The 104,482-nt window shown below is 59.9% G+C and carries 96 protein-coding genes, 2 tRNA genes and 2 pseudogenes; 31 read left to right on the top strand and 69 right to left on the bottom strand.

What is annotated here, in order from left to right:
• Positions 1 to 218: transposase (locus tag JYJ39_RS11305; protein WP_205204398.1), on the bottom strand; the 218-nt coding region annotated here is incomplete at its 3' end.
• A gap of 437 nt (positions 219 to 655) precedes the next feature.
• The gene (locus JYJ39_RS11300) at positions 656 to 2,170 is read right to left on the bottom strand and encodes an acetyl-CoA hydrolase/transferase family protein (RefSeq protein WP_205204397.1); all 1,515 of its coding nucleotides are present in this window, start codon (positions 2,168 to 2,170) and stop codon (positions 656 to 658) included.
• 227 nt (positions 2,171 to 2,397) lie between these two features.
• Here JYJ39_RS11300 and JYJ39_RS11295 point away from each other — a divergent pair, with 227 nt between their 5' ends.
• The 3 genes from JYJ39_RS11295 to JYJ39_RS11285 all read left to right on the top strand — a co-directional run bounded on the left by JYJ39_RS11295 (position 2,398) and on the right by JYJ39_RS11285 (position 4,326).
• Positions 2,398 to 3,354: a LysR substrate-binding domain-containing protein gene (locus tag JYJ39_RS11295; RefSeq protein ID WP_205204396.1), complete on the top strand. Its 957-nt coding sequence runs from the start codon at positions 2,398 to 2,400 to the stop codon at positions 3,352 to 3,354.
• A gap of 124 nt (positions 3,355 to 3,478) precedes the next feature.
• Positions 3,479 to 4,039: a cytochrome c oxidase subunit 3 family protein gene (locus JYJ39_RS11290; RefSeq protein ID WP_205204402.1), complete on the top strand. Its 561-nt coding sequence runs from the start codon at positions 3,479 to 3,481 to the stop codon at positions 4,037 to 4,039.
• Positions 4,040 to 4,041: 2 nt separating this feature from the next.
• Positions 4,042 to 4,326: a hypothetical protein gene (locus JYJ39_RS11285; protein WP_205204404.1), complete on the top strand. Its 285-nt coding sequence runs from the start codon at positions 4,042 to 4,044 to the stop codon at positions 4,324 to 4,326.
• A gap of 27 nt (positions 4,327 to 4,353) precedes the next feature.
• Here the strand turns inward: JYJ39_RS11285 and JYJ39_RS11280 are convergent, their stop codons facing one another.
• The 5 genes from JYJ39_RS11280 to JYJ39_RS11260 all read right to left on the bottom strand — a co-directional run bounded on the left by JYJ39_RS11280 (position 4,354) and on the right by JYJ39_RS11260 (position 8,408).
• On the bottom strand, positions 4,354 to 4,596 hold the full coding sequence (locus tag JYJ39_RS11280) for a GlsB/YeaQ/YmgE family stress response membrane protein (RefSeq protein ID WP_205204395.1): 243 nt from the start codon (positions 4,594 to 4,596) through the stop codon (positions 4,354 to 4,356).
• Positions 4,597 to 4,687: 91 nt separating this feature from the next.
• Positions 4,688 to 5,407: a phosphoadenylyl-sulfate reductase gene (locus JYJ39_RS11275; protein WP_205204394.1), complete on the bottom strand. Its 720-nt coding sequence runs from the start codon at positions 5,405 to 5,407 to the stop codon at positions 4,688 to 4,690.
• Positions 5,404 to 5,925: a DUF934 domain-containing protein gene (locus JYJ39_RS11270; RefSeq protein ID WP_205204392.1), complete on the bottom strand. Its 522-nt coding sequence runs from the start codon at positions 5,923 to 5,925 to the stop codon at positions 5,404 to 5,406. Before JYJ39_RS11270 ends, JYJ39_RS11275 begins: the two co-directional genes overlap by 4 nt.
• Positions 5,926 to 7,593 (bottom strand): nitrite/sulfite reductase, encoded by a 1,668-nt coding sequence (locus JYJ39_RS11265; protein WP_205204390.1) that lies wholly within the window; start codon positions 7,591 to 7,593, stop codon positions 5,926 to 5,928.
• A gap of 35 nt (positions 7,594 to 7,628) precedes the next feature.
• A complete protein-coding gene (locus tag JYJ39_RS11260; RefSeq protein ID WP_205204389.1) occupies positions 7,629 to 8,408 on the bottom strand; it encodes a sulfite exporter TauE/SafE family protein in 780 nt (259 codons plus the stop codon).
• A 232-nt stretch (positions 8,409 to 8,640) separates the two neighbouring features.
• Here JYJ39_RS11260 and JYJ39_RS11255 point away from each other — a divergent pair, with 232 nt between their 5' ends.
• On the top strand, positions 8,641 to 9,582 hold the full coding sequence (locus JYJ39_RS11255; protein WP_205204388.1) for a CysB family HTH-type transcriptional regulator: 942 nt from the start codon (positions 8,641 to 8,643) through the stop codon (positions 9,580 to 9,582).
• Between the two features lie 25 nt (positions 9,583 to 9,607).
• On the opposite strand, the gene JYJ39_RS11250 is transcribed toward JYJ39_RS11255, so the two are convergent.
• From JYJ39_RS11250 to JYJ39_RS11205, 10 genes are all read right to left on the bottom strand, one after another.
• Positions 9,608 to 10,237: a LysE family transporter gene (locus JYJ39_RS11250; protein ID WP_205204387.1), complete on the bottom strand. Its 630-nt coding sequence runs from the start codon at positions 10,235 to 10,237 to the stop codon at positions 9,608 to 9,610.
• Positions 10,238 to 10,371: 134 nt separating this feature from the next.
• Positions 10,372 to 11,832, bottom strand: coding sequence for a glutamate synthase subunit beta (locus JYJ39_RS11245; RefSeq protein WP_205204386.1), 1,461 nt, complete (start codon positions 11,830 to 11,832; stop codon positions 10,372 to 10,374).
• 1 nt (position 11,833) lies between these two features.
• The gene (locus JYJ39_RS11240) at positions 11,834 to 16,465 is read right to left on the bottom strand and encodes a glutamate synthase-related protein (RefSeq protein WP_205204385.1); all 4,632 of its coding nucleotides are present in this window, start codon (positions 16,463 to 16,465) and stop codon (positions 11,834 to 11,836) included.
• Between the two features lies 1 nt (position 16,466).
• Positions 16,467 to 17,930, bottom strand: a complete 1,464-nt coding sequence (gene ntrC, locus JYJ39_RS11235) for a nitrogen regulation protein NR(I) (RefSeq protein ID WP_205204384.1) — start codon at positions 17,928 to 17,930, stop codon at positions 16,467 to 16,469.
• Positions 17,927 to 19,072: a nitrogen regulation protein NR(II) gene (gene glnL, locus JYJ39_RS11230; protein WP_205204382.1), complete on the bottom strand. Its 1,146-nt coding sequence runs from the start codon at positions 19,070 to 19,072 to the stop codon at positions 17,927 to 17,929. Before glnL ends, ntrC begins: the two co-directional genes overlap by 4 nt.
• Positions 19,073 to 19,089: 17 nt before the next feature.
• Positions 19,090 to 20,499 (bottom strand): type I glutamate--ammonia ligase, encoded by a 1,410-nt coding sequence (gene glnA / locus JYJ39_RS11225; RefSeq protein ID WP_205204380.1) that lies wholly within the window; start codon positions 20,497 to 20,499, stop codon positions 19,090 to 19,092.
• A gap of 250 nt (positions 20,500 to 20,749) precedes the next feature.
• Positions 20,750 to 23,512, bottom strand: a complete 2,763-nt coding sequence (locus tag JYJ39_RS11220; RefSeq protein ID WP_205204379.1) for a cation-transporting P-type ATPase — start codon at positions 23,510 to 23,512, stop codon at positions 20,750 to 20,752.
• A 175-nt stretch (positions 23,513 to 23,687) separates the two neighbouring features.
• The gene (locus JYJ39_RS11215) at positions 23,688 to 25,070 is read right to left on the bottom strand and encodes an ammonium transporter (protein WP_205204378.1); all 1,383 of its coding nucleotides are present in this window, start codon (positions 25,068 to 25,070) and stop codon (positions 23,688 to 23,690) included.
• An 11-nt stretch (positions 25,071 to 25,081) separates the two neighbouring features.
• A complete protein-coding gene (locus JYJ39_RS11210; protein WP_205204377.1) occupies positions 25,082 to 25,420 on the bottom strand; it encodes a P-II family nitrogen regulator in 339 nt (112 codons plus the stop codon).
• 23 nt (positions 25,421 to 25,443) lie between these two features.
• Positions 25,444 to 26,238: a TorF family putative porin gene (locus JYJ39_RS11205; RefSeq protein ID WP_205204376.1), complete on the bottom strand. Its 795-nt coding sequence runs from the start codon at positions 26,236 to 26,238 to the stop codon at positions 25,444 to 25,446.
• A 425-nt stretch (positions 26,239 to 26,663) separates the two neighbouring features.
• Between JYJ39_RS11205 and JYJ39_RS11200 the strand changes: the two genes are divergently transcribed.
• From JYJ39_RS11200 to JYJ39_RS11185, 4 genes are all read left to right on the top strand, one after another.
• Complete coding sequence (locus JYJ39_RS11200; protein WP_205204375.1) at positions 26,664 to 26,906, top strand: hypothetical protein; 243 nt, start codon at positions 26,664 to 26,666, stop codon at positions 26,904 to 26,906.
• A 225-nt stretch (positions 26,907 to 27,131) separates the two neighbouring features.
• Entirely contained in the window at positions 27,132 to 27,461 is a 330-nt protein-coding gene (locus JYJ39_RS11195; protein WP_205204374.1) for a YnfA family protein, read from the top strand.
• Positions 27,462 to 27,661: 200 nt separating this feature from the next.
• Positions 27,662 to 28,528: a diaminopimelate epimerase gene (gene dapF, locus JYJ39_RS11190; RefSeq protein WP_205204373.1), complete on the top strand. Its 867-nt coding sequence runs from the start codon at positions 27,662 to 27,664 to the stop codon at positions 28,526 to 28,528.
• 39 nt (positions 28,529 to 28,567) lie between these two features.
• Positions 28,568 to 29,794: an LL-diaminopimelate aminotransferase gene (locus JYJ39_RS11185; protein WP_205204371.1), complete on the top strand. Its 1,227-nt coding sequence runs from the start codon at positions 28,568 to 28,570 to the stop codon at positions 29,792 to 29,794.
• Between the two features lie 58 nt (positions 29,795 to 29,852).
• Here JYJ39_RS11185 and nosD read toward each other — a convergent pair whose 3' ends face one another.
• From nosD to JYJ39_RS11160, 5 genes are all read right to left on the bottom strand, one after another.
• A complete protein-coding gene (gene nosD / locus JYJ39_RS11180) occupies positions 29,853 to 31,121 on the bottom strand; it encodes a nitrous oxide reductase family maturation protein NosD (RefSeq protein WP_205204369.1) in 1,269 nt (422 codons plus the stop codon).
• A 137-nt stretch (positions 31,122 to 31,258) separates the two neighbouring features.
• Positions 31,259 to 32,047 (bottom strand): peptidylprolyl isomerase, encoded by a 789-nt coding sequence (locus JYJ39_RS11175; protein ID WP_205204367.1) that lies wholly within the window; start codon positions 32,045 to 32,047, stop codon positions 31,259 to 31,261.
• 45 nt (positions 32,048 to 32,092) lie between these two features.
• Positions 32,093 to 32,359, bottom strand: coding sequence for a BolA family protein (locus JYJ39_RS11170; protein WP_205204365.1), 267 nt, complete (start codon positions 32,357 to 32,359; stop codon positions 32,093 to 32,095).
• Positions 32,359 to 32,661, bottom strand: coding sequence for a YciI family protein (locus tag JYJ39_RS11165; protein WP_205204401.1), 303 nt, complete (start codon positions 32,659 to 32,661; stop codon positions 32,359 to 32,361). The genes JYJ39_RS11170 and JYJ39_RS11165 overlap by 1 nt, the downstream gene beginning before the upstream one ends.
• Positions 32,661 to 33,284, bottom strand: a complete 624-nt coding sequence (locus tag JYJ39_RS11160) for a septation protein A (protein ID WP_205204363.1) — start codon at positions 33,282 to 33,284, stop codon at positions 32,661 to 32,663. Before JYJ39_RS11160 ends, JYJ39_RS11165 begins: the two co-directional genes overlap by 1 nt.
• A gap of 44 nt (positions 33,285 to 33,328) precedes the next feature.
• Between JYJ39_RS11160 and JYJ39_RS11155 the strand changes: the two genes are divergently transcribed.
• The gene (locus JYJ39_RS11155; RefSeq protein WP_205204361.1) at positions 33,329 to 34,057 is read left to right on the top strand and encodes a response regulator; all 729 of its coding nucleotides are present in this window, start codon (positions 33,329 to 33,331) and stop codon (positions 34,055 to 34,057) included.
• A gap of 19 nt (positions 34,058 to 34,076) precedes the next feature.
• Here the strand turns inward: JYJ39_RS11155 and JYJ39_RS11150 are convergent, their stop codons facing one another.
• Genes JYJ39_RS11150 through nhaR (JYJ39_RS11140) form a run of 3 tightly spaced genes read right to left on the bottom strand, consistent with a single transcriptional unit; the run spans position 34,077 to position 39,273 of the window.
• Complete coding sequence (locus JYJ39_RS11150) at positions 34,077 to 37,073, bottom strand: Tn3 family transposase (protein ID WP_076097489.1); 2,997 nt, start codon at positions 37,071 to 37,073, stop codon at positions 34,077 to 34,079.
• A 7-nt stretch (positions 37,074 to 37,080) separates the two neighbouring features.
• On the bottom strand, positions 37,081 to 38,367 hold the full coding sequence (locus JYJ39_RS11145; protein WP_076097491.1) for a site-specific integrase: 1,287 nt from the start codon (positions 38,365 to 38,367) through the stop codon (positions 37,081 to 37,083).
• 15 nt (positions 38,368 to 38,382) lie between these two features.
• Entirely contained in the window at positions 38,383 to 39,273 is an 891-nt protein-coding gene (nhaR, locus tag JYJ39_RS11140) for a transcriptional activator NhaR (protein WP_076097493.1), read from the bottom strand.
• 102 nt (positions 39,274 to 39,375) lie between these two features.
• On the opposite strand from nhaR (JYJ39_RS11140), the gene JYJ39_RS11135 reads away from it, so the two are divergent.
• The 5 genes from JYJ39_RS11135 to bioD (JYJ39_RS11115) are packed head-to-tail and all read left to right on the top strand — an operon-like array spanning position 39,376 to position 42,606.
• On the top strand, positions 39,376 to 39,696 hold the full coding sequence (locus tag JYJ39_RS11135; protein ID WP_076097494.1) for an HPF/RaiA family ribosome-associated protein: 321 nt from the start codon (positions 39,376 to 39,378) through the stop codon (positions 39,694 to 39,696).
• Positions 39,686 to 40,615 carry a DUF6671 family protein gene (locus JYJ39_RS11130; RefSeq protein ID WP_240189638.1) on the top strand — a complete coding sequence of 310 codons (930 nt, stop codon included), beginning with the start codon at positions 39,686 to 39,688 and terminating at the stop codon, positions 40,613 to 40,615. Before JYJ39_RS11135 ends, JYJ39_RS11130 begins: the two co-directional genes overlap by 11 nt.
• Before the next feature lie 11 nt (positions 40,616 to 40,626).
• Positions 40,627 to 41,574: a sodium-dependent bicarbonate transport family permease gene (locus tag JYJ39_RS11125; RefSeq protein WP_076097498.1), complete on the top strand. Its 948-nt coding sequence runs from the start codon at positions 40,627 to 40,629 to the stop codon at positions 41,572 to 41,574.
• Positions 41,571 to 41,882 (top strand): P-II family nitrogen regulator, encoded by a 312-nt coding sequence (locus JYJ39_RS11120; protein WP_233080761.1) that lies wholly within the window; start codon positions 41,571 to 41,573, stop codon positions 41,880 to 41,882. The genes JYJ39_RS11125 and JYJ39_RS11120 overlap by 4 nt, the downstream gene beginning before the upstream one ends.
• A 52-nt stretch (positions 41,883 to 41,934) precedes the next feature.
• Complete coding sequence (gene bioD / locus JYJ39_RS11115) at positions 41,935 to 42,606, top strand: dethiobiotin synthase (RefSeq protein WP_076097499.1); 672 nt, start codon at positions 41,935 to 41,937, stop codon at positions 42,604 to 42,606.
• Between the two features lie 62 nt (positions 42,607 to 42,668).
• Here bioD (JYJ39_RS11115) and JYJ39_RS11110 read toward each other — a convergent pair whose 3' ends face one another.
• The 10 genes and pseudogenes from JYJ39_RS11110 to JYJ39_RS11065 form a co-directional block, all read right to left on the bottom strand.
• A complete protein-coding gene (locus JYJ39_RS11110) occupies positions 42,669 to 43,565 on the bottom strand; it encodes a universal stress protein (protein ID WP_076097501.1) in 897 nt (298 codons plus the stop codon).
• Positions 43,566 to 43,611: 46 nt separating this feature from the next.
• Positions 43,612 to 44,034 carry a hypothetical protein gene (locus JYJ39_RS11105; RefSeq protein WP_139326378.1) on the bottom strand — a complete coding sequence of 141 codons (423 nt, stop codon included), beginning with the start codon at positions 44,032 to 44,034 and terminating at the stop codon, positions 43,612 to 43,614.
• A gap of 147 nt (positions 44,035 to 44,181) precedes the next feature.
• The gene (locus tag JYJ39_RS11100; protein ID WP_076097505.1) at positions 44,182 to 44,805 is read right to left on the bottom strand and encodes a CBS domain-containing protein; all 624 of its coding nucleotides are present in this window, start codon (positions 44,803 to 44,805) and stop codon (positions 44,182 to 44,184) included.
• A 16-nt stretch (positions 44,806 to 44,821) separates the two neighbouring features.
• The gene (locus tag JYJ39_RS11095; protein ID WP_076097507.1) at positions 44,822 to 45,706 is read right to left on the bottom strand and encodes a universal stress protein; all 885 of its coding nucleotides are present in this window, start codon (positions 45,704 to 45,706) and stop codon (positions 44,822 to 44,824) included.
• A 54-nt stretch (positions 45,707 to 45,760) separates the two neighbouring features.
• Complete coding sequence (locus tag JYJ39_RS11090) at positions 45,761 to 47,407, bottom strand: methyl-accepting chemotaxis protein (protein WP_076097508.1); 1,647 nt, start codon at positions 47,405 to 47,407, stop codon at positions 45,761 to 45,763.
• A 13-nt stretch (positions 47,408 to 47,420) separates the two neighbouring features.
• Positions 47,421 to 49,048, bottom strand: a pseudogene (locus tag JYJ39_RS14230) (PAS domain S-box protein); the annotation flags it as partial.
• 90 nt (positions 49,049 to 49,138) lie between these two features.
• Positions 49,139 to 50,098, bottom strand: coding sequence for a YcjF family protein (locus JYJ39_RS11080; protein WP_205204357.1), 960 nt, complete (start codon positions 50,096 to 50,098; stop codon positions 49,139 to 49,141).
• 4 nt (positions 50,099 to 50,102) lie between these two features.
• Positions 50,103 to 52,799, bottom strand: a complete 2,697-nt coding sequence (locus JYJ39_RS11075) for a cation-translocating P-type ATPase (RefSeq protein ID WP_205204355.1) — start codon at positions 52,797 to 52,799, stop codon at positions 50,103 to 50,105.
• Positions 52,800 to 52,825: 26 nt separating this feature from the next.
• Positions 52,826 to 53,410, bottom strand: coding sequence for a hypothetical protein (locus JYJ39_RS11070; protein WP_076097516.1), 585 nt, complete (start codon positions 53,408 to 53,410; stop codon positions 52,826 to 52,828).
• A 1-nt stretch (position 53,411) separates the two neighbouring features.
• Positions 53,412 to 53,753: an HPF/RaiA family ribosome-associated protein gene (locus JYJ39_RS11065; RefSeq protein ID WP_076097518.1), complete on the bottom strand. Its 342-nt coding sequence runs from the start codon at positions 53,751 to 53,753 to the stop codon at positions 53,412 to 53,414.
• A 103-nt stretch (positions 53,754 to 53,856) separates the two neighbouring features.
• On the opposite strand from JYJ39_RS11065, the gene nhaR (JYJ39_RS11060) reads away from it, so the two are divergent.
• From nhaR (JYJ39_RS11060) to JYJ39_RS11050, 3 genes are read left to right on the top strand one after another with little or no spacing between them, the layout of a single operon-like run.
• A complete protein-coding gene (gene nhaR, locus JYJ39_RS11060; RefSeq protein WP_205204353.1) occupies positions 53,857 to 54,771 on the top strand; it encodes a transcriptional activator NhaR in 915 nt (304 codons plus the stop codon).
• A 22-nt stretch (positions 54,772 to 54,793) separates the two neighbouring features.
• Positions 54,794 to 55,258: a phosphate-starvation-inducible PsiE family protein gene (locus JYJ39_RS11055; RefSeq protein ID WP_205204351.1), complete on the top strand. Its 465-nt coding sequence runs from the start codon at positions 54,794 to 54,796 to the stop codon at positions 55,256 to 55,258.
• 52 nt (positions 55,259 to 55,310) lie between these two features.
• On the top strand, positions 55,311 to 56,174 hold the full coding sequence (locus tag JYJ39_RS11050) for a mechanosensitive ion channel family protein (RefSeq protein ID WP_076097543.1): 864 nt from the start codon (positions 55,311 to 55,313) through the stop codon (positions 56,172 to 56,174).
• Here JYJ39_RS11050 and JYJ39_RS14225 read toward each other — a convergent pair.
• Positions 56,161 to 56,586: a lysophospholipid acyltransferase family protein gene (locus JYJ39_RS14225; protein ID WP_076097523.1), complete on the bottom strand. Its 426-nt coding sequence runs from the start codon at positions 56,584 to 56,586 to the stop codon at positions 56,161 to 56,163. The two genes, JYJ39_RS11050 and JYJ39_RS14225, sit on opposite strands and share 14 nt — an antisense overlap.
• Before the next feature lie 540 nt (positions 56,587 to 57,126).
• On the opposite strand from JYJ39_RS14225, the gene JYJ39_RS11040 reads away from it, so the two are divergent.
• Both JYJ39_RS11040 and JYJ39_RS11035 read left to right on the top strand, forming a co-directional pair.
• The gene (locus JYJ39_RS11040; protein ID WP_088179101.1) at positions 57,127 to 58,221 is read left to right on the top strand and encodes a DNA-binding protein; all 1,095 of its coding nucleotides are present in this window, start codon (positions 57,127 to 57,129) and stop codon (positions 58,219 to 58,221) included.
• Between the two features lie 80 nt (positions 58,222 to 58,301).
• Complete coding sequence (locus JYJ39_RS11035) at positions 58,302 to 58,679, top strand: HD-GYP domain-containing protein (protein ID WP_240189636.1); 378 nt, start codon at positions 58,302 to 58,304, stop codon at positions 58,677 to 58,679.
• Here JYJ39_RS11035 and bioD (JYJ39_RS11030) read toward each other — a convergent pair.
• The 9 genes from bioD (JYJ39_RS11030) to mltG form a co-directional block, all read right to left on the bottom strand.
• Positions 58,660 to 59,349 carry a dethiobiotin synthase gene (bioD, locus tag JYJ39_RS11030; protein ID WP_205204349.1) on the bottom strand — a complete coding sequence of 230 codons (690 nt, stop codon included), beginning with the start codon at positions 59,347 to 59,349 and terminating at the stop codon, positions 58,660 to 58,662. The genes JYJ39_RS11035 and bioD (JYJ39_RS11030) overlap by 20 nt on opposite strands.
• Positions 59,346 to 60,113, bottom strand: a complete 768-nt coding sequence (gene bioC / locus JYJ39_RS11025) for a malonyl-ACP O-methyltransferase BioC (RefSeq protein WP_205204347.1) — start codon at positions 60,111 to 60,113, stop codon at positions 59,346 to 59,348. The genes bioD (JYJ39_RS11030) and bioC overlap by 4 nt, the downstream gene beginning before the upstream one ends.
• On the bottom strand, positions 60,110 to 60,820 hold the full coding sequence (locus JYJ39_RS11020; protein WP_205204345.1) for an alpha/beta fold hydrolase: 711 nt from the start codon (positions 60,818 to 60,820) through the stop codon (positions 60,110 to 60,112). Before JYJ39_RS11020 ends, bioC begins: the two co-directional genes overlap by 4 nt.
• Before the next feature lie 297 nt (positions 60,821 to 61,117).
• Positions 61,118 to 61,741 carry an ankyrin repeat domain-containing protein gene (locus JYJ39_RS11015; RefSeq protein ID WP_205204343.1) on the bottom strand — a complete coding sequence of 208 codons (624 nt, stop codon included), beginning with the start codon at positions 61,739 to 61,741 and terminating at the stop codon, positions 61,118 to 61,120.
• Between the two features lie 3 nt (positions 61,742 to 61,744).
• Entirely contained in the window at positions 61,745 to 62,527 is a 783-nt protein-coding gene (locus JYJ39_RS11010; protein ID WP_205204341.1) for a TatD family hydrolase, read from the bottom strand.
• Positions 62,528 to 62,533: 6 nt separating this feature from the next.
• Positions 62,534 to 62,896: a PilZ domain-containing protein gene (locus tag JYJ39_RS11005; RefSeq protein ID WP_205204339.1), complete on the bottom strand. Its 363-nt coding sequence runs from the start codon at positions 62,894 to 62,896 to the stop codon at positions 62,534 to 62,536.
• Positions 62,897 to 62,901: 5 nt separating this feature from the next.
• Positions 62,902 to 63,945: a DNA polymerase III subunit delta' gene (gene holB, locus JYJ39_RS11000; RefSeq protein WP_205204337.1), complete on the bottom strand. Its 1,044-nt coding sequence runs from the start codon at positions 63,943 to 63,945 to the stop codon at positions 62,902 to 62,904.
• A gap of 2 nt (positions 63,946 to 63,947) precedes the next feature.
• Positions 63,948 to 64,556, bottom strand: a complete 609-nt coding sequence (tmk, locus tag JYJ39_RS10995; protein ID WP_205204335.1) for a dTMP kinase — start codon at positions 64,554 to 64,556, stop codon at positions 63,948 to 63,950.
• Positions 64,553 to 65,566, bottom strand: coding sequence for an endolytic transglycosylase MltG (gene mltG, locus JYJ39_RS10990; RefSeq protein ID WP_205204333.1), 1,014 nt, complete (start codon positions 65,564 to 65,566; stop codon positions 64,553 to 64,555). Before mltG ends, tmk begins: the two co-directional genes overlap by 4 nt.
• 159 nt (positions 65,567 to 65,725) lie before the next feature.
• On the opposite strand from mltG, the gene JYJ39_RS10985 reads away from it, so the two are divergent.
• A complete protein-coding gene (locus JYJ39_RS10985) occupies positions 65,726 to 66,757 on the top strand; it encodes a YgfZ/GcvT domain-containing protein (protein ID WP_205204330.1) in 1,032 nt (343 codons plus the stop codon).
• 21 nt (positions 66,758 to 66,778) lie between these two features.
• On the top strand, positions 66,779 to 67,540 hold the full coding sequence (locus JYJ39_RS10980) for an NRDE family protein (protein WP_205204328.1): 762 nt from the start codon (positions 66,779 to 66,781) through the stop codon (positions 67,538 to 67,540).
• Here the strand turns inward: JYJ39_RS10980 and JYJ39_RS10975 are convergent.
• The 3 genes from JYJ39_RS10975 to JYJ39_RS10965 all read right to left on the bottom strand — a co-directional run bounded on the left by JYJ39_RS10975 (position 67,510) and on the right by JYJ39_RS10965 (position 70,244).
• Positions 67,510 to 67,992, bottom strand: coding sequence for a L,D-transpeptidase (locus JYJ39_RS10975; protein ID WP_205204326.1), 483 nt, complete (start codon positions 67,990 to 67,992; stop codon positions 67,510 to 67,512). The two genes, JYJ39_RS10980 and JYJ39_RS10975, sit on opposite strands and share 31 nt — an antisense overlap.
• A gap of 6 nt (positions 67,993 to 67,998) precedes the next feature.
• A complete protein-coding gene (gene tadA, locus JYJ39_RS10970) occupies positions 67,999 to 68,466 on the bottom strand; it encodes a tRNA adenosine(34) deaminase TadA (RefSeq protein WP_275887973.1) in 468 nt (155 codons plus the stop codon).
• 203 nt (positions 68,467 to 68,669) lie between these two features.
• Complete coding sequence (locus tag JYJ39_RS10965) at positions 68,670 to 70,244, bottom strand: peptide chain release factor 3 (RefSeq protein ID WP_205204322.1); 1,575 nt, start codon at positions 70,242 to 70,244, stop codon at positions 68,670 to 68,672.
• A 153-nt stretch (positions 70,245 to 70,397) separates the two neighbouring features.
• Here JYJ39_RS10965 and JYJ39_RS10960 point away from each other — a divergent pair, with 153 nt between their 5' ends.
• Positions 70,398 to 71,486, top strand: coding sequence for a type I restriction endonuclease (locus tag JYJ39_RS10960; protein WP_205204320.1), 1,089 nt, complete (start codon positions 70,398 to 70,400; stop codon positions 71,484 to 71,486).
• Positions 71,487 to 72,179: 693 nt separating this feature from the next.
• Here JYJ39_RS10960 and JYJ39_RS10955 read toward each other — a convergent pair.
• The 10 genes from JYJ39_RS10955 to JYJ39_RS10910 all read right to left on the bottom strand — a co-directional run bounded on the left by JYJ39_RS10955 (position 72,180) and on the right by JYJ39_RS10910 (position 79,883).
• Entirely contained in the window at positions 72,180 to 73,415 is a 1,236-nt protein-coding gene (locus JYJ39_RS10955) for a phage major capsid protein (protein WP_205204319.1), read from the bottom strand.
• A 13-nt stretch (positions 73,416 to 73,428) separates the two neighbouring features.
• Positions 73,429 to 73,677: a hypothetical protein gene (locus tag JYJ39_RS10950; protein WP_205204318.1), complete on the bottom strand. Its 249-nt coding sequence runs from the start codon at positions 73,675 to 73,677 to the stop codon at positions 73,429 to 73,431.
• 342 nt (positions 73,678 to 74,019) lie between these two features.
• Positions 74,020 to 75,615 (bottom strand): YfjI family protein, encoded by a 1,596-nt coding sequence (locus tag JYJ39_RS10945; RefSeq protein ID WP_205204317.1) that lies wholly within the window; start codon positions 75,613 to 75,615, stop codon positions 74,020 to 74,022.
• Complete coding sequence (locus tag JYJ39_RS10940; RefSeq protein WP_205204316.1) at positions 75,608 to 76,438, bottom strand: toprim domain-containing protein; 831 nt, start codon at positions 76,436 to 76,438, stop codon at positions 75,608 to 75,610. Before JYJ39_RS10940 ends, JYJ39_RS10945 begins: the two co-directional genes overlap by 8 nt.
• Positions 76,438 to 76,725 carry a hypothetical protein gene (locus JYJ39_RS10935; RefSeq protein WP_205204315.1) on the bottom strand — a complete coding sequence of 96 codons (288 nt, stop codon included), beginning with the start codon at positions 76,723 to 76,725 and terminating at the stop codon, positions 76,438 to 76,440. Before JYJ39_RS10935 ends, JYJ39_RS10940 begins: the two co-directional genes overlap by 1 nt.
• Positions 76,718 to 77,287, bottom strand: a complete 570-nt coding sequence (locus JYJ39_RS10930) for a hypothetical protein (RefSeq protein WP_205204314.1) — start codon at positions 77,285 to 77,287, stop codon at positions 76,718 to 76,720. Before JYJ39_RS10930 ends, JYJ39_RS10935 begins: the two co-directional genes overlap by 8 nt.
• 246 nt (positions 77,288 to 77,533) lie before the next feature.
• Positions 77,534 to 77,764: a transcriptional regulator gene (locus JYJ39_RS10925; protein ID WP_205204313.1), complete on the bottom strand. Its 231-nt coding sequence runs from the start codon at positions 77,762 to 77,764 to the stop codon at positions 77,534 to 77,536.
• 64 nt (positions 77,765 to 77,828) lie between these two features.
• A complete protein-coding gene (locus tag JYJ39_RS10920) occupies positions 77,829 to 78,389 on the bottom strand; it encodes a hypothetical protein (protein ID WP_205204312.1) in 561 nt (186 codons plus the stop codon).
• On the bottom strand, positions 78,390 to 79,619 hold the full coding sequence (locus JYJ39_RS10915) for a tyrosine-type recombinase/integrase (RefSeq protein WP_205204310.1): 1,230 nt from the start codon (positions 79,617 to 79,619) through the stop codon (positions 78,390 to 78,392). It abuts the gene before it with no gap.
• 188 nt (positions 79,620 to 79,807) lie between these two features.
• Positions 79,808 to 79,883 (bottom strand) — tRNA-His (locus tag JYJ39_RS10910).
• A 186-nt stretch (positions 79,884 to 80,069) separates the two neighbouring features.
• Between JYJ39_RS10910 and tig the strand changes: the two genes are divergently transcribed.
• From tig to JYJ39_RS14220, 8 genes and pseudogenes are all read left to right on the top strand, one after another.
• Positions 80,070 to 81,383 (top strand): trigger factor, encoded by a 1,314-nt coding sequence (gene tig / locus JYJ39_RS10905; RefSeq protein WP_205204309.1) that lies wholly within the window; start codon positions 80,070 to 80,072, stop codon positions 81,381 to 81,383.
• A gap of 64 nt (positions 81,384 to 81,447) precedes the next feature.
• Positions 81,448 to 82,080 (top strand): ATP-dependent Clp endopeptidase proteolytic subunit ClpP, encoded by a 633-nt coding sequence (gene clpP, locus JYJ39_RS10900; RefSeq protein WP_205204308.1) that lies wholly within the window; start codon positions 81,448 to 81,450, stop codon positions 82,078 to 82,080.
• 18 nt (positions 82,081 to 82,098) lie between these two features.
• Positions 82,099 to 83,370 (top strand): ATP-dependent Clp protease ATP-binding subunit ClpX, encoded by a 1,272-nt coding sequence (gene clpX / locus JYJ39_RS10895; RefSeq protein WP_205204307.1) that lies wholly within the window; start codon positions 82,099 to 82,101, stop codon positions 83,368 to 83,370.
• A 100-nt stretch (positions 83,371 to 83,470) separates the two neighbouring features.
• Entirely contained in the window at positions 83,471 to 85,897 is a 2,427-nt protein-coding gene (gene lon, locus JYJ39_RS10890) for an endopeptidase La (RefSeq protein WP_205204306.1), read from the top strand.
• 139 nt (positions 85,898 to 86,036) lie between these two features.
• Positions 86,037 to 86,309: an HU family DNA-binding protein gene (locus JYJ39_RS10885; protein WP_205204305.1), complete on the top strand. Its 273-nt coding sequence runs from the start codon at positions 86,037 to 86,039 to the stop codon at positions 86,307 to 86,309.
• Positions 86,310 to 86,343: 34 nt separating this feature from the next.
• A tRNA-Val gene (locus JYJ39_RS10880) sits at positions 86,344 to 86,419 on the top strand.
• Positions 86,420 to 86,674: 255 nt separating this feature from the next.
• Positions 86,675 to 87,133 (top strand): helix-turn-helix domain-containing protein, encoded by a 459-nt coding sequence (locus JYJ39_RS10875; protein WP_430622476.1) that lies wholly within the window; start codon positions 86,675 to 86,677, stop codon positions 87,131 to 87,133.
• Positions 87,121 to 87,297, top strand: a pseudogene (locus tag JYJ39_RS14220) (IS630 family transposase); the annotation flags it as partial. The gene JYJ39_RS10875 and the pseudogene JYJ39_RS14220, both read left to right, overlap by 13 nt.
• A 177-nt stretch (positions 87,298 to 87,474) precedes the next feature.
• Here the strand turns inward: JYJ39_RS14220 and JYJ39_RS10865 are convergent.
• The 5 genes from JYJ39_RS10865 to JYJ39_RS10845 are packed head-to-tail and all read right to left on the bottom strand — an operon-like array spanning position 87,475 to position 94,736.
• On the bottom strand, positions 87,475 to 88,347 hold the full coding sequence (locus JYJ39_RS10865; protein WP_205204302.1) for a GIY-YIG nuclease family protein: 873 nt from the start codon (positions 88,345 to 88,347) through the stop codon (positions 87,475 to 87,477).
• Between the two features lie 15 nt (positions 88,348 to 88,362).
• Positions 88,363 to 89,268 carry a DUF7281 domain-containing protein gene (locus tag JYJ39_RS10860; RefSeq protein ID WP_205204301.1) on the bottom strand — a complete coding sequence of 302 codons (906 nt, stop codon included), beginning with the start codon at positions 89,266 to 89,268 and terminating at the stop codon, positions 88,363 to 88,365.
• Positions 89,268 to 90,485 carry a hypothetical protein gene (locus JYJ39_RS10855; protein WP_205204299.1) on the bottom strand — a complete coding sequence of 406 codons (1,218 nt, stop codon included), beginning with the start codon at positions 90,483 to 90,485 and terminating at the stop codon, positions 89,268 to 89,270. The genes JYJ39_RS10860 and JYJ39_RS10855 overlap by 1 nt, the downstream gene beginning before the upstream one ends.
• Positions 90,482 to 91,126, bottom strand: coding sequence for a condensin complex protein MksE (locus tag JYJ39_RS10850; protein WP_205204297.1), 645 nt, complete (start codon positions 91,124 to 91,126; stop codon positions 90,482 to 90,484). Before JYJ39_RS10850 ends, JYJ39_RS10855 begins: the two co-directional genes overlap by 4 nt.
• A complete protein-coding gene (locus JYJ39_RS10845; RefSeq protein WP_205204295.1) occupies positions 91,119 to 94,736 on the bottom strand; it encodes an ATP-binding protein in 3,618 nt (1,205 codons plus the stop codon). Before JYJ39_RS10845 ends, JYJ39_RS10850 begins: the two co-directional genes overlap by 8 nt.
• A 124-nt stretch (positions 94,737 to 94,860) precedes the next feature.
• Between JYJ39_RS10845 and JYJ39_RS10840 the strand changes: the two genes are divergently transcribed.
• Positions 94,861 to 95,637, top strand: a complete 777-nt coding sequence (locus JYJ39_RS10840) for a helix-turn-helix transcriptional regulator (RefSeq protein WP_205204293.1) — start codon at positions 94,861 to 94,863, stop codon at positions 95,635 to 95,637.
• A gap of 163 nt (positions 95,638 to 95,800) precedes the next feature.
• Here JYJ39_RS10840 and JYJ39_RS10835 read toward each other — a convergent pair whose 3' ends face one another.
• From JYJ39_RS10835 to JYJ39_RS10810, 6 genes are all read right to left on the bottom strand, one after another.
• Positions 95,801 to 97,789 carry a preprotein translocase subunit SecA gene (locus JYJ39_RS10835; protein WP_205204290.1) on the bottom strand — a complete coding sequence of 663 codons (1,989 nt, stop codon included), beginning with the start codon at positions 97,787 to 97,789 and terminating at the stop codon, positions 95,801 to 95,803.
• Entirely contained in the window at positions 97,782 to 99,929 is a 2,148-nt protein-coding gene (locus tag JYJ39_RS10830) for a peptidase M50 (RefSeq protein WP_205204288.1), read from the bottom strand. Before JYJ39_RS10830 ends, JYJ39_RS10835 begins: the two co-directional genes overlap by 8 nt.
• Positions 99,930 to 99,935: 6 nt before the next feature.
• Positions 99,936 to 101,798: an efflux RND transporter periplasmic adaptor subunit gene (locus tag JYJ39_RS10825; protein ID WP_205204286.1), complete on the bottom strand. Its 1,863-nt coding sequence runs from the start codon at positions 101,796 to 101,798 to the stop codon at positions 99,936 to 99,938.
• The gene (locus JYJ39_RS10820; RefSeq protein WP_240189639.1) at positions 101,795 to 103,159 is read right to left on the bottom strand and encodes a TolC family outer membrane protein; all 1,365 of its coding nucleotides are present in this window, start codon (positions 103,157 to 103,159) and stop codon (positions 101,795 to 101,797) included. The genes JYJ39_RS10825 and JYJ39_RS10820 overlap by 4 nt, the downstream gene beginning before the upstream one ends.
• Positions 103,160 to 103,508: 349 nt before the next feature.
• Positions 103,509 to 103,907: a hypothetical protein gene (locus tag JYJ39_RS10815; protein WP_205204282.1), complete on the bottom strand. Its 399-nt coding sequence runs from the start codon at positions 103,905 to 103,907 to the stop codon at positions 103,509 to 103,511.
• A gap of 176 nt (positions 103,908 to 104,083) precedes the next feature.
• A partial coding sequence (locus JYJ39_RS10810; protein WP_205204280.1) for a transposase occupies positions 104,084 to 104,482 on the bottom strand: 399 nt, incomplete at its 5' end.

The following is a 104,482-nucleotide window of genomic DNA, read 5'->3' as shown; positions in this document are numbered from 1 at the left end:
AGGTTATCAATCACCGCCTGCGGGTCGGCCGCCTTCTTGTTGCCCCGCTCGAACAGTTCCTTGGCGTTCTTCACCAACTCCTGCTTCCACGTGCTGATCATCGTCGGATGAACACCGTATTCAGAAGCCAGTTCCGCCAGCGTCCTGTCTCCCGACAAAGCCGCCATCGCCACTTGCGCCTTGAATTCCGCACTGTGTTGCTTGCGTTTCGTTCCCATCTTTCACTTCCCTTTCAACCAGTCAGCATTAGCTTAGCCAACTGTCCGAAAAAGCGTGACCGCCGCAGTGCTGGGGGCTTGATCAGACGGTGGGCATGCTTGCGTTTGGTTCGCCAGACGGTGATGTGCCAGCACTGTCAGAAGCACCTGCCTGGGTAATTGAACGGATCCAGGTCTGGCTTGATCAGGCCAGGCATGATGTTCAGCCGCTGCTTGAGCAGCATTGGTCATGGATTGAATCCGTTGCCGAAAAACTTGTGCAATGCCGAACCTTAGGGGGGGCTGAGTTGGTTCGGCTTCGACAGGATGGCGGTTAGAAACTGGATCTTCTTCGGCTAATGGTCGCTTGAACACAGCACTGCTGACAGGGCTGGTGCTAACCGATATGTTGAGGTCAATTCCGGGATGAACGGCCAGCGGCATCCCGGGGGATCGGTTCAGCGCCCTTGCTGCCGTGCCATCCAGTTAGGGAGGAAGCTGAAGGCTTCGTCCAGGAGGTGTGGGGTGTGCTTGCCGGTGGCGTAGCGCTGGGCGCGGTCGAAGTATTCGCGCAGGGCAGGGCGGAAGTTGGGATGGGCGCAGCGTTCGATGATGGTGTGGGCGCGTTGCTTGGGGGCCAGGCCGCGCAGATCAGCAAGACCCTGTTCGGTGACGATGATCTGCACGTCGTGTTCGGTGTGGTCCACGTGGGTGACCATGGGCACGATGCAGGAAAGATTGCCGCCTTTCGCCGTGGAAGGCGTCATGAAGATGGAGATGAAGGCGTTGCGGGCGAAATCGCCGGAGCCGCCGATGCCGTTCATGATGGCGCTGCCGCCGATGTGGGTCGAATTGACGTTGCCGTAGATGTCGGCTTCGATCAGGCCATTCATTGCGATGATCCCCAGCCGGCGGATGACTTCTGGGTGATTGGAGATTTCCTGCGGACGCAGGATGATCGAATCCTTGAAGCGCGGCAGGTCGGCGTTCAGTTCGGCCAGCGCCGTCGGTGACAGCGAGAAGGAAGTGGCCGAGGCGCAGCGCAGCTTGCCACTCTTGATCAGTTCGAGCATGCCGTCCTGCAGCACTTCGGTGTAGGCGGTGAGATTCTGGAAAGGACCATCCTGCAAGCCGGCCATGACGGCATTCGCGACATTGCCGACACCGGATTGCAACGGTAGCAGGTTGGCCGGCAGTCGTCCCTTTCTTACTTCATGCTGCAGGAAATCGAGAATGTGTCCGGCGATTTTCTGGGAATTGACGTCCGGTGGGGAGAACGGTGAATTGCGGTCAGCCTTGTCGGTTTCGACGACGGCAATGATCTTTTTCGGATCGATCCGGTAGTAGGCATCGCCGATGCGGTCGTCGCTCTTCAGGATGGGAATGGGTTTGCGCAACGGGGGCAGGGCGGTGCCGTAATAAATGTCGTGCATCCCTTCCAGCGCCGGGTTCTGCCAGGAATTGACTTCCAGGATGACCTTGTCGGCCTCGTCCAGCCAGGTCTTGTTGTTGCCAACCGAGGAAGAGGGAATCAGCCGGCCATCCTCAAGCACACCAGCAACTTCGACCACCGCGACGTCGAGTGGGCCGAGGAAACCGCCCCAGACAAATTGCGCCACGTGCGACAGATGGATGTCGATGTATTCCATTTCGCCGGCGTTGATGCGCTTGCGGCAGGTGGGGTCGGACTGGTAGGGCAGGCGCATTTCGATACCGTCCACCATGGCCAGGGCGCCATCGAGTTCGGGAGCGGTGGAAGCCCCGGTCCACACGCCAATGCGGAATTTATGACCATTCAGATTGGCGTCCATGATGCGTTTGGCGAGTGCCGAGGGTACTGCTTTCGGGTAGCCAGCGCCGGTAAATCCGCTCATGCCGACGTTGACGCCGGATGGAATCAATGCAGCGGCCTCTTCGGCCGACATGATCTTGCTGCGAAGTGCGGGATTCAGGATACGGGAAGCGGCGCTCATGGTCGTTGGCTAATCCAGAAAAAAAAGACAAAAAAGAGCCCGCACGCGGCGGGCTCAAGCCCACATATCAAGACTTGGGCTCAGAGGAGACTGATCCATGCGGCAGCTGCCGCATAAGGAGACGCTTGATGTGTCGACAACTCAACAGGCCGCTACCTTAGCGGGCGGCTTGCTGGTGGACAAACGACGTTTTATGATCTGACAGTTTAGAAAAACTAATCCATGAAATGACGTTTCGTCTTCCGCCACTGCAGGCTTTGCGTGCTTTTGAGGCTGCGGCCCGCCATCTGAGCTTCAAGCGGGCAGCAGCAGAATTACATGTGACGCCCGCAGCGGTCAGCCAGCAGGTGCGCCAACTGGAAGCCTGGCTGGGGCAAACCCTGTTCCGGCGGCTGACGCGGGCGGTGGTCCTGAGTCCGGCGGGAGAAGCGTTGTTGCCAGCCATTCAGCAAGGGTTTGCCACGCTGGCCGGCGCCTTGGCGGAATGTCGCCGCAGCGATCCAGTCGCAGCCGGAAGTGTGCTGACTATCCAGGCGCCGCCGACCTTTGCTTCGCGCTGGCTGGTCGGACGCCTGCCCCAGTTTGCTGCGCAGTACCCGGCAGTCGAGATTCGCCTCGCAAGTACCGATGACAGTGTCGATCAGCTCGGCGCCGATGTCCGCCTCGATCCCGCTGCGCATGATCCGCTTCAGGGCGGCGAGTTGCTCGCCATCCGTTATGGGCGGGGTAATTACCCGGGCTGGCAGGCCGAGCGTATTTTGACTCCGGCTTATATTCCGGTGTGCCGGCCTGATTTGCCCGGGCTGATGTCTCCCCTATCCAGTGCCGAGGAGATCCGCCAGTTCACCTTGATTCACGATGCCACGTTGCGTAACAGTTCTCTCCTGCCTGGCTGGACACAGTGGTTGCAGTTGGCCGGTGTGAATGGCAAACCGGTACGGCGCGGCCTGCATTTTTCCAACACCGTGCTTGCCATCGAGGCGGCTCTGGCCGGGCAGGGGGTGGCGCTGGTGCCGTCGGTGCTGGTCGAGGCCGAGATCGCAGCACAGCGGTTGTGCCAGATTTTTCCTCTCAGTCTGGTGTCGCCTTACGCTTACTGGTTGCTCTTGCCGCGGCGAGCCGAACTGCCTGCCGCACTGCGTGCCTTTCGTGACTGGGTGCTGGCGACCGGGTTGCAGAGTTGATGCGAGCTAAAGAAGTTGCCCTTCGATCTGGCCACAATGGCGGCCTGTCGTTCTACGAAAGCGTGCAATGGATAGTGCGCACCCGGTATCACCTCCGTTTACTCCGCCAGCGCACGCCGTGGCGATGGACAAGGGCCGCATTCCCGGCAACAAGGGAATCTGGGTCGGCATTTGCTGTGAGTTCGTTGAATTCCTGCTGCTTTTTGCCGTGTATTTTGTCGCGCGGGCGCATTTCCCGCAGGAATTCACCGCCAGCGCCGGGCGTTTGCATCTGTGGTCGGGAATCTGGATTACTGTAGCCATGGTGAGCAGCAGCTTCTGTATTGCTGCCGCTGTCGTCACCATCCGCAACAGTCAGCGCCGAGCTTCGCTGGCTTGTCTGGTGCTGGGACTGCTGATTGCACTGAGCTACCCCCTGCTCAAGTGGCATGAGATCCAGTGGAATCTGGCCCACGGCATCAACGGTGAAGCGGGTATTTTCTTCACTGTGTACTACTACCTCACCATCAACCACATGGTGCATGCCTTCTGGGGCATTCTGGGCATGTTGTGGGTGCTGACCCGCCACAGCTTCGGTATCTACAGTGCAGAAAACCACGATGGCCTGGAAGCGCTGGCTTCCTACTGGCACGCCACCGACCTGATCTGGCTGGTGATCTTCCCCTTCTTTTACGTTCTGGTGTGACCATGAGTGCAGCCCACGCTTCCCACCAATCTTCCCTGCGTCAGCTGTTTTTTGCCTGGCTGGGGCTGTTGCTGCTGACGGCGCTGTCGGTCTGGATCGGGCGCGAATTTCACGCGCAGGTCGGACTGCAACCGCTGGTGGCTGCGGTGTTATGGCTGAAATCGTGGCTGGTGCTGCGCTTCTTCCTGGAAGGGCGCAGCATCCACATCTTCTTCCGCCGTGTCCTGCATACCTTCATTGCCATCACCCCCATCTGTCTGGTGGTTTTCGGTCTATGGCATGAGTAGGTGGTAATGCGGGCGGTGATGCCTGTCTTATTTCTTCAGGCGGGAATAGATCGCCAGCAAGAGGATTGCCATGATCACCGAAGCGATGAAGCCGGCACCTTCGCCCGCCCGATACCAGCCGAGTGATTGCCCGACCATGCCAGCGGTAAAGGAGCCGGCGACGCCGAGAAGAATGGTGGCAAAAAAGCCCATGCCTTCCTTGCCCGGGTGCAGGAATTTGGCAATGACGCCAATGACGAAACCCAGCACGATAGTCCAGATGAAGCCCATGGCAGTGATCCTTTCAGGGAAATGAGCCGCCATCTTAGCGGCGCCGGGAAATGGGTTGGCGGCTTATTTGGTAAAAAAATGTTCGCCTGGCTCAGCGTTTGACGTGCAGGCCACATTCCTTCGATTCTGGGTTTTCCCACCACCAGCGGCCGGCGCGGATGTCCTCGCCAGGGGAAATGGCGCGGCTGCATGGGGCGCAGCCGATGCTGGGGTAAAACTGGTCATGCAGGGTGTTGTAGGGAACAGCGTGGGTTTTCAGATAGGTCCACACTTCCTTTTCGCTCCAGTCGGCGAGCGGATTGAATTTTTCCAGACCGTTGCTCTCATCGAAGCTTTGCTCAGCGAGCTGCCCGCGCGTGGCGGCCTGCTCGGCACGCATGCCGGTGATCCAGGCGCGCTTGCCGGCCAGAGCCCGTTGCAGTGGCTCGACCTTGCGCAGGTGGCAGCAGGCTTTGCGCAGTTCAACCGAGGTGTAAAAGGCATTGATTCCATGGCGGCGCACGTAGTGCTCGATGGCCGCGGCCGCCGGGAAATAGACCTGCAGCTTGAGGCCGTAGTGCCGGTCGAGTTCAGCCATCAGGGTGTAGGTTTCCGGTGGCAGACGGCCGGTATCCAGACTGAAGATCTCGATCGGGAGCTGGTGGCGGCAGATGAGATCGGTCAGCACCATGTCTTCGGCGCCCAGGCTGTTGGCGAAGGTGGCAGGAGAGAACTCGCTGGCGATACGGCGCAGCAGGGCAAGTGCGGTGTCGGCCTTGGCGGCTGTGCGCTCGGTAAGTTCCGGCGTGATGTTGAGCAGCTTGGGGTTCATGGCTGGCGGCGGAAATGCGGCAGGGGTTGGTCGGTACTGGCCTGATAGGGCTCGGTGAAGGTCGTGAAGCCATGGGCAATGGCGTAGGCGGTGCTTTTGCCGTCTTTCAGGGCATAGCTGTCGAAACCGACGCGCCGCAGATAAAACAGCTGGTCGTGCAGCACATCGCCCACAGCACGCAATTCACCGTGGTAGCCGTAGCGCTGGCGCAGCAGGGCGGCGCTCGAATAGCCGCGGCCATCGACGAACTTGGGGAAATTGATGGCGATCAGCGCCAGGTGGGGGAGGTCGGCAGCAATCTCTTCCACCGCATCGTCCGGCTGCAGGAGTAGCCCCAGCGGCAATGCGCCGGCCTGCGCACTGGCGATAATGGCCTCCCGGTGCGCGCGCCAGAACGCCAGCGGATATAGGGTAGGCGTGCTGGGGGCAACGAAGGGGCCGGCATTGCCGTCTTCTTCCAGGGGTTGCTCGGTCCACGTGTTTTCCAGCACCTGCTGTGCCGCGATGAGTTGTGCCATTTATGCGGCCTCCTGCGATTTTGAGCGGCCATGCGCGCGTCCGGCATAGACCTTGTTCTTGAAGGGATCGATGCCGATGCGATCGAAGGTGTCGAGGAAACGTTCGTCGGCGTGACGCTCGGCCAGATAGACGCTGATGATCTGTTCCACCACCTCCGGCATCTCTTCGGCGGGGAAGGCCGGGCCGATCACCTTGCCCAGCTGGGCATCGTTGCCTTGCCGTCCGCCCAGGGTCACCTGGTAGAACTCCTTGTCCTTGCGGTCTACGCCGAGGACGCCGATATGGCCGACATGGTGATGACTGCAGGCATTCATGCAACCGGAGATGTTGAGATCGATTTCGCCGATGTCGAAAAGATAGTCGAGATCGTCAAAACGTTGCTGGATGGCATTGGCAATGGGAATCGACTTGGCATTGGCCAGATCGCAGAAATCGCCGCCCGGGCAGCAGATGATGCTGGTCAGAAGGCCGATGTTGGGGGTTGCCAGACCGGCGTCGCGGGCACTCAGCCAGAGTGCGTGCAGGTCGCATTCGCGCACATCGGTGAGGATCACGTTCTGCTCGTGGCTGACGCGCAATTCACCGAAGCTGTAACGGTCGGCGAGATCGGCCACGACGTCCATCTGGTCCGAGGTGATGTCGCCCGGGGCGACGCCGTGCCGTTTCAGTGACAGGGTGACGGCCGTGTAACCCGGCACCTTGTGCGGGTGGGTGCAGCGCGCGCGCCAGCGGGCAAAGGCCGGATCATCGGGGAAATTGGCGGGCTCCGCCGGGGCGTAGGCAGGCGGCGCGAAATGCGCGGCGATACGGTCATATTCAGCCTGGGTGATGGTGTGCGGGCTGTCCTTTTCGTGCGCCCATTCGGCGTCCACCTGGGCACGGAAAGCCTCGATGCCGAGCGCCTGCACCAGAATCTTGATGCGCGCCTTGTAGGCATTGTCGCGCCGGCCGAAGCGGTTGTAGACCCGCAAAATGGCTGTGCTGTAGGTGAGCAGATGTTGCCAGGGCAGGAATTCACGCACCACTTCGCCACGAATCGGCGTCCGCCCCAGGCCGCCGCCGACGATGACGGTAAAACCGGTTTCGCCATTGACCACCTTCAGCTGCAAGCCGATGTCGTGGAACCAGGTGATGGCACGGTCTTCGGCAGTGCCGGAAATGGCGAACTTGAATTTGCGCGGCAGGAAGGCAAATTCGGGGTGGAAAGTCGACCATTGGCGCAGGATTTCGGCGAGCGGTCGCGGATCGATGATTTCATCGGCTGCGACGCCAGCGAAAGCATCGGTGGTGATGTTGCGGATGCAGTTGCCGGAAGTCTGGATGGCGTGCAGCTGCACTTCGGCCAGCTCAGCTAGGATGTCCGGCACATCCTCGATCTTCGGCCAGTTGAACTGCAGGTTGTGGCGGGTGGTGAAGTGGCCGTAGCCACGATCATAGGTGCGTCCGATGTGCGCCAGCCGCCGCAGCTGCTCGCTGTTCAGGGTGCCATACGGCACGGCGACGCGGAACATTGGCGCATGGCGCTGGATGTAGAGGCCGTTTTGCAGGCGCAGCGGGCGGAATTCATCATCGCTGAGTTCACCGGCTTGCCAGCGGCGCACCTGGTCGCGGAATTGGGCCACACGCTGGTTGACCAGCTGGCTGTCGAGTTCGTTGTAGCGGTACATGAGCTGTCCTTGGGGGGAGGAATGTTATTGTAAATTCAGGAGAACACCAGCTTGCTGCCAATCAACAGCAGCATCGCGCCGAGCAGCCGGCGCAGGACGTGCTCCGGTACCTTGGCCGACAAATGCGTGCCGATCCAGATGCCGGGCAGGGAGCCGAGCAGGAGGCTGCCCAGCAGCACCCAGTCAACGCTGCCCAGCCACCAGTGGCCGATGCCGGCGACCAGGGTGAGCGGCACGGCGTGCGCCACATCGGAACCGACAATGCGCACCGATGAGAGTTTCGGGTAGAGGAAAAACAGCACTGCGACACCGAGTGCCCCGGCGCCGACGGAGGAAATCGTGACCAGCACACCGAGCAGGGCGCCGACGGCGACGGTGATCGGCGCAATGTAATTCTGCCGCAGCGAAGAAGTTTCCCGCTGGCTGGCATAGGCCCGCAACTTGCGGCCAAACAGGATGGCCACGGCCGTCAGCAGGAGGGCGAAGCCCAGGCCGTGCGTCACCACCGTGCCAATACTCTGGCGGCCGTCCGGCAGAAAGGAGAGAACCAGGATCGTCAGCGCCGCCGCCGGAATGCTGCCGCCAGCCAGGCGGGCCGTGATCTGCCAGTCGATGTGGCCCCGCCGGTGGTGTGCAACCGTGCCGCCAGCTTTGGTCAGGGCGGCGTAGAGCAGATCGGTGCCGACCGCCGTGGCCGGATGTACGCCAAACAGCAGGACCAGCAGCGGGGTCATCAGCGAGCCGCCGCCGACGCCGGTCAGGCCGACGATGGCACCGACGGCAAAGCCGGAAAGAGTGTAGAGGTAAGCATCCATGGGCGCGCATCCTACGCTGGCTGGATTGAGTCAAAAAGAATAATGAGGTAGATTGGTATGTCTTTTTGTTATTAAGCAACAGGAATACAATGCGGGATGCCGCACGGTGCATGCAAGCTGCGCATGGGTTGCTGCATTTTTCATGCTTTTCTGAGCTTTTAGTCAAAACGCAACATTCGCCGTGGAAGCTGGCAGGTGTTTTTCCTGGCAAGCCTTTTTACCCATCACGCACATGAAACTGCAACAACTACGTTACATCGTTGAAATCGAACGCCAGGGGCTGAATGTCTCGGAAGCGGCGGAGGCACTGTATACCTCACAGCCGGGCGTGTCGAAACAGATCCGCATGCTGGAGGACGAGTTGGGTATCGCCATCTTCGAGCGCAGCGGCAAGCGGTTCACCGGGGTCACCGAGCCGGGGCGGGTGGCCATCGACATCGCCCAGCGCATCCTGCGCGAAGCGGAAAATCTCAAGCGCGTCTGCAGCGAATTCATCAGCGGTGAATCGGGCCGGCTGGTGCTGGCGACCACCCACACCCAGGCGCGCTACGTGCTGCCGACCGTGGTGCGGGATTTCATGAGCCGGCACCCGGAGATCAAGCTGGAAATGCACCAGGGCAACCCACACCAGATTGCTGACTGGGTGGCGGCGGGTGAGGCTGACATCGGTATTGCCACCGAAGCGCTGGACCAGGCACCACAGCTCATTTCCTTTCCGGTGCAGCAGTGGAGCCATTGCGTGATCGTACCGGAAGGCCATCCCCTGCTGGCCGAACAGCCCCTGTCCCTGCACACCCTGGCGCAGTGGCCGCTGATTACCTATGACAACGCTTTTGCCGGCCGCTCGCGCATCAACCGCGCCTTTGAACGTGCCGATCTGGAGCCCAATATCGCGCTGACCGCACTCGATGCCGACGTGATCAAGACTTACGTCAGCCTGGGGCTTGGTCTGGGTATCATCGCCAAACTCGCATTCGATCCCGCGCGTGACCAGGGGCTGGTGGCACTGGATGCGGCGCATCTGTTCGAATCCAACACCACCCGTCTGGCGGTGCGCCGCGGCAGCTATCTACGCCGCTTTGATTACGATTTCATCACCCTGTTCGCGCCGCAACTGGACAAGCGCAGCATCGAAATGACCCTGCAGGGCGTGGGCGAAGCCTGGCAGCTGTAAGCGGTGTCAACCTGCGCCGGGGCGCTCAATGACCGGCGTGACGGACCGTTGCCAGCAGCGCCGCTGCAGCGGCAAACAGACTGCCGAAGGTGCGGTTGAGCAGCCGCTGTTGACGTGGACTGCGCAGCAGGCGCAGCACCCGGGCGGCCAGGCCGGTATAGGCGGCCATCACGACCAGGTCGACCAGTACCATGGTGGCGGTCATCAGCACGTATTGCGGCAACAACGGCTGCGCCGGGGCGATGAACTGCGGCAGCACGGCGAGAATGAAGACAATCGCCTTGGGGTTGCTGGCGTTGACCACAAAACCGCGCAACAGGAGCTTGCGTGCCGACGTGCTGCCGCTTTCCGCTGCCAGCAGCGGCGCTGCCACCGGCGCCGACCACTGCTTCCAGCCGAGGTACAGCAGGTAGGCCACACCAAACCATTTGATCAGGGAAAACGCCAGTTCGGACGCCGCCAACACCGCGCCAATCCCGGCTGCAACAATGCCCACCTGCAGGATCAGTGCCAGTTGCAGGCCAATGGCGTTCCAGTAGCCGCGCCGAAAACCATGCGCCAGCCCGGACGACATTGACGCAATCGCCCCGGCGCCCGGCGACAGGCTGATCAGCCAGCAGGCAATGAAGAAACTGAACCAGGTGGGAAAAGTCATGGGCGTGGGGCAGAACTTGGGGAGGCGTAGTGTGCCACAAGCTGCGTTCCGTGTTGTCGAGGCTCAATGCGGGCCGTGGCCCGGCTGCCACCCTCCATCCCGGGACGGGAATGGAGGGTGGGTTTTGGCTGCGCTCAGCGCGGCAGGCGGGTTTCGCCCATGAGGAAGCGGTCGATGGCGCGGGCGGCCTGGCGGCCTTCGCGGATGGCCCAGACGACGAGCGACTGGCCCCGGCGCAGGTCGCCGGCGGCGAACACCTTGCTGACATTGGTGGCGTAGCCGTTCAGGTCATCGGTGCCGGCAGCGGCATTACCCCGGTTGTCGCGGGCGATGCCGAAAGCGTCGAGCAGGGGGGCGGCGGGCTGGGTGAAGCCCATGGCCAGGAAGACGAGGTCGGCTTTGAGTTCGAATTCGGAGCCGGGAATCTCCTGCATCTTGCCATTCTGCCAGTCCAGCCGGTTGCAGCGCAGCGCCCTGAGCTGGCCGTTTTCGCCGAGGAAGGCCTGGCTGGCAACCGACCAATCGCGTACGCAGCCTTCTTCGTGCGAGGAAGACGTGCGCAGCTTGTGCGGCCAGTAGGGCCAGGTCAGATCCTTGTTTTCTTCTGCCGGTGGCTTGGGCAGCAGTTCGATCTGGGTGACGCTGGCCGCCCCCTGGCGGTTGGCCGTACCGACGCAGTCGGAGCCGGTGTCACCGCCGCCGATCACGACGACGTGCTTGCCGCGGGCGTCGATCGGGTTCTTGCTGCCGCCGCCGACCTCTTTGTTCTGCGGAATGAGATATTCGAGGGCGAAATGGACACCGGACAGATTGCGTCCGGGAATCGGCAGATCGCGCGGGGTTTCCGAGCCGCCTGCCAGCAGCACGGCGTCGAAGTCACGCAACAGGCGATCGGGGGCGACGACGCGGCTGGCATCATTGGCGATGCTGGCTGGCAGCGCGTCGCCGACCAGGGTGCGTAGCTCGAAATGGACGCCTTCCGCTTCGAGTTGTGCCACGCGCTCGTCGATCAGATGCTTTTCCAGCTTGAAGTCCGGAATGCCGTAGCGCAGCAGGCCGCCGATGGCATCGTTCTTCTCGAACACCGTCACCGCGTGGCCGGCGCGTGCCAGCTGTTGCGCTGCCGCCAGACCCGCCGGTCCGGAACCGACAACGGCGACTCGGCGACCGCTCGGTCGGTTGGCCGGTTGGGCACCGATCCAGCCATTGGCGCGGGCGGTGTCGATGATGGCGCGTTCGATCGACTTGATGCCGACCGGCGCGTCATTGACGCCCAGGGTACAGGCCGACTCACAGGGAGCCGGGCAGATGCGGCTGGTGAATTCGGGAAAGTTGTTGGTGGCGTGCAGCCGCTCGATGGCGGCCTGCCACTGCCCGTTGTAGACCAGATCGTTCCAGTCGGGGATCAGGTTATTGACCGGGCAACCGTTGTTGCAGAACGGTACGCCGCAATCCATGCAACGCGCCCCCTGGGTGCGTGCTGCGGCTTCCGGCAGGGGATGCACGAACTCCCGGTAGTGCTGCAGGCGCTCGCTGACAGGGTCGTAGCTTTCGTGCTGGCGCACGAATTCAAGAAATCCGGTGGGCTTGCCCATGTTATGCAACCTCCTTCATTGCCGCAGCGGCCATTTCCTGCAGCGCGCGGCGATATTCATTGGGGAACACCTTGACGAAACGGGCGCGATATCTCGCCCAGTCGGACAGCACGTTGCGGGCGATCTCGCTGCCGGTGGCGGCGAGATGCTGCTCAAGCAGCTTGCGCAGCAGTGTTTCGTCGCTCATGCCCTGATGCAGCGGGCTGTCCGGAGCCAGCGTGGCATCCGTTTCGATCGCTTCGAGCTTGACTGAGGCCGGATTGCAGCGCCGTGCGAAATCGCCGTCCAGATCGAGTACGTAGGCAATGCCGCCGCTCATGCCGGCAGCGAAATTGCGGCCGGTGCGGCCCAGCACCAGCACGGTACCGCCGGTCATGTACTCGCAGCCGTGGTCGCCGACGCCTTCGACCACTGCCGTGGCTCCCGAATTGCGCACCGCGAAGCGCTCGCCGGCGACGCCACGGAAGAAGGCAGCGCCTTCGGTGGCCCCGTAGAGCGCGGTGTTGCCGATGATGATGTTGTCGTTGGCAGCGCCACGGAAGCTTGCGGGGGGGCGCACGACAATCCGACCACCGCACAGTCCCTTGCCGACGTAGTCATTGCCTTCGCCGGTCAGGTCGAGCGTGATGCCGCGGGCGAGGAAGGCACCGAAGCTCTGTCCGGCGGTGCCGTTGAGGCAGACGCGGATGCTGTCGTCGGGCAGGCCGGCATGGCCGTGGCGGCGGGCCAGCTCGTAGGAGAGCATGGTGCCGACGCTGCGGTTGAGGCTGCGGATGGGCAGCGTCAGCGTGACCGCCTCGCCGCCATCGAGCGTGGCCTGCGCCTGAGCGATCAGTTGCTGGTCAAGGGCGCGCTCCAGACCGTGTTCCTGGGTTTCGCTGTGCTTGCAGGAGACGTCGGCGGGCAGGGTGGGGCGGTAGAAGATGCGCGAGAAATCGAGGCCACGTGCCTTCCAGTGCGTGATGCCCTTCTGCATGTCGAGCAGGTCGGCACGGCCGATCAGGTCGTCGAAACGGCGGATGCCGAGTTCGGCCATCAGCTGGCGTGCCTCTTCGGCCACGAAGAAGAAATAATTGACGACATGCTCGGGCTGGCCGGAGAAGCGCTGGCGCAGCACCGGGTCCTGCGTGGCGACACCGACCGGACAGGTGTTGAGGTGGCACTTGCGCATCATCAGGCAGCCTTCGACCACCAGCGGTGCGGTGGCAAAGCCGAACTCGTCGGCCCCGAGCAGGGCGCCGATGATGACATCGCGACCGGTCTTGATCTGACCGTCAACCTGCACCCGCACCCGGCCGCGCAGGCGGTTGAGCATGAGGGTTTGCTGCGTTTCCGCCAGTCCCAGCTCCCAGGGGGCACCGGCATGCTTGACCGAGGACAGCGGGCTGGCGCCGGTGCCGCCGTCATGACCGGCGATCACCAGATGGTCGGCCTTGGCTTTGGCAACGCCGGCCGCCACCGTACCGACGCCGACTTCGGACACCAGCTTGACCGAAACCGAGGCGGTCGGGTTGGCGTTCTTCAGGTCGTGGATCAGCTGCGCCAGGTCTTCAATCGAGTAGATGTCGTGGTGTGGCGGCGGCGAAATGAGGCCGACACCCGGTACCGAGTGACGCAGGAAACCGATGTAATCGGTCACCTTGTGGCCCGGCAGCTGGCCGCCTTCGCCCGGCTTGGCACCTTGCGCCATCTTGATCTGGATCTGGTCGGCATTGGCCAGGTATTCAGCGGTGACACCGAAACGGCCGGAGGCTACCTGTTTGATCGCACTGCGCAGGGAATCGCCTTCGCGCAGCGGCGTGTCACGCTCGATGCGGTCGTGGCCGATGATGTCTCCCACCGTCTGACCGGCGCGCACCACCTGGAAGCGACGGGCGTCCTCGCCCCCTTCGCCGGTATTGGACTTGCCACCGATGCGGTTCATGGCAATGGCCAGGGTGCTGTGTGCTTCGGTCGAAATGGAACCCAGCGACATGGCGCCGGTGGCGAAACGCTTGACGATCTCGCTCGCCGGTTCGACTTCATCCAGCGGCACCGGGGCGCCGGCCGGGCGGATTTCGAACAGACCGCGCAGCGTCATGTGGCGCTGGCTCTGGTCGTTGATGATGGCCGCGTATTCCTTGTAGGTGTCGTACTTGCCGGAGCGGGTGGCGTGTTGCAGCTTGGCAATCGCATCGGGCGTCCACATATGCTCTTCGCCGCGAACCCGGTAGGCGTATTCGCCACCGCAATCGAGCGCTGTGTCCTGCGCCAGCGGCGTATCGCCGAAGGCGGCGGCATGTGCGTTCAGGGCTTCGACTGCGATTTCCTTCAGGCCGATCCCTTCGATCCGCGTCGGCGTGCCGGTGAAATAGCGAGCGACGAAAGCCGACGCCAGACCGACTGCTTCGAAAATCTGGGCGCCGCAATAGGATTGATAGGTGGAAATGCCCATCTTCGACATCACCTTCATCAAGCCTTTGCCGATGGCCTTGATGTAGCGCTTGTGGCATTCCTCGGCACTTGGTGCGCCGGGCAAGGTGGGGGCAATCGCACTGATGCTGGCGAAGGCCAGCCAGGGGTGGATGGCTTCCGCGCCGTAGCCGGCGAGCACCGCACAGTGGTGGGTTTCACGGGCATCGCCGGTTTCGACGATCAGGCTGCATTTGGTGCGTTGGCCGGCGCGTACCAGATGCTGATGGACGGCGGAACAGGCGAGGAGCGACGGAATCGGCGCCCGTTCCGGCCCGGTGTTGCGGTCGGACAGAATGAGTACCGAGGCACCTGCGCCAACGGCATGTTCGGCACGCAGGCAGACTTGGTACAGCGCGTCGCCCAGGCCGATCGGGCCAGCGGCGGCAGGGCAGGTGATGTCGACCACCTGGGCACGAAAAGCGCCGGCGGTGAGGCTGTCGATGTCCTTCAGCCGTGCCATGTCGGTCGGGGAAAGAATGGGCTGCCGCACCAGCAGGCGTGGTTCCGGCGTGTTTTCGTCAATGCCGAGCAGGTTGGGGTTGGGGCTGACCAGCGAGATCAGCGACATGACGATTTCCTCGCGGATCGGATCGATCGGCGGGTTGGTCACTTGGGCGAACAGCTGCTTGAAGTAGTGAAAGAGCGGCTTGTGGCGGCCGGTGAGCACCGGCAGCGGGCTGTCGTTGCCCATCGAGCCGGTGGCTTCCTCGCCCTGACGGGCCATCGGTTCGAGAATGAATTTGTGGTCTTCTTCGGTGTAGCCGAAAGCGCGTTGCAGGTCGTGCAGCGGCGTGGCCAGCCGTTCGGCGGGCTTGACGGCGGGCAGATCCTCGACATAGTGCCGCGATTGCTCGAGCCACTGGCGGTAAGGCTTGGCGGCGGCGAGCTGGTTCTTGACCTCGTCGTCACCGATGATGCGGCCGCGTTCGAGATCGATCAGCAGCATCTTGCCGGGCTGCAGCCGCCATTTGCGGACGATGCGCTCTTCCGGAATGGGCAGGACGCCGGATTCGGAAGAGAGGATGACCAGATCGTCATCGGTGATCAGGTAGCGTGCCGGGCGCAGGCCGTTGCGGTCGAGCGTGGCGCCGATCTGGCGGCCATCGGTGAAGGCCACGGCAGCCGGGCCGTCCCACGGCTCCATCAGGGCCATGTGGTATTCGTAGAAAGCACGCCGGTCCTCGTCCATCTGCGCATTGCCGGACCAGGCTTCGGGAATCAGCATCATCATCGCGTGCGCCAGGCTGTAGCCGCCCATCACCAGCAGTTCGAGGGCGTTGTCGAAGCTGGCCGAGTCGGACTGGCCGTCGTAAATCAGCGGCCAGATCTTGGGCAGGTCTTCGCCGAGCAGGCTGGATGAAATGCCATGCTCACGGGCCCGAATCCAGTTCACGTTGCCGCGTACGGTATTGATTTCGCCGTTGTGGGCGATCATGCGGAAGGGGTGGGCGAGATCCCAGGTCGGGAAGGTGTTGGTGGAAAAGCGCTGGTGCACCAGGGCCAGCGCCGACACCAGGCGTTCGTCGGTGAGGTCGGTGAAGTATTCGCCGACCTGATCGGCCAGCAGCATGCCCTTGTAGACGATGGTGCGGGTGGACAGGGAGGGAACGTAGAAAGTCCGTACATCGGGCAGCTTGAGCGCCTGGATATGGTGGCCGGCTTCCTTGCGGATGACGTAGAGCTTGCGTTCAAAGGCGTCGGTGTCGGTCACGCCTTCGCCGCGGGCAATGAACACCTGGCGGATGACGGGTTCAAGCTCGCGCGCCGCCGCTGCCAGACCGTGGTTGTTGACCGGCACGTCGCGCCAGCCGATCAGGCGCTGACCTTCATAGCGGACGGTGCGTTCGATGGCGGCTTCACAGGCACGGCGGCTTTCCGGGTTCTGCGGCAGGAAGATCATGCCGACGCCGTAGTCGCCGGCAGGCGGCAGGCTGATGCCCTGGCGTGCCATTTCGCTACGCAGGAAAGCATCGGGAATCTGCAACAGGATGCCGGCGCCGTCGCCGAGCAGCGGATCGTAGCCGGTGGCGCCGCGGTGTTCGAGGTTTTTCAGGATCTGCAGGCCTTGTGCAACGATGGCGTGGCTCTTCTGGTTCCTGATATGGGCGACGAAACCGACGCCGCAGGCGTCGCGTTCCTGAGCGGGGTCGTAGAGGCCCTGTCGATCTGGCTGGTGCATGTCAGTCTTCCTTGTGCGGTTGCGGGTGATGCGGGTGGGGTGGTTCTAATCCGAGTTCCTGAATCTTGCGGGCGATGGTGTTGCGGCCGATGCCCAGCAGCTGTGCTGCTTCGATGCGGCGTCCGCCGCTGGCGGCCAGGGCGCGGCGGATGAGGGTGGTTTCAAAAGTCTTGGAGAAATCGTCCCAGACACTGCCCGGGTGCAGGCTGAGGTGCGTGTCGATGGCGCTGGCGAGCAGGATTTTCCAGTCATGGCCGTTCAGAGCGGATGGTTCTCCCGCGCTGTCGTCGCCTGCTGTGCTGCTTGCCTCGCCACGCATTTCCGGCGGCAGGTCGGCGACTTCCACCTGCATGTCGGGGGCCATGACCGTCAGCCACTGGCAGAGGTTTTCCAGCTGACGCACGTTGCCTGGCCAGGGTGCTGCTTGCAGGAGGGTGAGGGCGGCGTCGGACAGGCGCTTGGGCGGCACGCCGAGCTGGCGTGCGCTTTCATTGAGGAAATGGTGTGCCAGAGCCGGAATGTCCTCGCGACGCTCACGCAGCGGTGGTAGCCGCAGCCGGATGACGTTGAGACGGTGGAAGAGGTCTTCGCGGAACAGTCCGTTCTTGACCCGCTGCTCCAGGTTCTGGTGGGTGGCGGTGATGACGCGGGCGTTGGCGCGGATGGGCTGATGACCGCCGACGCGGTAGAACTGGCCGTCGGACAGCACCCGCAACAGCCGGGTCTGCAGATCGATCGGCATGTCGCCGATTTCATCGAGGAAAAGCGTGCCACCATCGGCTTCCTCGAAGCGGCCACGACGTTGGCTGTGGGCGCCGGTAAAGGCGTTCTTCTCGTGGCCGAACAGCTCCGATTCGAGCAGGTCGCGGGGAATGGCGGCGGTGTTGAGCGCGATGAACGGGCCATCGTGGCGCGGGCTGTGGCGATGCAGGGCGCGGGCCACCAGTTCCTTGCCGGAACCGGATTCGCCGTTGATGAGTACGGTTGCGTGCGACTGGGACAGCCGGCCGATGGCACGGAAAACGTCCTGCATGGCGGGTGCCTGGCCAAGAATTTCCGGTGGCTGCGGGGTGCCGCTGGCCTGTGGTGCCGGGGCGGTGTCGCGGTGCAGGGCACGGCGCACCAGCGCCACAGCCTGGTCGACATCGAACGGCTTGGGCAGGTATTCGAACGCCCCGCCCTGGAACGCGGCCACGGCGGAATCGAGATCGGAATAGGCGGTCATGACGATGACCGGCAGCTCGGGGTAGCGCAGATGCGCTTCACGCAAGAGATCGAGGCCGCTCGCGCCCGGCATGCGGATGTCGGACAGCAGGGCGCCCGGTGGCGTGGCGCCCTGGGCCAGTTCAGCCAGCGCGGCATCGGCGCTGTCGAAGCTGCGCGCGGGAATGTTTTCGCGCCCCAGGGCCTTTTCCAGCACCCAGCGGATTGAACGGTCGTCATCGACGATCCAGACGGTGTTCATCGTTTCTCCTCCGGGGTGGCGTTGAGCAAGGGCAGGCACACGGTAAAACAGGTCCGTCCGGGGACGGATTCGACTTCGATGCTGCCCTGGTGCTGCCAGATGAAATCATGCGCCAGCGCCAGCCCCAGGCCGGTGCCACCGGAGCGGGCGGACACCAGCGGGTAGAAGACGCGGTCGCGAATGGCTTCGGGTATGCCCGGGCCGTTGTCGATGATCTGCAGTTCCAGCGCCAGCCGGTGGCGTTTCTTGGCCAGCGTGACCTGGCGGCGGATGCGCGTGCGCAGGGTGATTTCTCCGTTGCCGGATACCGCCTGCGCGGCGTTGCGCATGATGTTGAGGACGACCTGGATCAATTGTTCGCGGTCGCCAGCGATTTCCGGCAGCGAGATGTCGTAATCGCAGCGGACGGTGAGATCGGGAAATTCGGCGCAGATCAGCTTGCGGATCGGTTCGAGAATTTCGTGGATGTTGATCGGGGCCGGCTGCATGGCATGGTGCGAGGACAGCATGCGGCGCATCAGGGCTTGCAGGCGGTCGGCCTCGTCCATGATGACCTGGGTGTACTGCTTGAGCTCGGGATCGGCGAGTTCGTCGCCCAGGAGCTGCGCTGCGCCCCGGATGCCGCCGAGCGGATTCTTGATTTCGTGCGCCAGGTTGCGGATCAGTTCGCGGTTGGCGACCTGCTGCATGGCTTCGCGTTCTTCGCGCGCCGTCTGCAGTTGCTGGTCGATGGGGCGGAATTCCAGCAGTAGCTGGGCTTCGGGAATTTCCAGCGGGCTGATCGAACAGTCGAGATGGACCGGCTCGGCCCGGTTACTGAGTACGACGATGTCGTGCTTGGTGTAGCTCCAACGGTGCGCCAGGGTGCTTTCCAGCGTTGCCAGCAGGGAGGGGGTGGCGTCGAGCAGCAGGGTCAGCGGCTTGCCGAGGCAGACCCGCCGGCTGACGGCAAACAGGTTTTCCGCGGCCGGATTGCAGTAACGGATGCACAGGCCCTCGTCCAGCAAGACCACGGCCGAGACCAGCAGGTCGAGGCCGGCAAAGGCTGGGGTGGAATCAGATTGGCCCGGTGTGCGCACGTCGGTTGGCTTTCCCTGGAAGGCGGTTGTTGCCGGAAGCCGCGTCGTGCGGCTTCCGGTCATGGTTGCAGGTACAGACTTTACAGCGAGTAGTACATATCGTATTCGACCGGATGGGTGGTCATGCGGAAACGTTGCACTTCTTCCATCTTGAGCGTGATGTAGGCGTCGATGAAATCGTCGCTGAACACTCCGCCACGGGTGAGGAATTCACGATCCTTGTCGAGATAATCCAGAGCCTGGTCAAGACTGGTGCACACCGTCGGGATCTTGCGATCTTCTTCCGGCGGCAGGTCATACAGGTTCTTGTCGGCCGGGTCGCCCGGGTGGATCTTGTTCTGCACGCCGTCCAGGCCGGCCATCATGAGCGCGGCAAAGCACAGGTAGGGGTTGGCCGAGGGATCCGGGAAACGCGTTTCGATGCGGCGTGCCTTGGTGCTCTGCACATGCGGAATGCGGATCGATGCCGAACGGTTGCGCGCCGAATAGGCCAGCTTGACCGGGGCTTCATACCCTGGCACCAGGCGTTTGTAGCTGTTGGTGCCGGGATTGGTGATGGCGTTCAGGGCACGGGCGTGCTTGATGATGCCGCCGATGTAGTAGAGCGCGAATTCGGATAGTCCGGCGTAACCGTTGCCAGCGAACAGGTTCTTGCCATCCTTCCAGATCGACTGATGCACGTGCATGCCGGAACCGTTGTCGCCCACGATGGGCTTGGGCATGAAGGTCGCGGTCTTGCCGTGCAGGTGGGCGACGTTGTGCACGATGTACTTGAGGATCTGGGTCTGGTCGGCGCGCCGCACCAGGGTATTGAATACCGTGCCGATTTCACACTGGCCGGCGGTGGCGACTTCGTGGTGATGCACTTCCACCGGCACGCCGCATTCTTCCAGTGCCAGGCACATGGCAACGCGCAGGTCGTTCAGGCTATCCACGGGGGGGACCGGGAAATAACCGCCCTTGACGCCGGGGCGATGGCCGCTGTTGCGCCCGTCGAATTTGTCGGCGCTGGACCAGGCGGCCTCTTCCGAAAAAATCTTGCAGTAGGAACCGGACATGTCCACCTTCCATTCCACCGAATCGAAGATGAAAAACTCGGGTTCCGGGCCGAAAAACGCGGTGTCGCCCAGGCCGGTGCTCTTCAGATAGGCTTCGGCGCGCTTGGCGATGGAGCGCGGGTCGCGGTCATAGCCCTTGCCGTCGGCGGGTTCGATGACGTCGCAGGTCATCACCAGTGTCGTTTCGTCCATGAAGGGGTCGATGTAGGCAGAAGCCGGATCAGGCATGAGCTGCATGTCGGAGGCCTGGATGCCTTTCCAGCCGCCAATCGACGAGCCATCAAAGGCGTGACCATCGGCCATTTTGTCGAGATCGACGGTGTGGGCCGGCACACCGACGTGCTGTTCCTGGCCCCGGATGTCGGTGAAACGGAAATCGACGAAGCGGACTTCCTTTTCCTGGATCATGCGGATTACGTCTTGGGCGGTCATGAGGAAAACTCCTGAGTAAAAAGAGAAAGAGGCGACGATCACAGCGTGGTTTGATACAAGCACGTTCGCTAAAGCATTAAGCGTGCCAGCGCGGGGTATTTGCCTACTGTTCTGATTTTCAAGGTGTTTTTTTATTGCGCCCGTAAACGGTGCGTGCTGGCGCGCCAGGATGGTGCGTGGTGCCTTGACCGATGCACCAAAGCGGTGCATCGGTCAGGGAATCAAGGTGATCGCAGTTGCGCTGCTGCGTTTAGGCCAGCCCCAGGCGCACAGCCAGGCCGCTGCGGCGGACGACGAATTTTTCCAGTTCGGCAACGCAGAACACCAAGAGGCCGGCGACCAGCACCTTGCCCCACTCCAGCAGGCTGAGGTCGGTCGAGTTGAAAATCGCTTGCATCAGAGGTAGGTGGGTATAGGCGATCTGCAGGCAGGCGCAGGTAGCGATGGCCAGCAGGACGTGCGGGTTGCCGGTCAGTCCGCTGCGGCTGAGCACCGGCTGCAGGAGGAAGCGGCTGTTGAAGAGATAGAACATGCCCGCCACCACCACCGCATTGACTGCCATGGTGCGCGCGCTGTCAATGCCGGCCCCGGCATTCAATTCCCACAGGAACAGGCCGAGTGCGCCGCTCATCATCAGCACCGAAACCAGCAGCAGACGCCAGACCAGAAAGCCCGACAGCAAGGCTTCGCTGGGTGACCGGGGTGGCCGCTGCATGATGTCTCGCTCGGCGGGTTCGAACGCCAGCGCCAGCCCCAGCGTGCTGGAGGTGACCATGTTGACCCACAGCACCTGGGCTGCGGTCAGGGGGAGGGTGAGTTCGAACAGGATGGCCGTGATGACGACCAGCACCTGGCCACCGCTGGAGGGAAGCATGAACAGGATGAATTTTTTCAGATTGTCGTAAACCGCACGCCCCTCGCGCACGGCACGGGCGATGGTGGCGAAATTGTCGTCCGCCAGGACCATGGCGGCAGATTCCTTGGCGGCCTCGGTACCCTTCAGCCCCATGGCTACGCCGACATCGGCGCGTTTCAACGCTGGCGCGTCGTTTACCCCGTCGCCGGTCATGGCGACGACCTGGCCCTCTTCCTGCAGCGCCTGGACCAGCCGCAGTTTGTGCTCCGGCGCGGCGCGCGCGAACACATCGACGCTCATGACCACCTGGCGCAAGGCGGCATCGTCCATCAAGGCGATTTCGGCGCCGCTGAGGGCAGGTTTGCCCGTACCAATTGCCAGTTGTGCACCGATTGCACGCGCCGTTTCGACGTGGTCGCCGGTAATCATCTTGACCCGGATGCCGGCGCGGTGGCAGTCGTGCACCGCCTGCACGGCTTCCGCCCGGGGCGGATCGATGATGCCGATCAGGGCCAGCAACACGAAACCGTCGTCCATGTCGGCAAAACTGAGCGGCCCGTGCTGCGGTGCTGACCGTTTGCAGGCCAGCGCCAGCAGGCGCAGCCCCTGGGCGGCGGTGTCGTTGACCAGGCGCCGCCAGTAATCGATTGCCAGCGGTTGTTCGCCGCCATGCCCGGTGCTGTGGTCACCGCCGTGTTCCATTTGCGTGCTGCACATCTCGAAGATGCGCTCCGGCGCGCCTTTGACGAACAGCCAGGGGACATCGTCGCTGTCACGGTGGTAGGTGGCCATGAAGCGGTGCTGCGATTCGAAAGGCAGGGCATCAAGCCGGGGCCAGGCAGTGTCGCCCAGGTGGCGGCTGAAACCGGCTTTTTCGCCCAGCACCAGGAGAGCGCCTTCGGTCGGGTCTCCTTCGACCCGCCACACGCCCTCTTCCACCCGCAGCCGGGCATCGTTGCACAACACACCGGCACGGATGGCCAGCGCCAGGGCAGGGTAGTGTTCGCTGTCGATGATGCGGTCGTCCAGGCTCAAATCGCCGACCGGCGCGTAGCCGACGCCGCCGACATTGAAGACATGGCCGGCGCAGACGATGCGCTGCACGGTCATTTCGTTGCGGGTCAGGGTGCCGGTTTTATCGGAGCAGATGACCGTCACCGAGCCCAGCGTTTCGACCGCCGGCAAGCGACGGATGATGGCGTTGTGCCGCGCCATGCGCTGCACGCCCAGCGCCAGGGTGACGGTCATGATTGCCGGCAAGCCTTCGGGAATGGCCGAAGCAACCAGCGCCACCACCATCATGAACATGTCGGCCGGGTCGTTGTCGCGCCATCCGGTGCCGAGCACAAACACCGCCAGCGATACGGCGAGGATGACCAGGGCCAGGATGCGGCCGAAGTGATCCATCTGGCGCAGCAGGGGGGTGCTTGTTGCATCAATGCTCGCCAGCATCTGGTTGATTTTGCCCAGTTCTGTGGCGGCAGCGGTGGCGACGACGATCCCGGTGGCCTGCCCATACACCACCAGCGTGCCCGAGTAGGCCATGTTGCAGCGGTCGCCCAGCGGCGCATCAGGGGGGACGAGCGCCGTGCTTTTTTCGACCGGCAGCGATTCGCCGGTCAGCGCCGCTTCCTCGATGCGTAATTCACGCACGTCGAGCAGGCGTACATCGGCGGGTACCCGGTCGCCGGAGGCCAGCGCCACGACATCGCCGGGCACCAGCTCAGCGGCATCGATCTCGCGGCGCTGGCCAGCACGGATGACTGTGGCGCGTGGCGACAGCATGGCGCGAATGGCATTCAGCGCCGATTCCGCCTTGCCCTCCTGGATGAAGCCGATGAGGGCATTGACGACGACTGCCATGAACAAGACGCCACTATCGATCCAATGTCCGAGCGCAGCGGTGACGACCGCCGACACCAGCATGATGTAGAGCAGGATGTTGTGAAACTGCAGCAGGAAACGTAATAGCGGCCCACGCTGCTTCGGGGGTGTCAGACGGTTCGCGCCGTAGTATTCCCGCCGTTGCAGCGCGTCGGCTTCCGTCAGGCCGTCGGGGCCGGCATCCAGCGCCTGTTCCACCTCTGCACGGGAGCAGGTGTGCCAGTGCGGCGTCGGCCGTTCGTTCGGTTGATCAGTGTGGGAGTGGTGCGGCATTGCAGCGTCCTGTTCCTGGTGTTCCTGATCGTGGCAGCAGGTCGGGTGGTGGCTGGAGACAGCGCTGCTGCAAGGGGGCGGTGCCATGCTAACAGTTTTTTTTTGCCATAAAAAAACCGTCCGGACGTCGGGAAGGCGTCCGGACGGGAAAACCCGCACAGGGATTCAGGTGATTTCAGTAGCGGTAGGCCGACTCGCCGTGGGCGCTGATGTCGAGACCGGCGCGTTCCTGTTCTTCCGACACCCGCAGGCCGATGGTGAGATCGATCAGCTTGTAGGCAATCAGGGAAACGATGCCACTCCAGGCGATGGTGATCAGCACGCTGTAGGTTTGCACCCAGACTTGCGACGCGATCGAAAAGTCTGCCGCACCGGTACCACCCAGCGAAGGCGCCGCGAACACGCCGGTCAGGATGGCGCCGACGATACCGCCCACTCCATGCACCCCGAACACGTCGAAAGCATCATCCACCCGCAGCATGTGCTTCAGGCCGCTGACACCCCACAGACAGGCCGGGCCGGCGATCAGGCCGAGTACGATGGCGGCCATCGGGCCGATCAAACCCGCCGCCGGAGTCACCGCAACCAGACCGGCAACCGCACCGGAAGCGGCTCCCAGCATGGACGGTTTGCCCTTGAGCAGTGCCTCGCCGGCGATCCAGGCCACCGTGGCGGCGCCGGTTGCCAGGATGGTGTTGATGAAGGCCAGGCCGGCCACACCATTGGCGGCACCGGCGGAACCGGCGTTGAAACCGAACCAGCCCACCCACAGCAGCGAGGCGCCGACCATGGTCAGAGTCAGGCTGTGCGGCGCCATCGATTCACGCCCGAAGCCGATCCGCTTGCCGACCAGATACGCCCCGACCAGGCCGGCCATGGCCGCGTTGATGTGCACCACGGTGCCGCCGGCGAAATCCAGCGCGCCGTCTTGCGCCAGCAGACCGCCGCCCCAGACCATATGCGCCATCGGCACGTAGCTGAAGGTGAACCACAGCACGCTGAAGAGCATGACCGCCGAAAACTTCATGCGCTCGGCAAAAGCGCCGACGATCAGGGCGCAGGCAATGGCGGCGAAGGTCGATTGAAAGGCGACGAACACGTACTCGGGAATGGTGCTCAGGGCGCTGGACAGGGTATCCGGCGCGATGCCGCGCAGGAACAGCTTGTCCAGGTTGCCGTAGAAGCTTCCCGCGCCGGAGAAGGTCAGGCTGTAGCCGTAGATCGCCCACAAAATCGTGATGACCGAGAAGATCACGAACACCTGCATCAGGACCGACAGCATGTTCTTGGTCCGCCCCAGACCGCCATAGAAGAGGGCCAGGCCGGGAATGATCATCAGGATGACGAGCATGGTCGAGGTCAGCATCCAGGCTGTGTCGCCACTGTCGAGGGTAGGTGCTGGGGCGGCTGCGGCGACGGCTTCGGCAGCAGGTGCTGCCGCCGCAACGATCGCTTCACTGGCGACCGTGACAGCCGCATCGATCGTGTCCTGCGCCATGACCAGCGAACTCAGGCTCAGGCTGCTGACGAACAGGAAGAGAGGAAGAAACTTTCTCATGGCAGTGCTCCTTAAAGCGCATCGGCGCCGGTTTCACCGGTGCGGATGCGGACGACTTGTTCGAGCGCATAGACGAAAATCTTGCCGTCGCCGATCTTGCCGGTGTTGGCAGCGGTTTCGACGGCTTCGATGGCCTGTTCGAGGATTTCGGAGCGAATCGCGACTTCGATCTTCAGCTTGGGCAGGAAGTCGACCACGTATTCGGCGCCGCGATACAACTCGGTGTGGCCCTTCTGCCGGCCAAATCCCTTGACTTCGGTCACGGTAATGCCCTGGACGCCGACGGCAGCCAGTGCTTCGCGCACTTCGTCGAGCTTGAAGGGCTTGATGATGGCGGTAAGCATTTTCATGTTGATTCCTTTCGTTAAGGCGATCAGAAGGATTTGCTGAAGCTCAGGATGGCCGTGCCGCGCCCGACATCCTTGAAATTGCGTGTACCTTCGCTGGTACCCCAGCAATACGCTTCACCCGCCGAGCAGCTGCCTTCGGCATTGGTGTCGGAGTAGGCCAGGCCGATGACGCCGAAACCGAGATCCTTGGTGACGCCGAGGCGCCAGTCGCTGTAGGAAGCGTCGCGGTTACCCTTCACCTTCTGGTGTCCGACATGGCCGGTCAGGCCCCAGCCGTCGCCAAGATCGTAGGTGGCGTTCAGCTCCAGATAACCCGAGCCGCGTGTTTTGCCGCCGTTATCCGTGGTCCAGCCGACGAAATGGCTGGAAACCGTATGCGAATACTTCAGGGTCAGCCATTTCCACGATACGGCGCCATAGGCTTCCACCGTATCTGCCCGCACCGAGCCGGATACGCGGCCGTGGCCGGGATAGTTGTAGGACAGCACGCCCACGTCGTAGCCGAAATCACCGCCAAAAGATCCCTTGTAGCCGCCGTAAATATCGAGTTCGAGCGGGTAGCTGCCGCCCAGGCCATCGCTCACCCAGGAAATGCTCGAGCCCCAGATGCCGGCATAGAGACCACTGGCGTGCGCATAATCAAACCCGCCTTGCACCGCCGGTTGAGTGTGCGTCTGGCTGATGCCGCGATAAACGAAATCGCTGACCAGTCCAACATTGCCAGTAAAGGAGTGCGGCGAGGCCGGGGCTTCGTCCGCCAGGGCCGACAGCGAGACACTCAGGGCGCTGACAAGCAGGGTAATCGTTTTTTTGTTCATCGAACTCTCCAGGGTAGTTGCAGAAAAGAAACGTGCAGCCTGGAAAAGCAGATTGCGTGCCATAGTTTGTTTGTTGAATAAAAACAAATGATTGAATGTTATTTGTGATGTTTAACTTTAATATATGCCTGCTTGGACGCACCGACATGGGCCCTTTCTGGCTGCCTACATGCACCGCAATGGGGCGGATCAGCATGGCGTGTGGGGGGCGTCTCTGGAGCGTTCAGCCGCGCATTCCAGGCATGAGGGAAAACAGATCAGGGCTGCGATCTGATCGATGTCAATGAGATAATCGCGTATTTCCAAAGCGGGGTTGAACGAGATGCGCGCTGTCGATACGGCCTTGCATGCGAGGTTCCGCCTGAATCCTGATGTGCGGATTCCGGCGGAACGAGGGGGGTATGTGAGTTTGCTTCAGGTGCTTTATGGATAGATCGCGCAATCCTCTCCTGTGGATGGCTAAACTGTTCTGGGGGGCCGGGGTGTTGTTCGTGCCGATCAGCCTCTTTCTTGCCAGTAAATTCGGTACGCCCAGTTATAGCGGCCCTGGCGGCTGGGGCAGCGGGTTCATGATTCTGTTGGTCGGCATCCTGGCAATCAGCCCCAGCCTTGTCGTCAATGGTTTTTTTGCCTTGCTGGTCGGCCATCAGTTGGCCAAGCGATGCTAGGTCAGAGCTGGCCTGTTCGGGCTGCTTTTCGGTGCTGGGCTGGCGGCGCTGGTGGCGGAGATTTACCTGCTGCTGCTTTATCTCAGGCACTGAAATCATTGATCCCGCCGCTTGTCGCGGTGGGTGATAATTCCCGCTGTACGCTACACGGCCTTGCGTCGATGGGGGGCCTGTAATGTGGCGGGCCATTCTCCAGAATGTGATTCCTTTCGCTCCCGAGTTTCCATGCCCGAGTTCTGCAAGATTGCTTTCCTGTTTGCTGTGACTGCCGTCGCCGAGATTGTTGGCTGCTATTTGCCCTGGCTGGTGCTGAAGCAGGGGAAAAGTGCCTGGCTTCTGTTGCCGGCGGCGTTGTCATTGGCGACGTTTGCCTGGTTGTTGACCTTGCATCCAAGTGCGGCGGGGCGCACCTATGCGGCGTATGGCGGGATGTATATTGCCGTCGCCCTGATCTGGCTGCGGATTGTTGATGGCGTAACGCTGACCCGCTGGGATGTGGTTGGTGCGGCCATTGCGCTGAGTGGAATGGCGGTCATTGCGCTGCAACCTGACTAAGTTGAGCCAGTAGGGATTTCCCTGCACAAAGATGGCGCACGCCAGCGTGCATGACGCACCAGAACAGTGCGCAAACTCTGAATTTTGGATGCGCAAGTTTTTAAAAATCATTTGTAAACAATGCCATGAGTTGACTTTTTGGGTTGGCACGCTTGCTGCTCTTGAGTACGTCAATGCGTTTTCACCGGAAAGGACGCCTCATGGCAGCAGCACTGCGGTTTACCAAGATGCAAGGCATTGGCAATGACTATGTCTACGTCAATGGATTTGAGGAGCAGGTGAGCGATCCTGGTGCATTGGCACGCGGCATCAGCGACCGGCATTTCGGCGTCGGTTCCGATGGGCTGGTGCTGATTCTGCCGTCCACGGTGGCAGGAGCGGATGCACGCATGCGCATGTTCAATGCCGATGGTTCGGAGTCGGAAATGTGCGGTAACGCCGTGCGCTGTGTTGGCAAGTATGTGCACGATGCCGGCATCTGCGCGCGTGACACGGTGCGCATCGAGACGCTGGCCGGGATCAAGGAGGTGCGCTTGCGCTTTGCCGAGAATGGCGAGGTGGACGGCGCCGTGGTCGATATGGGTGAACCGGAACTGGTGCCGGCACGTATCCCGATGCAACTGGCTGCTGGCGCTGATGCCGGGCCGTTCATTGCGCGTCCGGTTGAGGTCGATGGCTGGCAGGTCAATCTGACGGCGGTGTCGATGGGTAATCCGCACGCAGTGGTGTTCATGGACGGGATAGATCCCCTGGATCTGACCCGTATCGGGCCGTTGTTCGAGCATCACCCCTTGTTTCCACGGCGGACCAATACCGAGTTTGTCGAAGTGCTGTCGCGCCGTAGGCTGCGCATGCGCGTCTGGGAGCGCGGCGCCGGGGAAACGCTGGCGTGCGGCACCGGCGCTTGCGCGGTGGCCGTTGCCGCAGTGCTGGAGGGGCGGGCCGAGCGCAGTGTCGACATCGAATTACGCGGCGGCACCCTGCATATCGACTGGGATGCCAGTACCAATCACGTGTTCATGACCGGCGGTGCGGCGACGGTGTTCACCGGCCTGTATCAACGCTGAATTTCCCTGGGTTTGCCCTTATTTTTGAAAGAAACTGCCATGACGACTGCCAATCCCGATTTTCTCAAGCTGCAAAGCAATTACCTGTTTGCCGATATCGCCCGCAAGGTCGCTGCGTACAAGGCGGCGCATCCGGCTGAACGTGTCATCAGCCTGGGTATTGGTGATGTGACGCGGCCGCTGCCCCCTGCCATTCTCACTGCGCTGCACCAGGCAGTGGATGAAATGGGCGAGGCGGCACATTTCCGTGGTTACGGCCCGGAGCAGGGCTACGACTTCCTGCGTAGCCGCATCGTCGAATGCGATTATGCGGCGCGTGGCGTCAGCCTGAGTGCCGATGAGGTGTTCATCAGCGATGGCGCCAAATCGGATATCGGCAACTTCCAGGAACTGTTTGCGCCGGACAGCCGGGTGGCCGTGACCGACCCGGTCTATCCGGTGTATGTCGATTCCAATGCGATGGCCGGGCGGGCCGGGGAAATGCGCGGCAAGCAGTGGGAGCGCATCATTTATCTGCCATGCACACAGGCAAACGATTTTGTGCCGGATTTTCCCCAGACGCGTCCGGACATCATTTATCTCTGTTATCCGAACAACCCGACCGGCTCCGTGTTATCGCGCGCAGCCCTGCAGGCCTGGGTGGATTACGCCCGGCGTGAGCGTTGCGTCATTCTCTTTGATTCGGCGTATGAGGCATTCATCACCGATCCGGATGTGCCGCACAGCATTTACGAGCTGGACGGCGCACAGGAAGTCGCAGTCGAGTTTCGCAGTTTCTCCAAGACGGCGGGCTTCACCGGCCTGCGTTGTGCCTATACGGTGGTGCCGAAGGCGTTGCAGATCGGTGATGGACAGGGGGGCAAGGTCAGTTTGAACGCCTTGTGGAATCGCCGCCAATGCACCAAGTACAACGGTTGCCCCTACATCGTGCAGCGCGCTGCCGAGGCCGTTTACAGCGCGCAGGGGCAACAGGGAATCGGCGCCATCATCGCCGGTTACCAGCGCAATGCGAGTTTGCTGCGCAGTGCGGTCAGCGCCATGGGGCTGACGGTCTACGGCGGTGTGAATGCGCCGTATCTCTGGGTGGGCGTGCCGTCCGACACCGATTCCTGGGGCTTTTTCGACCGCCTTCTGCAGCAGGCTGCACTCATCTGCACGCCGGGCGCCGGTTTCGGTGCCGCCGGTGAAGGCTATGTCCGCCTCACTGCTTTTGGCGCGCCGGAAGATACACAGGAAGCGATCGAGCGTTTGCGGCGCTTGTGCTGACCCAAGCATATTGCCTGCTGCCGGGAGGCAGCAGGCAGTGTCGAAATCCCGGCTTCGCTCAGTGCGGGCCGGGTTTTTCTTTTTGCAGGTCGCGCCGCTGGCCTTTTTCCCAGCCGCGCCACGGCTGCATGCGTGGTGCGGCGTCATGCAGGATGAGCATGGGTGAGGAGAACGGCGCCAGCCGTTCGAGAAAGTCGAGTAGTTCGAGCACGATGGCGTTGCGGAAAAATTTGGTGGCCGGGATTTCCATCCAGAGCCGGTCGGCAAATACCAGTAGTTCATGCGGCCAGTCACCGTAGCCGTCGTGGTTACGGTCAAACCCCTGGTAGTCGTCCCAGTAGTTGGCCAGCCACAGATCGTTCATGGGATCGCCGTCGCCGACGATGCTGACGGGCCAGAGGTTGTTGCGGAAGGTGTTGGCAATGGCGATGTGGCCGCCAAAGGCGCCGTAGAAGTAGATGGCGGTGAGGTTGTGGGCGAACAGGTTGTTCACCATCACGATGCGGTTGTAGGGGTCCATCGGCGAATCGGCCATCAGGCCGTGGGCGCAATGCACGATCTCGTTGTCGACGACGATGGCGGCCGAGGTTTCCTTGAGCGCGATGCCGGCGCCGGAGGCATCCATGGCGTGCAGAATGCGGTTGCCGCGGATCAGCAGGTGTTCGGAGTTGAGCGCAATGATGCCGGTGGAGTTTTTCTCCAGATGATTGTCTTCCACCACGCTGCGGTGCGCGAACAGGAAATTGAAGGCGCGACGGCTGTCGGTGATGTGATTGTTCTTGAATCGATTGTCGGTGGCGTTGCTAATGGTGAGGTCGCGAATCTGGCTGAAATCATTGTGTGCGATCAGATTGCTGTGGCTGTACCAGAGCCGCAGGCCGTCACCCCGGTCGGCCGAATCGCTGTGGCGCGAACGGATGCGGTTGTGGCGAAGGGTGCTGTGGCCGCCTTTGTGTAGCGATATTCCGAACAGCACGTCGTCGATCTGATTGTGTTCGATCAGCAAGTTTTTGCCTTCGCCCATGATGCCGCCGTCGATGGCATCGTGCGAATCGCCGCTGTTCTTCAGGTGCAGGCCGCGCAGGGTGACGTTGTCGGCCTTGATGGTGATGACGGTGCCGCGGCCACTACCATCGATCACGGCCTTGCCGTTACCTTCAAGCGTTAACGGCTTCTCGATCAGGGCCGGGCCGCGATAGGTACCGGGCGGCAACCGTAACACACCGCCGGGCGGGGTCAGGTCGATCCAGGTCTGCAGCGACTGCTGCGCCCAGGCAGGTAAGGCGAGGGCGCACAGCGTGAGGAAAAGGGAGATACGGGTGAACATGGGTGGCCGGCATTAGAACACTGCCGCGTGGGGCGTGCCAGAATCTGGATCAAGTTTTGACTGCACATGAAAAATCCCCGCCGGACCTCAAGGTGCGGCGGGGATGGATGCGGTATCTGCGGCTGCGGGCGCGGTGCTTAGTCGACCTTGGCCTTTTCACGCAGTTCGCGCACCAGTTTTTCCACCTGCATCTGGCTGGCGCGCTGCTGCAGTTGCGGCTTGACCTCTTCGAAACTGGGCGGGGTCAGCGGGCGGGTGTCGTCGAGCTGGATGATGTGGTAACCGAAGTCGCTCTTTACCGGAGTCTTGGTGTACTCACCTTTTTTCAACTTGGTGAGGGCTTCGCCAAAGGGCGGGACATAGGCGTTGGGGCTGCTCCAGTCGAGGTCGCCGCCGCGTTCCTTGGAGCCGGGGTCGAGCGATTGTTTGGCCAGGGTGGCGAATTTTTCACCCTTGTCGAGTTTGGCGATGATGGCCTTGGCGTCTTCTTCCTTTTCCACCAGGATATGGCGCGACTTGTATTCGGTGCCGCCCAGGGTTTTCTTGACGAGGTCGTATTCCGCTTTCAGCTGCGCATCGCTCGGGGCATTCTTGCGCACGTAGTCGCTGAGGAAGGCGCGGATCAGCACACTCTGACGGGCGAGTTCGATCTGGCCCTGAATTTCGCCCTTCTTGTCGAACCCTTGCTTGCGGGCTTCCTGCGACAGGATTTCACGACGTACCAGTTCTTCCTTGACGGCCGCCTTGAGTTCGGCATTGTCTGGCGCGCCCTGGGCTTTTTGCTCGGCGATGAAGGCATCGAACACGTTTTGCGAGATCGGCTGACCGTTCACTTTGGCGAAGGTCTTGCCTTGCTGGGCAAGCACCGGGGCGGAAATGAGGCTGCCAGCAATCAGTACGCTGGCCAGGGTATGCAGTTTGAACATGCGTGTTGTCCTATCGGGTTGAGGCAAGGGTAAGTTGAGGGTGAATCAGAGGTCTTCTGGCGTCTTCGCTTCGATGATGAGTGCATGGATTTTGCCATGCAATAAATCGCCGACGGCATCGTACACCAGACGATGCCGGCTGCGGGTGTTTTTTCCGCTGAAGGCTGGACTGACGATACGCAAGCGCAGGTGAGCGCCACAGAGCGCCCCGGGGTGGCCGACATGGCGTTCCGACTGGTCTTCGATCTCGATCTGACTGGGGCAAAGGATTTCCAGCCGCTGGCGCAACTGGGCGATGGTGGCGGCGTGCATCAGGTGGGGAATACTTTCTTGAATGGCTGCACGCTGACCTGGGCGTAGACGCCGGCTGCCACGTAGGGATCGGCTTCGGCCCAGGCCCTGGCTGCTGCAAGATCGGCAAATTCGGCCACGATCAGGCTGCCCGTAAAACCGGCGGGGCCGGGGTCAGGACTATCGATGGCAGGGCAGGGGCCGGCCAGGAGAAGGCGACCTTCGTCCTGCAGTGCCTGCAACCGGGCCAGATGCGCTGGGCGTGCCGCCAGACGGGCTGCCAGGGCGTTGGGGCGATCTTCACCGCGGATCATGTAGAACATCATTTATCCTCCGTGACGTCCTTGTCGTCCATGTATTTGCTGAGAAAGAGGCCCTGCGCCACCACGAAGACCAGCATCAGGCCCATGCCGCCGAAGAGCTTGAAATCAACCCAGATGTCGGTGGAAAAATTGAAGGCGACGATGAGATTGAGGGCGCCCATGGTCAGAAAGAACAGCAGCCAGGACAGATTGACCCGCTGCCAGACCGGCTCAGGCAGTTGCAACTGGGCGCCGAGCATGCTCTGCATGACGTTCTTTTTCAGTACCAGCGCCGCGAAGCCCATGCTGGCGGCGAAAATCCAGTAGAGCAGGGTGGGCTTCCACTTGATGAAGGCTTCATTCTGGAACACCAGGGTCATGCCGCCAAACAGCACGACCAGCGCCAGACTGACCCACAGCATGCGGTCCACCTTGCCGTGGCGGAAGCGTACCCAGGCGATCTGCGCGATCGTGGCCAGGATGACGACCACGGTGGCCAGCAGGATTGGCGCCTGGGCCGGGGAAATGGTACTGCTGCCAAGTAATTCGCCCGCCCACAATGCGGCATCGTCAGGACGCGCGCCGGCATATTTGAAGGTGGCGAAGAAGAGAATGACAGGAAAAAGGTCGAAAAGTAGTTTCATGGCGGCGCATTATATACTTGCCCACTTTCACGCTAGGTAACGCTATGTACAAGGTTCTCATCGTCGACGACAGCGATATCAACCTGCAGTTGATCAAGGCGCTGGTACTCAAGGTCGGTGATTGCGAACCAGTCATTTTCGATCGGCCGAAGGAGGCCATGGTCTGGTGCCGCGATCATGTGCCGGACCTGGTCATCGTCGATTACATGATGCCGGAAATGGACGGCATGCGTTTCATTGCGGCATTTCGCGCCATGTATGGCCGCACCGCCATTCCTATCCTGATGGTGACGGCCAACGACCAGAAGGAGGTGCGCTATGAAGCACTGCTGGGCGGCGCCAATGATTACCTGACCAAGCCGATCGACCGTATCGAATTTTCCGCCCGGGTGCGTAACATGCTGGCCTTGCGTGAAGGGCAGAAATTCCTTGCCGGGCGGGCGCAGACCCTGGCCGAGCAGGTGGCCGAGCAGACTCGCGAAATCCGTGAGCGGGAGCGTGAACTGACCTACCGCCTGTCGCGCGCCGCCGAGTTCCGCGATCCGGAAACCGGGGCGCACATCCAGCGCATGGCGCATTACTCGCAGGTCATCGCTTGGGGACTGGATCTGCCGCCGGCGCAATGCCAGCTCATCCTGCAGGCAGCACCGATGCACGATGTCGGCAAGATTGCCATCCGCGACGACATTCTTCTTAAACCCGGCAAACTGTCCGATGAAGAATTTGAACTGATGAAACGGCACGCCCTGTTGAGGGTCGGCCGGGAATCATGAAAAAATCCCCGTTTATTCTCTAAGCTGCTGATTCGGCTTCGAGAATCCGAAAGCCGTCCGCCAAGACCTCAACCTTTCGACGGAAATCAAGAACATAGTCGCCGAAGCGATTGATGTGTTCCAGGCGGTATGGCGCCAAACCGGCCAGGACTTCCTGATTGATCAGCGCACCCTCGGCCTGTAGCTGCTTCAATACCCGACTCATCCCGACTACGTTGTGCAGGATCACCATATTGGCGACGAGATGGTTGTACTTGATAACCTTGCGTTGCTCGTGGCGCAGGTTCTCAGCGATCTCCCCTTCTCCGCCGAAGAACAGCTTCTTGGCGAAGCCATTGAACTGTTCTGACTTGTTGGTTTCGGAATGGATGAGTTTGCGTAGCTCGACATCGCCGACGTATTTCAGCAAGAACATGGTCCGCACGACCTTGCCCAATTCCTTGAAGGCGAAATACAGTTTGTTCTTGCGGCTGTAGGTTCCCAGACGGCGCAGGATGGCCGAGGCCGAGATTTTGCCGAGCTTGATGGAGACGGCCACCCGCAACATATCCGGCAAATGCGTTTCGATTAGTTGCCAGTTGATGTCGTCAGTGAATAGCCGGTCAATGTGCGCGAACTTTTTACCGCTCTCTGGACGATGGAATACCAGATCCTTGATGCCACGGATACGGGGCATCAGCTTGATTCCAAGCAGATGCGACAAGGCAAAAACCGTGTAGCTCTGGGCTTGCGTATCACCATGAATGGTGTCCGGTCGGATGTCCGAGGTATTGGTCATCAAGCCGTCGAGGATGTGCGTTCCCTCGTAGGTGCCACAGGAAATAAAGTGGCTGAACAAGGCAATGAACTTGTCGGAGACGTGGTAGTAGCCGATGCCGCCGTAGCCACCGTAACGGATGTGATGCTCGGAAATCAGGTTCTGCTCGTAGAGGTTCCATTTCGTACCATCGGCTGAGGCATGTTTTCCTGACCCCCAGTAGCTGGGCAATTCAAACTTGTTGTAGGCATTGATCACTTTGACGATGGCTTGTTCCAGCGCCTCTTCCGTGACGTACTTGATGTTGAGCCAGGCGACCTGTTTTCGGCTCATGCCGCGAATCGAGCGCGCAGTCTGGGTGGGGCCAAGATTGCAGCCGTAACAGAATAAGGTACTGATCACTCTTGGGCGCAATTCCTCGATCCGGCTTTCGGTTCCCATCAAGGGCCGGAACAACTTATGCAGTTGCAGCCAGCGCTCTGTATCGATCAGCACGTCAACGATGCTGACGTTCTCCATGTGCTCCGTGATCAGATGATCGATCTGGCGGATGCCGGGTAGCAGTTCGCTGGCCGGTGGTTTTTTCAGGATCAGACGGCCGTCAACGATTTCGGCGTGGGCATTTTCCGGGAACACGGCATCGACGGCTTCAGCGGTTTCTAACAATGCAACTTTCAGTGCCTGGGTGAACGCCTTGGGACCGGTTTCGATCCCCGTCACCTGTCCATATTCAGTCAGTTCGCGAGCCAGGGTTGCATCGTCAACCAACTGTTCGCGATAGTCGTCGTAGCGCTCGCCGTGCTGGATAAAGAGATCGCCTGACTTGAGCTCATCGCGAATGGCGTACAGGACTGCCAGTTCAAAGTAGCGGCGGTTTATTGTGGCAATTCGCCCATCGGTGCGCTCCGTGACAACCAGCTTGCGCCAAGCGCTGGGCAGCCATTGGAGATCTTGTTCTGCATCCAGTTCGAGTAAAGAAATCGGCACCATTTCGTGACGCGTGCTGCGCAGCCCCTGCAATACCTTCATCATCCGGATCAAGGTATCGTCCTCGCTACTGCTCTGTGGATTGATGATTTCGATACAATTGAGTAGTTGGGCGCGAACGGCCTTGTAGGGTTGAATGAGGAACGGCAGATGATTGCGGCCAGCATAGGCCATATGTTCGTCGCAGATGGCCACCAAATCGTCTACGTCCGCGATCAGGCTGGAGCCGATGGCTTCGACTCGCTGCTGGTCGGTGCCATTGATCTGATAGGCCAGCAGCACCTCCTTCAATTGTCCGATCAGGCGATCCGTTCGCTGCTGATGTTCCTGCTGGTACTCCCCCAATTTGTTGCGTGCTTGGTTATCCAGGTTCTGAAGCATGCGCATGAACAGGTCTGCTGCATCATCGAGCGTCTGGGCAAACTGTGCACGGATATAAATGACCGCCAGCGCGTAACGCTTCTGCGGTTTCAGTTCCGCCATCTCGCTGGCATTCAGAGAGCGAGCGATGTAGCGATATTGCTTGAGTTTAGGAACGGGAATGTAAGGCTGGGGCAATTGCTCAACTAGTAATTGCAACCGCCGGATGTGTTGCAGGTAAGAGCGGGTTTCCTTATTGGTTGGCTTTTTCGGTTCCCGTTTGAGCATGTTCCAGGTTGTGCTGGATTCATCCCGGCTGACCTTGAACAGGCTGTCGATCCGTTCCTTCACCTTGCCATCAAGTTGGTTGGCGATCCCCGCAAAATGCACTTCGTGAATCTTCTCGCGAGCATGGATGGCCAATCGATCCAGGACCGTGAAACCGGGCAACTCATAGCGATGATGGACCAGTTCCTCCAGCATCACGTTGATGATATCGGCTACGACGTGGCGGTTGTCAGCGGCTGTCTCGGCGATGTGCTGTAACCAGGCCCGGCCGTCCTGGTTTAATGGCCGGACATTCAGGTATCGACGCAGCGATTCGACTAACCGTTCGCGTCCGGTCGATCGATCGAATTGCAACAACTCGTCCAGCCTCGGCGGGCGAGCGAATCCCGTTTGGGCGACAATGTGCTGACGGATAGCGCTCGGCACATCCTTGAGACGGATAAAGTAACCCAACCGCTGAAACAGCTTCAGGTAGAGAAAAGCTACCGTGCGGGCGGTCGGCCGTTTGACGGTTTGGTCGATGAACGTAATTTCATCGGGTGTCAGGGTATAAATCTCGTCGAGATCCTGTGCCGATGGGTCCGCTTTCAGCCGGGGATACGCGGTCTCGTGAACCTGGGTCATGCCTGCATCACTCCCAGTGCCTGCCGGTTGCAGGGTCGCGGCAGACCGCCTCCAGGAAGCACTCACGGGCATCGGCAATACGATGGATTTCGTCGAGCAAAGTGTAGAGATGATCGTCAAGCATGTCGGTCGATGGTGTCGGGACGGAAAGTTGATATCGTCGTCCGTCCAGATCCATGGGGTGTGCCTGGAACCGTGCAAGGCAAGTGTTCGTCATGTCCCGCAAGGCATTGGCGACACCCCGTCGGCTGCCGTTGAAGGCAGACAAATCTATGGAAATCTCGATCATGGTGAGTGGAACCTCAGGCAAGCTGGGCAACTGCGCGGTCGAGTCAATTGCTGTTTCCGGCAGCGCTCGATCCAGCCCCTGCTCGAATCGCGCTTTCTGGTTAGGGCTAACCCCATCCAGATAGCGCATCGCAGCCTTCACGTCGCGCCAACCCACGTATTTCATCAACTCACGGATATCCCAGCCGCTCATGCCAGCCCACTGGGCGAACCCACGGCGTAGCGAGTGACTACTGAAAGACTCGGCATCAGCGATGCCGGCCTGGCTGAGCAATTTTCGCAGCACGGGAATGATGCTGCTTGGGGTCATTTCAGCCTCGGACAGATGCCCCCAGCGGTCGACCTTGCGAAATAGCGGTCCCGCTGTCAGTTTGGATAAAGCCAGCCAGTCTTCGACTGCCTCGACCGGACATAGTCGTGATAGCGCTGGACAGGAGTAACTTCGGCCATCCAGGTTGCGATCCCCTTTGCTACGGGGCAAGAAACAGGTCAGCCCTTCGCCGGGCTTGATATCGATGAATTCGATACGAAGGTTAGCCAGTTCGTCGGAGCGGAACCCCCGCCAGAAACCGAGGAGAACCAGGGCTCGATCCCGGCTATGTCTCAGGGCGTTGGCCGAATCTCCCCGACTAACCGCTGCGGCTGTGGCCGATGTCAGCCATTCGGCAACATCTTGCAGAATCTCAATTTCCAGTGGCTTGGCCCGTTTTTCCTGAGCCGGATGCAGGGTTCGGATACCCTTCAGCAGTTGCCGGATTTTGCTGGCCTTGGTCGGGTCAGGAAAACCATGGTCCTGATGCCAGCGCGACAACGCCGAAAGGCGGTGCTTCAGCGTGTTCAGTGACAAGGATTCAGCGTAAGCGGCGAGATATCGGGCAATTGAGTCAATCGTTGCTGGCAACAATCCGCCCCACTCAACCTCGAAATGCTGAATGGCTGACGCATAACTACGTCGGGTATTGGCTCGCTCAGCGGCATCGAGATAAAGACCTACCTTCGCTTCCATGACAGATCTTCCTTGTCAGAACATCATTTTTTTTGCATGCTCACTGACAGCGCGTGCAACGGGGTGGGCCAGCTTTCTCTCTGCGGAGATCAAGAAGAAGCGCTCCTTGATGTCATTCGTTTCACCGACCATATCGACTTTGTAGTGTTCGCAAACCGCCGCCACGCTCAATGCAGGTGTCGGAAAGATTCCCGCGCCGGCTTCGCCGAAGGCCTTCATCAAGGCGCTGTCACTGAATTCCCCGACAATTCTGGGGCGGACATTCATCCGCTCCAGCCAGCGTGGCAAAGCCAGATGAAGGGCGCTGTCCTTGCCTGGCAGTAGCATTGGCGCACCGTGCAGATTGGCCGGGAAACGACTGCCAATTTTCTCCGCTAATGCGGGAGATGCCATGAAGGCAATGCCGGACTCGCCGAGCGGATGGCTGTAGCCTTTGATTTCCGTACCGGGGGGCATGGGGCGATCGGCAATCACCATGTCCAGGCTGTGCAGCGCCAAGTCGGCCAACAGGCGGTCGAGTCGGTCTTCGTGGCAGATCAGCCGAATCGCTTCCGGCAGTTTCAGAACCGGCGCCAGTAAACGGTGAACGATGAATTTCGGTAACACATCGGCAACCCCGACACGAAAAGTGAAAAAGCGATCAATCGCTCCACTGCTGAGCAATTCTTCCAGTTCAGAGCCCGTCTGGAAAATCTCCTCGGCATAAGACAAAGCCAGCTTGCCTGTTTCGCTCAGTTCCAGTCGCCGCCCGACACGATGAAATAATTGGGCACCAATCCGCTCCTCAAACTGCGAGATCTGTCCGGACAGTGTTTGCGGGGCCAGATGCAAACGCTCTGCAGCGCGAATGATGCCCCCACTTCTGGCGACCACCATGAAGTAATGCAGGTGTTTGAAATTGAGCATTTGATTATTCGATATTTTCGACTAATTGGATGCATTATATCTGATGGAATCGAATGGTTATCTCGGGGACAATTCGCTAGCTCTTTTACGCTACTCGATCCAATGAACGTCCATTTCCATACCAGTCATCTGTGCCTGAGCGAGCCGGTCAAGCAGTATGCCCTGTGGCGTCTGGCTTGTTCGCTTGGGAGAAGCCGGGACAAGGTGGTTCGCGTTGATTTCCATTTCAGTGGCGACGAGGCGAGCAAGGACACAGGATGCCGGGTACGCCTTCAATTGCAGCATGGACAGGCGGAAATCTCCGCTCACGAGACGCTGGCCGACATTTACTGGGCGACCGACAGGGCTATCACCCGTGCCACCCGGTCGCTGGAAAGACAGACCCTGGTTCAAAGTCAGCTGTTGCGCCGCCATGCTGATTGAACGAGGCGGGTGTAGCCATGCAGAAACGAAGCAACTGATGAACGATGCCAAGACTGCTTCCGAGATCCAACTGAATCCCTATGCAGGTCAGGAAATCGCCTTTCTTACCCAACACGGCAAGGAGCAAGTGGTTGCCCCCGTGCTCGACAAGGCATTGGGCTGCAGGGTCAAGCGGGTTGCTGGCTTTGATACCGATGAACTGGGCACTTTCACCCGGGATATTCCGCGCTACGGCAGCCAACTGGATGCCGCCCGCCGCAAGGCTCGTATCGGCATGCAATTGAGTGGTGCCAGCCTGGGGCTTGCCAGCGAGGGGAGTTTTGGACCCGATCCGCACACCGGCCTATTTCCGTGGAACGTCGAGGTACTGCTCCTGATCGACGATATCCGGAAAATCGAGGTGGTCGGCGTCCATCAAGGGCCTGCGAGCCACGATCATGCCTGGATCACGGATTGGCCGGAACTGGAGGCCTTCGCGCATCGGGTCGGCTTTCCAAAACAGCATTTGGTTCTGCGGCCTTGCAGCGAAAACGATCCCCGCGTGCGCAAGGGCCTGGCCGACAAATCCTCTCTGAGAGCCGCCTTCGCATGGGTAAAGAGGCTAGCCTCGGATCAGGCGGCAATTCTTGTCGAACGCGACCTCCGGGCTCACGCGCATCCGGAACGCATGGTAAATATTGGCAAGGCGGCACACAGTCTGGCGGAGAAACTACGTTCGTTTTGCCCTCAATGCGGATCGCCGGGTTATTCCGCCATTGAACGGGTGGCTGGACTGCCTTGTGCAGAATGCGGCCTGCCTACCCGCGAGCAGCGGGGACAGGTCTGGGGCTGTCCCGCTTGCAACTTTCGGGAAGAACATCTCCGGAAGGACGGGGTCGCCTTCGCTGATCCGGCCCATTGCGATTACTGTAATCCCTGAAGATCGTCACCATGAACAGCATTGATCCGGTCATCCTGTTTTTCCTGTTCGGGCTGGTTGCCGGACTCCTGCGCTCGGAGTTGAAACTGCCGAGCGCTCTGTACGACTCGCTATCCATTTTCCTGCTGCTGGCAATTGGCCTGAAAGGCGGCCAAGGCCTGGCAACCCAGCCCCTGGGGCCATTGCTGCCCCAACTGCTGGCGGTGGTCGTGCTGGGCGTCGTTCAGACGTTGATCGCCTTTGGCGCCTTGCGTGCGATTTTTCGTTTTGACCGTCCAAATGCCGCAGCAACGGCCGCCCACTACGGGTCGGTCAGCGTCGCCACTTTTGCCGTTGCTGCAGCGTGGCTGTCGTCACGCAGTATCGATGTCGAACCGCAAATGGCGATCTTGCTGGCTGTCATGGAAATTCCCGCCATTCTCGTCGGCATCGTTCTGGCTCGCGGGGTCAGCAAGGACACCGACTGGAGGTCATTGGGTCATGAGGCCTTCCTGGGCAAGGGCGTAACCCTGCTTCTGGGGGGGATGGCGATTGGTTGGGCGGCAGGGCCGGAGGGCTTGCAACCCATCAAGATCATGTACTTCGATCTGTTCAAGGCAGTGCTGGCTCTGTTCCTGCTGGAAATGGGACTGATTGTCAGCCGTCAGGTAGACGAGCTCAAGCGACGCGGCTTGTCCCTGATCGCTTTTGGCTTGGCCATGCCGCTGCTGTCGGCTTGTCTTGGCCTCGGCACCGGCATGATGCTCGGGTTCTCGGTCGGCGGGATGACGATGCTGGCCACCCTGGCGGCTTCGGCGTCCTACATCGCCGTCCCGGCCGCCATGCGGATCGCCGTGCCTGAGGCGAATCCCGCCGTGTCTCTGGCCGGTTCACTGGGCGTGACTTTCCCCTTCAATATTCTGGCCGGAATCCCGCTTTATCACTGGATGGCCACCCAACTGACAGGAGCGACGCCGTGATCCCCATACAGACCGAAAAACGCACGCTGCTCACCGTGTTTACAGAAGCGACCCTCGAGCACGTCCTGATCAAGGATATTGATCGACTGGGGATTCGCGGCTACACCATCTGCGACGCGCGCGGCAAAGGAAGCCGCGGGGTGCGGGACGCCACCTGGGATGAATCAAAGAACATTCGAATCGAGATCATCTGTGCCCGCCCCCAGGCGGAAACGCTGCTGGCGCACTTGCAGGAACGGTACTACTCGAATTACGCCATGGTGGCGTGCCTTTCCGAGGTCGAAGTGCTGCGGCCCGGCAAATTCTGAAGGCAACAATCAGGTCGCCCCATCGGTGCGGCCGAGGTGCAAAGAGACATCAATGCGCGGCATTTTCATCACCGGAACGGACACCGGAGTTGGCAAGACCACCATCGGCATCCAGGTTGCAAAAGCGCTTCGGGAGAACGGGCAACGTGTGCGCGTGCGCAAACCCGTCGAAACCGGATGCGAGAAGCTGGCTGGAAGCGACATTCTCCAACCTTCGGATGCGGTTCGGCTAAACGCGGCAGCTGGCGCCATGGATGCGCTGGAGGCTGTCTGTCCATATCGCTATGAGCCGCCGGTTTCTCCGGAGTGGGCGGCCAGGCTGGCCAATCGGCCGCTTGAGATTGGGGATCTGCATGCTGCCTGTCTGAATGGGGTCGGCGACGATGACTTTCTGCTGGTTGAAGGTGCCGGCGGCTTCTATTCACCGATCGCCCACGGCGCACTGAATGCCGATCTGGCTGCCGGCATGGGCATGCCCGTTCTGCTGGTAGTAGCCGATCGTCTGGGTGCGGTCAATCAGAGCTTGCTGGCCATCGAGGCCATCCAGATGCGCGGACTGCCCCTGATGGGCGTAGTGCTGAATCAGGTTGCCCAACCAGACAACCCCTTCCTCGATAACCATACCGATCTGCAACGCTGGCTGTCGGCCCCAGTGATTCATCAGACCTATAACAACCCACCCAATCCGCAACTTGCATTGTGGGTTCAGAAATGGGTTAGCTGAACATTCGTTTTGCGAAAGCCAAGCGCTGTCATCTTGGCCAAGGCGTAATTCCGGTTACGACCTTAATCCGCGTCATCAATAGTCAAGTGGCGCGGAACGAGCAGTATCGGACAGCGTGCCGAGAGCAACAGTGATTGCGACACGCTGCCAAGGGCTGCCTGCTCCAGCGCGTTGACGCCTTGCGGTGCGACAACGATGACATCGGCTCCGCTCTCTTCAGCCTGCGCCAGGATCATGGAAACCGCGTCTCCGGTTGCCACGGCGCCAGTCGCCTGATGGCCGACATCCCCCATGGCATGCCGAGCGGCGGCGATGGCGGCTTCGCCAACGCCCAGGCCCCAGTGACGAAAATCACCTGCTGCGGCATCGAGCATGCCCTCGAAAGGAGAGAAGGCAGGCTGCACGCTGAACAGTTCGAGCGATGCTTCGCCCAGACGCGCCGCCATGCGCCCCGCCCAGGCTGCCGCATGGGCAGCATGTGCCGACCCATCAACGGCGATCAGTAGCCGGAGACGCCGGCCGAGTGTGGCCGGTATCGCCGCATGCGGCCCCATCAGCCAGATGGGGATCGGACTGCCTCTGGCAACTTCGGCCGCAATGGACCCGAGCAGCAATCCGCGCAGCGGTGACAGGCCGCGAGTTCCCATCGCGATCAGGTCGGCCTGACGATGTTGGGCTTCGTTGATGATCCTCGTCGCCGGGGTTCCGCCATCCACGACAACGTATTCCATTTTCACCCCGCTGCGCGCAAACCATTCCTGAGCGGTACTCACCGCGTCAGCCAGCGGGTGACAGACAGGAGCAATTCCCTCTTTCTCCATGGCCCCGTCAGTAACCGTGAGCAAGGTTGCTGTGAGCGCAATCTGGGCGGAACTCCATGTCGACCAGCTGCGAGCCGCAGCCATTGAGGAAGGCGAACCATCGAAGGCAATCAATACGTGCAAGGATTCAGGATTCATGGTGAATCTCCGATGGTGTGATGAACATCTCGTAAAACCCCTGTGCCTAACGCGCAGGCCAATCCTGGCTGGCATCGCCGAGGCGGAGTTTTCCGGCCAAGGCACTGCCATGATCAGCCCGCATGTTTTCGATCATGAGACAGCACAAGGTGCGCCGCGCATGCTGGCTGTGGATTTCATCCATCAGGGCATCAAGTGTTTCGGGAAATATTCTGCCATTCCTCCCCTCCGATGTCCGAAGGAGATCGCAGCACAGGTCAAACAGGGCGCGCAAGAAATCTTCGCGCTCGAGGTCGAGCGTGCGGAATTCACCGTGTTGCTCCAGGGCGTCGAACGTACGGATGTCGGTGTTGCCGCCGGCGATGATGGCCAACACGGCAAGGCGCGCCCTGGCGCGGGTACTGTCGGCCGGATAGTGACGCAACCGATGGGCGCCTTTCGTCCATTCACGGGCTTGCAGGGTCATCATGATCATTCCTCTCTCGATTCATTGACATTCGAGACAAGGATAAGTCCGATAGCATCCTGAATAAACGCGAAGTGTACTTACCGATAGCTCGTCAAATAGCGAACAATGCGGGGCGCCATGAGGGGGGTCCTAATCGTCCGGTGTATTTCAACGCCACAGACTGAGGGGCGGATCGGTCATGACCGCGCGCAAGACATCGGTACGGGAAACGATGCCGACAATGATTTCGCTTTCATTGACGATGGGAACGGCACTCAAGCCACCTTCGAGCATCGCCGCAGCGATGCGTCGAATGTCGGTCACGGGTACGGAAGCCACGACCGGCGAGGTCATGACATCACTCACCCGCCGTTGCAGATTTTCGAGAACATGTTCACCGTCGATATCGATGACGGTCAGCAAGTCCCGCTCATTGACCATCCCGATCAGCCGGTGCGCGTCGTCCAGAACCGGTGCCTGGTGGATTCCACAACGCTGGAAGACGCGCCAAGCGTCGGCAACCGCGTTTTTTTGGTTGAGCACCGTGACCGGATGGCTCATGATCTGGGCCGCATGAATCAGCGGACCACGCTCCAGGTCGTCGGGCAGCATTCTCCGATAGGCACGGACGGCCTCCCGTTGCAATGGCGTCGCCATGTTCTCGACACCTATTTCATCGCCCTCCTGGGCTACGCCTCGGGTATTGCGGGCTCGCGCCAGCGGATAGACACGGTTCATCGCCTCCAGCGTGCCGCTGAATACCTGGCCTGTCATGCCGTAGATGGAAAACATTCCGCTCTCCCGAATATCAAGGAACCAGCAGCACGTCGCACGGCGCGTGGTGCAGGAGATTCAGGGTGATGCTGCCGAGCAGTTGCTCATCGAGCACCGATTGACCGTGCCGGCCGAGCACCAGCAGATCGCAGGGGGCTCGGCGCAATTCGTCGAGCAGCACAGCCGCCGGGTAGCCGTGACCAATGACGCGGGATATTCCACCGGCAGCTTCATAGTCCGCATCCGCCAGATAGGCGTCCATGTCCTGTCCGGCTGCGGCCAGTTCATCGCTGCGGTAACGCTCGACATCCTCGGGCGAGGCACCGGCCAGACGCATCCGCCCCTCGTACGGCGCACGACTGGCATGAATCGCGATGTGTTGTGCTTCCGGAAATATCGCCAGGGCGGCACGCAGCGCCCGCGTCGCCGTTGCCGAAAAATCCGTCGCGATGGCGATCCGCCGGTACGGCGGAACGGGTTTCTGGCGAACCACCAGCACCGGGCACGGGCTGCGGCGCAACACCTTGACGGCGGTGCCGCCCAGGGCCAGTTCGTGAACGATGCCCTCGCCACGAATGCCAATGACGATCAGACTGGCGCCACTAACGACGGCGTGATCGGCGATGACGGCAGAGGCACGCCCGACCACCAGCTGGCGGCCGACTCGTGACAATGCGTTGCGGACGGCCATGTCGTCGGCAAGTCGGTTCAGCATCGTCTCGCTGCGCACCTTCGGGTTGTGTCGAATGAGCAGGTCCGGCAGCAGATGTCCTGCATGTTCCCAGGCGAATGGGTTGAAGACATGCAGGAGATTGAGCGGGCACTGCCATTCCCTCGCCAGCCGGGCAGCACGTTCGACAGCGAGAGTGGCTGGCGCCGAGAAATCGGTGGCCACGAGAATCGATTGGCTGGCTTTCATCTTCAATCTCCCTTGAACGATCGTCTGGATAATCCTTGTCGGCGTCTCAGTGGCTCAGACACGAAAACGGGCGACGGAACCCTTCAAATCGCTGGCCAGCGATTTGAGTCGCTCGGCAGCGACTGAGGTTTGCCGGGCACGAACGCTGTTCTCCTCGGCCATGTGGGCGATCCGTTCAACGCCCTGGGCAATTTCCTGGGCGGCCACCGACTGTTCGTCGAGGGCACTGCCAATATCGTCGACGGTCGTTGCCACCCGGTTTGCACCGTCCTGAATGCCGATGATCGAATCTCCTGCCTGTTGCGCGAGATCCACCCCGGTGCCGACGCGATTGACGCCACTTTCCATTTCCTGTGCCGCGTGGCGGGCACCGGACTGCACCTTTTCGATGACGCTGGCGATCGACTGGGTCGATTTCGAGGTGCGTTCGGCGAGTTTTCTCACCTCGTCGGCAACGACGGCAAAACCACGTCCCTGCTCACCAGCCCGAGCCGCCTCGATGGCGGCATTCAGCGCCAACAGATTGGTCTGATCGGCAACATCACGGATCACATCAACGATGGCCGAAATTTCCCGGGAGTAATTTTCCAGTTCGCGAATCGAATGCGCCGCGTCGTTGACCGCCGTTGCCACCTGTCGCATTTCGTTGCTGGTCGAATGCACCACCGCGCCACCGGTGCGTGAGGCCTCGCCGGCACTGGCTGCCACATGACGGGCCTCGCGGGCATGATCGCGCACCTGATCGATGGAAACCGACATTTCCTCGACGGCGGCAGCCATCCCCGAGGCGGCTTCGCTTTGTGCGGTGGTGGCCGCGGCCGAAGCCTGGGCGGCAGTAGACATTTCAATGGCCGCGCAGGCCAGATCGTCGGCGCTGCGCTGCGAGGCACTGACCATGGTGCGCAGACTGTCCTGCATCAGCGCGAATGCAGCCAGCAAGCGCCCGGCTTCATCACGTCCACCGGTGGGAACCGGACGGTTGAGCTCACCGTTGGCGATCGCCTCAGCCACGCTCACCGCTTGGTTGATGGGATGGGTGATCGTGCGCGCCAGCCACCAGGCGTAGACCCCGAGGCCGAGAAGGCCGCCCAGACCCACCAAAGCCAAAACGATCAGATCGGTGCGGAAATCGCGTTGCTCTTCCTCGAAAAGGGCTTTCGCGGTCTTTGCCTGATAGATCGCCAGGGCATCAAGCGCCTCTCTGACCGCCTTGCCTTCATCCAGTGTGGCGGCGAGCAAGGCCCGGGATACTTCCGGAGCGTAATCTTCCGCCTTGATGCGCTCGAACAGGGGGCGCACCCGCTCAATCCACGCCGAGCGCTTGCTGGCGAAATCGGTTGCAAGGCGCTTTTCCTCCTCGCTCAGGTTGGTTGCCATATATTTGTTCCAGAGCGCGTTGATCTCGGCGCTACGGCGTTCGAAATTGGCGAAATGCTCACTCAATGGCTGGCCGTGCGCGCCGGACAAGGGGGAACGGGGGTCGCGCTGCAGGATCAGCAGGATTTCCTTCTCGTTGGCGGCGCGCAGTTCGGCCAGGCGAAAGAGATCAACCAGCGGTACAGTTCGATCCTCATAAACTGAATTAAGCGCATCGACAGCCTTTTTTCCGCCCAGCAGACCAACGGCTGCAATGGTGACGAGCAACAACCCGGCAAAGACAGTAAAAGCAGCCAGACGGGCACTGATGGAGTGAAATGACATGGTGACTAACCTATAGGGAAGTTAAAAAGTTGCGGTGGAACAGTGCCGGGATTTCTACCGCCGGCAGGGCCCGGGCGAACAGCCAGCCTTGGGCCAGATGGCAGCCTTGCGCCCGAAGCCAGTCGAATTGTTCCCGGGTCTCGACGCCTTCAGCCAGGGTACGTGCTCCCAGGGCGTCGGCCATGCGGATGATGGCCGCGGCAATGGCGGCATTCTCGGCATCTTCCGGCAAGCCGCTGACAAAAGATGCATCAAGCTTCAGTAGCCCGACACGAATGTTTTTCAGGCTGGCGAGCGATGAATAGCCCGTGCCGAAATCATCGATTGCCAGATGAATGCCAGCATCGGTGAAATCATGCAGATGAGTTAGGGCGTCGATAACATCACGCATGGCCGTGCTTTCGGTTACCTCAATCTCCAATGCCGAGGCCGCCAATCCGTGTCTGTCGAGGCAACGCCGGATCCGGACGAGCAGATGGGGGTCGCGCAACTGGATGGCCGACAGGTTGACTGCCACCCGCAAATCCACACCCTGGTCACGCCATAGGGAAGCGTCACCCAGCGCAGTTTCCAGCGCCCAGTTCCCCAGTGAGTCGATCAGTCCGCAATCCTCGGCAACCGGAATGAATTCAGCCGGCGACACCCAACCCCAGACAGGGTGTTGCCAGCGCATCAACGCTTCGACAGAAACCATGCGGCCGGTAACGACGTCGATTTGCGGCTGATAGTGCAAGAACAGTTCGCCTTGCGTCAGGGCGCGCCGCAGATGCGTTTCGATTTCAAGGCGTCGGTGAGCGGAACGGCCCAGGCAGGGCGTGTGAAAATTGTAGGTACTGCCCTTTTCGGACAGGGCTGGCAGCAAGGCGACAAGGGCGGCGCTCAGCAGATCCTCGGAGCTCCGACCATCGTCCGGATAACAGGCAATGCCGATGTCGCACTCGACGATCACTTCCTTGTCGCCAAACGGGAAGGGGTCAGCGAAGCGCGCCAGAATCTGTGTGGCAACCCGTTCAGCACCACGAGCGTCGGCGTGCAGGAGCAGGGCGAACTCACCATCGCTGATACGGCCCAGGAATCCTCGGCGCGGATGCAATCCAGAAGGCGTTTGGCCGCTTCCTTAGCGAGGTTTTTTGCCCCTTCCTCAAGAAAGGCATAGCGCCGTAAATCCGGAAAGCCGATCAGTAACAAGGTCAGCGGCAAGCCGTCGCGACGTGACAAGGCTATCGCCTGCGTCAGACGGTCGACAAAAAGCTGGCGATTGGCAAGCCGGGTCACCGGATCAAAATAGGCCAGTTCATGGATTTGCGCCTCAAATGCCTTGCGCTCACTGATGTCGCGCACAATTTTGAGCAGGAGCCCCCCGCGCGTATCGTCAATCAGGGATGCGCTGACTTCGACGGGAAAGCGGCGGCCGTCGGCGGTTTGATGCTCGGTCTCGAAAAACTGCTGGCCACGAAGGCGCAGATTTTCCATGTCCACCGGAAAATCAAAGCGCCCGCGCGGCGAGCGCAGACTGTCGATTGGCCTCCCAAGCAGTTCCTGCCGCGGCCAGCCGTAGGTATTGACGGCACATTCGTTGGCTTCAACGATGGTGTTGTTCGCGTCGGCCAGCAGCATGATGTCGTTGGCGGCCTGAAACAATGACTCGTATGGAATGTCTTTGGCTTTGGGCGGAAAATGCTCAGCAATCATGTCTCGTATCTTCTTTGAGCGAACCTGGGGAAAATCTGCTCAGGCGCGCATCATCGACATCACCTGGGCGGCGTCCAGCGTTGCTGCTTTCTGCTGGATTTGTGGCGTATAGTGTACCTGCATCTGTTTGGCCGGGCCCAGCAGATTCTGGAAGGCGTCGCGCAACATGGCCGTATTCATGGTGCGGCCGCCGGCGTAGTAGCGTTTGGCGACCTGTCCCAGGGCATAGGTGGTGGCAAAGGAGAACGCCATGCCGACCGCAACCCCGCCGAAGTTGCCCGCCGTCTTGCCGGCGGCCTTGCCGATCAGGCCACCCAGCAGTTTGCGGCCCATCTGTTCGAGATACTGCGAGGTCATCCCGACACCGGCGGCGGCGATGAATTCCTTGATATGCCCCTGATCAAGTTCGACGCCATGCGACTTGCCGATGCCATAGACCATCTTGATCTGCAAGGGAATGATCGCCATCGACGCCCAGGACTGAGGCAGCAGTTCGAGTGCGCCGTTGAGCAGCGCGTAGTTGAGGATGGATTTGTCCAGTTCGGCATCGCTCGCCAGGGCTGGTGACGCAGCGACCGCTGCGGCGCCAGCCGCAGGGGCGAGCGGAATGACTGCGCTCGCTTGATCGGCAAGCAGGTCTGCCTCGCCTTCGATCAGGTCGGTTTCGCTCGCCGTCAATGCCAGCAGGCGTTTCAGTTCGTCGAGAAAAAGCCGCTCGCTGTCAATCAGACGGCCATCGGATTCGCACACGCACAAGGCCATTTCATAAGCCAGCTGGCGCTGGCTGGCGTCGGCCAGCATGGCGGTGGCCGACGCCAGCGTCAGGCGCTTGAGCAGCACGTCCTGATACAGACGGGCGAGATCCGGCGCCGCCGCCTGTTCGGCCAGGGATTCCGCGATACGCCGAATCTCCTCCCGTTCGCGATCATCCTTGTTGCTGTCGGCAAAAGCGGCGTGAATGGCAATGGCAAGAATGGCCTTGATGTTTTCCTGAGTCATGGATTTACCTTTCCTGTCCGGTGGTGGTGGCGTTGCTGCGGCAAACAAGCGAAACGAGCAGCTTGCGTAGCTCTTCAATGAAGAGCACCGAGGAAGCCACGGCGGTTGCCAGCAGCCATTCGTTCAACGACAGATCCACTGTGTCAAAAATCACCTGTGCCGGCGCCCAATGCACCGCGACGATCTGCAGCAGGACGACGCCGGCCAGCGCCAGCCACAGCTTGCCGTTGGCGAAGAACTGCCGGTTGAAGGCACTGCCGTGTTCGGCACGGGCATTGAAGATGTTGAAGAACTGGAAGAGGACGAAGGTGGTGAAGGCCAGGGTCATCGCCTTGGCTTCGCCGGAGGCCTCTATCGCCCAGGCGTAGAGGCCGAGCGTGCCGACGGCCATGGTCGCACCGTACAGACCGATGCGCCACAGGCGCTGCACCGAGAGGATGCCGGCATCGGCCTGACGCGGGGTGTCGCGCATGATGCCCGAGCGCGCCGGCTCGACCCCCAGGGTCATGGCTGGCGGGCCATCCATGATGATGTTGACCCAAAGGATCTGGATGGCAGTGAATGGCGTGGCCAGGCCGAGGAAGGGCGCGCCGAGGACGGTGAGAATCGCCCCGACGTTGGTCGACAGCTGGAAGCGGACGAACTTGATGATGTTCTCGTAGATGGTGCGTCCTTCCTCGACTGCGCGGACGATCGAGGCGAAGTTGTCGTCGGTCAGCACCAGGGTTGCCGCTTCCTTGGTCACTTCCGTACCGGTGATCCCCATGGCGACGCCAATGTCGGCGGTTTTCAGGGCCGGCGCATCGTTGACCCCGTCGCCGGTCATCGCCACGACATGGCCCTTGGCCTGCAGGGCTTCGACAATGCGCATCTTGTGCTCGGGGGCGACCCGGGCGAAGACGGCGCTCTTCTCGACCAGCGCGGCGATTTCGCTCTGGTTGAGTCCATCGAGTTCGCGTCCCTCGTGGGATTCGCCCTTCAGACCCAGTTCCCGGGCGATGGCAGCGGCCGTTACCCGGTGGTCGCCGGTGATCATCTTCACCTGGATGCCGGCAGCGTGGCAGGTGGCAATGGCCTCCTTCGCTTCAGCACGTGGTGGATCGATGATGCCGACCAGCGCATGCAGGGTCAGATCCTGAACCCAGGGCAACAGATTGCCGGCCGGATCGAAATCGGCAGCGGGAATGACCCGGCTAGCCAGCGCCAGCACGCGCAAGGCCTGGTTGGCCAGCGCCTCGTTTTCGGCGATGAAGGCGGCGCGGCTCTTCTCATCCATCGGCAAGGCCGCAGGGGCGTCCCCGAGATGGCTGGTGGCCAGCGCCAGCAGCACGTCGGGTGCGCCCTTGACGCACATCATGACCCGGTCGCCATCGTGGTGGAAGGTGGCCATGTACTTGGTGGCCGAGTCGAACGGAATTTCGGCGATACGCGGCCGGTGCTCAAGGACGGCATCCGGCATCAGACCCGCTTTTGCCGCCAGCGTCAGCAAGGCTCCCTCGGTTGGATCGCCGATCAGGGCGCCATCCTTGATCCGGGCATCGACGCACAAGGCTGCCGGCAGCAGGACATGGCCCAGTGTTGGCGCCCCGGAGATGATGCCTTCGAAGCGGCCTTCACCGCCGTAACCCTCGCCGCTGACCAGGTAACGCTGGCCCTGGGTGTAAACGGCGCGGGCGGTCATCTGATTGAGCGTCAGCGTGCCGGTTTTGTCGGAGCAGATTACCGTCGTGCAGCCGAGAGTCTCGACTGCGGCCAGCTTCTTGACGATGGCGTTGCGCTTGGCCATCCGGTGCATGCCCAGGGCCAGCGTCACCGTCACCACCGCCGGCAGGCCTTCGGGAATGGCGGCCACGGCCAGGGCGATGGCGGTCATCGCGGTCTTGATCAGTTCATCCCCGCGCATCAGGCCCATGAAGAACATCAGGCCGACCACGACGGTGGCGATGATCGCCAGCCGCTTGCCCAGGCCATCGAGTTGAATCTGCAAGGGGGTTTCGCCTTCTGCGGTCTCGGCCAGCAGACCGGCCAGGCGCCCCATTTCGGTGTGCATCCCGGTGGCGATGACGAGGGCTTCGAGGCGACCGCGGGTCACCACGGTATTCATGAACACCATGTTGTGACGTTCCGCCAGAACCGCCGATTCCGCTACGGTATCCGGGAGTTTTGCGACGGCATGGGATTCGCCGGTCAATGCCGCTTCCGCGACTTCGGCGCTGTGCGCGCTCAGAACCCTTGCATCGGCCGGAATGCGGTCGCCGGCTTCGAGCAGCAAAATGTCGCCGGGCACCAGATCAGCCGCCTCGATCTGCTGCATCTGACCATCGCGACGCACCCGGGCGCCGGGCGCCAGCATGTTTTTCAATGCCGCTAGTGCCGCCTCCGCACGATGCTCCTGGAAAAACCCAAGGGCAGCGTTGAGCAGCACGACGATGCCGATCACGATGGCATCCTTGAAGTCACCAATCGCACCTGCCAGTACGGCAGCACCGATCAGGATCAGCACCAACAAGCTCTTGAACTGGTCGAAGAATTTCAACCAGGCGGAACGCGGTGGCTTTTCCGCCAGGCGGTTGGGGCCGTGTTCGGCTAGGCGGTTTATCACTTCCACGCTGCTCAGTCCGGCGGTCGGATTGACCGCTAGTTGCTCAATGCAGTGTTCATGGGCTTGTGCGTGCCAAGAGTCGGCCTGGTGTGTCGCCATGGTGTTTCTCCCTTATGTGGCGCCAATCATGGCTGCCGAGTCGTGATGCTTACCAAAACCCTGTTTTCTTTCTGCTGCACGAAGGTTACGCCAATACGTTCTTCTCCCTTGTGGTAATCATGGCGCTCCTCGCTTGGTGTGGCGGCGAGGAGTTCCTGTCGATAACCATGCTCGGCAAAGCCCTTGGCATAATGGTCCAGGACCGCTGCCAGATCAGCCTTTCCTTCGTAACGTACCGTGATGCCTTGATCTTCACGTTGCCAGTGCGTACGGGCTAGGCCAGGAAAACGCGCCACGGGAATCGGGTCGGTTCCTGAAACATCGCGGGCAGGCGGCGCCGCTTGACCGATCGCCCGCAGATCCTCGATGGCCTGGGTTGCCCCCGGCACGACTTTCTCAACTTGTTGAACGGCACTGCGCGCGACATCCGGCACAGCCGAAACCCCCTCCTGAGCCATGCCGAACAGCCATCCAGCCAAGCTGATCGTCAGCCAGACGGCCAGAATTGTGAACATCAGGATGACGACCGAAATCAGAATCCAGGTCCGGCGGCTGATTGCAAAAATCCGGCTCGCCAGCATGCTGAACAGGGAAAGTTTGGAAAGGCTCATTTCAGTCCTCCGTCGGGCAGGATGGCGGCAACGGGCCGAACTCACGCTGTCGCGACAAGCGACGCTCCAGACTACGGGACGCCCGGTCGACGGATCGGGCGATAGCGATCTGGAGATCATCGGCAACTTCCTCGATCACGACATCGCGCATCCGGGGTAGCGGTATTCTTAGCTGACACCGCTTATCGTTGCCACCACGCGGTCCATTGATGTCAGACAGTGTGATGACGACGCGATCTACATCTTGCTGGGCCCAATCCAGGCCAAAATTGAGGCAGCGCTCGGTATGATCACGCAAGCCTTCGCTCATTTCGATGCCTTTGGCGCGGATGTCGATCTGCATGTTTGCTCCTTCGTTGTGAATATGAGAGCACGATAGGAGCAAAAAATGCTTTAATAAACACGAATTTTTATTAACAATATTTCGGCAATTAACGAACAGTCACATGAACCTCAAGCATCTTCGGTATTTCTGGACGGTTGCCCAGGTGGGTGGCATCAGCCGTGCTGCTGAGACGTTGAATCTCACGCCGCAGACCATTAGCGGACAGATCCGCCATCTTGAAGAGGACCTCGGGGCGGCGCTGTTTCGTCCGGCTGGACGTGGCCTGGAACTTACCGAAGCGGGCCGGCAGGTTCTGTCCTACGCCGATGAAATCCTGCATCTGAGCGGGGAGTTGAAGCAGGCATTGTCGGCCCGCCAAAGACAACCGATCCCGGTACTGCGCATTGGCATCACGGACGTCGTCCCGAAAACATTCGCTTACCGTTTGCTGGCCCCTGTTGGCAAACTACCTGAGCCCGTTAGGCTGGTTTGCCGGGAAGGCACTATCGACATGCTGCTGGCCGAATTGGCCTTGCAGCGTCTTGACATGGTCGTGGCAGATCGTCCGATGCCGTCCGGGCTGGCCATCCGCGGGCACAGCCATAAGTTGGGGGAAAGCCCCTTGGCGTTTTTCGGGGGGGCGTCTTTGTGCGCAGAACTTGGCGATTTTCCGCAATGCCTGAACGATGCGCCGCTGCTTCTACCGGGGGGACATTCCGCTATTCGTGGTCATATCGATCGCTGGTTGAGCGACCTGCGCTTAGTGCCGCGGCTGATGGGCGAGTTCGACGATGGTGCATTGATGAAAGCTTTTGGGCAGGCGGGCGCTGGGTTTTTCCCGGGGCCCGCCGTTCTGAGGGATGAAATATGCACACGCTACAATACGCGCTGCATCGGCGTGGTCAATGAGATTCATGAGGGGTTCTGGGCCATAACGGCCGAGCGACGGGTTGTTCACCCGGCGATCATGACAGTCATGGAATCCGAACGTTCAGCATTATTTCCCAGCATCACCCAGCCAGTTCCAACAACGTGAGTTTCCTCAATCGGCAGCCATCATGCAAACAAACGAACAGTCAAATCACCAAACACAGGATCCTGTACTGTCCTTCTTCAACAGGGTAATCTCCCAAGTTGCACGCGTACTCGCTGCGGTCATGGTAATGGTCATCATCTGGGGCGTGGCGGATGTGGTCTATGTGCTTTACCAGCGCTTGATGGCACCGCCATTCATGCTGCTTGAAATCAAGGATATTCTCGCAACCTTCGGTGCATTCATGGCAGTGCTGATCGCAGTTGAAATATTTCACAACATCATTCTTTATGTCGAAGACAACCATAACCGGCAACTGGCCGTTGAGATTGTCCTCGGGACGGCTCTGATGGCCATTGCTCGCAAGGTCATCGTGCTGGACTTCAACGAGTTGGGGGCTGAGCATGTCTATGCAACAGCCGCGGTAACGCTGGCATTGTCCGTGGGATACTACTTGATCGTTATCCGGAGAAAAGGCTCGAATTCGTGAATGCCAGGCTCCATTATTCCTTCTGTCAATGGCTGACCGGAGCGCCGCGTTGATGCCCATGCTGCATGAACTGTTTGTCGCCATTCCTGGCCAATGGGAGAAGGTCATTGCGACCTTCTTCCTGATTGCCGTAGGTGCCGCTCTCTCTCACCTCTGGGCGCGCTATCTTGTGCGAGGGGAAATTTCCGCCGAGAAGCGTCGGATGCATCTGGTCTGGGCCCGGAACGTCATCTGGTTCCTGGTTTTTTTCGTCATCATCTCGGTCTGGGCGTCGACGATTGCCGGTTTTGCCCTGTCCCTAGCAGCGGTTGCCGGGGCCGTCCTGATCGTCAGCAAAGAACTGCTGATGTGCGTGCTGGGCTATCTTTACATCACCTTCGTCCGGCCGTTCAAGGTAGGTGATCTCATTGAAATCAACCAACTTCATGGCCGGGTCATCGACATCGACATATTTGCCACGACGTTGGCGGAGTTAGGCTATGCCGGGCAGCAGACCGGCAAGATGGCTGAGTTTCCGAATGGCTTGTTGCTGACCACGCCTTTGAAAAACACATCTCTCACCGGAGATTACGTATTGCATCTGTTTCGCATGCCGATCCCCGATGAAGCAATGTGGGATCTTGATCGCGTGGAATCTGCGGCGCTGGCGGCTGCCGATGAGGCGACACAGACTTGGCAAAGCGAGGCCGAAGCGCATTTCCGCAAAATTTCCGACGAAAGCTTCATCGCTTTTCCCTCTGGCCGCAACAAGATTCTGTGGGATTTTTCCGACCCCGAGCAACTAATGCTCGTGATCAGAGTGGCCTGTCCGAGTCATCTGCGGCTGAAAGTGGAGCAGGCCGTGTTTCGCGATACCTGGCGAATATTGAGACCGGGTCAGTTAACCAAACCGCACTGCGACATCAGCGCACAGTAGCGTCCGGTTCACCCGATTGCGCCAGGATGACTGCCCGCGCGGTGTCGCGCAGTACAAGGGCTGCGTGCCAGTTTGCTCCTGCGGGAATGATCGGTGGATGGACGGTAACCGTCAATTTGCTGTAGCGTGGCCACAGACTAAGGTCAGGAAGAAGACGGCGGGTGCCGCTCAAAGTGACAGGAATGACCGGAACATCGGCGCGGGCAGCGGCCAGGAAAGCCCCCATGCGGAAGGGCAATACACCGGGCGGTTCACGGAAGGTTCCTTCGGCAAAGACTACAAGGGCGTTGCCTGCTCCAGCCCGCCTCTCCAGTGCATGCGTGTCTTCAACACCGCGCACAGTATCAAAGCGCTCAACGAAAACTGCGCCTAGGCGTTTCAACGGTATCGCGGCCAGCGGGTGAGCAAGCAATTCCTGTTTGGCAACAAAAGCGAAACGTGCGGGTAGCGCAGCCGATTGCTCGTGGCTGGATGCCAGTCGCAGTCAGGGCAAGGCGTGATCCGATTCGGGCGAGACGCCGCGCGGCGAGCGTTGGCGCAAGCGCTATCGCAACCCAGAAGACCGGTGCCAGGAGGCCGAAAACCATCCACACCCAGAGTCCCCAGAGTGGGCCGGTGAGTTCTATAGCCAATTGCTCTACCTCAGCGCGAATTGCTTCATTGCCATCCTGCGCCGTACGAGTTTCGGCCAGTACCACCAGGCGCTCGGTCCCGGCGCGCACGCCCGTGACACGACCGACAGCTTCTTCCAATTCTTGCGGGTAGCTGGAACAGGCGCAACATATTGAATTCCAGTGTAGCCAGAATGTCCGTTCGTAATTATGTTCAAGACTTTGGGGTCACCATTGCGTATTACAACAAATAATCAACCATTATCGCGTCTTATATTTGCTACTTTCGCTGCATTGAACTTCGTTTGATTAGTATGTAATATCGTAATACGTAATACGGTATGAAATACGAGGATGCCATGGCCAGAGCAGGAATCTACAAGTCAGAAGTCGTCAGAGCGCGTAACAAGCTGTTGGCGATGGGGCGCTACCCATCGATCGACGCAATTCGCAGCGAGTTAGGCGATACCGGCTCGAAAGGCACGATTCACCGCTATCTGAAGGAAATCGAAGAAGAGGAAGGCGGCAGTACCGGTACCCAGGTCGCGGTCAGTGAAGCCATCCAGGATCTGGCTGCCAGGCTCGCAGAACGCCTGCATGAAGAAGCTGATCAGCGTTTGGCGGCTCTGACCGATAAGCACAAGGCAGAAATTGCGGCGCTGAACGACACCATCGCCACATTACGTAATGAAGTGGAATCCTTTCGCAGCCAGTCTGAACGCCAGGCCCTGGAGTTGGGTGCAGAGAAAGCAGCCCACAGCGAAATACTAAGCGTGCTCCAAGAAGAGAGAATCGTTCGGGCACAAATGGCTCAGCGCATCCAGGACATGGAAGGGCAACTGGTAAAGGAAGAAGCGCACCGTGTGTCGCTGGAGGAAAAGCACCAACACGCCCGCGAGGCACTGGCGCATTTCCGAACCGCAGCGAAGGAACAACGGGAGCAGGATCAGCGCCAGTTCGAACAGCAGATCCAGTTCTTGCAGGGGGAGTTGCGTAATGCCAAGGAAACGGCAAACGCGAAACAGCAAGAACTCATCCGCAGTCATGAGGACAATGCCCGTCTATCAAGCGAGCTCACCCATGCGCACAGTGAACTTCATCGACACGATGGCGAAGTACGAACATTGCGCTCGGTCAAAGAGCAGTTGGCCGTTGCCGAGGTGAAAATCCAACAGTTGACGGATCAGTTGGCGCAAGCCAACGGGCGAGTGTCCGATCTGGACAAGGAAAACCAAGCGAACCTCTGCAAGCTAAGGGAGAGCATGGAAACGGGGCAGCGGCTGGCAGCCGAACTGATGGCGGCAAAAGCCGTTGCCGCTAGCCACGAGAAAGTCTTTGAAAAGCTCGCGACATTACAGTCGCCACAGGCGAAGAGCACCAACGCCAAGAAAAATAGCGTTGACAATCAAGATTCGCTTTTTAATTCAGAAGAGTAGGCAGTTTTCGGGGAATTTTTCATGATTCCCGGCCGACCCTCCTGTTTGGCTATGAGCTTCTGAAAGATAGCGGTTCGGAAGTGCTGCAGGCGGGCGCAGAAATTGCCCGTACCCACCACGAAAAATATGATGGCAGCGGTTATCCTGCGGGGCTCAAAGGGCGCGATATTCCGTTATTCGGTCGCATCGTGGCGGTGGCAGACGTGTTCGACGCGCTGACCTCCGAACGGCCGTACAAAAAGACGTGGCCCCTCGAAGAGGCGCTACAGTACTTGGAAAACGGTCGCAGCAAGCACTTTGATCCGCTCTGCGTGGAGGCTTTTCTCGCCGGCTGGGAAGATATTCTGGAGATCCGCCAGCAGTTCCAGGATGAAACATCGCCACAGGGTTCCGAAGCAAATCCGGAGTTCGTCGATCAAGACCTCGATCCGCACGCACTTATATTGCCCGGCTCCTGAAGCATTCGCTGGGTGGCAGTTGTAGTTCGTTGGCACTGGCGCTGATATCGCCGTCATCCCGCCAGCTGATTTCGCCCAGACAGGGCGCCGGCAGAAGGGCGCGCAGGGTAGCCATGTTTTCCGCAGCGTGCGACATCGGCGTTGCCAGATGATTGCCGACCCAGCCGGCCAGCACCAAGCCGCGGCGGGTGATGGCTTCGGCAGTGAGCAGGGCATGGTTGAGGCAGCCCAGGCGTAGGCCGACCACGAGGATGACCGGCAACTGCAGGGCTACCGCCAGATCGGCGCTGGTTTGATCCGGCCCGAGCGGAATGCAGAATCCACCCGCACCCTCGACAACGACAAAATCAGCGTGCTGCTGCGCGTTGCTCAGGCTTGCGGCAATTCGGGCGAAATCGATTTCGACGCCGGCCTGGGCCGCCGCCAGATGGGGCGCGATGGGCGGCGCAAAACAGTAGGGGTTGCGTATCGGAGCGGGCAGAGCAACGTTGCTGGCCTGACGGATACGGCGCACATCGTCATTTTCGCCATCCGCTTCGATCCCGGCTGCCACCGGTTTCAGTCCGGTGGCGCGCAAGCCCAGCTGGCGCGCTTGCTCGAGGAGCGCGCAGACGATGTGGGTCTTGCCGATTTCGGTATCGGTGCCGGTCAGGAAATAAGCAGTGCTCATGCGGTTCCGGATAAAAAAATGAGGTCGTAGGAGAGTGGCAGGCCAGCCGCCTGCCGCTGCGTTTCGTACGCTGTGCGCAAGCGGGAAAAAGCAGCCCGTCCCATCAGCCCGGTACGGCGACCCGGGCCGAGTTGATTGGCGCCAACGGCCTTCACCGCCTGCAGCAGATGTCTAACGTCTGGATAGTGCACGGTAGCGCGCTGGCAGCGTAACTCCAGCGCCGGAAATCCTGCGCTTTGCGCGAGCTGCAGCAGCGTGTCGCCAGCGAGAAAGTCGAGGGTGTGCGGGTAGTCATCGACCGCTGCAAAGGCCTGGCGCAATTCGGTGAAAGTTGCGGGTCCCAGGCTGCAGAGCAGGAAATGCCCCCCGCGGCGCAGCACCCGCCGGGCTTCTGCCAGAGCGCGAGCGGGATCGCACCATTGCCAGGCCAGGCTGGACCAGTACAGATCGATACAGGCCGTGGCCAGTGGCAGGCACTCCAGATCGCCTTGTATTCTGGCCGTTGCCGCATGCGCACGCGCCAGCATGGCGGGTGCCAGGTCGAGCGCCAGCACCTCGGCTGTCGGGGCGAACGCCTGCAGCAAGGGCAGGGCATAGCCCGTGCCACAACCGGCATCGAGTAGTCGCGGCGTGGCCGATAGTGACTGCGGCAATTGTTCGGCCAGAATCTTGCAGGCGAGGCGTTGTACTCCGGCGGCCTGGTCGTAAGTGGCTGCGGCGCGTTCGAACGATTGGCGCACCTGGTGCCGTGCGGGTGTGCTCATGCGATAAAGGCGCGGACTAGAGCAAGAAATTCTTCTGGCTGTGACAGGAAAGGTGCATGAGCGCAGCCCCGCATGCTGTGCACCTGCACATCAGGAATCAGTGCTGCCAGCGCTTCAGCTGCCGCCAGCGGCATCAGGGGATCGGCTGCACCGTGGATGAGCAGCGTGGGTGCCTTGACCAGGGGAGCGGCGGTGCGTAAATCAACATCACGCAGCCAGGCCAAGCCATCGGCCAGTACTTCCGGGGGGGGGAGAGGGTCGGCCGTTTCGAGAATGCGCCGGGTTACCTCCTTGGCGTAGTCGTCGCCCCGGTTGAAGCCACCCACAAAGCGCGGCAGCATCCCCGCTGGGTCGGCTATCATTGCGGCCGTGAATTCGGCCAGCGTGGATTCCGGCATGGCATGCGGCCAGCCCTCACGCTGCACGAAAGAGGCCGTGCCCGCGACGAGCAGCAGTTTGCCGACCTTGTCAGGAAAGCGCACCGCGATTGCCAACGCCAACTGGGCGCCAATCGACCAGCCTGCGAGCACACAGTCTTTTGGCAGACGCGCGCCAATCTGTTCTACGGCGTCAGTGAAATCAGCGCAGCGTGGGCTGTCGAGATAACCTGGTAGATCAATGAACTGACCCTCCAGCGCCCGCACTGTGGTTAGTAGCGGCCCGCGTCCAAGACACCATCCGGGGAGAAAAACGAGAGAACGTGTCACATGCGGACCCTCCGAGAAAAGGCGAGTATTTTAGCGTGTGACAGACGTTAGCCGGTTGCCTAAACGGGCCATGACAGGAGTCGAGAAGTTTATTGGCTGTTTGCTTGGCACGCTGAGCAATACTTTATTTAACATAATGCAAATTATGCGACACCAGCAAGGTAGGTCTGAGAGGCCATCGTTTGCGGCCCGCAAGATCAATTTACCCAGGGTGTTTCTCAGTCAGCCCTTGCAAGGCGACAAACAAAACACAAACATTCCTGCCTTGTTGTCGGTACCGCACAGCACCTGAGCAGCTTAGTTGCTGCGCTTGTCGATCAGTTCGGCGATGTCGGTGTTTTTGTATTGCAAGGCGATCTGACGTGCTGTTTCGCCTCGATCTGTTTTCATGGTGATGTCCGCACCCGCTGCCAGCAGGATGCGGGCAATTTCAGTGTGGCCGTTTCGCGCTGCTGCGATCAGTGCTGTCATGCCATTGTCGGCGCTGGCATTGACGTTGGCCCCACGCGCCAGAAGTAGCTGGGCAACCTCTTTGTGACCAGCGAATGCCGAATAAACCAGCGGCGGCCAACCTGGGACGGTCTGCGCTGCGCCTGCATCGAGCAGAATACGCACGCTTTCCAGGTGCCCGCGAAATGCAGCCAGCGCCAGGGCGGTATCACCCGCGGCATTACGGGCATTGAGCTTGGCCCGGTGCTCGATCAGCAATCGGAGCAACTCATTGTGCCCGTCACGCGCAGCCAGCATGAGCAAGGTGTTGCCCTGCGCGTCCGTGGTGTCGACGGAAGCTCCGCGTTGCAGCAAGGAACGGATATCACTGGTGCTACCAAGCATTGCGCCGTGAATCAGATCGTCATAGGTGCTGGCGTGCAGCGGCAGGGACAAAGCAGCAGCGAGAGTCAGGGCAAGGATTTTTTTCATGATTTAGGCGTATGAATGCAGGGGCGGTGGATTGAACAGACGGCAGAAATTGGCGCAGGTGGCGCTGCTGATCTCTGCCAGATCCAGCCCCCGCAAATGGGCGATTTCCTCGCCGACGTGGGCAACGTAAGCCGGTTGGTTGCGTTTGCCACGATACGGCACCGGGGCCAGGTAAGGTGCGTCGGTCTCGATCAGGAGCCGGTCAAGCGGGCATTTTTGGGCAACTTCCTTGACCTGTGTGGCGTTCTTGAAAGTGACGATGCCGGAAAAAGACAGGTAAAACCCGAGCTCCAGGGCTGCCGCTGCGGTTTCCCAGTTTTCGGTAAAGCAGTGCATGACGCCGCCGACGGCATCGGCGCCCTCCTCTCGCAGGATGCGGATGACGTCGGTGGCGGAATCGCGGGTATGCACGATCAGCGGTTTACCAACGCGACGGGCGGCGCGGATGTGGGTCCGAAAACGCTGCCGCTGCCATTCAGGCTGATCTTTCTGCCAGTAGTAATCCAGTCCGGTTTCACCAATGCCGAGGATTTTAGGATGCTGCGCAAGGCGGCATAGTTCATCTTCCGTGGCTTCTCTGGCATCGGCATACTCGGGGTGCACACCGACGCTGGCGTACAGGCGCTCCGAGTGTTCGGCAAGCGCCAGAACCTGGGGGAAGTCCTCAAGGTTGACGGCGATCGTGAGTGCCGCAACGACGTTTTTTTCCTGCATGCTGACCAGCACTTCCGGCAGGCAGCCGGCCAGTTCAGGCAGATCAAGATGGCAATGCGAGTCGACCCACATGGGGGCTTACAGCGTATGCGTGGGGCGTACCGATTGCAGCACGCCACCTAGCAGCCCTTCGATTTTGCGGCGTGCCTCGTGCCCACTTTCATCATTGTTGAAATGCACGCCAACGCCTTGTGCGCGGCCATTCTGGGCGCCGGGCGGCGTGACCCAGATGACGGTGCCGGCAATCGGCAGTTTGGTCGGGTCATCCATCAGCGACAACAGCATGAACACTTCATCGCCGAGAGCATAGCCGCGGGTGGTGGGGATGAAGATGCCGCCATTTTTCACGTGCGGCATGAAAGCGGCGTAAAGCGCTGATTTTGAATTGATATTCAGCGACAAAACACTGGGGCGCTGGGGTACGTTTTTGACTTCACTCATTGCGTTCATTCACCCGGTCGTGGACTAAACAAATCCCGGTAATCGAGAAAAACACCTTCCAGAAAGAGGCGTCCGTTCACTGGTTGCTCGGCTTCCCGGCGCTGTGTCGCAAGTTTGCGGTAAGCGCGCACCAGCCGAGTGCTGGGAATCTTAGCAGCCAAGGCACTGATTTCGCCATTGTTCGCCAGAAAATAACGCACTGGCAGGCTGTTGGCGGCTTGCGTCAGATCGATCAGCCATTTCTGCAGGGTATCGATGATCTGCCGCAAACTCAGTGCCCCCTTTTGTTCGCGTAGTAATTTGTCGATGTCGCCTGCGGCGCGCAAGGGGTCGTGCTGCGCGCCCTGCTTCAGATGCGTGAGCAGGGTCGGTAGCCAGCTGCCCTGCCCGCTGCCGTTTTTTTCCGCCAGTTCGAGGGCGAGGCGGGGCGCGCCGCCACTCAAGGCTAGCCAGCGTTCAGCGTCGTCGATCCCGGAAGCGCGCAGATAGGCCTGTGCGGCGGGCGTTTCCGGCAGACCGATCAAGATGCTCTGGCAGCGGCTGCGAATGGTGGGTAGCAATCTTGATTGCTCATCTGAAATCAATAAAAACAATATACCTGCAGGAGGTTCTTCAAGTATTTTCAAGATTGAATTGGCGGCATTGCGGTTCATCGCTTCGGCTGGATTGACGAGGACGATGCTCAGTCCGCCACGGTGGCTGCCGACACCGAGAAACTCATCCAGCGCCCGGACCTGATCAATGAGGATTTCCTTGCTCGCCTTCTTCTTCCCCTCCTCCTCGCCGCTGCTGATTTCCGTCATGGCTTCCGGTTGCAGCAGGCGAAAATCCGGGTGATTGCCCTGGGCAAACCAGTTGCACGCGAGGCAATGTCCACAGGCACGTTGCTGCGCGTCCGGGTTTTCACACAATAGCGAAGCCGCAAAATCCTTTGCCACGGCAAACTTGCCTATGCCGCGCTGACCGCTGAGCAGGAGCGCATGCGGCAACCTGTCTCGCCGTGAAGATAGTTCGTCCCAGGTTTTTTTGTGAAGATCTAAAATGTTCATAATCAAATGGTTTTGATTATTTCTTCAAGTGTTTTCTGGATTTCTGGCAGACTGCGGCTGGCATTGATGACACGCATGCGCTGGGCGAAATGTTGCGCCCGGTCGAGGTAGGCCTGGCGGACACGCTCATGAAAATCGGCACGTTCCTGTTCGAAACGGTCGAGGGTGCGGTTGGCCAGTGCGATGCGCTCGCGGGCCACGGCTAGCGGCAGATCGAACAACAAGGTGAGATCAGGTTGCAGATGGTCGAGCACCCAGTGTTCCAGAGTCAGGAACTTGGTTTTATCGAGGCCTCGACCTCCGCCCTGGTAGGCCCAGGTGGCGTCACTGAAGCGGTCGCAAACCACCCACTCGCCACGGGCCAGGGCGGGCTCGATAACGCGGGCAATATGCTCGCGGCGAGCGGCGAACATGAGCAGGGTTTCCGTTTCCAGATGCATCGGCTCGTTCAGGAGCAGTTCGCGCAGCTTCTCGCCCAGCGGTGTGCCTCCGGGTTCGCGAGTGACCTGTACGGTCAGACCGCGCTGGCGCAGGGTGTCGGCCAGCCAATTGACGTGACTGCTTTTGCCGGCGCCATCGATGCCTTCAAAAGTGATGAATTTTCCTCTCATGGTCTGCCTCGCTGGTAGCGGTTGACGGCCTGGTTGTGTTCGTCCAGGGTGCGCGAAAAATGGCTGCTGCCATCGCCCCGCGCGACAAAATAAAGGGCTTTGCTGGCTGCGGGAGTAAAAGCTGCCTGCAACGCTGCCAGGCCGGGCATGGCAATGGGCGTCGGCGGCAGGCCGGCGCGGGTGTAGGTGTTGTACGGGGTATCGGTTTGCAGGTGAATCTTGCGCAAATTGCCGTCGAAGCTGTCGCCCAGGCCGTAAATAACCGTCGGATCGGTCTGCAGGCGCATGCCGATGCGCAGGCGATTGACGAAAACGGCGGCGACGTGCGCCCTGTCCTCCGGCCGCCCGGTTTCCTTTTCGATGATGGACGCCATGATCAGCGCTTCTTCGGCTGTTTTGTAGGGCAAGCCTTGCGGGCGCGCCTGCCAGACGCTTGCCAGCGCGCGTTCCATGGCGTGGCCGGCACGGCGCAGGATATCGAGGTCGCTGCTGCCTTTGTCAAACAGATAGGTATCGGGCAGAAACCGCCCTTCCAGACTGGGCAAGCCCAGTTTCTGCGCAATCTCGCTTTCGCTCATGCCCGCCGTGTCATGCTGCAGTGTGGTTTGTGCATCCAGGCGGGCGCGGAACTGGCGGAAAGTCCACCCTTCGACCAGGGTGACACTGGCCTGGCTGACCCGGCCACCAACCAGCTTCTGCAGCAGCGTCTGCGGTGTCTCACCGTGCGACAAGACATAACTGCCCGCCTTGATTGCCCCCCCCTGCCCTTGCAGGCGGGCCAGCAGGGCAAACAGGTCGGCATCAAGTGGTACGCCGGCAGTATTGAGAATTTGCACGGCAGCACGCAGGCTGCTGCCGGGGGGGATGCGGAACTCGATGGCATGCGCGGCGCTCTCGTCTTCCGTTGGGGCAGACACATTCAAGGCTTGCGTTGCCCAGGCATAAAACAACCCCAGCGCAATGGCAGCGCCGAAAAAACAGACAATGAATAGACGAAAGACGGTACGCATGGGAACTCGTAAGCAGGATGCGGGGTCCTTGCAGCACTTCCCGCAGCGACATGCCGTGCCATCCGCAGGAAGAGGCTCGGCAGCGGCCGCTATAATAGCCCACAACCCCCTCCTCTCGCCCGCTTTCGCGGCTGGCGGCCCCTCCAAGGAATATCTTGCATGAATGAGCACTGGCGTAGTTTTCTCGAATCCACCGAGGCACATTTTTCGGAAAGCACGGGTGAAGTCCTTGATTTCGGCGATGCGAGCGGCGAATTGCACGCCGCTGGCCAGCAGACCGTGCTGGCGCCGCTTACCCATCTGGCGGTGCTGGATGCGGGCGGAGACGATGCCGGGGCTTTTTTGCATAACCAGTTCACCAGCGACATCACTGCGCTGGCACCGGATCAGGCGCGTCATGCCGGCTGGTGTACCGCCAAGGGGCGTCTGCTAGCGAGTTTCATCGTACGGCGTGGCGCCGCTGGCTATCGGCTGCTGCTGGCAGAAAATCTCCTCGCATTCAGTGAAAAACGCCTGCGCATGTACGTGTTGCGTGCCAAGGTCACACTGACGGCGCAGCCAGAATGTGTGCTGCTCGGCCTGGCCGGCGCTCAGCTTGATGAAGCGCTGGCTGCCGCCGGGCTGCGGGCGCCTGGCGACGTGCTGCACAGTCTGCAGCAGGGCCCGATTGAAGTGCTGCGACTGGATGCGCAGCGGGTCATCGTTATCTGTCCGCTGGCGCAGGCCGCGGATGTGTGGCTGCAGTTGGCCGGCAAGGCGCGGCCAGTGGGGCTGCCGGTATGGCGCTGGCTGGATGTTGAAAATGCCCTGCCGCTGGTGACGCAAGCGACACAGGAAGCTTTTGTGCCGCAAATGCTTGATCTCGAACAGATCGGGGGGCTGAGTTTCAACAAGGGCTGTTATCCCGGGCAGGAAATCGTCGCCCGTACACAGTATCTGGGCAAGGTGAAGCGGAGTTTGTTCCGGGTCGATAGTCCGCTGGAACTGGCGGCAGGCGGCGAACTGTTCTCCCCGGACAACCCGGATCAGGCCGTGGGCCAGATCGTGACGGGTGCCCCAGCCCCCGGTGGCGGTTTTGCCGGGCTGGCGGTGATTCAGGTCAGTCATGCCGGGACGGTGCGCCTGGGCGCCCGGGACGGGGCGCCGCTGGTTGCACGGGCCGTTCACCCTGAACATGATGCCCCGGCCTGATCGCAGCACGGGGAGACGGCGATGTGCCTGATCGTTGCCGGCTGGCAGGTGCATCCCGAGTTTCCGCTGGTGGTCGCTGCTAATCGGGACGAATTTCATGCCCGTCCTACCGATGCCGCAGCGTTCTGGGACGATGCGCCACAGATTTTTGGTGGGCGTGACCGGCAGGCTGGCGGTACCTGGCTGGCTGCGCATCGTGATGGTCGTTTTGCCGCCGTGACCAATGTCCGCGAGCCAGGGGTGCCGGCGGGAGCTTGCTCACGCGGCGAACTGACCGCAGGTTTCCTGCGCCAGCCGGATGCCGCCGCCACTTTTGCCGCGCGTATCGATCTTGCCGCCTATTCGGGATTCAACCTGCTGCTCGCCGACCACGATACGCTGCTTTACCTGAGCAACCGTCAGCCAGCAGGGAGCGCTGCAGCGCAGGTGTTACCTGCTGGCGTTTACGGCCTGTCCAACCATCGTCTCGATACGCCCTGGCCGAAACTGGTGCGGGCGCGCACGGCCTTTGTCAGTGCGCTGGAAACGCTGCCCGCTGCGGAAGCTTTTTTTACCCTGCTGGCGGACCGGCATCTGGCCGCCGAGCATGATCTGCCCGCGACCGGCGTGTCCCCCGAATGGGAGCGGCTGCTGTCGGCCATTTTTGTCTGTTCGCCCAACTATGGCACCCGGGCCTCAACGCTTTACCTGCGACACCGCTCCGGTGAGGCCCTGCTCCTGGAAAAAAGCTTTTCGCCTGCCGGTGAGGAGATTCAGTTCTCGCAGATTTCGACCGGCGTATAACAGGGCACGCGGTCAAACAGGTCGATCAGATCGGCATTGCTCATACGCACGCAGCCATGCGAGCCGGGCACGCCCATCTGTGCGGTATCGGGAGCGCCGTGGATGTAAACGAAGCGGCGCATGGTATCCACCTGGCCGAGTCGGTTGAATCCGGCTTCGCAGCCGGACAGCCAGAGAATGCGGGTGAGAATCCAGTCGCGTCCGGGAAAAGCTGCAGCCAGTTCCGGCGACCAGATTTCTCCGGTCGGGCGTCGGCGCACGAACACCGTATTTGCGGGGGCTCCGGCGCCGATCTTGGCGCGGATCAGGTGCCGACCCCGCGGTGTCTGAAAGCTGCCGCAGCACTCGCCAACTCCCGCTTTGGCGGTGGAAACCGGATAACGCCGCAGCAGGTTGCCGTCGTCGGTATACAGACTGAGTTGCTGCTGGGCTACCGAAATGTGGATTCGCATGCCGCGTTATCCGGAGGCAAGATGCTGCCGTCGCCGCCGGGCAAAAAAAGCGCTCAGCAGTCCGCCGCATTCGGCAGCGAGCAGCCCTCCCTCGACCGTGGCATGAAAATTCAGGCGCTCCACGCCGAACAGATCGACGACGCTGCCGTGCACCCCGGTTTTCTGGTCGCGTGCACCGTATACCACTCGTGCAATGCGCGCATGCATGATGGCGCCGGCGCACATGGCGCAAGGCTCGAGGGTGACGTAGAGCGTGCATCCGGGGAGACGGTAATTGCCGAGCTTGCGTGCTGCATCGCGTAACGCGGCAATTTCGGCATGCGCGGTTGGATCGTGTTCGCCGATCGGTGAATTGAAACCACGGCCGATGATCTGACCATCGCGCACCACGACAGCGCCGACCGGCACCTCTCCCAAGCATTCGGCGGCATGGGCCAGGGAAATCGCTTCGCGCATGAAATATTCATCGCCGATTTCCTGGGCGGGCGCCTCACTATCCAGCGCTACCAAGGTGATTTCTTCGCAGGAGTCGTGCGAGTTCATGCAGCCTCCCCTGTCTGGCGGGGCCACGCCGGGGTATGGCCATGCGCGCGGGCCGCGCCCCGGGTGATGCCGGCATGGAAATTGTCAGGCGGAATGCGGCTCATGCTGTTGTGCGGCGACCAGAAAGCGGCATGCTAAGCCACTTCCCGTGTTTCCAGGAAGCGCAGGTTGGGATACTTTTCCCGCACCATGTTGAGATAGACATTGTTCGGTGCCAGGTAGACCGGATCATCGGCGCCATCGAGCGCAACGTTGGCACTGTAACGGTCGGACAGCTGGCGCAATTCCGCAGGATCGCCGACGATCCAGCGGGCCGTCGAGCAGTTGTAGTGTTCGAAAATCACCTGCACGCCGTATTCGTGCTCCAGGCGGTGCGCGACCACATCGAACTGCAGGGCGCCGACGGCCCCGAGAATCATGTCGGTGCCGGAAATCGGGCGGAACAACTGCGTGGCGCCTTCTTCAGCAAGTTGTTGAAGACCTTTCTGCAATTGCTTGATTTTAAGTGGGTTACCAATTCTTGCGAGACGGAACATTTCCGGCGCAAAGGACGGGATGCCGGTAAAGCGCAGATCTTCACCTTCGGTGAAGGTTTCGCCCAGGCGGATGGTGCCATGGTTGGGGATACCGATGATGTCGCCCGAATAGGCCTCATCCGCCGTGCTGCGGTCGCGCGCCATGAAGGTAATGGCGTTGTTGATCGACAGGGTCTTGCCGGTGGCGACCTGTTTTACTTTCATGCCCCGGTCAAAGCGTCCCGAACATACGCGCAGGAAGGCGATGCGGTCGCGGTGCTTGGGGTCCATGTTGGCTTGGATCTTGAACACGAAACCGGAGAATTTTGGCTCCGCGGCTTCCACCCGCCGGCTGACCGCCGGGTGTGCTGCCGGCGCTGGCGAATAATCGACCACCGCGTCGAGCAAGCTCTGCACGCCGAAGTTATTGACTGCCGAGCCGAAAAACACCGGCGTCTGCTTGCCGGCCAGATAGGCCTGCAAGTCAAAGCGGTGTGAGGCACCACGGACCAGCTCGATGTCCAGTCGCAACTCGTCGGCCTGCTCGCCCAGCAGTTCGTCCAGGCGCGGATTGTCCAGCCCCGGAATGATTTCGGCGGTCCCCTTCTCTGCTTGCGGATCGAAAAAAGTCACCGCGTCGTTGTAGAGGTGATACACCCCGCGGAAGCGCTTGCCCATGCCGATGGGCCAGGTCATGGGGGCACATTCGATTCCCAGCACCGATTCGATTTCATCCAGCAGGTCGATGGGCGACTTGCCCTCACGGTCGAGCTTGTTGACGAAGGTGAGGATCGGGGTATCGCGCATGCGGCAGACGTTGAGCAACTTGATTGTCTGCGCTTCCACCCCGTTGACCGAGTCGATCACCATCACCGCCGAATCGACTGCCGTCAGCGTGCGGTAGGTATCTTCCGAAAAATCCTCGTGGCCGGGCGTGTCGAGCAGATTGATCATGCACTCGCGGTAGGGAAACTGCATCACCGACGAGGTCACCGAAATGCCGCGCTGCTTCTCCAGTTCCATCCAGTCCGAGGTGGCATGCCGCGACGCCTTGCGCGCCCGCACTTCGCCCGCCACCTGAATGGCGCCGCCAAACCACAGCAGCTTCTCGGTCAGCGTGGTTTTCCCCGCGTCCGGGTGAGCAATGATGGCAAACGTACGGCGGCGGGAGATTTCTTCAACAAGAGCGCTCACGGCAGGGTATTCCAGAACAAAAGGGGCTGGATTATAACGGAGGCTGAACGAGCGAAGGGCTTGCCCCCAGCTCCTTCTTGTACCCCAGCCCCGTGATAAGCGGCGCGGCTGTTGTATCATCCCCGAATAATATTAAGAGAGGTGTTTATGGCTATGGACTTCATCGATCAATTGCGGGCGCTTGCTGCTCGGATTGAAAGCAACAAAGACCTGATCCAAACCGAAGAAGCGACCAAAACAGCGATGATCATGCCGTTCATTCAGTTGCTCGGTTATAACGTCTTTGATCCTACCGAGGTAACGCCGGAACTGGTGGCAGATGTAGGCACCAAAAAGGGCGAGAAGGTTGATTACGCGATCCTGAAAGACGGAAAGCCGATCATCCTGTTTGAATGTAAGAAGTGCGGCGGTGACTTGAGCAATAATCATGCGAGCCAACTGTTCCGCTATTTCCATGTCACTGAGGCCCGATTCGGGGTGCTCACCAATGGCTTGACCTACCGTTTCTTCACGGATCTGGATCAGCCCAACAAAATGGACGAAAAGCCGTTCCTTGAGTTCAGCATGCTGGACTTCAAGGATCAGGAAGTCGAAGAGCTGAAGAAGTTCGCCAAGGTGGCGTTTGACGTTGATTCCATCCTGACCACTGCCAACGATCTGAAGTACACACGAGCCATTCGCAACCAGCTGGCCGAATGGATGAACGCCCCGTCAGAAGACTTTGTAAGGCTTGTTTCGCTGGATTTGCTGCCCGGAAAGCGCTTTACCCCGGCGCTCAAAGAGCAGTTCACGGAGATTACAAAGCGAGCATTCAAGCAACTGATCAGCTCCCGAATCAATGACCGCCTGCGCGAAGCTATGTCTCCCGAGATGCCAGCCGTTGCTCCGGCTACGCAAAATCCGGTGGATACACCCGCTGCGCAGGAAGTGGAAACACAGGGCGCGACCATCGAAACCACCCTTGAAGAAATCGAGGGCTTTCACATTGTTCGCGCGATCCTGCGCGATCTTGTCCCGTCCAAGCGTGTTGTCATGCGGGATGCGCAAAGCTATTGCGCTATCCTCTTTGACGATAACAACCGTAAACCTATTTGTCGGTTGCGCTTCAACAACTCTCAGCGCTTGTATTTGGGGTTGATGAACGGCAAGGAAGAAGAGAAGGTTCTAATCACCGATCCGGATGAAATCTACAATTTCGCAGATCGCTTAAGAGCCACTGTTTCTGCTTATATTGCCGAATAAGACAAACCCTGCGAAAGCGGGGTTTTCTGCATTGAAGGTTTGACTTTTTTGCAAGCTCGCGCGTTGTGCCGCTTTCTGTTTGCACCGGCTTGCAGCATCAGCGCAACTATTTGATTGCATGTACCCCGGAACTGGCGTTCATCAAGGAACAGAGTGTATGGTGGTTGCGAAACGATTAAAGTTGTTTTAGACCAGAGACATGGCGGCGCATTGAGTTGTGCAGGCTTGTCAGCTGGCAGCGGGCGATTGATTTCGCTCGCTACACAGAGGCGTCCACAGGGTCTGGACGTCGAGCTCTGGGGCGACGAAGTGTACTAGCTCATCGACAGTGACGTAACGCTTGCTCCTGCGCTCAATCGCGCCAAGAACGGTGGTTTTCGACGCATATTAGATCGAGTCGACGTGACAAAAATGGGGCGCTCATTGCCACCAATGGGGCCGCTTTGGGCACGGTGAAATTCCTAAGGTTAAAATAAAAACCCCCGAGGCCTTGCGGCACGGGGGTTTTACGGGAATTTTTTGGGGACTGATGGGGCTCGAACAAAACCCGGAAACGCCCTACCCGCCTAGCCGTACAGATTCGTTTGGGATTAGATACCGTCAAGTCTACCGTCATTCAAACAGCAGAGCCAGAACTCATGCACGAAGAAAAACGCCCCGATCTGTCGAGCGGGGCGTTCTAGTTTGCTACGATCAGGCGAGCGTCTTCAGCATCCGATACAGCGCATTCGGTTGGACAACGTAGCCATCGGCACGGGCATGCGCCACCAGAGCATGCTGGCCTTTGCCAGTGTTCTTCCAGCGGATCACCTCCAGGCGGATTTCAGAGCGAATCGTCATCAGCACCGCCTTGGCGAAGTCACCGAAGATCGCGGTACCGGCCGTGATACCGGTCGTGTTGAACTCCGCCATGCCGGCCAATGCGGGAGGTTTGCCAAGCCACGATCCAGCCCCAGCAGCCAACTGGGAAGCTCGAGCAATGAAGTCACCCGGTGCCCCGATCAGTGCGGACGGCACTTGTTGCTTGAGGGCCATGGCACTACCCACCGCCTCCAACACCTTGCCCCAGGCTGCCGGATCCTGGCCGGCGGCTGAATCCGGGATAGCAGCATCGGCCACTAGCTTGGCGAGAATCAGGCCGTCAATCTTCGTAGCAAAGGCGCCAGCGACAGCCATTTTAATGACGTCGTTCAAGTTCGGCGAATCCTGCACCAGTTCCTCGGAGAGCGGGATCACCGCAGCCAGCAACTTGGGGTTCGATGTGACGTAGCCAAGATCGATATCGCTCTCGGTGATGTCATCAGTGTTCTCCGTGTGCTGGATAACTGTCGGGTCCCCGTCGATGCGTGCCAAGTTGGTAGGACCGTCGATAACCAAGGTTCGGGCACCGGCGGCGGTAACTACTACCAAATCACGTACCGCATCGATCACCATATCGGACACGCCGACCGGCACCAGTGCAGGCCCCGAGACCATTGCCTTACGGCTGCCAACCACCGAATCACGAACGAACTCGCCCAAGTCGAACTCGCCGATCTCGGAACTACGCTGGCTGATACGCTCGCCCTTTTTCAACAGATAGAAGGGGGCGCCCTTTGAGGTCTTGCCTGCTGTCAAACCGCCGTGACCTTCGCCAGGATTACCAGAGCCCGCCGCTCCTGGTCGATTCAGCTTCTTATGCAAAGAATCCAAATCGGAACGCAGTTCAGATGCTTCTTTCTCGCGGGCAGCTTTGAAGTTGGCGAACTCTTCGCCTTGCTTGACCAGCAGATCCTTCAGACTACCAAAGTCGGTTTCGCCGATCGCCATCGGCAGCAACCCGCCAGCTACGGCCATTTCAGGTGAAAGCCACCCCATTGCGTATGCCGCAAAGACAAGGGTTATAGCCAGGATGGCCTGTACTGCACGATTGTTGATGATCTTATTCATCAGGAAATTCCTTTCATGGATTCGGTTCTATTTGGCGCACCATTGCACCGGCTAGCCGTTTCGCTTCTGCTCTACTAAAACCTGCATCCCGCAGGTCTCGCTCAAGCTGTCGCTTACGGTTTGCCAAATCGGCCCTGGTCGATTCCGGCTTCTTAATCCCTAAGAAACCAAGCAATGACCTACCGAAGTGACCGAACGCCATACTGCATCCCGCAGCGCTGCGAACGTTGAAAACTTTATTCGATAAAAATTGTTTTTTCAAGATTGTTATTCCCAAACTGAATTATTGAGCACGTACCCCCTCCCCCTGTCCATTTCGCGGGTGAGAGCAAAGACTGGGACGAGCGGTCTCCGAAAATATTGTTTGGAAAGATTTAGCCCCCCCTCCGGCGCAATCGATCTCCGCAAAATTGCGGAGTCGAAATCCGGATGGCAGCGGCAGATAATCGACAATCGAAAAAGTCGACAAAGTCGACAGACGCTCAAACTTTGTGCAGTTAGTCGAGTTTGTCGACTTTGTCGTTTGTCTATGGCTGGATAACTGCATCTGTCTGAATATAAAGATAAAGATATTAAAAATAGGCTTCATGGCGACAAACTCGATTCAGTCGACAAACAGTTTTGGATTCATGCGAATCATGGTGGTCGGTGGTGCGCCCTTGTTTGGCACCTTCTCAACCCGGGCTGAATCGCTCTGGCTCAGTCGTTCAATGGCTTTCTCCAGGCGTGCCACCGAACGAAAGCGGCCTTCCATCGCCTTCTGGCAATCGCGCCGGCTGAACGACAGCCGCCGCCCCTCCTGCGCCCACTTGATGATTGCACCGGCATCGGTGTCCGTCGCATCGCCGCCGAGCAGGCCGAAGGCTGCCTGTGCGTGCGGGATCAGCAGCCGGCAAAGCTCGACGGCATTGGCTGTCGCCTCAAGGCTGACGCTCTCTGCGCTGGGGCCAGCCTCAGCCAGCTCGAGAAGCGCCGCGATCCGCGCCGCTGCGCCGGGCAGTTTGCTGGACCAATCCGCGATGGACTCCAGGCCGCCGCGCTCGCCCTGCTGCTGCTCGATCTCGTCAGCAAAATCAAGCCAGGCCTCCCGCGCTGGATCACTCATGCCGATGACGCGTGGGCTTCCTGCATATTGCTGGCGGCCATCCAATAGGTTGTGCAGCCGGCTTTCGTAGTCGTTCTTCACATAGCTAGGGATCGCCCAGCGCCGCCGCACATCACGCTTGCCCACGTTGCTCTCTGGCATGGCGAACAGGAAGCGGGCCAGCAGACCGCTATCCCGAAAGCGCCGGCTGCTCGCCACATCCGCCAGTACGCCCGGCTGCAACGCCAGGCCGAAGGTCAATGCCGGCTTGTCGATATGGGCGCAGCGGTCAGCGCGATCAACGCGCATCGGCGTGCCGGCATGGCCTTGCAGGAATACGTCCAGGCTTGCCATGCCACCGGAGTACATGCCGGCCATGATGAGAAATATCCCGGCCTCGTCACTCAATACCGACATGCGCTCGCCATGCTCGACCAACAAGGCCTGCAACCGCTCAGCCGTCACATCGCCCGTAAACAGGCGGGGTGCCCTGATTTCCGGCGGCATGGCCTCTTCTTCCTCTTGGATCAGCTTGCGGATGCGCTCGCGGTCGGCCTCGTTCTCGGCATTCACGGCATCCTTGGTCAGCTTCTCGATACGCTTTTTCGCCACCAGCCGCGCCGCTGTCGTTCTGGCAATCTCGCTGCGCAGCCGATCCCGCTCCAGCTTCTCCCAATAGACCAGCGGTGCAGCCAGGGCATTGATAACCGCCGTCTTCCGGCTCCCGCTCGGTAGCGCCGTCAGGGTCCAAAGGCTCAGCGGCTCGGTGTATTCATCATCCTCGCCGAACGGTGCCACCTCGAAGCGGCGATGCAGCACCGTGGCCAGCACTGACAGGGCGCACATCACCGCCATGGCGGGCGGTGTCTGTGTCGATTCAGCCACGGCCGCCGCCATCTTCCCCGCCCAGGTCGGCAGCAGGGTTGCCGGCAGGTCGGGCACCGGCATCTGGCCGGGAATGATCGGGTCCGGCCAATTGTCGGCGATGCTGACAACTGGATTGTTCTCCCGGCTCTGCTGCGGCAGCTTCGACTCAATCGCGGTAGCGATCGCCGCCGCCACCGCGCCGCCGCCCGCCACCCGTGCCAGGTCGTTGAAATCGGAATGGTCAGACATGGCCAGCCCTCCCAAAATCGGGCACCGCCACCGCCGCACCAACCGCCCGCGCTGCTGCCGTTGCCGCCGTCAGGCCGGGATTGCCCGCCGTCTCGCTGTCGTTATCGGCAGCGATCACCAGGGACAGCCTCGGGAACTTCGCCCGCAAGGCCTCAGCCACCGGCAACAGGTTGCCGGCGTCGAAGGCCACAGCCGTCGCGTGCCCGGTTGCCTGGTAGATCGTCGCCCCGGTCGCGTAGCCCTCGCAGATGCACAGGGCCGATGCTGGCCGGCCTATTGCGTGATAGCAGCCGCGCTTGCGGCCGCCCGTGAGGAAGGTTTTGCGGCCGTCGCCCGCGATGAATTGCAGGCTCCACAGCCGGCCATCGGCATCGCGCAAGGGGATTACCAACTGCCCGCGCAGATCACGCACACCAAATGCGCTCACTTGTTTCTTGACCAGGTAAGGATGATCGTTGCCGGCAGGCTTTGCGGTCTCCCACAGCCGCGCCGCCCGCTTCGCTGCCTCGTCTCTCACCTTGGCCTGCTCAGCAGCGCGGGCGATCCGGGCCGCTTCCATCCGCGCCGCGAGCTCGCGCCGCTCGGCCGGCGTCATGGTCTCGGGCTTGGTTGCGGTCCACGTCAGTGACTGTCCTGTTTTCCAACTGCCGAAAGCCCCGAAGGGCTTCTCGTCCAGGTACAGGACATACCAGCCGTTTTTGCTGCCTGCCTTGTCGTCAGCAACCCGGTAGCGGTGGAGACGGCCATCGCCGACAAAGGCCGGCTTGTGCATCGCCAGGCCGGAAGCTTCCAGCGCCCTTTCAAAATCACTGTGAAAGCCCATCACCGCACCACATCCGCGGATTCGCCAACACTAATTTCGTATTGAACGGCGGTCCAGATGGACTTCACCAGGAACGATAGAACTGGGCGCACATCCTCAAAACTGCCACCGTCCGCCGTATCAATTTGGCGCTGCAGAAACGGCATCAGGTTTTCGATTTTTTGACAGGTATCTTTCGGGCTCTTACCAACCAGGGAATTCAGGTATCCAGCCCCAAAGTCGACAACCGTCTGATGCGCCGCAATGAGGCGCTGATCGTCAGTGTTGAAAGTAGCCAACTTACTCATTACTTCCCCCTTCCGTCTCGAAGGCAAGCGCATTTGCCATTGCCTGCATGGTCAGGTCTAGACCATAAGCGGCCCTGATCGAAACACCTTCTGGAATTACCTCGGCAGCACGCGCCAGGAATTCCAGGCCGCCGCGCACGTTTGACGCCGTGTCCTCCCAGCAGGTAATGCCAACAAAGGGATTGAGCTTGGCCGCCGTATCGCGGTCTAGGTGCGGTTTGAACTGGGTAGATTGGTTGGTCGATTCGACCGTAGAGAGCTTAGCCTGGCTCACCTCGCTAACCAGAGGAAGGATTGCACCTCCTTCGCTATGAAGCGGCAGGCCTGTCAGCAAACGGTGTGCCTCACTCGATGCTGCTTCGATCAGCGTGAGCCAATTGCCAGCGACATGAACATTATCGAATCCTTCGTGGGCATCATTGGCTACTTGGCTAATTGCAGCCAAGATCAATGCGGCTTTGTCGATTTCGACGGGGGAATCATAAATGGATTGGCGCTCGCCTGCGCCCAGGGTGTTTAGCCATGGTGATGGCCTCCTTCGACTTTGAGATTTGAGAACCACCAAGGAACTGGTGGGGGTTGTCTCTCCGCGTCGAAGGATGCGGCCGGGTCCTTACGGATACCCGCAACCCCCGTTGACGGTTGACGGACTGCCAGCGTTGGCAATCCGCGACAAATCGGCGGGGGCAAAACAAAAAACCAGAAGGCTGCGTGCTGCTGGCCGTCTGGTTCCGGCCTTCGACTTTGAGAGAGCCTTTATTGTGCTCGCCGCTGGTAAACCGTGTCAAGAAAACAATCGGCGCCAGCATCACGAAACCACCTGCCTCTTGGCCAACAGGCGCGCCATGATCTTGCGCACATCGCCAACTAGCCAACGTGTTTGCTGGGGGGAAACCTTGATTGAATACCCACCATAGCGCCGCCAAGCTGTGTTTTCCGAGCAGCCAAAGAGACCCGCCATAACCTTGACGTCGACCAATGCTGAATCTGGTAGCGAATCGAATGCTGACAGTAGAGGCTGGATTATGCTATCTGCCATGTGCTTTCCTTTGATGGAACGCCCAGCACCGGGATGGTGCGGGATGCATGGCTGTGAATTCTGTTTACTTCGGCTTTTTGCGTAATCCCGCAGTTTTCCGATTGTTTGCGGGATTTAACCCAGACATCTTCAGTTCTAGGTAGTAAAAGGTTTCGGTCAATGTCGCGCCAAAACCCAGCGGCCGTCCAATCTCTTCGAACAGTGATTTATCGATGGGTGTATCGGGTTGCTTGGCAAGTCTTTCTCTAACAGCATTAAAGACTTTGATTCGGCCAATTTTGGCTTTTCGCCGTGCGGCCAGGTTGGTTCCCTTCGGGAACGGCCGACCAAACGCTAATGGATCGTCCCAGCTTCCTGCCCTGAACATCGTTACCGCGTAATAACGGCGATTGAAGGCATAAGCCAACCAATCAGGAGCAACGAGACCATGTGAAACAACATTTCTAATTGCGCCAAGTAGGGCGAAACCATCACCGGAATCGATCCTGTCCTTCGCCGATAAAACTTCATGAGCTGCGACAGTTTGTGCAATAGGTCCAAGAGGAGAAGGATCTACGCCAGCTTTAGCAAAACGCTCTTGCTCGGCCATCGCCTCCTGAATGGTTGCCGTCCATGGATCGAACACTCAAGCCACCTTTCCCAAAGAAACGATTTCCGCCCCCTCCCGCATCTGGTCGCACAGCCCCGCCCACCAAGCCATCAAACGCCGCCGCTCCTCGAGGAAGTCCCCCCGGTCATAGGCCAGGCGCACCGCATCGCCGTGCTTGTGGGCGAGCTGCACCTCGACCACCTCCGGCCGGAACAAGCCTGAGCCATGCGCCATGGTCGAAAACGAACTACGGAAACCGTGCGCTGATTGCTCGCTCTGGGTGTCATAGCCCAGGCGGCGCAGCGCGGCATTTATGGTGTTCTCGCTCATCGGCCGGTCACGGCTCTGAAGACCGGGGAAGCAGAAGCGCCCGGCGCCGGTCAATGGCTTCAAGTCCTCCAGAATCGCCGCTGCCTGGTCGGCCAGGGGCACGACATGCAGGCGCCGCGCCTTCATCTTGCCCAGGGGAATACGGATCAGCCGGGCGGCCAGATCCACCTCGGACCACTCCAGGTTGCGGACCTCGCCAGGGCGAAGGCCGAACAGCGCCGACAGCCGGAACGCCGAACAGGTGATCAGGCTGCCCTGGTAAGCCCAGATATCGCGCAGCAGCTTGCCGAACTCGGCCGGATCGGTGATCGCCGCATAGTGTTTCTTGCGCTGCGGCGGGATGGCGCCGCGCAGGTCGCCCGATATGTCGCGCTCGCAGCGGCCGGTGCTGATGCCATAGCGGAACACCTGGCCGGCGGTCATGCGCAGGCGGTGGGCGGTGTCGAGATAGCCCAGTTCCTTGACGCGCCGAATGATCGCCAGCAGCTCGGGGGCGGTGACCTCGGAGATCGGCCGATTGCCGATCCAGGGAAAGGCATAGACCACGAAGATCCGCAGGTTCTTCTCTTGGGTGTGCTTGGTCCAGGTCGGCGAGAATTCCTTGTGCCACTCGCGGGCGACGGCCTCAAACGTGTTGTTGGCGCGGTGCGCCGCCGTCAGCTTGTCGACCTTGCGGGCGGCGCTCGGATCGATGCCGCCGGCGATCTGCTTGCGCGCCGCATCGCGAGCCCGCCGCGCCTCCTCGAGTGAGACCTCGGGAAACGTGCCCAGCGCCAGGGTCTTGCGCTTCTCGGCAAACCGGTAATCGAGCCGCCAGTATTTGCCGCCCTTGGTGTCGAGCAGCAGGTACATGCCCCCGCCGTCGGCGAGCTTCTGTGCCTTCTCGCCGGGCTTGGCCTGGTTGATTTTGACCGTCGTCAGCTTGTTGGTAGCCATGCACACCCCCGAAATACCATCATTTCAGTGTGTACCGTCACCCCTTTGCCGAATACCGTCAAGTCTACCGACAGGAAAACGGTATTGGGATGGGGTTGTATGGTGTGGGATGCTAGAAAGCAAAAACCCCGAAAGCCTTGAGCTATCGGGGTTTCTGGTGCTTCATGGTGCTTGGTGAAGCTATGTTCTGGGGCGACTGATGGGGCTCGAACCCACGACAACCGGAATCACAATCCGGGACTCTACCAACTGAGCTACAGCCGCCGCCGAAAGAGCGCGCATTCTAAGAGCTTGTCTGGTGAATGTCTACCCTCTTCTACCGTTTTCCGCACAAGTTCTTGGATTTGCCTGTCCGCGTCTATTTGCAACAGATACAAAATGAACGCCTTGATAACGCTGTGGTAACATTGCCCGCTTTAATTTTTGCCCCCTAACGCTCAGGAAATTTTCATGGAAGCAAGCACTGCACAAGTCAACGAACTGGAACGTCGCATCGATCTCACCGTGGCGATTGCCGATCTCGAACGGGAAATGGAACCGCGTCTCAAGCGTATGGGGCGTAATCTGAAGATGCCGGGCTTCCGTCCGGGCAAGGTGCCGTTCGCCATCGTCAAGCAGCAGTACGGCGATCAGGCCCGCCAGGAAGTGTTGTCGGAAAAACTGGATCAGGCATTTGGTGAAGCCGTCAATGCACAGAAAATGCGCGTTGCCGGTTACCCCACCCTGGAACCGAAGGTGAACGACAGCACCACCCACCTCTCGTTTACTGCGGTGTTCGAGGTTTATCCGGAAATCACCCTGGGTGATCTGTCTGCCGCCGAAATCGAGCGCCCGACGCTGGAAGTGGGCGAAAAGGAAATCGACAACACCATCGAAATCCTGCGCAAGCAACGTGTGCGTTATGAAAACGCCGACCGCGGCGCCGCCAAGGAAGACCGCGTGGTCATCGATTTCTGTGGCAAGAAGGATGGCGTCGCATTTGATGGCGGCACCGCCACGGATTACCCCTTCGTTCTCGGCCAAGGCATGATGCTGCCGGCGTTCGAAGAAGCCATCGAAGGTTGCAAGGCCGGCGAAAGCAAGACCTTCGACCTGACCTTCCCGGAAGACTACCAAGCCAAGGATCTGGCTGGCCAGACCGTGCAGTTTGAAATCACCGTCAAGCAAGTCCAGGCCCCGCGTCTGCCGGAAGTGGATGCTGATTTCGCCAAGATGATGGGCGTTGCCGATGGTGATGTAGCCAAGATGCGCAGCGAAGTCACGGCCAACCTGCAGCGCGAAGTCAAGCGCCGGATCGAGGCTCGCATCAAGGATCAGGCCATGGAAGCCCTGCTCAAGGCCAACAACATTGCCGTGCCGGCCGCCCTGGTGGATTCCGAAATTCATCGTCTGATGGAATCGGCACGCAGCGACATGGCGCAACGTGGCATGAAGGCCAAGGATTTCCCGCTGCAGCCTGCCTGGTTCGCCGATCAGGCCAAACGCCGCGTCACCCTGGGTCTGCTGCTGGCGGAAATTGTCAAGACTGCTGAGTTGCAAGCCAAGCCGGAACAGGTGCAAGACATGCTGAAGGAAATGGCAGCCAGCTATGAACAGCCGGAAGAGTTCATCCGCTGGTACAACAGCCAGCCGCAGCAACTCGCCAATGTTGAAGGGCTGGTCCTGGAAAACAACGTCGTTGAATGGGTGCTGAGCAAGGCCAAAGTCACCGACAAGGCGGTGGCTCTCGACGACCTGATGCAAGCCCCCGGACAGGCTGCCTGATTCGCGCCTGCCCTAGCTCCTGAAACACGCAACTGAAACAACTGCCTGCACAAGAAAGATCGCCATGCTGATTGACAACACCAGTCATCTCAACCCGCAAGCCCTGGGCCTGGTGCCCATGGTCATCGAACAGAGCGGTCGGGGCGAGCGCGCCTTCGACATCTATTCACGTCTGTTGAAGGAACGGGTGATTTTTCTTGTTGGCCCGGTCAATGATGTCAGTGCCAATCTGGTGGTTGCGCAGTTGCTGTTTCTGGAAGCGGAAAATCCTGACAAGGATATTCACTTTTACATCAATTCGCCGGGTGGCTCGGTGACTGCCGGCATGTCGATCTACGACACCATGCGCTTCATCAAACCGGATGTGTCCACGCTGTGTATCGGTCAGGCCGCTTCGATGGGCGCTTTCCTGCTGTCTGCAGGCACCAAGGGCAAGCGTTTTGCCCTGCCCAATTCGCGGGTGATGATCCACCAGCCGTTGGGTGGTTTTCAGGGACAAGCTTCCGACATCGCCATCCACGCCAAGGAAATTCTGTCGATCAAGGACAAGCTCAACCGCATGCTCGCCGAGCACAGTGGTCAGCCGCTGGAACAGATCGAAAAAGATACCGATCGCGATAACTTCCTTTCCGCCGAAGAGGCCCGGGAATATGGTCTGATCGACCAGGTATTGAGCCGCCGCGCGGCCGCTGCTTAAGCTTAGGAGAATCATTCGGTGAGCGATAGCCAAGACAAGTTGTTGTACTGCTCCTTCTGCGGCAAGAGCCAGCATGAAGTCAAGAAACTGATCGCCGGTCCGTCGGTGTTCATCTGTGATGAGTGCATCCTCCTGTGCGCCGACATCGTGCGCGAGGAGCCGGAGACCAGTGAGCCAGGCAGTTTCAGCATCGCCACGACGGATGAACTGCCGACCCCGCGTGAAATCAGCAGCATTCTCGATCAGTACGTGATTGGCCAGGATGTCGCCAAACGCATTCTTGCGGTAGCGGTGTACAACCACTACAAACGCCTGCGCCACGCGCGCAAAACGGATAGCCCGGTCGAGCTCGCCAAGAGCAACATTCTGCTTATCGGCCCGACCGGCTCGGGCAAGACCTTGCTGGCCCAGACCCTGGCCCGCATGCTCAATGTGCCGTTCGCCATGGCCGATGCCACCACGCTGACCGAAGCCGGCTATGTCGGCGAGGACGTGGAAAACATCATCCAGAAGCTGCTGCAAGGGTGCGACTACGATGTTGAGCGGGCTCAGCGCGGCATTGTTTATATTGACGAAATCGACAAGATTTCGCGTAAATCAGACAACCCGTCGATCACCCGTGACGTTTCCGGCGAAGGTGTGCAGCAGGCCCTGCTGAAGCTGATCGAAGGCACCGTGGCTTCGATTCCGCCGCAAGGTGGGCGCAAGCATCCGAATCAAGATTTCATTCCGGTCGATACCACCAATATCCTGTTCATCTGCGGCGGTGCCTTTGCCGGTCTGGAAAAGGTCATCCGCAACCGCTCCGAAAAAGGCGGCATCGGCTTTGGCGCCGAGGTCAAGAGCAAGGACGATGGCCGCGAGGTAGGGAAAACCCTGCTCGAAACAGAGCCGGAAGATCTGATCAAGTTCGGTCTGATTCCGGAACTGATCGGTCGCCTGCCGGTGGTGGCCACCCTGCAGGAACTGGATGAAGAGGCGCTGGTGCAGATCCTGACCGAGCCGAAGAACGCCCTAGTCAAGCAGTATCAGGAATTGTTCGGCATGGAGCACGTCGAACTGGAAATCCGTCCGGCGGCGCTGACGGCGGTGGCCAAAAAGGCACTCGAACGCAAGACCGGCGCGCGCGGCCTGCGCTCGATCATGGAACATGCCCTGCTCGACATCATGTATGAACTCCCGAGCATGGAAAATGTCGAAAAGGTCGTGATCGATGAGAACATGATCACCGGCACTACCCCGCCACTCCTGATCTACGCTGAACAACCCAAGGTTTCAGGGGGAAACTGAGGTTCGCGGCCCGGCGGGCCGCAGTCTCTTGAAACCTGGTAGTTTGCCCCCAATTGGGGGCTTCCTACTTATTGTGTAGCAAATTATAAAAGGCACTTCGATGACCCTCCCCAGCACCCTTCCGGAAACCCTCGAGCTCCCGCTTTTGCCTCTGCGTGACGTGGTTGTCTTTCCGCACATGGTGATCCCGCTGTTCGTGGGTCGCCCGAAATCGATCAAGGCGCTGGAAATGGCGATGGAGGCCGACGGCGAAGCGAGCAAGCAGATCATGCTGGTGGCGCAGAAATCGGCCACCAAGGACGAACCAGACGCCGAGGATCTGTTCCACATCGGTTGCCTGTCGAACATCCTGCAGATGCTGAAATTGCCGGATGGTACGGTCAAGGTGCTGGTCGAGGGGACGCAGCGCGCCCGCATCGAAGCGATTGATGTGCAATCGGAAGTGTTCATGGCAACGGCCCTGCCCTTGCCGCAGCAAGCCAGTGATGATCACGAAGTGGAAGCGATGCGGCGCACCGTGATCAGCCAGTTCGAGCAGTTCGTCAAACTGAACAAGAAAATTCCGCCGGAAGTACTCTCTTCCATTTCCGCAATCGAGGATAGCGGTCGCCTGGCCGACACCATCGCGGCCCATCTGCCGTTGAAGATCGAGCAGAAGCAGGAAGTGCTCGAAATGGAAAGCGTACGGGCGCGTATCGAGCGCCTGCTGTCGCAGCTGGAAGCTGAAATTGACATCCTGCAGGTGGAAAAACGCATCCGTGGCCGTGTCAAACGGCAAATGGAAAAAAGTCAGCGCGAGTACTATCTGAATGAGCAGGTCAAAGCCATCCAGAAAGAACTTGGTGAAGGCGAAGACGGCGCCGATCTGGAAGAACTGGAAAAGAAAATCACCGCTGCCGGCATGAGCAAGGAAGCGCTGACCAAGGCGCAAGGCGAATTGAAAAAACTGCGCCTGATGTCGCCGATGTCGGCGGAAGCCACGGTCGTGCGCAACTTCATTGAAACCCTGGTCGGCCTGCCCTGGCGCAAGAAAACCCGCATCAGCAAGGATCTGCGTGCCGCCGAGAAGGTACTCGATGCCGATCACTTCGGACTGGAGAAGGTCAAGGAACGCATTGTCGAATACCTTGCCGTGCAGCAACGGGTAGACAAGGTGAAAGCCCCGATTCTTTGCCTGGTTGGCCCTCCGGGGGTCGGCAAGACGTCGCTTGGCCAGTCGATTGCCAAGGCGACCAACCGCAAGTTCGTGCGCATGGCGCTCGGTGGCGTCCGTGACGAGGCCGAAATCCGCGGCCACCGCCGTACCTATATCGGCTCCATGCCAGGCAAGATCCTCAGCAGTCTGACCAAGGTCGGCGTACGCAACCCGCTGTTCCTGCTCGATGAAGTGGACAAACTCGGCCAGGATTTCCGTGGCGATCCCTCGTCGGCATTGCTGGAGGTGCTTGATCCGGAACAGAACAACACATTCCAGGATCACTACGTCGAAGTCGATTTCGATCTCTCCGACGTGATGTTCGTGGCCACGGCCAACTCGCTCAACATTCCGGCACCCCTGCTGGACCGGATGGAAGTCATCCGTCTGTCTGGCTACACCGAAGACGAAAAAATCAACATCGCCCTGCGTTACCTGCTGCCCAAGCAGATGAAGAACAACGGCGTGAAAACCACTGAACTCACGGTTGCCGAAAGCGCCATTCGCGACATCGTCCGCTATTACACGCGGGAAGCCGGCGTGCGTGCGCTCGAACGGGAAATTTCCAAGATTTGCCGCAAGGTGGTCAAAGCTCTGGTCATGAAGTCGCGCGACAGCAAGATCACCGTCAGCGCCAAGAACCTCGACAAATATCTGGGCGTTCGCCGTTACAGCTTCGGCATGGCGGAAAAGGAAAACCAGATCGGACAGGTGACTGGCCTGGCCTGGACCGAAGTGGGCGGCGAACTGCTCACCATCGAGTGCGCCAAAATGCCCGGCAAGGGCAATATCATCCGTACCGGCTCGCTCGGCGATGTCATGAAGGAATCCGTCGAAGCCGCCCGCTCGGTGGTTCGTGCCCGCGCTCAGCGTCTTGGCATTGCCGCCGACGTGTTCGAGAAAACCGATCTGCACATTCACGTTCCCGAAGGCGCAACCCCCAAAGACGGGCCCTCGGCCGGGATTGCCATGACCACGGCGCTGGTGTCCTCATTTACCGGCATTCCGGTGCGCTGCGACGTCTGCATGACCGGAGAGATCACCCTGCGGGGTGAGGTGCTGGCCATTGGTGGCCTCAAGGAAAAATTACTGGCTGCCGTGCGTGGTGGCTTGAAGACGGCGCTGATTCCGGAGGAGAACGCCAAGGATCTGACGGAAATGCCGGACAACATCAAGAACCGGATCGAAATCGTGCCGGTGCGCTGGATTGATCAGGTTCTGGAGCGCGCCCTTGAGCGTATGCCGGAAGCCTTGCCAGATACTGAAGAAATCGCTCCTGAGATCGCAGCTGAAGCTGTGGCCGAGGTCAAGAAAACGCCGCTTACCCATTGATTCGTAATGAATGCCAGATGGTAGTTCGCCCAGGCCTCGAAAAAACCTGCGAAATCCGCTTGACACAAGGATTTCCGAAAAGATATAAAGCCGCCTTCACAGCATTTTCCACACCGTAGACCTTAATTAGGGGACTTCAATGAACAAGACCGAACTGATCGATCAAATCGCTACCGCAGCCGACATTTCCAAGGCTGCAGCTGGCCGTGCGCTGGATGCCACCGTCGAAGCAATCAAAGGTGCCCTGCAAGCTGGCGACAGCGTCAACCTGATCGGTTTTGGCACCTTCTACGTCGGCGAGCGCGCTGCTCGTACCGGCCGTAATCCGCAAACCGGCAAGACCATCGAAATCAAGGCTGCCAAGTCTCCGAAATTCCGTCCGGGCAAGACCCTCAAGGACGCAGTTAACTGATAGAATTGCGCAATTCCTCTGCTGTCATGCAGACGGGTGCTTAGCTCAGTTGGTAGAGCGTCGCCCTTACAAGGCGAATGTCAGCGGTTCGACCCCGTTAGCACCCACCAAAATAAACCCGCTAATTCAATGAGTTAGCGGGTTTTTCTTTTGTGGCCCGCCGACTTGAAGCCCACTCTAGGCCACTTACATCCACCCACAAAAACGCGGTATCCTACCGAGCAACATTACAGCAAGGCGAATCTTGGCAATGGCGAGCAAGCGCAAAAAAGGGGATCGATGGGAGTTTACGGTTAAGCGGGCGGGGATACTAGTAGTCAGTCACCATGAATCGAACTGATCTTTGGCGCGCAAGTTGCTGAGCGATGGGTGTTACCCACCCCGAGGAGAGAGCGATGCCCGCGATCAAGTATCGAGTCATGCTAACGGACGATGAAGTTGAAATGCTGGAAGCCTTGCTGCGCAAGGGAAAGAGCGCAGCGCGCAAACAGACGCGAGCGCGGATTTTGCTGAAAGCGGCGGCAGGAAGCAAGGATGCACAGATCATGGAAGCCCTGGCAGTTTCTGCCACCATGATCTACAACACCCGGCAAAAATGTGTCGAGGAAGGCGTTGAGGCGGCCCTGCAGGACAGGCCTCGCCCAGGCAAAGCGCCGAAGCTGAGCGACAAGCAATGCGCCCAAATCATCGCGATAGCCTGTACGCCAGCTCCGGCCGGACATGACCATTGGACGCTGCGGTTGCTGGCCGACAAGGTCGTTCAGCTGGGCTATGCCGAGTCGTTCAGTCATGAGACGGTCACGGCTCTTAAAAAAACACCCTGAAACCGTGGCAGGTCCAGGAATGGTGCATTCCCGAGGTCAGCGCGGAGTTTGTCGCGGCAATGGAAGACGTGCTTGACGTGTACGCCGCCCCTTACGATCCGGCACACCCGGTGGTGTGCTTCGATGAAAGCCCAAAGCAATTGATCGGCGAGGTGCGCGATCCGCAACACTCGCACGTCTTTATCCTCGCGTTTCAGCGTGACTGACTACTAGAAAAACCCCTCTACTTCACTTTTGCCAGCGAAACCGAACCCTCAATTCAAGATTCTATCGAAGCGACAACTATTCTGACCCAGGGGGGGGTTACCAGTTCAAATCCTTGGGCTGGATGACTTAGCCGTTTAGCGAAGCAAATGCCGGGTTTCTGGAAACAGCACCGAGATAAATTCATCGTATTGCCTATCGTACTCAGTCTCTTCGTCGAGATAGGTAAGGAATTTTTCCAGCGTGATTGCCTGTGTTGCCGTGCGCTGAGGCTCGTAGGTTTGCCAGACTTTTAGAAATAGGCGTCGCAGCGGATGATGCCCATTTTTCCCTCTACATAAAGCTGCCGCCAGAACGTTAAATGGGCCATCAAGCCGACTACCAACGGTTCGTCCCAGTTGAAAAGATAGGAGCACAGGTAGGATTCCTTTGCCTCCCCAGAACGCTGGATTAAGCGCCGGCGCAAATTCATCTCGCCAGTAGCGATAGCGGGTCAACCGATAGATATCAGCAAAGAGTACCTGCTGTTGGTCCTTGGGGGAGCCTGCGTCATAGAAACGGGTGGCATGCTCAAGCAATGTGCGCATCGCCTGATCCCAAGATTCATTCGTATCACAGGGTTGTTTGTCGAGTTCGCTAAGCACCACCCGCTCCCAGGCCCCCTTTAGGCGCAGATGGTGTTCGACCAATTGGCGATCTGGATAACTGAAATGCCCTCCCCTCACCTGTTCGATGCCATGACGGATCATCATCAAAATGGTGACTTCGTTTTCGAGGTCTTCTGCTTCGCGGGTATTTCGTGTTCCCGTATTAATTGCGTGCATCACCCGGCGTGGCTTATGTAGGCGAGTCCATTCTGCACCAAACCCGTCACCGTCCCAGTGTTGTTGCAAGCGCTTGGCAAGGTCTGACGTGAGGCCGACGTAATAGCATCCATCGTTCAACTCAAGAACGTATAAATAGATATCTACGGGGTCAGGAGACCCACACCAAAATGTTTTCGGTTTCAATTTTATTCCATTGAGCTAGTACTGCCCGCGGCGAGCAAATGCCAAATCCCTATCCTGACTGTCTTGATCTGTAAGGAGGCAAGTATCTCGCCCAATCCAATACTCTTGTACTACCGCCGAACGGTATTTAAGGATCAAATTAAGCACGCCCCGGCACGGAGCATCTGCTGGAATTTCAGCTATCGCGTTCTGGACGCTTGGGTACTGATTCTGAAAAAGGTCCCTGCGACCTATTTGCGGCGATGAAAGCTGCTTACCAAGCGTAGGTAGGTCTGGAGTAACCATTCCTACAAGCCACGGCAAACTAGCGGCAATCACTACTCCTGCCAGATCGGCATCAACGAAAGCTAGGACTGGCAACTTTGCATCTCCTAGAAACATCAGAACGTTATCGATGCGACTCTCGTGCGGATCACCGCGATAAACCACCAAGGGAGAGCGATATTCCACAGGGAGCTTGAAGCTGGTCTCGTGAATCCGATTGAAGCTCTCGTAGTTCTCGACCACCATAATGCAACGATGGCCGATCTGACTGACGATCTTCGTCCAATCCACGTCCAGATGAGACTCTTCAGGCAGGTTGATAGGCTGACCACCGATAACGAGAGCTTGCCCAGCTAGCGCCTTGATCGAGATGCGGTTGCGTTTTACGGCTTCACCACCTGCCTTCTCGTGGGGAGTGACCTCAAGCCGCTCTGCACGGCTCATGCCGGACATATCCACCGGCTCGGTTGAGAAGCCCTTGGCCTCCAGCCACTCGCGCATCGCCTGACGATCACGTTCGTAAAAATAGACCGACTTCCCGCGCTTGGTGCCGATACCGTCATCAACCAGGCGCTGAAGAGTGGCTGTCAAAGTGAAACGCTCGTCCTGCCGAGACAGGATGCGCTGCATGGCTTCTGCGAGCTTTTGATCAAGCATCAGGCAGCCCTCTTGGAGATCACGACATCCTTGATGAGGAGGTTTCCGTCAAAGTCTGGATGTGGCCGAGAGTTCATGCGCAACTGCCACTTGCCGAGCTTCCCCTTGTTGTCGTGTTCAGCCAGGACGCGGAGAACCCAGATTTCCTCTTTGATGCTGCCGAGAACGATGGGATTGGCTGCCCACCAATCGCGGGCCGATATGCCCTCGGATGAGCGCTTCGCATCCTTGAAATACATCCGGATCGCCTTGCGGATTGGTGATTCTGGCGGCTGAATCTGCTGATTGCCAGGCTCCTCATCCAAATTGCCGGCCGGGCGGGCAGTACGGCTCTTGGCTCCCGCTGTATCGGGAATCGACCGAGCAATCTCGGAGAAAAATTCCTCTGCTTCCGGTGTCAATACGTCGGGGTGGGTCTGGATTTCGAGTGGGGTCGCACAACGCAGCCAGTCAGCCGGTTCAGCAACCTCATCCCATGCCTTCGGCTCCCAGTCCGGATTGCGGTTCAAGTGCAGAGCAAAAGCGCGAACCCGTTTGGCGCGTTCCTCGATCTTGCGGAACTCGAAGAGGTATTGGTTCAGCGTGTCTAGGATGGTCCATAGCGACTCGCGGAATGCAGGAATGCGGTCTGCCAGCAGTGACTTGAAGGACAGTGCCAATTCCTCGTGCCCGGCCAGCTGCTCACCAATGTCCGAGAAGTGGAAGCTTTCCAGAAGATTGACCAGTTGTTGAGTTCGCTTCTGGTAGTGGAGGTTCTGGCGCTTCTTCTCGGCGATGGTCGAAACGGCTGCAAAGCGGGTGGAGACCTGGGCCTGAAGGATGATCAATTCATCGTCGATAGCATCGGCAATATCACTGATGGCTTCGCGTGTTTCGACTTCATAGCGCTCGCAATCGGCATCACGCCCTTCCTGATAGGCCACAGAATGGCCCTCAACCAGATCGGACAGGCGCTGAAAATAGCCACCGATGTTGGCCCCCATCGAAAACAGACGCTCAGTGTTGAGCGCCGCATTCAGGAAATGGCGGAAGCTGGCCCGTAGCTGGAAGGCATCACGAATATCTAGCGACAGGAGACGAAGATGCCGCAAACGTTCGATGTCACGGAAGTTCTCTTCAGTCTTGTGTACCCTACCTTGATAATAGGTTTCGGCCACAGTTTTTGCACTGAGGCTGATTTTTAGCAGCAACTCCTGTACTGGATCACCTTTGCTCACAGTAGCCCCCGTTGCCCTGGCGCATCCTCCTGATCCTCAGCTGTTGGATCGGTAATGCCTTCGTTCTGAGCCGGGTCCATGAGGAATTCGATCACTTGATAGTAGTAATCGATCTTCCCCGTGAAGCGGTAGGACTCTTGCTCGCGATTGACCAGAATCAGATAGCCCCAGCTTTCCATTTGCTTAATGACTTTGTCCAGCATCCCCTTCGCTGAAGCGTCAGTGACGGTGAATTCCTTGCCCATTGTGGCGAACTCACGCAGTACCTCGAAGAGATGTGGATTTTCAGTGACCGCTTTCAGAAGCACCGCGTAGTCCAAGCGGTCACCCGCTGCCGGGCTGGAATCCTTCTTCTCCACCTCCATGCACAGATTGATGAAGTGAATGACCGGCCGGATCATCTGTTTGATGTTGGCAAAGACACGCTTTACCTCAGAGCGCTCATCGGAACTGACACGCTTCCAGGTAGCGTAGTAGGCAACGCCATTCGGGGTCTTGGTCAGACGACGCCCGATCCGGTCGAGGTAAACAGCAACATCCTGGCGTGACTCCTCAGAGTTGAGCCAGCGGAAGGCTTCCGGCGCTGTCGATTCACAGATGAACTTGCCTTCGAGTAGGCGAATGGTGACCTGATCAAACATGCGCTTCCTCCTCGTTGTTCTCGACTTCGTCATCAAGGTTGATCAAGCCGACCTTGCGGCCCGGGAGAATCTTGTAGTTCCGCTCGAACAGCTCGGCCAGGTCAAGATCGACATCCGGAAAAGCCGAAATCATGGTGATATTGTTCCGCGTCAGAAGATCGAGCAGCGTCTTGGCGTTGGCGAAACTCAAGTCTTTCAGTTCATCCACGACGAAAGGCACGACAACGTTCTCTGAACGGCGAATCCGGTTCACGAAGCCAATCAGGATCACGCAGAGAATGATGTAGGAGAGGCCGTTACTACTGATGTTGGCCAGCTCGTGCTCATTGCTTGCAGTCTTCACTCCTTGGTTGTTCACGTTGGCACTGATCTTCAGGCTGATTAGGTCAACCGGGTCAGCAACCAACCCCTTGTCCTCACCAACGACAAGCGCTACTTGCTTGGCGGCGTCAACAAAGCTGGCCGGCGGCAATGCAGGATCGCCATTGGCGTGCCAGGTCTCATATTCACGATGCAGGTTGCCGACCGCTTCCCAGTAGCCCTGAGTATCGACCTCGGCCCGGATTTCTGTGCTTACGTCAGCAATACTGTCGAAGATTTGGCCCTGCTCCAGATTGGCTCGAAGATCGGTCGCAAAGGTGCTGACATTGCGCTTGAAGTCATCAAGACTTTTCCAGAAATAGGAGATGTTCTGGGCAAGTGTTCTTCCGCGCTGAAGAAGGTCTATCCGATTGGTTTCGTATTCATGCTGGAACCAGGTGCGGAATACTTCAATCCACTCGTGTTCCATCCCAGGGCGCGGATAACCCGATGTCGCCACAGCGCTTGCATAGAACTTCTCGGGACCAGTGCCGACAAGCGAAATCATCTGCCGCCGGATATCTTCAACCCCTTGGCGAATCTTTTCCCGGAGGTTATCAAGGTCTGCCATCAAGCGGCGGCGCTCGGCCACGAGTGCATCGATATCGGGAATCTGCTCGAAACCGGCCTTCAGGGTTTCCTGATCCTGTGGCCAATGAACCAGATCGCGAGTTTGGCCAAGCGCCAGAATGCGCTTTCTCTCGTGCTTGTCGATCTTCTCGCCGATCTCTTTGATGGCAGTCTGCTTCTTGTCGGTAACTTCCTTGCGCTCCCTGAGCACCTCTTCGTTCTCGCGCTTCAGGCGAGCGGAATCTGCATCTGCTGTTTGCTGATCCTGTATGTGTGTTGGCCGTTGAGACCACAAGGTATCGAGCCAGTCGCGATACTGAATCACCTCTGAGCGTAGATTGTTGGCTTCCGCAATCTGGCCATCCAGTCTGAAAATGCGCGTCCGGAGTCCATTGAGGACATCAGTTGAATAACCCTTGTCGTGCAAGCTGGCGTCGCGATCCTTGGCGATCTGGGCGACTTTGGCAGCCAAGTCGGCATCGATAGTCCTCTTGCGGGCATCGATCTCATTGAGCGCGTTTGTCTCTTCGGGCTTCAGTTGAACGAGGTTTGCAGCGTGCAGCCTCTCGACCTCATCGATTTCTTTGCGGTGATCCTTCTTGAGTGATTCCAGCGCCTGAACAGCCAAGGAAAGATTCTTGGCGCATATATCAAGCTCTCCTTGGGCTTTTGTGGCTGCGGCCTTTTTGCTTTGCTCGACTCGGAGAAGTGCAGTCTTTACCGCCGTATCAGCAGACAGCTTCCGGTTCTTTGCGGTAGCGATGGCGGCATCGTGAAGGGTAATGGCGGTCTTGGCCTTATCCATTGCCTCCTTCTTCTTAAGCAGGAGTTTCCTGTCTTCTGCCACCTCACCTTTCCGCTTTTCCAGCCGGCCACGAACCAGTTTGATTTCCTGTTGGATTGCTTCTTCGGAGGAGTAGCGGCCCGCCTTGAGTTGCTCCAGATCGATAGTCACCCCGTACAGATCGTGACCATCACCCAGAACCGGAGCAAGATCAGTCCTCAGCAGCGTTTCAGGGGAAACCACGCGTCCGATGTCGGATGCCCAGTTCGGCTTGTTCCGGCGCAAGAACCCAAGGAATGTGTCTTCCCCAGCGGATTCGGCCGCCAGAAGTTCTTCAAGTTCAACCTCCGCCTTCTCGATGGCGTTTTCACCTTCATTGACCTGCAATTCCAGATCGTCGTATTCCCGCTTGGCTTTGATAAGGGCTTTTTGAAGCCCATCGGTTTTGTCGTGAAGTTCGGATAGATCGGTGTTGGCATTCGTTTGCTTCTCCCGTTCCATTTCCAAGGCCAGAACGGTTTCCGGATCAGCCTGGATTTTTTTGACCTCGACCTCCAGCCCGGCTTTTTGGGTCTTGAAGTCCGTAACTTTGGCGCTCGCCGCTTCGAGTTCGGGCTCATGGCGCAACCGGATCGCCTTGAGATTTTTCCCGTGAGCTTCAATGAGCGCTTCCTTGCGCTTTCCGAAAGACTCGTAGATGCCGGGCTTCTTGTCGTCCAGCTCGGACTTCTGATCGCGGGCCAGATTTCTGGCCTCGGTTTCCATTGCCGTGAACGTCTCCGTCAGCGATTTGACCTCTCGCTCCAGGTCATCCAACTGCTGCTTGAGCGGCTTCAGCTCAGCTTCCCATGCAGCAATTGAATCGACTTTCGTTATCTTGCCGGCGATGTTGTCCGTCTCGTATTTGCGCTTCCGGGCGTCCAGTTGCTCAATGGCCTGACGAGCCTGCTTGGCACGGGAGTCTGCTGCAATCTTTGCATCCGAAATGGTTTGCAGGCGCTTTCTGTACTCTTCCTCGGTCTCGGTGAGGTCAGTCTTGGCCCGCCCCTCGGCTTTCTCACCTTCTACAACCTGTTCTTGAAAGTAGTCGTGGAGCAACTGGAACTTCGCATGGAGGGTCGTAAATTCATGATTGATCAGCCGGCGGCCTTGATCGGCCTGCTCCAGATCAGCCATGACCGGCGCTTTTTCCATGACTTGCCGATGGGCCTCATGCTCATTGAGCCAGTGCTGCAAGTCGCGCCGGCCAGTGCGGAGCGCAAAGACTTCATCGCCGTTCAGGACGGACGACACAATCATCTTCTTTAGGTCGTGGAAGGTGGTTGCACGCTGAAGGATGCCGGTGACCACACGCTCAAGATGGGTCAGTTTTCCGGTGCCGCCCGTGAAGGAAAAACGGGCGGCCAAGTTGCGGTGCTCGCGGCCGGCGGTGTTCTGGATGATCTGCCGATAGGCGTGGAGTGTCAGCGGCTTCGAGTCGAAAACGCCCTGCTTGTCGAGATGCCGATAGAGGTCGCGGGTCTGGACAACCTGGCCTTCGTGCTTGAACAACGCCGGCTTGTACTCGCTATCGATCAGGCGATAAACCACGCCTTCGCCACTTTGACCATCTGGATGAATCACTGCCATGGCCTTATGTGTCCGGCGCAGATACTCGAAGATAACGTAGGAGCCAGTAGTCGGGAAATAGTAGCTGCCGAAACGCTCCGTGACTGCATCACCGCGAATGATCCGAGACGGGCTTTCGCCGAAGAACATAGGCAGCAACCGTAACAAGGTGGTCTTGCCGGCTCCGTTCTCGCCATTGATGGTGATGTGCCCGCTGACATCGAGTTCAACGATGCGGCTGCGGCAGTAGGAATCGATCAGGATGATGCGAGTAAGTCGGAAGTCCAAAGCTGGCCTCTTGGTGGTACGATGTTATCGTTAATGATATGTTATCGTATAAGATAAATGACAAACACTCAACAGGTTAAGTATGTCAAATAGGCCAGCACTTCGCGATCAACGATTGAGAATCATGGAAGGCGTTCTCTCCTGGGAGGGCGAGATCGGCAATGCAAGGGTTCGACAACTCTTCAATTTGCAACCCGTGCAGGCCAGCCGGCTGCTCGCCGATTTCAGGGCAATGCTTGGCGATCAGCTCACCGAAGACGGCCGAGCCAAGGTACTCCGCCTTGCAAATCCGCGTGAATTTGAGTGTTCAGTGCCGCTGGACGAATACGTTCTGCACACCATGGCCTCTGAAGGTGGGAATCCCGGCCTTGTGGATGCTCGCGTCGACCTGACGGAAGTTCGACCAGAGATATTCGCAACGCTTCGAAAGGCCGTGCTAGGGAAAACTGGGGTTGAAATCGCCTATGCGTCGATGACAAATCCTGCGTATGGGAAACGGGTTATTTTTCCTCATGCCATAGTGCATGTGGGTCGTCGATGGCATGTTCGTGCCTGGTGCATGAAACGACAGGACTTTCGTGATTTCACTATGGGACGAATTCACTCGGCAGAATCAACTCTTGAACGATTTCTGCTCAACCTTGATAAGGACAAGGGGTGGGAGACATTTGTTGAGCTCGAACTTAAAGCGCATCGCAAGCTTTCGCCTGATCAACAACAAGTTGTTCGAAATGAATTTTTTTCTGGGGAAAAAAATCGCTTTCTATCAATTCGCGCTTGCTTAGCTCAGTATGTGATTTTCGATCTTAAGGCCTCAATTGATCCTGTGCATGAGGAGCCACCAGAATTTCAGCTAGAAGTGGCGAATTCCGAAAAATTGCTTCCGTTGCTATTCAAATAAATTCGCTAGGCCGGTGTCCGTACTGCGGAAATTGGGGTTGGTCCCCTTCCCTACTTCGTTTGACATTACCCCCCACAATGTATGGTTGATGGGCGTTTGGTCAGGAGCCGTAGAGCCATTCTGCAGTTCGCAAGGAAACAAATAGGTAGCCGCGGAAGGCAGTCTACTTACGCTCGCCGCCAACAAAGCCCAAGGCTTTCAGCCACTGACGGTCGCGGCGAATGGTATCGAGGCGAATGCGCCGGTTCTGCCTTTCGGCCTTGCTCTGTGCATAGCGCACCAGGCCTTTGAGCAGTAGCGCATTGGGCGTTTCGGCACCGGGCAGGAAAGGCAGGCCGAGACGGACCAGGGTCGGGGTATAACGCTGGAATAGTTCGTCGCCCAGGCTGACGATGGCTTCGACGGAACCCGGATTGCCCTGACGGGCCGAGCGCCCGAACAACTGCCGGTCAACCCGGGCGCTTTCGTGGAATTCCGTCAGGATCACATGCAGGCCGCCGCGCTCCTCGACTTCCGGGGCCAGCTTGATATCGGTGCCGCGACCCGCCATATTGGTCGCCACGGTGATCCGGCCGGCCATGCCGGCCTGCCCGACCGCATCCGCTTCTTCCTTGTCCTGGCGGGCGTTCAAAACGGTATGGGCGACGCCGCGCGCGACCAGCAACTGACTCAGGATTTCGGAAGCTTCGACCGAGCGGGTGCCGACCAGCACGGCCCGGCCTTCCTCGGCCACTAACTGGGCACGCGCCGCGACCGCCTGCCAGCGCTCGTCCGATGTCCGGAAAAGCTGATCCGGCAGACGCAGGCGCCGCGTCGGCTTGTGTGTCGGAATGCGCGTCACGTCGAGGTCGTAGACACGTTTCAGTTCCGGCCCGACCTCCTCCGCCGTTCCCGTCATGCCGGCGAGCAGGAGATAACGCCCGAAAAACCGCTGGTAGGTGATTTGCGACAGGGTCCTACGCTGCCCTGTGATCTCGCAATTTTCCTTGGCCTCGATCATCTGGTGCAGGCCGCGCTCCCAAGTACGGTCGGGCATGACCCGGCCGGTGAACTCATCGACGATCTGGACCTTGTTTTCGACGATGATGTAATGCTGATCGCGCTGGAACATGTGCAGCGCCGACAGCGCCTTGCCGATCAACTCTTTCTGCCACAGTGGGGATTTCCAGACGCCGCCGAAATCCTTGACCAGCCCGGCCACGGTACTCTCACCGGCTGCCGTGAGCCAAATATCGCGCTGCCGCCCCTGGACATAATCGAGCCTGGGCTGCAGTTGTCCGGCGACGCTGATGGCCTGCTGGTAGATCTCTTCGCCCAGGTCGTCCGGCAGGGTTTCCGAAATGATCAGCGGCGTTCTTGCCTCGTCGATGAGCACGCTGTCGGCCTCGTCGACAATGGCCACATGCAGGCCGCGCAGGATGCCGTCGGCCGTCCCGCGTCCCCGGCTCAGGCGACGCAGCTTGAGTTGCGAGGCAATCGTCGCGCCGAGGGCGATGCGGTCCTTGAGGTAGTCGAAGGTCAGTTCCTTGTTGGAGACATAGACGACGTCCCGCGCATACAGCGACCGCCGGTCGTCAATCGACATGTCCTGCTTGACCACGCCGACGCTCAGGCCGAAGAATGCGAACAGCGGGGTGTTGTCCTCCGCATCGCGCTCGGCCAGGTAATCATTGACCGTCACGACATGAACCGCCGCACCGGCCATCGCCGCCGTGCATACCCCCAGGGTCGCTGCCAATGTCTTGCCCTCGCCGGTGGCCATCTCGGCGATACGACCGCGCAGCAAGGCCTGCCCGGCCAGCAACTGGACATCGTGATGGCGCATGCCCAGGGTTCGGCGCGATGCTTCGCGCACGATGGCGAAGGCGCGCGCCAGCAAGTCCTCGCGAAAGCCCGCCGTCTGCATCTGCGCGGTGACTGCGCGCATTGCCGCGCGCAAGGCATCGTCGCCCAGCGCCTTGATCTCCTCCTCGAGGGCGTTGACCTGGCGCACGAAACTGCTGTCGCGCTTGGCGGTGCCGCCGGCCAGACGGGCAAGCAGTGCGCGCAGCCACTCTTCGACGGCATGCGTGGGCTGGTCGGCGTGTTCGAGGTAGGCACCGTCGCCGAGTTCGATACCCCGACCGATCAGCAGGGCACGCGCGTCAGACATTGAAATGGCTCAACAGCAATTGGCGGAGACGACGAAAACCCTGCCAGGCGAGCGGTTCCCAACCGTGCCCGAAACGCACATGGACCCGTTCGCCGAAAGCGGTGGAAGGCACATCGGCCGGCAAGGCCAGATCGACCAGGAATACCCGCTCCGTGGTCTTGACCCCATTCTGATCGCTCGGCACCGTGGGAATCTGCCCGCCCCCGGCCACGCCGAGCGCCGGCGTCGGCAACTCCTCGACCCCGCCGGCCGGCGTGCGGACCAGCGTTGCCGAGTGGCTGGCGCCAACCCGGTCGGCCAGGCGCAGTTCGGCCGAGCGGAAATAGGCACGGACCAGGTCGATATTGCTCTGCGGCACCACCACACGCACGATGAGCGAATTCCTTTCGAGCACGTAGCCGGCCAGTTCACCCTTCTTGAGGTAGCGTCCCGGCATGTCCTGCGACACGGCAGCGGCCAGCACGCCATCGGTTTCGGCATAGGCGACCAGCTTGCCGGCCCTTTCCTCGAGCTTGGCCAGCACGGCTTCCTCCTGTTCGAGCTGGCGCCCCGACAAGGCCGCCTTGGCCTGATCCACGAACTGTTCCGAGCGGTATTTCGCCTCGGCCTCGGCAACTTTGGCCCGCGCCACTTCGAGCTCGGTGCTCAACAACTGGTCTTCCAGTTCGAACAACGCCTCGCCCTTGCTGACCGGGCTGCCCGGCTCGATCAGCCAGTGCCGGAAAAAGCCGTTGCCGCCGGCGCGCACGATGGCCTGATCGGGCAGCCAGACGACGCCTTCGGCACGGCTGTGCAAAGGCAGCGGCACGACGAAGAACAGGAACAGCACGGCAGCGGCCAGTCCCAGCGAAATCCGCGCGGCGCGCACCCGGTGGCGCTGCAGGCCAGGACTGCGGACAACGTGCTTGTAGGCCTTCCAGATCGGCATGCCGATCAGCGAAACCAGTCCCCAGAGTGCAATCAGCACACCGAAAATGAAAAACTGCCCGGCCACGAAGAGCATGATCGAGACCGTCACGAAAACGCGGTAGCACCAGGCCAGCGGCGTATAGGCCAGCAACCAGCGTCTTTCCGCCGTGCCTTCCTGGGGTTCGTCCACGTCATGCGCGCCGAAGACGTAGCGGTCCCAGAGGTAGGCCAGGTATTTCTGGCCGCGCTGGGCGAGATTCGGCATTTCGATGAGATCGGTCAGGATGTAATAGCCGTCGTAGCGCAACAGCGGGTTGCCATTGACGATCAGGGTGGAGACGCCGGCCACCACCATCACGTTGTAGGCGACCGCACGCACCACGCCGGGTTCGACCAGCAGCCAGACATAGAGCGCCAGCGCGGCGAGGAAAAGCTCGACCAGCATGCCGGCCGCCGCGACGACGGCGCGCCGCCATTTCGACGGGAATACCGACGAGGCCGAGGCATTGACATAGGGCACCGGGGCAAAGACCAGGAACATCACGCCCATTTCGTGCACCGGCCCGCCCCAGACCCGGCTGGCGAAGGCGTGACCCAGTTCGTGGAGCAGCTTGACGATCGGGAAGACGAAGGCCATGACCAGCAGGTTGCTCGACGAGAGCACCTGGTCCGACATGTTGCGGGTGAGTTCCGGCCAGTGCTGGCCCGCCATCACGAGCGCCGGCAGGACGACGGCCAGCCAGAGCAGACCGCCGGCCCGCGTGAAACACCAGGCCAGCAGCGGCGCCCAGCGCACCAGGAAGGGGTCCGGGTCGATGAGCGGCAGCTTGAGGCTCATCGGATTGAGCAGGAACTGCTTGAGCGTTGCACTGCGCTTTTTTCGATAGCGCTCGAACAGCGCCGCCGAATCCGGGTTGGTATCCGCCTGCAGGAGATCGGCGGCATGCAGCTGGACCAGCAGATCGACAATCTCGTTCTGCGTGCAGGCATCGCCATCGCCGGACTGGTTGGCCTTTTCCCACAACTGCTGCACGCTCTGCGTGCCGTCCATGCCCAGCAACAGGTTGTAGGCGGCCGGCGACAGCCGATGGTAGCGGCCGCCCGTCTGGTCCTGCACGACATGCCAGACCTGGCCGCGATAGACGTGACGATGAATGCGCGCCTGCGGCACCAGGCGCGGCCGGAGGTCGGCCACGCTATGCCAGGACGAACTGAACAGGCTGCGCGTCATAGGCGATCAGGGTAGCCAGGTCCACAGCGAGAGGATCAGCCAGTCGGTGAAGCTGTGGGTCAGCACCCACCACAGCGAGCGGTCGCCCACCTCGACCTTGCCGATGCCTTCCATGCCCGGCCGCAGGCGCGGCGAAGCCTCGGCCAGTGCCGCCTCGACGCGGAAGAAATTCCGGCCGTCCTGGGCCGTCGCCACGGGCGTCACCTTGGCCACCTTGAAATCCATCGGCTCGCCGGCAATGCCGGTCATCACCAGGCGGCCGTCCTGGCCCATGCGCAGGTGGCGGATATCGCGCTCATCGACCTGCAGGATGATGCGATAGCTTTGCAGGGGCGCGACCTCGAACAGCTTCTTGCCGGTTTCGACCGGCGCGCCGACCTGCTGGCTGAGATCGCCGGACACCACGATCCCGTCGAAGGGCGCACTCAGTTGGGCCCGGGCGATTTTCTCGGTGACCAGGGCAAGCTGCGCCGACGACTGGCGCAATTGCGCGCCCACCACCTGCATGGCGGTCAGGTCATGGTTGGCCATCGCCTCGCGCAGGCGATTGTCGTACTGGTCTCGCTCGCTCGACCACTTGGCCTCCTCGATGCGCAATTCGCGATCGTCGAGCTGGGCCAGCGGCTGGCCGGCCTTGACCGTATCGCCGGCCCGCGCGTAGGCGGCACCGACAAAGCCCTCGAAGGGAGCTGCGACGACACGCTGGATCTCACCCTCGATCACCGTCCGCGCCGAAACGCGATAACTGACCGGCACCAGGACCAGGATGGCGCAGGCCAACAGCACGCCCGCCGTCCCGGCCTTCCAGGTCAGGTGGCGCGGCCCGAAAATCTTTTCCAGAACCTGCCGGGCATCCCGGCCCAGACGGCGGAAGGCGCCGCGCTCGGCCGCCTGGCGTTGCTCGATGATCGGCGCGACAAGCGCGCCAAAGGCATCGAGCCAGACCAGATCGTCGTCGGAGAAAAGGGCCGTTTCGCGCTCCAGGGTCAGCACGCCGATGGCCTGCGCGCCCATCATCAGCGGAAAGGAAAGCGCCGCCCCAGCCCCGGAGACCGCGCGCAGGGCCTCGTGCTTGGGCCAGACGCGCGCACCGCTGGGTGAATCCGCCGCTGCCAAGGCGGGCGTGCGCACCGCCCCACCCTCGTCATGCGCCTCTTCCATGGCCTGTTCGTAGGCCTTGACCAGGAAGGCATGCTTTTCAAATACCGCCGCCTCGGACAGGGTGATCAGCCTGACCGTGGCCGCCGAAACCAGCCCGATGGCAACACGGGTACAGGAAAAACGCTGGCGCAGGGTATTGGCCACCTCGAACAGGGCCTGCCGCAACTTGCCGTGGCGCAAGGCCACGGCCGTCGTCTCGAGCACCGACCCGACGCGCTCGCGCGCCGAAACCGCCTCGGACAACTCGCGGCCGGCCAGCAGGTTGGCGAGCCAGGCGCTACCCCAGTGGATTTCGCGCAGCACTTCGCCGACTTCGTTTTCCGGGCAGTCCGCTTCCAGCGCCACGACGCCCGCCACGTAGTCGTCGAGCATCAGCGGATAGGCGATTTGCGTCGTACCCGGCGATTCGGCCACAGGCTTGATGACAGCGCGCCGATCGCGCAGCGTCGCCTCGACGACCGGCCCCAGGCGCCCCATGTCCGGACTCGCCTTGGGCCAGACCGCCATCGGCACGAAGGTGTGATCGAGGGTGTTCTCGATCAGCACGGCCGCCGCCCGGGCGCCCCGAACCTTTCCGCAGACCAGGGCAAGCCAGGCATGGCAGCGCCCTTCCGCGGTCTTGGCCGAAACGAAGGCATCCCAGGCCAGCAGCTCGGGCGGCACACCCTCGTTGTTTTCTGGCGAGACCAAATTCCCGTTCGCGCTCATCGTCCGGACACCTTGATCATGCGTGCATCGACAGGCGGTTCGGCAGCCTCCGGCGATTCGACGAGCAGGCCGTCGAGCGCCACCACGTCGCCATCGGTCAGCCGGCCGCTCGCCGCCAGCAGGCGCACGAACGCCACCACCTGGTCATAACGCCCCTTGCGGAAATCGCGCTGTCCGGCCCGCAATTGCTGCTCGGCCTGCAACACGTCGAGTTCGGTCTTCAAACCGTTTTCCAGGCCGGCCCTGGCCTGGGCCAGCGCCGAACGCGCCGCCTTGACCGCCTGGCTGCCGGCCCGCGTGCGGGCAAAGGCGCCATGCCAGCCGAACCAGGCCTGCTTGGTATTGAGAATCGCCGTGCGGCGGGCGGCTTCCAGATCAAGCCGGGCCTTTTCCTTCTGCGCCAGCGCCTCGTCCACCTTGGCCGACTGCGACCCGCCGGCGAACAGCGGCACATTCAATTGCAGACCGAGCGTACCCTGCGTGATGTCGTAGCCGGCCTGCCCGGGAAAACCGCCGACCGCCTGGCCGTTCTTGCCATAGCTGGCGACCAGGTCGAGGGTCGGGAAATGCCCGGCGCGCTGCTTGCGCACCTCGGCCGTGGCCGCTTCGTAAGCCTGGGTCGCCGCCAGGATATTGGGATTGCCCGTTTCGACATTTTCCAGCCACTTTTCCAACGAATCGCTGGTCGGCGAGGCCAATACCGCCTCGCCCAGCATGTAGGGCAACTCGCGCTCCGGCAAATCGCCGACCAGTTGTTCAAGCGCCGCTCGCTTCAAATGCACGTCGGTCTCCGCCACCACGGCGTCCGACAAGGCCTGATCGAGCTTGGTGCGCGCCTCGTCCACCTGCGGCTGACCGTAAACGCCCAACTCGGCGCCCCGGCTGACAATTTCCCACTGGCGCTGCAAGGCGTCGGCCTGGCGCCCGGTAAAAGCCACGGCATCGCGGGCCGCCAGCAGGTCGAACCAGGCGCCGACCAGCTTGGCGAACAACTCCTGCTCGGCCCCGGCCAACTGGTGCTCGGCCTGCCCGACCACCGCGCGCGCCTGGCGCCAGCCGACGATATTGGCGTAACGCAGCAGGGGCTGGGTCAGGTTGATCTGGGCCGAATAGCTGTCGTACTGGTCGCGCGCTTCCGGCACTCTGGAATTGCGCGTCTTGTAATTGCGGTCATTGTCGTTGGCGCTGGCCGTTGCGCTGACCTGCGGCAACATCGCGCCGATGGCCTGGCTGTTGCGCGCCTGGGCCGCCAGCACATTGGTCTTCGCCCCCAGATAGGTCGGCTCGCCGGTGCGCGCCCGTTCGAGCAGGACGGCAAGCGACTGTGCCTGCACTGCGCCGGCCAGCCCAAGGGCCAGCATCAAGACGGAAAAACGCCAGCCGAAACCGGCAGCGCCTGGACGAGGAAAGAAACATCGAAACAAGGGAAACTTCCGCGAAGAATATGACCGGGACAAACCAGGCATGGAGTCAGGTAACAGGATTTATTTCAGGGACTCCACGGCAAACAGGACCACAGAGGCGCAACGCGCCCAGCACTATACTCCAGCAGCATACTTCGGTCACTAGTTGGATTGCATAGCAAGAAATCGACAGATGAACCCCGCTGTGACATCTGCTGAGAAAAATCTCGCCCTCAGGCTAGAAAGGCCGTCCAGACTCACATTAGAATCCAGCTTAGGTCCTAATTCCGGACCACGCGGCCCGCATCTACCAAGCTTGCAATGGGCTTACCCGCTTGAATATTGGAGATATTGGCTGATCAAAGTTGATTTTCAGCAACTCTGAGTCATAGTCATTTGACTCGTAACCTACGATTTTCTTTTTCTGGAAAAAGGCGTTGAGGCGGACCCCCGTCGTCATCCCCAAGCCTTCGCTGACTTCGTATGCATACTGCCCTTTGTAAAAATATATGGATATCAGGCCAGCATGAGAAGCCTCGTCGGATTGTCTGACAATACCGGCTTTACTCTTAACGGAAGCGACCAGTTCAATTTCAACTTTTTCTACAGAACCAAATCGATAGACTATTGTTTCTAATGGTTCAGCCCCCTTGTTCCCGCACAGGGATAGAATTTTTTCGGCGTTACCCGGTTCAACACGATTCATTCGCGCATTAACAGGCCGTTGAATTTTCCCCTGACGCCTCCGGCAACCGAACTCTGACAAACATGAATCGAACATTCGAAACCCCTTGCTGCGCCTTGAAACCGGATTTCAGCCGGTTTTATGGCCCCGTACTGGGGTTTGGGCTGCCTTTCGGCAACCGGTGGGCGGATTTCGCCCTACACCGTGTTCAATCGCCAGCCAAAGATCGTCGCCATTCGCGTCAGGTTGTAAGCAGCCAGGGTAAAAGTCGTTTGCGCCTTCACCTTGGCCAATCCGATAAAACAGGTCTTGCGAAGTCCAGCGACTGTCTTCGCCCAACCAAAGATTTCTTCAATTCGTTTGCGCACGCGCAAGCTGACGCCGTAACCGGCATGGCGCGTCGTGCGTCCATCAATCGCCCCGTGGGTCTTTTGGGCAACGTGCGGGGTGATGCCTTGCGCTCGCATTGCCTTGACGAAACCAGCGGTGTCGTAATTCTTGTCGGCACCCAAGGTAGAACCCCGTTTCAACGAGCGTTTGGCCATCACCGCCGCCGCTTCGCGTTCGGCTTTGCCCGTCGCCAGCGTCGTTTCCAC

The organism is Azonexus hydrophilus (genome assembly GCF_905120355.1).
Taxonomy (GTDB): Bacteria; Pseudomonadota; Gammaproteobacteria; order Burkholderiales; family Rhodocyclaceae; genus Azonexus.
Note: the sequence above shows the minus strand (reverse complement) of the source record. Positions and strands in the feature narration are given on the sequence as shown.

Excerpts from the sequence above, each read along its gene's own strand:
- JYJ39_RS11065 (WP_076097518.1), bottom strand. The coding sequence starts at position 53,753 with ATGCAGATCGACATCCGCGCCAAAGGCATCGAAATGAGCGAAGGCTTG.
- JYJ39_RS10830 (WP_205204288.1), bottom strand. The coding sequence starts at position 99,929 with ATGACGCGCAGCCTGTTCAGTTCGTCCTGGCATAGCGTGGCCGACCTC.
- JYJ39_RS10960 (WP_205204320.1), top strand. The coding sequence starts at position 70,398 with ATGGACTTCATCGATCAATTGCGGGCGCTTGCTGCTCGGATTGAAAGC.
- JYJ39_RS11240 (WP_205204385.1), bottom strand. The coding sequence starts at position 16,465 with ATGCACCAGCCAGATCGACAGGGCCTCTACGACCCCGCTCAGGAACGC.
- JYJ39_RS10835 (WP_205204290.1), bottom strand. The coding sequence starts at position 97,789 with ATGTCTGACGCGCGTGCCCTGCTGATCGGTCGGGGTATCGAACTCGGC.
- JYJ39_RS11280 (WP_205204395.1), bottom strand. The coding sequence starts at position 4,596 with ATGGGCTTCATCTGGACTATCGTGCTGGGTTTCGTCATTGGCGTCATT.
- nosD (WP_205204369.1), bottom strand. The coding sequence starts at position 31,121 with ATGTTCACCCGTATCTCCCTTTTCCTCACGCTGTGCGCCCTCGCCTTA.
- JYJ39_RS10820 (WP_240189639.1), bottom strand. The coding sequence starts at position 103,159 with ATGCTGGCCCTTGGGCTGGCCGGCGCAGTGCAGGCACAGTCGCTTGCC.
- JYJ39_RS11040 (WP_088179101.1), top strand. The coding sequence starts at position 57,127 with ATGAAATACGAGGATGCCATGGCCAGAGCAGGAATCTACAAGTCAGAA.
- glnA (WP_205204380.1), bottom strand. The coding sequence starts at position 20,499 with ATGACCGCCCAAGACGTAATCCGCATGATCCAGGAAAAGGAAGTCCGC.
- JYJ39_RS10945 (WP_205204317.1), bottom strand. The coding sequence starts at position 75,615 with ATGTCTGACCATTCCGATTTCAACGACCTGGCACGGGTGGCGGGCGGC.
- JYJ39_RS10980 (WP_205204328.1), top strand. The coding sequence starts at position 66,779 with ATGTGCCTGATCGTTGCCGGCTGGCAGGTGCATCCCGAGTTTCCGCTG.
- bioD (WP_205204349.1), bottom strand. The coding sequence starts at position 59,349 with ATGAGCACTGCTTATTTCCTGACCGGCACCGATACCGAAATCGGCAAG.
- JYJ39_RS11195 (WP_205204374.1), top strand. The coding sequence starts at position 27,132 with ATGCCCGAGTTCTGCAAGATTGCTTTCCTGTTTGCTGTGACTGCCGTC.
- ntrC (WP_205204384.1), bottom strand. The coding sequence starts at position 17,930 with ATGAACACCGTCTGGATCGTCGATGACGACCGTTCAATCCGCTGGGTG.
- nhaR (WP_076097493.1), bottom strand. The coding sequence starts at position 39,273 with ATGCTCAATTTCAAACACCTGCATTACTTCATGGTGGTCGCCAGAAGT.
- JYJ39_RS11110 (WP_076097501.1), bottom strand. The coding sequence starts at position 43,565 with ATGAATCCTGAATCCTTGCACGTATTGATTGCCTTCGATGGTTCGCCT.
- JYJ39_RS11075 (WP_205204355.1), bottom strand. The coding sequence starts at position 52,799 with ATGGCGACACACCAGGCCGACTCTTGGCACGCACAAGCCCATGAACAC.
- JYJ39_RS11135 (WP_076097494.1), top strand. The coding sequence starts at position 39,376 with ATGAACGTCCATTTCCATACCAGTCATCTGTGCCTGAGCGAGCCGGTC.
- JYJ39_RS11170 (WP_205204365.1), bottom strand. The coding sequence starts at position 32,359 with ATGCACGCCGCCACCATCGCCCAGTTGCGCCAGCGGCTGGAAATCCTT.
- JYJ39_RS11090 (WP_076097508.1), bottom strand. The coding sequence starts at position 47,407 with ATGTCATTTCACTCCATCAGTGCCCGTCTGGCTGCTTTTACTGTCTTT.
- JYJ39_RS11175 (WP_205204367.1), bottom strand. The coding sequence starts at position 32,047 with ATGTTCAAACTGCATACCCTGGCCAGCGTACTGATTGCTGGCAGCCTC.
- JYJ39_RS11300 (WP_205204397.1), bottom strand. The coding sequence starts at position 2,170 with ATGAGCGCCGCTTCCCGTATCCTGAATCCCGCACTTCGCAGCAAGATC.
- JYJ39_RS10955 (WP_205204319.1), bottom strand. The coding sequence starts at position 73,415 with ATGAATAAGATCATCAACAATCGTGCAGTACAGGCCATCCTGGCTATA.
- nhaR (WP_205204353.1), top strand. The coding sequence starts at position 53,857 with ATGAACCTCAAGCATCTTCGGTATTTCTGGACGGTTGCCCAGGTGGGT.
- JYJ39_RS10985 (WP_205204330.1), top strand. The coding sequence starts at position 65,726 with ATGAATGAGCACTGGCGTAGTTTTCTCGAATCCACCGAGGCACATTTT.
- tmk (WP_205204335.1), bottom strand. The coding sequence starts at position 64,556 with ATGAGAGGAAAATTCATCACTTTTGAAGGCATCGATGGCGCCGGCAAA.
- JYJ39_RS11055 (WP_205204351.1), top strand. The coding sequence starts at position 54,794 with ATGCAAACAAACGAACAGTCAAATCACCAAACACAGGATCCTGTACTG.
- bioD (WP_076097499.1), top strand. The coding sequence starts at position 41,935 with ATGCGCGGCATTTTCATCACCGGAACGGACACCGGAGTTGGCAAGACC.
- JYJ39_RS11080 (WP_205204357.1), bottom strand. The coding sequence starts at position 50,098 with ATGACTCAGGAAAACATCAAGGCCATTCTTGCCATTGCCATTCACGCC.
- JYJ39_RS11100 (WP_076097505.1), bottom strand. The coding sequence starts at position 44,805 with ATGTTTTCCATCTACGGCATGACAGGCCAGGTATTCAGCGGCACGCTG.
- dapF (WP_205204373.1), top strand. The coding sequence starts at position 27,662 with ATGGCAGCAGCACTGCGGTTTACCAAGATGCAAGGCATTGGCAATGAC.
- JYJ39_RS10975 (WP_205204326.1), bottom strand. The coding sequence starts at position 67,992 with ATGCGAATCCACATTTCGGTAGCCCAGCAGCAACTCAGTCTGTATACC.
- JYJ39_RS10825 (WP_205204286.1), bottom strand. The coding sequence starts at position 101,798 with ATGAGCGCGAACGGGAATTTGGTCTCGCCAGAAAACAACGAGGGTGTG.
- JYJ39_RS10935 (WP_205204315.1), bottom strand. The coding sequence starts at position 76,725 with ATGAGTAAGTTGGCTACTTTCAACACTGACGATCAGCGCCTCATTGCG.
- JYJ39_RS10815 (WP_205204282.1), bottom strand. The coding sequence starts at position 103,907 with ATGAATCGTGTTGAACCGGGTAACGCCGAAAAAATTCTATCCCTGTGC.
- JYJ39_RS10840 (WP_205204293.1), top strand. The coding sequence starts at position 94,861 with ATGGAAGGCGTTCTCTCCTGGGAGGGCGAGATCGGCAATGCAAGGGTT.
- JYJ39_RS10885 (WP_205204305.1), top strand. The coding sequence starts at position 86,037 with ATGAACAAGACCGAACTGATCGATCAAATCGCTACCGCAGCCGACATT.
- JYJ39_RS11215 (WP_205204378.1), bottom strand. The coding sequence starts at position 25,070 with ATGAGAAAGTTTCTTCCTCTCTTCCTGTTCGTCAGCAGCCTGAGCCTG.
- JYJ39_RS10915 (WP_205204310.1), bottom strand. The coding sequence starts at position 79,619 with ATGGCTACCAACAAGCTGACGACGGTCAAAATCAACCAGGCCAAGCCC.
- JYJ39_RS11070 (WP_076097516.1), bottom strand. The coding sequence starts at position 53,410 with ATGAGCCTTTCCAAACTTTCCCTGTTCAGCATGCTGGCGAGCCGGATT.
- JYJ39_RS11220 (WP_205204379.1), bottom strand. The coding sequence starts at position 23,512 with ATGCCGCACCACTCCCACACTGATCAACCGAACGAACGGCCGACGCCG.
- JYJ39_RS11010 (WP_205204341.1), bottom strand. The coding sequence starts at position 62,527 with ATGTGGGTCGACTCGCATTGCCATCTTGATCTGCCTGAACTGGCCGGC.
- JYJ39_RS10875 (WP_430622476.1), top strand. The coding sequence starts at position 86,675 with ATGGGTGTTACCCACCCCGAGGAGAGAGCGATGCCCGCGATCAAGTAT.
- JYJ39_RS11260 (WP_205204389.1), bottom strand. The coding sequence starts at position 8,408 with ATGGATGCTTACCTCTACACTCTTTCCGGCTTTGCCGTCGGTGCCATC.
- JYJ39_RS11095 (WP_076097507.1), bottom strand. The coding sequence starts at position 45,706 with ATGAAAGCCAGCCAATCGATTCTCGTGGCCACCGATTTCTCGGCGCCA.
- JYJ39_RS11015 (WP_205204343.1), bottom strand. The coding sequence starts at position 61,741 with ATGAAAAAAATCCTTGCCCTGACTCTCGCTGCTGCTTTGTCCCTGCCG.
- JYJ39_RS11160 (WP_205204363.1), bottom strand. The coding sequence starts at position 33,284 with ATGAAACTACTTTTCGACCTTTTTCCTGTCATTCTCTTCTTCGCCACC.
- glnL (WP_205204382.1), bottom strand. The coding sequence starts at position 19,072 with ATGACCGGAAGCCGCACGACGCGGCTTCCGGCAACAACCGCCTTCCAG.
- JYJ39_RS11125 (WP_076097498.1), top strand. The coding sequence starts at position 40,627 with ATGAACAGCATTGATCCGGTCATCCTGTTTTTCCTGTTCGGGCTGGTT.
- tig (WP_205204309.1), top strand. The coding sequence starts at position 80,070 with ATGGAAGCAAGCACTGCACAAGTCAACGAACTGGAACGTCGCATCGAT.
- JYJ39_RS11285 (WP_205204404.1), top strand. The coding sequence starts at position 4,042 with ATGAGTGCAGCCCACGCTTCCCACCAATCTTCCCTGCGTCAGCTGTTT.
- lon (WP_205204306.1), top strand. The coding sequence starts at position 83,471 with ATGACCCTCCCCAGCACCCTTCCGGAAACCCTCGAGCTCCCGCTTTTG.
- JYJ39_RS11210 (WP_205204377.1), bottom strand. The coding sequence starts at position 25,420 with ATGAAAATGCTTACCGCCATCATCAAGCCCTTCAAGCTCGACGAAGTG.
- JYJ39_RS11145 (WP_076097491.1), bottom strand. The coding sequence starts at position 38,367 with ATGGAAGCGAAGGTAGGTCTTTATCTCGATGCCGCTGAGCGAGCCAAT.
- JYJ39_RS11290 (WP_205204402.1), top strand. The coding sequence starts at position 3,479 with ATGGACAAGGGCCGCATTCCCGGCAACAAGGGAATCTGGGTCGGCATT.
- JYJ39_RS10850 (WP_205204297.1), bottom strand. The coding sequence starts at position 91,126 with ATGTTTGATCAGGTCACCATTCGCCTACTCGAAGGCAAGTTCATCTGT.
- JYJ39_RS11185 (WP_205204371.1), top strand. The coding sequence starts at position 28,568 with ATGACGACTGCCAATCCCGATTTTCTCAAGCTGCAAAGCAATTACCTG.
- JYJ39_RS11200 (WP_205204375.1), top strand. The coding sequence starts at position 26,664 with ATGGATAGATCGCGCAATCCTCTCCTGTGGATGGCTAAACTGTTCTGG.
- JYJ39_RS11275 (WP_205204394.1), bottom strand. The coding sequence starts at position 5,407 with ATGAACCCCAAGCTGCTCAACATCACGCCGGAACTTACCGAGCGCACA.
- JYJ39_RS11250 (WP_205204387.1), bottom strand. The coding sequence starts at position 10,237 with ATGACTTTTCCCACCTGGTTCAGTTTCTTCATTGCCTGCTGGCTGATC.
- mltG (WP_205204333.1), bottom strand. The coding sequence starts at position 65,566 with ATGCGTACCGTCTTTCGTCTATTCATTGTCTGTTTTTTCGGCGCTGCC.
- JYJ39_RS11245 (WP_205204386.1), bottom strand. The coding sequence starts at position 11,832 with ATGGGCAAGCCCACCGGATTTCTTGAATTCGTGCGCCAGCACGAAAGC.
- holB (WP_205204337.1), bottom strand. The coding sequence starts at position 63,945 with ATGAACATTTTAGATCTTCACAAAAAAACCTGGGACGAACTATCTTCA.
- JYJ39_RS11270 (WP_205204392.1), bottom strand. The coding sequence starts at position 5,925 with ATGGCACAACTCATCGCGGCACAGCAGGTGCTGGAAAACACGTGGACC.
- JYJ39_RS11205 (WP_205204376.1), bottom strand. The coding sequence starts at position 26,238 with ATGAACAAAAAAACGATTACCCTGCTTGTCAGCGCCCTGAGTGTCTCG.
- JYJ39_RS11265 (WP_205204390.1), bottom strand. The coding sequence starts at position 7,593 with ATGTACCGCTACAACGAACTCGACAGCCAGCTGGTCAACCAGCGTGTG.
- JYJ39_RS11105 (WP_139326378.1), bottom strand. The coding sequence starts at position 44,034 with ATGATGACCCTGCAAGCCCGTGAATGGACGAAAGGCGCCCATCGGTTG.
- JYJ39_RS11005 (WP_205204339.1), bottom strand. The coding sequence starts at position 62,896 with ATGAGTGAAGTCAAAAACGTACCCCAGCGCCCCAGTGTTTTGTCGCTG.
- JYJ39_RS11255 (WP_205204388.1), top strand. The coding sequence starts at position 8,641 with ATGAAACTGCAACAACTACGTTACATCGTTGAAATCGAACGCCAGGGG.
- JYJ39_RS10925 (WP_205204313.1), bottom strand. The coding sequence starts at position 77,764 with ATGGCAGATAGCATAATCCAGCCTCTACTGTCAGCATTCGATTCGCTA.
- JYJ39_RS11150 (WP_076097489.1), bottom strand. The coding sequence starts at position 37,073 with ATGACCCAGGTTCACGAGACCGCGTATCCCCGGCTGAAAGCGGACCCA.
- JYJ39_RS11295 (WP_205204396.1), top strand. The coding sequence starts at position 2,398 with ATGACGTTTCGTCTTCCGCCACTGCAGGCTTTGCGTGCTTTTGAGGCT.
- JYJ39_RS11165 (WP_205204401.1), bottom strand. The coding sequence starts at position 32,661 with ATGTTCTACATGATCCGCGGTGAAGATCGCCCCAACGCCCTGGCAGCC.
- JYJ39_RS10940 (WP_205204316.1), bottom strand. The coding sequence starts at position 76,438 with ATGGGCTTTCACAGTGATTTTGAAAGGGCGCTGGAAGCTTCCGGCCTG.
- JYJ39_RS11050 (WP_076097543.1), top strand. The coding sequence starts at position 55,311 with ATGCCCATGCTGCATGAACTGTTTGTCGCCATTCCTGGCCAATGGGAG.
- clpP (WP_205204308.1), top strand. The coding sequence starts at position 81,448 with ATGCTGATTGACAACACCAGTCATCTCAACCCGCAAGCCCTGGGCCTG.
- bioC (WP_205204347.1), bottom strand. The coding sequence starts at position 60,113 with ATGAGCACACCCGCACGGCACCAGGTGCGCCAATCGTTCGAACGCGCC.
- JYJ39_RS11130 (WP_240189638.1), top strand. The coding sequence starts at position 39,686 with ATGCTGATTGAACGAGGCGGGTGTAGCCATGCAGAAACGAAGCAACTG.
- JYJ39_RS10860 (WP_205204301.1), bottom strand. The coding sequence starts at position 89,268 with ATGCTTGATCAAAAGCTCGCAGAAGCCATGCAGCGCATCCTGTCTCGG.
- JYJ39_RS11155 (WP_205204361.1), top strand. The coding sequence starts at position 33,329 with ATGTACAAGGTTCTCATCGTCGACGACAGCGATATCAACCTGCAGTTG.